The sequence below is a fragment of the Novosphingobium album (ex Hu et al. 2023) genome, from assembly GCF_022832385.1.
Classification (GTDB): domain Bacteria; phylum Pseudomonadota; class Alphaproteobacteria; order Sphingomonadales; family Sphingomonadaceae; genus Novosphingobium; species Novosphingobium album.
The window spans coordinates 57,672-151,041 of record NZ_JALHLE010000013.1 but is presented as its reverse complement, the minus strand read 5'-3'; the positions used below and the strand labels follow the sequence as shown (position 1 = coordinate 151,041).

Here is a 93,370-nt window from a genome sequence, read left to right as displayed (position 1 = left end):
TGGCAAGCATTGCCAAGCACGCGAGAACAAAGGGAGCAATGAAATGCGCAGGATCGACTTCCACTGCAGTGAACATCAACAAGCCAGCGGCCAGAGCAACCAAGCCAGACAAACCATGACGCTTTGTCTTTAGGAATGGGGAGACCCAAACCGCGTTTGCCCAAAGCGCCAAGGGAGCCAGAAATGCGACAATACTGCCAGGAATTGCGTCAATTGTGGTTCGCGCGGGTTCTAACATATCACGAGCATATCAGCCGTAAGAATGACTGCAATGTCGGCGTTTTCGGAATGGCTGCTTTCGTGAAAAATGGCAGGATGGCTGCCGTCACCGCGAAGTCTAAGAGCCCGCCCTCACCACGCAGCGAAAGCCGATGTGCGATGTCGCCGTATCCACCATCTCTGGATGCCGCGCCGCCGGGCGGTAGCGCTGGCAGTAGTTGGCGGCGCACAGGTGCGAGCCGCCTTTCAGCACCTTCCGGCCGATCCGCACGTCCGGCTGGGCCGGGTCGAAGCTGCCCTTGATCTTGCCGCCGCGCGGGTTGCTCAGCGTGCAGCAGGAGCCGCCCGGCTTCTTCTTCGCGACTTCGGGCATCTCGGTCCACCAGTCCTGCGTCCATTCCCAGGTGTTGGCGATCATGTCGTAGAGGCCATAGGCGTTGGCAGGATAGGTCCTGACCGGGGAGGTGCGCTCCCAGCCGTCGAGGCACTGGTTGGCGAAGGGGAACAGACCCTGCCAGTAGTTCGCCAGCATCGCCCCATCGGGCGCGAGTTCGTCGCCCCAGGCGTATTCCTTGCCTTCCAGCCCGCCGCGCGCGGCATATTCGTATTCGGCCTCGGTCGGCAGGTCCTTGCCCGCCCATTTCGCATAGGCCTCGGCATCGGCGTAGGCGATCTGGACGACGGGGTGATCCCACAGGCCCAGCGCCTCGATATCCGCGTCCGGCCCCAGCGGGTGGCGCCAGTCGGCGCCGAATTCGAAATGCCACCAGTTGCCGGGATTGGAGGTGTCGACCGGGGTCGCGGTCTTGCGGAAGACCAGCGATCCGGCCTTGTCCATGCCGGGCAGCATGCCGGGATAGTCCTTGGGATCGGGTGCGATCTCGGCCACGGTGGTGTAGCCGGTGGCCTCGATGAAGCGGGCGAACTGGCGGTTGGTCACCGGCGTCTCGTCCATCCAGAACCCGTCGACCGAGACCCGGCGCAGCGGCGCTTCCTCGGGATAGAACAGTTCGGAGCCCATGGTGAAAGTGCCGCCGGGCACGAAAACCATGCCTTCGGTTGCGGCCGTGGCTTCGGCGGTGTCGATCTCGTTCAATGGGCCTCTCCAATACGGTCCGATGCTCTGCCCATACAGGCAGGGCGGCTCCTGCGAAACCTCAGACCATCGTTTCGGGGCGCACCAGCCGGTCGAATGTCTCGCCATCGACCAGTCCGAGTTCCAGCCCGGCCTCGCGCAGGGTCTGGCCGTGGGTGTGTGCGTGCTTGGCGATCTTGGCGGCATTGTCGTAACCGATCTCGGGCGCGAGCGCGGTCACCAGCATCAGCGAGCGATCGAGCAGTTCGGCGATGCGCGCGCGGTTGGGCTCGATGCCGTCCACGCAGCGTTCGGCGAAGCTGGTCATGCCCACCGAGAGCAGGTGGATCGAGCGGATCACCGCCGCGCCGATCAGCGGCTTGAACACGTTGAGTTCGAACGCGCCCTGCATCCCGCCCACGGTCACGGCCTGATGATTGCCGATCACTTGCGCGGCCACCATGGTCAGCATCTCGCACTGGGTGGGATTGACCTTGCCCGGCATGATTGAGCTGCCGGGTTCGTTGGCGGGCAGCTCCAGCTCGCCCAGCCCAGAGCGCGGGCCTGAGCCGAGCAGGCGGATGTCGTTGGCGATCTTGGTCAGCGCCACGGCCAGCGTGTTGAGCCGCCCGGAGAAATCCACCAGCGTATCGTGGCTGGCGAGTGCTTCGAACTTGTTGGGCGCGGTTTCGAAGGGAAAGCCGGTCAGGCTGGCGAGTTCTGCGGCAATCTCGCGGCCAAAGCCTTCGGGCGCGTTGAGCCCGGTGCCCACTGCCGTGCCGCCTTGCGCCAGCTTGCTCAGCCCATGCTCGATCAGCGGCAGGATGCAGGTGCGCGCGAGGCGCACCTGCGCATAGTAGCCGGAGAACTCCTGCCCCAGCGTCACCGGCGTCGCGTCCTGCAGGTGGGTGCGGCCGATCTTCACGATATCGCCCCACGCCTTGACCTTTGCGAGCAGCGAGGCTTCGAGCTGTTCCATCGCGGGCACCAGATCGCGCGTCGCGGCCAGCGCGGCGGCAACGTGCATCGCGGTGGGGAAGCTGTCGTTGGAGGACTGGCTCTTGTTGACGTGATCGTTGGGGTGGACCGGGCTCTTGCCGCCGCGCTTGCCGGACAGGATCTCGTTGGCGCGCCCGGCGATCACCTCATTGACGTTCATGTTGGTCTGGGTGCCGCTGCCGGTCTGCCAGATCACCAGCGGGAACTGGTCATCGAGCTTGCCCGAGGCGACTTCCTGCGCGGCCTGCTCGATCGCATCGGCAAGGCGCGCATCGAGTCCGTGCTTGCGGTTCACCCGCGCGGCGGCCTGCTTCACCAGCGCGAGGGCATGGACGATCGCGATGGGCATCCGCTCGGTTGCGCCGAAGGGAAAGTTCTCCACGCTGCGCTGGGTCTGTGCGCCCCAGTAGGCGGCGGCGGGGACATCGATCTCGCCGATGCTGTCGGATTCGCGGCGGACGTCCATGGCTGCTTGCCTCCTGCCTTGGGGAACGAAGGCATGAAAGCCTTGTTCCCCCAAGACATAGGCATTCAGGCGGGTTCTGCCACCGCCTTGCGCATCAGGTCCTCGGCCATGCGGTCGGCGACGAGCGCGGGAGACAGCTTGCGCAGCGCGGCATCACGCAGGATCGCTTCGGTGCGCGGGCCGATCTGCAGTACGCGCTCCTGCACCTGCTGCGTCGTCTCGCCCAGATATTCGGCCGAGACGTTGATGATCCCGCCTGCATTGACGACATAGTCCGGCGCATAGGCAATGCCGCGTTCGACCAGCAGCGCGGCAGCGCGGGTGTCGCCGAGCTGGTTGTTGGCCGCGCCGCAGACCAGCCGCGCCTTCATGGCGTTCACGCTGGTTTCGGTCAGTGCGCCGCCGAGCGCGCAGGGGGCGAAGACATCCGCGTCTGCCTGCACGATGGCGTTTATCGGTGCGACCGAGGCGCCAATGTCTGCGGCCAGCTTTTCGCAACGCGCCGCATCGATGTCCGCGATCACCAGTTTTGCCCCGGCTTCGGAGAGCAGGCGGCACAGTTCACCGCCCACGCTGCCTACGCCCTGCACGGCCACTGTCACGCCGGACAGCGAACCGCCGAAACGGAACTTCACAGCGGCCTTCATCGCCTCGAACACGCCGAGTGCAGTCCAGGGCGACGGGTCGCCGCCCGCGAAGCCGGGGCGCGATGTGCGCCCGGCGACATGGCGGGTCTTGTTCGCCACGAATTCCATGTCGGCGACGCTGGTGCCGACATCCTCGGCGGTGACGTAGCGTCCGCCCAGCCGCTCAACGGCGGCCCCGAAGGCTTCGAACAGGGCACGCCGGTTGAAGTCCCCTTCGGGCTTGCGCAGTACGGCCTTGCCGCCGCCGAAGGGCAGTTCGGCCATGGCGTTCTTGTAGCTCATGCCTTCGGCGAGGCGGAACGCGTCGGCCATGGCCGTGCTGGCATCGGGATAGGTCCAGAGGCGGCATCCGCCCGCAGCCGGTCCGCGCGCGGTGGAATGAATGGCAATCACGCCGTCGAGCCGGGCGGCTTCGTCATGCAGGCGGACATATTCCATCGGGGGCATCATGCGGTGGGCGGCGGTGACCATCTTGGGGCTCCTGTGAGAGGACCCGATAATGGCAGGATCGGCGGGGGATTTCTGACCTCATTTCCGGGAAATCTGGCCGAATGTGGAAAAGACATTCCTTGAAATGGATGGTATGGGAAAGAAATGACCGATCTTGATCCATATGAGAGAAAAATCCTCCGCGAACTGCAGCGCGATGCGAGTCAGACGACGGCGCAGATCGCCGAGCGGGTCGGGCTGTCGTCCTCTCCGTGCTGGCGCCGCATCGACCGGCTCGAGCGCGAGGGGTACATCAAGCGCCGCGTGGCGATCGTTGACCGCGAGAAGGTAGGCCTGAGCGCGCATGTTTTCGCGCAAGTGAAGCTCAACGCGCACGGCCGTGCCAATCTGGACGAGTTCGCGGATAAGATCCGCGAATTTCCCGAAGTGCTGGACTGTTACGTGCTGCTGGGTTCGGTGGACTTCATGGTTCGCGTCGTCGCCGAGGACATCAAGGCCTACGAGCGGTTCTTTTTCGAAAAGCTGTCACAGCTTCCGGGCATACAGGAAGTCACGTCCACGGTGGCCCTCTCGGAGATCAAGGCGACGACCGCGCTGCCGATCTAGGTGCTGCCTTTTTTGCAACGATCTGTTTCGATCATTGCGTTTGATCGAGCGGGGGGATGCAGGCAGGAGTGTAGCAATGCCCCGCGCGCCGTTTTTCCATAGACTCCGGCTTGCCATAAGCCGCTGGTTCACGCCGCGCGCCGCGCGTGGCGATGAAGGGGATGTTGCGCCCGCGCCTGCCGTGGCACAGGTGCCGCAGGCGCCTGAGGAAATCGCGGAAGCCGCTGTTGCGGCGGGGATCGTCATTCCCGAAGCCTGCGCACCGGGTGTGGCGGCAAACCTTGCGCTGCTCGCCAGTCATGCCGAGCGCATGCGCGGAGGCGGGGCATGAAAAGCGCCGCCGAAATCGCCAGCGCCGTGCGCGGCGGGCAGATCAGCGCCATGCAGGTGCTGGAGGAATGCCTCGATGCCATCAAGGACCGTGAAGCGCCGCTGATCGCGGTGACCCGCCTGCTCGAGGACCGCGCCCGCGAGGAAGCCGGGCGCATTGATGTCATGGTCGGCAATGGCGCCGATCCCGGCCCGCTTGCGGGCGTGCCTTACGGTGTGAAGGACCTCTTCGACCTTGCCGGATTGCCGACTTCCGCAGGTTCGGCGATCTACGCCGATGCCCCGGCGGCTACAGCCGACGCCGAAGCCGTCGCGCGCCTGCGCGATGCCGGTGCGGTGCTGGTGGCCACACTGAATATGGACGAGTTTGCCTATGGCTTCGCGACGATCAACGCGACCTTCGGCACCACTCGAAATCCTCACGATCCCTCCCGCCTGGCTGGCGGCTCCTCGGGCGGCTCGGCGGCGATTGTCGCTGCCGGGCTGCTCCCTTTGTCTCTCGGGTCCGATACCAATGGCTCGATCCGCGTTCCGGCCAGCCTGACTGGACTCTACGGTCTGAAGCCAAGCCATGCCGATCTCCCGCTTGCAGGCGTGTTTCCCTTTGCCGAGAGTTTCGACGATATCGGACCGTTCACCCGGTCGGTCTCGGACATGCAGCTCGTCTGGGAAGTGCTGGGCGGCAAGACTGCTGTGCCTGCCGGTGGCGCGCCGCGTGTGGCGCGGCTCGGCGGCCGGTTCCGCGAGAATGCCGATCCCGATCAGATCGCCGCGATCGATGCGATTGCCCCCGATGCGCCTCTGGTCGAACTGCCCGACATCGCCCGCGCCCGCTCTGCCGCGTTCCTGATTACCGCGTTCGAGGGCGGCAACCTCCATCGCGAGGCGCTGGCGAAGCAGGCGATGGAATTCGATCCCGCCACGCGCGACCGCCTGATCGCGGGTTCCCTGCTGCCGCGCGCGCTCTACGAAGAAGCGCAGGCCTTCCGCGCCGAATACCGCGCGCGGATCGAAGCTCTGGTGGCGGATTTCGATGTTCTGCTGGCCCCCGCGACGCCTTGCGTGGCGCCCACGGTGGAAGATCCGCGTATCATGATCGACGGCAAGCTTTCGCCTGCGCGCGCGGACCTCGGCATTCATACCCAGCCAATCAGCTTCACTGGATTGCCGTCGCTGGCGGTTCCGCTCTACCGTCCCGGCGTTCTTCCGCTCGGGCTGCAGCTGATCGGCCGGCCGCATGGCGAGGCGGATCTGTTCCGCTTCGCCGCACAGTTGGAAGAACGGGGCATTATCGGATCAGGGGCACCGCCGGTGGCGGCTTAAGGGGGCAGCGTGACGCAGACAGAGACGATCGATGATACGCCGCAGGCCGCACCTGCGGCTGGTGTGCTGGAGCGCTATTTTTCGCTGAGCGCGCGCGGGACCACGGCGCGCACCGAAGTGCTCGCCGGTGTCACCACCTTCCTGACGATGGCCTATATCGTGCTGGTCAATCCGGCGATCCTGGGCAGCGCGGGGCTTCCCGTGGCCTCGGTGGCGGCAGCGACCTGCTTTGCCGCCGCGTTCGCCTCGATCATGATGGGGCTGGTCTCCAACACGCCGCTGGCGCTGGCACCGGGCATGGGGCTGAATGCCTATTTCAGCTATACCGTGGTTCAGCAGATGGGCGTGCCCTGGCAGGTGGCGCTGGGCTGCGTGTTTATTTCGGGCATTGCGTTCCTGCTCCTGACACTCACCGGCGTGCGGCAGCTGATCGTCCATTCGATCCCGCATTACCTGTTTGCAGCGGTGGCGGGCGGCATTGGCCTGTTCATCGGCTTCATTGGCTTCAAGGATGCCGGGATCATTGTTGCCAACCCCGCGACGTTCGTGGCGCTGGGCAACCTCAAGGACCCCAACGCGGCGCTGGCGATCTTCGGTCTGCTGCTGATCGGTGCCCTCAGCGTGTGGCAGGTGCGCGGGGCCATGCTGATCGGGATCGTGGTGACGACGCTGGTCGGCTGGGCCTGCGGCATGGTTTCGGTCAGCCCCGAGCCTTATTCGCTCTCCGCGCTGACAGGCACCGCCTTCCAGCTGGATCTTGCGGGTGTCTTCGGTCTCTCGGGTAGCCATGGGTTGGGCCTGCTGGAAATCTTGTTCGTCTTCCTGTTCGTCGACCTGTTCGACAACATCGGTACACTCGTGGCCGTCACCAAACGTGCCGGACTGATGGACAAGAACGACCGCATTCCGGGGCTCAACCGTATCCTCATTACCGATGCCACGGCGACGATCGTGGGCTCGATGGCGGGCACCAGCACCGTTACCAGCTACGTCGAAAGCGCAGCCGGCGTGCAGGTTGGCGGACGTACCGGCCTGACTTCGGTCGTTACCGGCGTGCTGTTCCTGGGGATGATGTTTGTCGCACCTTATGCACAGGTCATTCCGCTGGCGGCGACTGCTCCTGCGCTGATCATCGTTGGTGGACTGATGCTGCTGCCGCTGACGGAAGTGGAATGGGAAGACCCACTCTCGGCGATCCCGGCCTTCCTGACTGTGGCGATGATCCCGCTGACTTTCTCGATCGCCAATGGCCTGGCCTTCGGCATTACCGCTCATGCCGCGCTCAAGCTGGTGCGGGGGACGATTACCAAGAAGGACTGGTTCCTGCTCGTGCTGGCGCTGCTCTTCGTCGTCCGCTTCGTTTGGATGGGAGCGGCCTGATGCGCCGTATCGCGCTTTGCCTTGCATCGCTGCTGGCGTTGTTCGCCGCGCCCGCGCTGGCCGAAGAGCTGGACGCCACGCCGCGCACGCTGGTGATGACGGCCTATTATCCCGAGTGGAACGCGCTCGTCCATGCGGTCTCCGATCCCAGGGAATACAAGCTCAACGGCGGCACGTACCTCACCGGCACGCTGGAGGGCAAACCGGTGCTGCTGATGCAGAGCGGCGTTTCCATGGTCAACGCGGCGATGAACACGCAGCTGGTGCTCGATCACTTTGCGGTGAAGCGCATCGTCTTTTCGGGCATCGCGGGAGGCGTCGATCCGGGCTTGACGATCGGCGATGTGATCGTGGCCGAGGACTGGGGCCAGTATCTGGAAGTCAACTTTGCGCGCAAGTCTGGCGACGGCTGGCTTTCGCCCGAGCCGGTCGATCCTAACGCGCCCGCAAACTGGAACTTCATGTATCCGCGCGGCACCCGCGTCGGCAACGCCAATGAGGCGCCGGTACGGCACTACACGTTCAAGATGGACCCGCAGCTTCTTGCGGTCGCGCGCGAGATCGCGCCGAAAGTGGAGATGGAACGCTGCGTGCCGCCTTCGCCCCAGCAACTGCCCGATACCGAGCTGTGCCTGCACAAGGCGCCCAAGGTGGTGGTCGGCGGCACGGGCGTGAGCGCGGGCGTCTTTGCTGACAACGCGCAGTTCCGCGAGTATCTCCATGCTGCCTGGAACGCCCGCGTGCTCGACATGGAAAGCGCGGCGGTGGCGCAGGTCGCCTATGCCAACGAAGTGCCCACGATCATTTTCCGCAGCCTCTCCGACCTTGCGGGCGGCGACAAGGAGAAGAACATGGAAGACACCTTCGAGCACCTTGCCTCGGTGAATTCCGCGCATGTCGTGCGGGCTTTCCTTGCGGCACTTCCGGACTGAGGACGGGACGATGAAGACGGTCACAGGCAGCCAGGGTATTGTCACCGCGCCGCATCATCTTGCCGCGCAGGCCGGGTGTGACGTGCTGAAGGACGGCGGCACGGCAGTGGAAGCGTGCGTCGCGGTCGCGGCGGCGCTGGCGGTGGTCTATCCGCACATGACCGGGATCGGCGGCGACGGCTTCTGGGTCATCCGCGAGCCGGACGGCACGATGCATGGCATTCACGGCTGCGGCGGCGCGGCGGCCAGGGCGGACCTGTCGCTCTACGAAGGACTGGACGCGGTGCCCAATCGCGGGCGGCTGGCGGCCAACACCGTGGCAGGCACGATCTCCGGCTGGCAGGCGGCGCTTGAGGATGAAAGCTGCAAGCTGCCGCTTGAACGGCTGCTGCGTGATGCCATCCGCTATGGCGAGGAAGGCGTAACGGTCACGGCGGGCGGCGCGGGCATTGCTGCGGCCAAGGGCGGTGAACTGCGCATTCAGCCGGGCGCCTATGCCGACATTTTCGAGCCCGCAGGCCGCCCGCTGGCCGAAGGCGACGTGCTGCGCCAGCCGCAACTGGCGGCCACGTTGCGCAAGCTCGCCGCTAATGGCCTCGACGATTTCTACCGGGGGGAACTCGCTGCGCTGATCGGGGAGGATCTGGCGGCACTGGGCAGTCCGGTCTCGCAGGATGACCTAGCCGCGCATCAGGCGAGCCGCCCTGCGCCGCTGCATGTGCCGATCACCGGCGCCCGGCTCTACAACAGCGCGCCGCCGACGCAGGGTTTCGCTTCGCTGGTCATCCTTGCGCTGTTCGACCGGCTCGTGGCGGAGGCCCCTGATGGTTTCGATCACGTCCACGGTCTGGTCGAGGCGACCAAGCAGGCGTTCCTGCTGCGCGACGTGCACGTCGGCGATCCTGCCTACACCGACTTCGATTTCCAGTTCCTGCTCGATGATACGCAGGCGCTGAACAGCCTCGCAGGCAAGATCGACCCGGCGAAAGCGCTCCCCTGGCCGCAGCCCAGCCAGTGGGGCGATACCTGCTGGTTCGGTGCGGCGGACGCAGAGGGCCGGGTGGTGAGCTGCATCCAGTCCACCTACTTCGAATTCGGCTCGGGCCTCGTGCTTCCGCAGACGGGGATCACCTGGCAGAACCGGGGCAGCTCGTTCCGTCTGGCGGAAAGCGGCTGGAATGCCCTCAAGCCGGGCCGCAAGCCGTTCCACACGCTCAATCCCGCGCTCGCCGTGTTCGACGATGGCCGGGTGATGGCCTACGGCACCATGGGCGGCGAGGGGCAGCCGCAGACGCAGGCGGCGCTGTTCAGCCGCTATGCCCGCTTCGGTGTGGACTTGCAGGAAGCGATCAGCGCTCCGCGCTGGCTTCTGGGCCGCACATGGGGCGAACAGTCGACCACGCTCAAGCTGGAAGACGGGTTCGACGAGGCGCTCTACACCCAGCTGGCCGAAGCCGGGCACGATGTCGAGCGCACCGGCCCGCTGACCGCGACGATGGGCCACGCCGGTGCCGTCGTGCGCCTGGCTGACGGCACATTCGAAGGGGCGACCGATCCGCGCAGCGACGGCGGTGTGGCATCGTGGTGAGCGATTTTCCCCCCGGTGGCGCCCGCGCCGTGGCGCGCTGCGATGCGCTTGGGGTGGCACCCTATAGCGACATGAGCGGCGGGCTCTACCGGGCCTATCTGACGCCGGCCTACGCCGCCGCGCAGGAGGTCGTCGCGGGGTGGATGGAAGAGGCCGGCATGACGGCACGGCGCGATGCAGCGGCCAACCTTGCCGGCCGCTACGAAGGCAATGTGCCGGGTGCGCCTGCGCTGATGATCGGCAGCCATCTCGACAGTGTGCGCAACGGCGGTCTCTACGATGGCCCGCTCGGGATCATGCTCGGCATCGAATGCGTGGCGGCACTTCATGCACAGGGACGGCGCCTGCCGTTCCCGATCGAGATCTATGCTTTCGGCGACGAGGAGGGCTCGCGCTTTCCCGCCGCAATGCTCACCAGCCGTGCGGTCGCAGGCACACTCGATGCGGCTGCGCTGGACATGGCGGACGACCATGGTGTTGCGCTGGCCGATGCGGGCGTGGACGTGACCGCCTATCTCACTGCGGCGCGCAGCCCTTGCGAGTTTCTGGCTTACCTCGAAGCGCATATCGAGCAGGGGCCGGTACTGGAGGCAGACGGCCTCGCTGTCGGCACGGTCACCGGTATCGCTGCCCAACTCCGCTATGCTGTGACATTGAAAGGCATGGCCGGGCACGCAGGCACGACGGCCATGCGCCTGCGTCGTGATCCGCTGGCCGGGGCCGCTGCCATGGTGCTGGCGGTCGAGCAGATCGCACGCGGGGACAATTCTGATGCCGTCGCCACGGTCGGCTCGATCGAGGCACATCCGGGCGCGGCCAACGTGATCCCGGGTGAAGTGCACTTCACAATCGATGTCCGCTCGGGCGTCGAAGAACGGCGCGACCGGGTGGCTGAGGCCATCCTCGACCGTATCGCCGAAATCGCCACCGCCCGCGATCTCGAACTCGCCATCGAGCGTATCCATGACTTGCCCGCGAGCCCCTGCGATGCGGCGCTGATGGACCTGATGGACGAAGCGCTCGCAGCAGCCGGGCAACCGGTGCGCCGTCTCGTTTCAGGGGCAGGGCACGATGCCATGAACATGGCCGCGCTTTGCCCCACCGCGATGCTGTTCATCCGCTGCAAGGGCGGCGTCAGCCACAATCCCGCCGAGCATGTCGAACAGGAAGATGCGGAAATCGCGCTTCAGGTCATGCTCGGCTTCATCGAGCGCCTGGGAGAGCGCGCCGGAGTCAAACATGCCGCCTGAACTCGACCCCCTTCTATTTGGTGAGATTGATCCGCCCCAGCGCCTGCTGATGGGCCCGGGTCCGATCAACGCGCACCCGCGCGTGCTGCGCGCGATGAGCGCGGACTTGCTGGGACAGTTCGACCCGGAAATGACCGCGTTCATGAATCAGGTCATGGCGCTCTACCGCCCGATCTTCGGCACGCAGAATGAGTGGACAATGCTGGTCGACGGCACCGCGCGCGCCGGGATCGAAGCGGCGCTGATCTCGATGGTCGCGCCGGGCGATACGGTGCTGGTCGTCAACTTCGGCCGGTTCGGGCTGCTGCTGACTGAAATCCTCACGCGCATCGGCGCGCGGATAGAGACCGTGGACGCGCCCTGGGGCGAAACGGTGCCGTTGGAGGCGATTGCCGCCGCGATCCACCGCACCTCGCCGCATCTGGTGGCGACGATCCACGGCGATACCTCGACCACCATGGCGCAGCCGCTCGAAGGCCTCGGCGATCTGTGCAAGGCGGCAGGCGCGCTCAGCTACGTCGATGCCACGGCGACCATCGGCGGCATGGAACTGGCGGCGGACCGCTGGGGCGTCGATGTCGTCACCGGCGGCTTGCAGAAGTGCCTGGGCGGCCCGTCCGGCTCGGCGCCGATCACGATTTCGGACCGTGCGGCGGAGCACATCTTCTCGCGCCGCCATACCGAGGCGGGCATCCGCATGGACGGGCTGTCGGATGGCAAGGGGCCGCGCATCGGCTCCAACTATTTCGACCTGGCCATGATCATGGACTACTGGTCCGAAAAGCGCCTCAACCATCATACCGAGGCGACCTCGATGCTCTACGCCGCGCGCGAATGCGCGCGTATCGCACTGGGCGAAGGGCTGGAGGCGCGCTACGCCCGCCACGCCAGCGCGGGCCGGGCGATGGCGGCGGGCCTGCGCGCCATGGGACTTACCGTGTTCGGCGACGATGCGCACCGCATGGCCAATGTCACGGGCGTGTATATCCCCGAGAGCGTCGATGGCGAGGCGGTGCGCAAGGCCATGCGCGAGCTGTTCGAGATCGAGATCGGCACCGCCTTCGGCCCGCTGCAGGGCAAGATCTGGCGCATCGGTGCGATGGGGTACAACGCCATGAAGCACAAGGTGCTGCTGACGCTGGCGGCGCTGGAAGCCTGCCTGCGCATGAATGGCTTTGCCCTGCCGCTGGGCGCGGCGGTGCCTGCGGCGATGGAGGCGTGGGAGGCATGAGGGCCTTCCAGACATTGTGCGCTAAGCGGGGGCTTCGACAAGCTCAGCCTGAGCGGGATTTGTTGTTGCGGATTCCTCTGGTCCCGCTCTTCCTGAGCCTGTCGAAGGACGTTGGCGCGACGTCTGAGGGACCGCGCGCATGATTCCCCGCGATCTTGTCGGCTACGGAGCCAGCCCGCCCGATCCGCAGTGGCCGAACGGTGCACGCGTGGCGGTGCAGTTTGTCATCAACTACGAAGAGGGCGCGGAAAATTCCGTCCTCAACGGCGACAAGGGCTCCGAGGCGTTCCTCTCCGAAATGGTCGGCGCAGCCAGCCATCCGGATCGGGCCATGGCGATGGAAAGCCTCTACGAATACGGCAGCCGCGCCGGGTTTTGGCGGTTGCACCGGATCTTCGCCGAGCGCGGATTGCCGGTCACCGTCTTCGGCGTGGCCAGGGCCATGGAGATGAACCCCGAAGCGGTCGAGGCGATGCTTGCGGCCGATTGGGAAATCGCCAGCCACGGCTATCGCTGGATCGATTACCAGTACGTGCCCGAGGAGGCTGAACGCGCGCACATCGCCGAGGCTATCGCGCTGCATGAGAAGCTCACCGGATCGCGCCCGCTCGGCTGGTATCAGGGCCGCACTTCGCCCAATACCGCGCGCCTCGTCGCCGAGGAGGGCGGGTTCGTCTACGATGCGGACAGTTATGCCGACGATCTGCCTTACTGGGACAGCAAGTACGGCAAGACGCAATTGATCGTGCCTTACACGCTCGACGTGAACGACATGAAGATCGTCGCGCTCAATGGTTTTACCGAAGGCGAGCAGTTCTTCCGCCACATGCGCGACACTTTCGACCAGCTTCGCGAGGAAGGCGGGCGGATGATGTCGGTGGGCCTGCACGGCCGCATCGCCGGCAAGCCCGGCCGCGCGCGCTGGCTCGCCCGTTTCCTCGATCACGTCATCGCCAGCGGCGACGCCTGGGTTGCCCGCCGTATCGATATCGCCCGCCACTGGATGCAGGTTCACCCTCCCAAAGGAGATCAAACGTGAAGATCGACGATCCCGTCCTCCACGCCGAGATGACCGAGGCGTTCTACGAATACGAACGCGCGCTGATGGAAGACGACATTCCGGCGATGGACAAGCTGTTCCACGATGCCCCTACTACCAACCGCTACGGCGTGGGCGAAGTGCTCTACGGCATCGAGGAGATCCGCGAGTTCCGCAAGGGGCGCGGCGGCTCTCCCCAGCGCAAGCTCGGCAAGGTCTCGATCACTGTCTACGGCGACAACTTCGCCACCGCCGATGCCGAATTCTTCCGCGAGGGTTCCGACCGGCGCGGGCGCCAGACGCAGGCCTGGGTGAAGTTCGGCGATGGTCCGTTCGGGGGCTGGAAAGTCGTCTCCGCGCATGTCAGCCTGGAGGGGAACACCCACTGATGACGGCGCTGTTCGAACACAGCCCCTGGGTCGAGGAACGCGCTGATGCGCGTCCCTCGTCTGGCGACCGGCATGCGGACCTGATGGCGGTGGTCCATGCGGCTACGCCTGATGAGCAGCTGGCCCTCATCCGCGCGCACCCGGAACTGGCGGGCAAGGCGGCGATCGACAAGACGCTGACCGATGCCAGCGCCGCCGAACAGGCAAGCGCCGGGCTCGACCGCCTGACGCCGGAGGAATTCGAACAGTTCCACGCGCTGAACGCCGCCTACCGCGAGAAGTTCGGCTTTCCCTTCATCATCTGCGTGCGCCTGACCGACAAGGCTGGTATTCTGGCCGCGATGCAGGCCCGTCTCGCCAACGATCGCGAGACGGAAGTGGCCACGGCCATCGGCCAGATCGGCGAAATCGTCCGTCTTCGTCTGGAGGATCAGGGCGCATGAACACGCTGTCGACGCACGTTCTCGATACCATGCATGGCACGCCGGCCGCGGGCCTCGCGCTCGTGCTGACAGGGCCGGGCGGGGATATCGCCAGCGGCATGACCAATGCCGACGGGCGCTGCCCCGATCTGGTCTCCGGCCCGCTGGCGCCGGGACGCTACGCGCTGCGCTTCATGGTGGCGGACTATTTCCGGGCTGCGGGGGTGGACCTTCCCGATCCGCCGTTCCTCGACGTCGTGACCATCGACTTTGGCATGGCGGAGGGCGGAGGGCACTATCATGTGCCGCTGCTCGTCTCGCCCTATTCCTATTCGACCTACCGGGGCAGCTGAGATGCACTTCGATCTCACCGAATGGCTGAACCTTGCGATCCGCTGGCTGCACCTTACCGCTGGCATCGCCTGGATCGGCGGGTCGTTCCACTTCGTGGGCCTCGACCTGCGGCTGAAGAAGCCCCAGCCCGGCACTGCGCCCGAAGGCGTGACCGGCGAGGACTGGGCCGTTCACGGCGGTGGTTTCTACCATTCGCAGAAGTACCAGACTGCCCCGGCAGCGCTGCCTGAAGTGCTCCACTGGACGAAGTGGGAATCCTACTTCACCTGGCTAAGCGGATTTTCGCTGCTGGTGCTGGTCTATTACGTCGGCGCCAGAAACTTCCTGATCGATCCCGCCAAGGCAGCCCTTTCTGGCGAAGATGCCACGATCATCGGCATGAGCGCGCTGATCATAGGCTGGCTGTTCTATCACCTCGCCTGCAAGTCGCCGCTGGGACGCGACAACCGCGTGCTGGGCGTGGTGTGGTTCGCCTTCCTTCTGGGCATGGCCGTGTTCCTGAACGCTATCTTCAATGCGCGCGGGGCCTATCTGCACATCGGTGCGATCGTCGGCACGGCGATGGTGGGCAATGTCTTCTTCGTGATCATCCCGAACCAGCGTAAGGTCGTCGCCGCGCTCAAGGCGGGCGAGGATCCCGATCCGAAGCTGGGCCTCGAGGCCAAGCAGCGCTCGCTCCACAACAACTACATGACGCTGCCGGTGCTGTTCATCATGATCAGCCACCACTACCCGACGACTTACGGGGCAGATCGCCCCTGGCTGGTGCTGGCACTGCTGGGGCTGACCGGCGTTGCGGTGCGCCACGTCTTCAACCTGCGCCACATCGGCGCGAAGACCGGCCCGGCGATCGCGCTGGCCGTGGCCATGGCGCTGGTGAGCGTGACCTATGTCTCAATGGAGAAAGCGGGCGCCGCCAAGCCTGAGGGCAAAGCGGGTCTCACCTACGCGGACGTGGAACCGGTCTTCGCAAAGCACTGCATGTCCTGCCACGCCGAACATCCCATGAACGACGCCTTTCCGGCCCCGCCACTGGGTGTCCGGCTCGACAGCTACGATCACGTGCATGCCGTGACCGACCGGATCAAGCGCGTGGCCGTGGATTCGCAGGTCATGCCGCTGGGCAACATGACCGGCATGACCGACGAGGAACGCGGCAAACTGGGTGCGTGGATCGCACAGGGGGCGCCCAAATGAGCGTGACATTCATCCTCGATGGCGAAGTGATCGAACTGGCGGAAGTTGATCCCACCGCGATGGTGCTCGACCACTTGCGCTACCGGATGGGCCGCACCGGCACCAAGGAGGGCTGCGCGGAAGGGGACTGCGGCGCCTGCACCGTGCTTGTCGGGTCGGCCGAGGATGGCGGGGTAACGTGGCGCGCGGTCAATTCGTGCATCCAGTTCCTGCCGATGCTGCACGGCAAGGCACTGCTGACGGTGGAGAGCCTGAAGGATGAGGGCGGTATCAATCCGCTGCAGCGCTGCATGGCCGAAAACGGGTCCTCGCAATGCGGGTTCTGCACGCCCGGCTTCGTGATGTCGCTCTATGGCCGCGCGATCGGAGGAAGCGGTTCCGACATGCCTGTGGCGGACGTGCTGGCGGGCAACCTGTGTCGCTGCACCGGCTATGGCCCGATCCTCGCAGCGGGCGAGACCGTCGATAGCCTGCCGCGCGACGATGCCGCGATGGCCGAACTGCTGGCGGTGATCGCTGGCGTGGGCGCGTCCGGCACCTGGGGCGGCAGCCGCTGGTACGTGCCGGTGAGCTGCGAGGAACTCGCCTCGCTGCTCGCGAAGCATCCCGAGGCCCGGCTGATTGCGGGCGCCACCGATGTCGGGCTGTGGGTGACCAAGGGCTTGCGTTCGCTCGGTACGGTGATCTTTCTGGGCAGCGTGGCGGATCTTGCCGCGATCGAGGAAACGGATGAGGCGCTGATCCTTGGGGCGGGCGTGCGCTATGCCGATGCTCATTCTTATTTCGCGCGGCTGCATCCCGACCTCGGCGAACTGGTTCGTCGGATCGGCGGGCTGCAGGTGCGAAATGCGGGGACCGTGGGCGGCAATATTGCAAACGGCTCTCCGATCGGCGACGGCCCGCCCGCCCTGATCGCGCTGGGTGCAGAGCTGACGCTGCGCAGCGCCAGCGGGCGGCGAACGATGCCGCTGGAGGACTACTTCCTCGACTACGGCAAGCAGGACCGCCAGCCGGGTGAATTCGTGGAATCGATCCGCATCCCGCGACCCGGCCCCGATGCGGTGATCCACATCGCCAAGCTCTCGCGCCGGTTCGACAGCGATATCTCGGCGGTCTGCGGCGCTTTCAACCTGACCGTCGAGCAGGGAACGATCACCGCTGCGCGCGTGGCGTTCGGCGGCATGGCGGCAACGCCGAAGCGCGCGGCACTCTGCGAGGCCGCGCTGGTGGGGCAGCCTTTCAGCGAAGCGACCATCGAGGCCGCCGCCGAAGCGCTCAAGAGTGATTTCACGCCGCTGACCGACGTGCGTGGCTCTTCCGCCTACCGCCTCGAAACGGCCGCCAACCTGCTGCGCCGTCTGTGGCTGCGCGAGCAGGGCGTGACGATTTCCGTCCTGGAGATGGCCGATGGCTGATCGCGATCTCGCCTGGAAGGTGCTCGAAAAGCCCTCACACCCGCACGACAGCGCACACATGCACGTCGCGGGCGAGGCGCGCTATGCCGACGATCTGGCCGAGCCCGCGGACATGCTCCACCTTGCGTTTGGGCAGAGCAGCGAAGCCCATGCGCGGATCGCCTCAATGGACCTGTCCGAGGTGCTCGCCGCGGAGGGCGTGGTGGCGGTCTACACAGCCGCCGACATCCCCGGCACCAACGATGTCAGCCCGTTCGCGGGCGACGACAGGCTGCTGGCGGATGGCGAAGTCACCAGCCATGGCCAGCCGGTGTTCCTCGTCGCCGCGACCAGCCAGCGCGCCGCGCGCAAGGCCGCGCGGCTGGGCAAGGTCGAATACGAGCCCTTGCCCGCCGTGCTCACTATGGCCGAGGCACGCGAGCGGCAATCGCTGATCGAACCCACCCAGCGTATGGCCCGCGGCGATGCCGCTGCCGCGCTGGCATCCTCTCCGCACCGCCTTTCGGGCCGCTTCGAAATGGGCGGGCAGGATCACTTCTATCTCGAAGGGCAGGTCGCGGTGGCCATGCCGGGCGAGGACGGGCAGGTGCACCTGTTCAGCTCCACCCAGCATCCCAGCGAAGTGCAGCATCTGGTCGCGCACATGCTGCACCGTTCGACCGCCGATGTGACCGTGGAAGTGCGCCGCATGGGCGGGGCTTTCGGGGGCAAGGAAACGCAGGCAGCGCTGTTTGCCGCAGCTGCCGCATTGGTTGCTTATAAGACCGGACGTCCCGCCAAGTTCCGCTGCGACCGCGACGACGACATGGTCATGACCGGCAAGCGCCACCCATTCGAGGTCAGCTACGATGTTGGCTTTGATGATGACGGCCACTTATTGGCGCTTTCATTGCTGCTGTCGTCAGACTGCGGCGCGACGGTGGACCTCTCGCCTGCGATCAACGACCGCGCGATGTTCCATGCGGACAATTGCTATTACCTGCCCGATGTCGAGATCGTCTCTGAACGACTGAAGACCAACACGGTCTCGGCCACCGCGTTCCGTGGCTTCGGCGGGCCGCAGGGCATGCTGGCCATCGAGCGGATCGCGGACCATGTCGCGATGGCGCTCGGCAAGGACCCGCTGGAAGTGCGGCTGGCCAATCTCTACGGGCCGGGGCGCGAGGAAACCCAGTACGGCATGACCGTGGCCGACAACGTTGCACCGCAGATGATCGCCCGCCTGCGCGAGACGGCGCGCTACGACGAGCGGGTGCGGGCCGTTGAAGCATTCAATTCGCAGAACCCGGTCATCAAGAAGGGCATCGCGCTCACACCGGTGAAGTTCGGTATCAGCTTCACCACCACCCATCTCAATCAGGCGGGTGCGCTGGTGCACGTCTATGCCGACGGGTCGATCCAGATCAACCATGGCGGCACCGAAATGGGGCAAGGTGTCTACGTGAAGGTGGCGCAAGTGGTGGCGGACGTTTTCGCTGTGCCCATCGAACAGGTGCGCATCACCGCGACGCGCACCGACAAGGTGCCCAATACCTCTGCTACGGCGGCAAGTTCGGGCGCGGACCTCAACGGCATGGCGGCGCATATTGGGGCGATGACCATCCGCGACCGGCTGACCAGTTTCCTCGCCCGCACCTATGGCTGCGGCGAGGACATGGTGCATTTCACCCCCGGCGGCGTGCTGGTGGGCGGCGAGACGCTGGCGTTCAGCGATGTCACGCACAAGGCCTATATGGGCCGCGTCTCGATGTCCTCGACGGGCTTCTACGCCACGCCGGGGATCGAATACGACCGGGCCGCCCACAAGGGCCGCCCGTTCTACTACTTCGCCTATGGCGCGGCGGTGAGCGAGGTGGCCGTCGATACCCTGACCGGCGAGCACAAGGTGCTGGCGGTGGACATCCTCCACGATGTCGGCCGGTCGCTGAACCCGGTGATCGACATCGGCCAGATCGAGGGCGGCTTCGTGCAGGGGCAGGGCTGGCTCACCACCGAGGAACTGGTGTGGGATAGCAAGGGCCGTCTGCTGACGCATAGCCCCGCGACTTACAAGATTCCGACTGCCTCCGACCGCGCGAAGCACTTCACCGTCAGCCTGTGGGACGGCGAGAACGTGGAGCCGACGATCAACCGCTCCAAGGCGGTAGGCGAGCCGCCGTTCATGCTGGCGATTTCGGTCTTCTCGGCACTGAACCGGGCAATTGCCGCCACCGCGCCGGACAAGCGCGACCTACCGCCGCTCGATGCACCGGCGACGCCCGAAAGCATCCTGAAGGCCATCGCGGAGCATAAGGCGCGATGACGCAGTGGGTCGGCTGGTTGCGGCGGCTGCCGGAAGAGCCGTGCGCTCTCGTCTCGGTGCTGGCGACCGAAGGTTCCGCGCCGCGCGGCGCGGGCACGCGGATGCTGGTGACGGCGGACGGGCAGCAGGGCACCATCGGCGGCGGGCAGCTCGAATTTCGCGCCATCGAGCAGGCGCGCACAATCCTCGATCATCCAAAGGGGACATGGCGCGTGCAGGACTATCCGCTGGGGCCGCTTCTGGGACAGTGCTGCGGCGGGCGCGTGCGCATTCTGGTGGAGCATGTCGATCCCGCGATGCTCGATTGGCTGCACGATGCCGAGCCGGGAAGGATGCTGGAAACTGTTCTGGTCGAAGGCCGCGTCGAACGCGCCGTGTTCGAACGTGAGACCGCCACGCGCCAGTCCGCACGCGGCGAGCGTCCTGGCGTAGGTAGGCGCATGGTGGAGCCGGTGGGTGAACGCCCCCGTCCGGTCTATCTGTTCGGCGCGGGGCATGTCGGGCAGGCGATTGCCCGGCACATGACCGGCCTGCCGCTGCAACTGGCGTGGTTCGATACCCGCCCCGAACAGGCGGCCATCGACGGCGTAACTGTTGTGGACGAGGAAAATATCGGCCACTGCATCGCGGAAGCGCCCGCCGATGCGGCGATCGTGATCCTCACGCATGATCATCCGCTGGACTATCATCTGACGCTGGCCGCGCTGGGCCGCGATCCCGTGGCGTTCGTGGGGCTGATCGGGTCGTCGACCAAGCTGTCGCGCTTTCGCTCTCGACTGAAGGCCGATGGCATTACCGATGAAGGACTGGCCCGCCTGACAGCGCCGATTGGCGTGCCCGGGGTGCGGGGCAAGGAGCCCGATGTGATTGCCATCGCCGTACTGGCGCAACTGCTGCAACTGAGGGGGCAATGACGATCCACGCCTATCGCGCCGAACTGCTCTCCGTTGGGCAGGACCCGCGCGACGCGCCCGATGCGGTGCGTCACGAGGCCGATGGCCTGCTCGTCGTCGAGGGCGGCGCGGTCATTGCGCGCGGGGCCTATGCCGATCTGGCGGAGCGGTATGCGGATGTTCCCGTCGAAACACTGCCCGGCCTCGTCGTGCCGGGCTTCGTGGATGCGCATGTCCATTACCCGCAGACCGACCGTATCGCCTCACATGGCGAGCAGTTGCTCGACTGGCTCGACCGCCACATCTTTCCGGCCGAGAAAGCCTTCGTGGACAGGGCCCATGCCGATGCCGTGGCGGCGTTCTTCCTCGACGAACTGCTGCGCAACGGCACCACCAGTGCGCTGGTCTATCCGACCGTCCACGAGCAGTCGGTGGACGCCCTGTTCGAGGCGGCGCTGGAGCGGCGGATGCGGATCGTTTCGGGCAAGGTGCTGATGGATCTGGGACCGGAGGGGCTCAGGGACACCGTGGCCTCGGGCCGTGCCGAAACCGAAGCGCTGATCCGGCGCTGGCGGGGGCGGGGGCGGCTGGGTTATGCGGTGACGCCACGTTTCGCATTGGCCTCGACCGACGCCCAACTGGCCGACGCCGGGGCGCTGGTGGCGGAGCATCCTGACGTGCTGATCCACACGCACCTCGCGGAAAACGTGCACGAATGCGCAGCAGTGGAAGCGCGGTTTACCGAGGCGGCGGACTATCTCGATGTCTATGACCGGTTCTGCCTTGTCACGGCGCGTTCGGTCTTCGCCCACGGCATTCACCTTTCGGACCGGGCCTGCGCGCGGCTGCACGAAAGCGGCGCGGGGATCGCGGTGTGCCCGAGTTCGAACCTGTTCCTCGGGTCGGGCTTCTTCAACTTCGGGCAGGCGGACCGCCACAAGCTGCGTCTTGGTCTGGGTACCGACGTCGGTGCTGGCACGTCGTTCTCGATGCTCTACACCGCAGGGCTTGCCTATCAGGCCGCGCTGGCGCGCGAGGAGCGGCTCGATCCCTTCCGTGCGCTCTGGCTGGCGACGGCGGGCAGCGCCGCGCTGCTGCATATCGGTGACAAAGTCGGTGCGCTGGAAGTGGGGCAAGAGGCTGACTTTGCCGTGCTCGATTGCGCCGCGACGCCACTGCTGGCCCGCCGCACGCGCGAGGCGGACCTTGCGGAACGGCTCTTCGCATTGCAAATCCTCGGCGACGATCGCGCAGTTGCGCGCACATATGTGCTGGGCGAATGCGTCTGGCAAAGGACCCAGCCATGACCGATCTCGACAGCTTCATCACCGGCCTGCCCAAGGCCGAACTGCACCTGCATATCGAAGGCAGCCTCGAGCCCGAGCTGATGTTCGAGCTGGCCAGGCGCAACGGCGTGGAAATCCCCTTCGCCACGGTAGAGGACGTGCGCGCGGCCTATGATTTCTCGAACCTGCAGGACTTCCTCGACATCTACTATGCCGGGGCGGGTGTGCTGCAAACCCGGAAGGATTTCCACGATCTGGCCGCTGCTTACTTCGCGCGTGCGGCGGCGGACGGCGTGGTCCATGCCGAGATCATGTTCGATCCGCAGACCCACACCGATCGCGGTATCCCGTTTGAAGAGGTGATCGAGGGGCTGCTCTCGGCCATGGCCGAGGCCGAGGTGAAGTTCGGGATGACATCGAAGCTGATCCTCTCGTTCCTGCGCCACTTGTCCGAAGAGGCCGCATTCGAGGTGCTGGCGATGGCCGAACCCTGGCTGGACCGGATCGAGGCGGTGGGGCTGGACAGTTCCGAAGTCGGGCATCCGCCGGTCAAGTTCGCGCAGGTCTTCGCAGCCGCGCGGGCGAAGGGGCTCAAGCTCACAGCCCACGCCGGTGAGGAAGGGCCGCCCGAATACGTCTATCAGGCGCTCGACCTTCTGCACGTCGACCGCATCGACCACGGCAACCGCTCATTGGAGGATCCGGTGCTGGTGGACCGGCTGGCCGGGATGGGCATGACGCTGACGGTCTGCCCGCTGTCCAATCTCAAGCTCTGCGTGGTCGACGATCTGGGCAATCATCCGATCGACCGAATGCTGGCGCTGGGGCTCAAGGCGACTATCAATTCGGACGATCCGGCCTATTTCGGCGGCTATATCGGTGACAATTTCAAGGCCGTCGCCGAGGCGCGCGGGCTTGACCGCGAGGAGATCGTGACGCTGGCGCGCAACAGTTTTACCGGCTCGTTCCTGCCGCCCGCGCAGATTGCGGCGCACCTTGAGAAACTCGAAACTTACGTGGCGACATACGCATAATGCGGAAAATCATCGGACTTCTGGCCGCGATCTGGTTTGCGGCGCTGCTCTCGCTTGGTTCGGCTCATGCCGATCCGGTCAAGCGCAAGGTGATCATCGACGACGAGGGCTTCGCATTGATGCACCTCACCCTGCTGGAGAGCAGCAAGGTCGATGTCATCGGCATCACCACCGTTTCCGGCAACACATGGGCTAACCGCGCGACGGCCATGGCGCTGCGCGGCCTTGAAATCGCCCACCGGCCTGACATCCCGGTGGTGCAGGGTGCGACCTATCCGCTGCTCAATTCCGAGGCGCTGACCGAGCGCTGGGAATCGCTCTACGGCAAGCTGACGTGGAAGGGCGCGTGGATGAAGAAGTGGGTCGAATCCACTGTCCAGAGTGCGCCCGTTTATTATGGCCCCAACGATCCGGTCGAACTGCCCAACGGCAATCCGAAGCTGAAGGCGTCACCGGAGATCGCCGCGAATTTCATGATCCGCATGGTCCACCAGTATCCCGGGCAGATCACCATCGTCGCCTGCGGGCCGCTGACCAATCTGGCACTCGCCCAGCGGCTTGACCCGCAGTTTGCCTCGCTGGTGGGCGAACTGGTCTACATGGGTGGCAGCTTCAATCCGCATCAGGTGCTGGACAACGTATCTGCTGCCGAGTTTGCGCGGGAATACGCGAACTCGCCGCGCCGCGAGTTCAACGCCCGGTTTGATCCGGAAGCGGCGAGCATCGTGTCGCGCAGCCCCTGGCACAAGCTGACGATCATCCCGGCCGATCCCTCCACGGCGACCCAGCTGACGCCGGACCTGCTTGCGCGGCTGGCGAGGGCCGCTGCGCCCGACATCGGCAAGTTCATTGCCGCCATGGAGCCGGGCTATCCGCTATGGGACGAGATCGCCGCAGGCTATGTGCTCGACCCCACGATCGAAACGAAGTCGGAAGACCTCTACGTCGACTACGATACCCAGTTCGGCCCGAGCTATGGCGACACGCTGAGCTGGCGTGAGCATTACCAGCCGCATCTCGGCGAGCAGAAGGCCCACGTGGTGCGGGCAATCGATCCGAAACGGCTGGCGGCGCTCATGGTACAGGCCATGGTGGAGGGGGCCAGGAGCACGAAATAGGCGTGCTCCTGCCGGACTGTCGGTAATGGGGCCTCAGTTCTCGCCTTCGTGCAGCCAGTGCTCGGTTTTGGGCGGGACGAAGTTGATGATGCGATCGAGCAGGACTCCGGGATCGCGCTCGATCAGCAGCATCGCGCGGTGGCGTTCCTGCAGGAAGCCTTCGGCGACGATCTTGTCGACGAACTGGATGAGCCCGTCGTAGAAGTCGCCTACATTGAGCAGCCCGACCGGCTTGGCGTGGTAGCCGAGCTGCGACCAGCACCAGGCCTCGAACATCTCCTCGAACGTGCCGATGCCGCCGGGCAGGGTGACGAACCCGTCCGACAGCTTGGCCATCAGCGCCTTGCGATCATGCATCGATTTAACGACGTGAAGCTCGGTGATGCCGTGGTGGTCCTTTTCGCGGGCGCGCAGGGCTTCGGGGATGACGCCGATCACTTCGCCGCCCGCCGCGCAGGCGGCATCGGCGATCACGCCCATCAGCCCGACTTCGCCGCCGCCGTAGACAAGGCCGATGCCGCGCTTGGCCAGCAGTGTTCCGAACTGCTCGGCGGCTTCACGATAGAGCGGGTTCCGGCCCGGTGAAGAGCCGAGATAGACGCAGATGCGCATGTTGGGGGGCTTCTTTCGTTGGGATGTCAGGAAAGGCGTTCGGGGACCGATAGCGCCTCTTCGACGATGCTGTCCTTGGTGCCGACGGCTTCCCATGGGAAGACGAACCAGCGCTTGTCATCCGCGCGGTCGATCATGTCGGCCCAGAAATCGACAGTGGCGCTGGAGCTCTGGTTGTTGATGACGACGGCAAAGCGCATGTTGGCGGGGTCGCCGCCCGCTTCCGCGTATTTGCCGCGAAGGTACTGGATCGTGCCGCCGCTGTCGTTGATGTCGTCAACGAAGAGCATGCGCTTGCCCTGGGCGCTCATCGCTGCGACCTTGACCAGCAGCTCGTCGGCAAAGCCGGGCACTTTCGAGGAATGGTCGATCGAAAGCATCGGCAGCTCGAGCTGGTGGGAGATATAGACACCCGGCGCGAGGCCGCCACGGCCTACGCCGATCACGAAGTCGGGCATCCAGCTGCCCTCGCGCACCTTGCGGGACAGCACGCGCACCTTGGCCAGGAAATCCTCGTAATATTCGAGGTAGTGAAGTTCGGGCTCGGCGGTCGGGTTCATAACTCGCGAATCCTGTGCGCTGAATGTTGGGAGAACCGCATATGCTATTGGGTTCCCGCAACGCGTGCAATTGCAGTAGCGCGATTCAGGCGCTGTTTTCCTCGTTTCGCTTCATCGAGCCGGTATAGCTGAGCTGGGCGAACCCGTTCTCGATTTCGCTCAGTACAAGCCCGGCGGCATAAGAAGGCGTGCGCGCCGAGTTGGTGCACAGGGCCAGCGTCATCGGGCGCAGCAGTGCATCCGATATGCGGGTGAAGGACAGCAGTCCCGCCTGCACTTCGGTGATGACGTCAAGCGAAGTGAGGATGCCGATGCCGCTTCCTTCGAGCACCAGCGAGGTGATCATCTGGATATTGTCTGAACTGGCCTTGCGCTCCAGTTCCATGCCGCTGGTGCCTTCGAGTACGGCAATCTGCTGGCACACCGCCAGCGGTTCGGCCGGGACGATCAGCGGCGATCCGGTGCAGGCCGAGAATCGTGCCTCATCCAGTTCGGAAAGGGGGTGGCCGGGGAGCGTCACGAAACCGAGCACCACTTCCACGAAGGCCCGCACGGACAGGTCGCGGTAGGATTGCGGCTCGAATAGGATCCCGAAGTCCACTTCGCCGCTGGTGACGGCCTTGCGCACTTCGTCGTTGCCCAGAACCTTCACGCCCACGGTAATGCCGGGGAAGCGGCTCTGAATGGAGCAGATCGCCGCGGGAATGTGGCCCTTGGCCAGCGCATCGATGATGGCCATTTCGACGTGACCCCGCTTCAGGCCGCGCAAATCCTCTATCTGCGCGCGCACGTCGATCATGTTCTTGTTCCAGCGGTTGCCTGCCGCCATCATGATCTCGCCAGCCGCCGTGAGTCTCAGCCCGCTGGGCAGCCGCTCGAACAGCGGCGTGCCGATTTCCGCTTCGACATTGAGAATCTGGCGGGCGATCGCCGAGGCCGAGACATTGAGTTCGTCAGCCGCCTTGCGGATCGAGCCGAGGCGGCCGACCGCCATGAAGTAGCGAAGGAAACGCGAAAACGCGGGCATGGGGGTGTCTTTCTGACCTGCTCTAATTTTTGCAACGCACCGTGGGATTCATTGCGTTTGCTCGAACCAAGTCAAGTGCCTACGACCTGCAAGTACGCCGAAAGGTGCGTCAGGCCCGGCGTCCGTTGTTCCGAATCCTCCCCGGACACGGACGCTGGCCTTTTGACGCACGTTTGGTGCGGGGCGCCATTCTATTCGAGCCGGCTGGCCGGACTGATGGTGCGCTCCATCTCGGGGTCTGGGGAATGTTGACGAGTCGAAACGAGCGCCCTGCGGGGCCACGTCTGCGCGCGCTGGCCTGGTTGGCCGGTGCCGCGCTGTCGCTTGTCCCGGCAGCTGTCAGTGCCGACGCCGCGAGCGAAGCGGCCGCTTCAGCGATGCTCGATCAGGTCTCCGGCAATGCCGCGCGGCTGCGCATGTTCCTGCAGGCGATGCCCAAGGGCGGCGATCTGCACAATCACCTGGGTGGCAGCGTCTATGCCGAGGACTTCCTTGATGTGGCTGCACAGAAAGGTATGTGCGCTGATGCCGGTATTACCCGCATCGTGCCTGGTCCTTGCAGCGATGAGCTCCAGATCGCGAAAATGGCGTCGGAGCGGCCGTTCGTTTTTGCCCAGCTCGTTGATGCGCTCTCCACGCGCGGATACCAGCGCGGCGTGGGGGCTGATGAGGTTTCCGGGCACACCCAGTTCTTTCGCAGCTTTGACCGGTTTGGTGCCGCTTCGACGGGAGAGAATGGGCGCTGGCTGGCGCTTGCCCGCCAGAGCGCGGCGCGAAACGGGGTCAGCTATCTGGAACTGATGCTCGATCCGCCCGGCATGGCAGCGTTCGTCCGCGCTGCCGGGACGGGGCCGGCCGATGAAGCCGGGATCGCGGCGCTCTATGCAAAGGATAGCGCCGAACTTGCGCCTTTGCTCGACGGCTTTGTCAAAGACTTCGACCAGATCGAGAGCGAGGCAAACGCACAGCTTTCCTGCGGCACCGCGGCTGCTGACCCGGCCTGTGATGTCGCCGTGCACTACCTGACATACGCCATGCGCGGATTTCCGCCCCGCATGGCGTGGCGCACGCTGCTTGTCAGTTTTGCGATGGCGCATCGCGACCCGCGCGTGGTGGGCGTCAACATTGTCATGCCCGAGGACGATCCGGTCGCGCTGCGCGATTACGGCCTTCACATGGCGATGTTCCGGTTTCTCGAGGCCAGGTATCCGGATGTGAGCGTGACGATGCATGCCGGAGAACTGGCGCTGGGGCTGGTGCCTCCCGCCGATCTGGCAGATCACATTGCGCGCGCCGTTGCCTCCGGTGCGCGCCGTATCGGCCATGGCACGGACATCGCCTATGAGGACAAGGCCCCCGAGACGCTGGCCCGCATGGCGCGCGAAGGCATCGCCGTGGAAGTCAATCTCACCAGCAACGCCGTAATTCTCGGCGTGAAGGGCGGGGAACACCCGATCGCGCTCTACCGCAGTATGGGTGTGCCGGTGGCGCTGTCCACCGACGATGAAGGTGTGCTGCGCTCGGACATGACCAACGAATACCGCCGTGCCGTCACCGATCAGGGGCTGGGCTACGCGGATCTTAAGAGCCTGGCGCGCGCCAGCCTGGAATATGCCTTTCTGCCGGGGGCCAGCCTGTGGCGTGACCGCAAACTGGGCACGGCCGTGGCCGATTGCGCCGCTTCGTTTGAGAGCAAGCACTGCAAGCCGTTTCTTGCCGCAAATGAAAAGGCGCGCCTCCAGGCTGATCTGGAAACGCGTTTCGACCGGTTCGAGCACGCGCTCGGCCGCTTCAACTATCCACAAGGTTCCTAGGAGGTCGCCAGCTTAACGTCTTCGACAACCAGACAGATCATGCAATGATGCACTGCAACAAGAATAGTGCTCATGCGGGAGAGGTGGGTCACAATCCAATGAGGGGCGCAGAGAACAGAAAAATTCCGTTCCCGCCAAAACAGGGGTGAAAACACGATGACCAAGAACAAGTCCGTTGATGCGCATATGAGCTTTGCGCCGCAACAATACCGTCTCCGCAAGCCGTTGCTCGCGGTCGCCACCAGCCTTTTCTGCTGCACTGCACTGACGTCGCCGGCTTTCGCCGACGATGCCGCTGAAGAGCCCGCCAGCGGCGAGATCGTCGTGACCGGATCGCTTGACGCTCTGCCGGTATCTGACGTTGGCTCGGTATTCGGATTCGAGAAGACGATTACCGAAACGCCGCGTTCGGCTTCGACCATCAGCTCGGAGCAGATGGAACGCTTCGGCATCACCGACATCTATGATCTCGTTGCGCAGTCGCCGGGTGCGTTCACCAACTCGTTCTTCGGAGTCGGCGGCGCGCTCGATATCCGTGGTACTCCGGGTGAGACCTACTTCCGTGGCATGCGCCGCCTCGACAACCCGGGCAACTACCCGACGCCGATCGCCGCGTCCGACCGTATCGACATCGTGCGCGGCCCGGCCTCGCCGATCTACGGCCCGTCGAAGACTGGCGGTTACATGAACTTCGTGCCGAAGACCGCGCGCGTGAAGGGCGGTTCCTATCTGGCGGAGCCCGAAGGTCAGGTCTCCTTTACCGGCGGCAGCTGGGAAAAGGCGAACCTCTCGGCTGAAATCCGCGGCCCGGGCAAGCTGGGTTCGCAGGAATTCGGTTACAGCCTCTATGCCGAGGTGGAGGATTCCGGCAGCTACTACCATAACATGTCGACCAAGCAGACCGTCCTGCAGGCAGCGTTCGACACCGATCTGGCGCCAGATCTGCGGCTGGAATTCGGCGGCATGTACCAGAACTACAAGGGCCAGCAGAACGGCGGCTGGAACCGCGTGACGCAGGATCTCGTCGATAACAGCACGTACATTACCGGCGCTGCGCAACCGCTGGATACCAATGGCGACGGGCAGATTTCGGCTGGTGAAGTCAACTCGCAGTACGGCAGTCTGTCTGTCTTCGGTGGATACGGTTGCGGTGCCTTCAGCCCGTTTGCGACGGCATTTACTGACGCGTGCTTTACCTCGACTTACCCTCAGCTTGCGCTCACCAACACTGGCACTGCCAAGCTCAGCCGCAAGGACACGCTTACGGGTAAGGACGACCGTCTCGATAACCGCTCGACGACGCTCTACGCCGACCTCATCTACAAGGGTGACGGGCCGTTCTCGATCAAGAACCAGATGTTCTACGACAGCTACGAGAACTACAACGAGAATGCCTATGGTTTCTCGCAGTTCCACGATTCGTGGGTGTTCGAGGACAAGATCGTCGCGCAGCTCGATATCGAGAACAGCGCAGGCAAGTTCTCGATCCAGGCCTCGCCGTCGATCCGCTACACCCATTTCGAGCACGGGGACGACTACACTTACGAATACTTCAACCGTGTTGACCTGACGGTGGGCTACAATGCCCTGTCCGATCGCCTGCTGGCGCTCGAATGCCCGTTCAGCGATCAGGCCGGTTACACCGCATCGGACTGCGGCTTCACCAACTACGTCAAGGGGCACTACACCGACCTGGCGATGGCCGGTCTCGTGGACCTCGACTTCAATTTCGGCCTCGATATCACGGCGGGTGCCCGTTACGACCGCGTGAAGGGTACGTCGCGTTACCTGACCCAGTACATGCTGGACGAAACCCAGCCGGATGTTCCTTCGGCAAGCGGCAGCGATGGCGGCTGGTCGTGGACGGCGAGCGCTTCGTACAAGCTGCCCTTCGGTCTGATCCCCTACGTGACACTGGCTCGCCAGACGACGCTGATCGCCGGGCAGGGTGCTGAACTCTATGCCGAGGACATCGACAGCGGCACGTTCATGTCCGCCTCGAAGCTGAAGGAAGCGGGTATCAAGGGCTCGTTCCTCGACAATCGCCTCTATGCGGCGCTGTCGGTCTATCAGCAGGAACGCACCGACTACAATCGCCAGTCGATCACGGTGAACCAGGCGGTCAAAACCAAGGGCATGGAGGCCGAAGTTCGCTGGTCGGTGGATGACCACCTGCTGCTTACCGGCGCTTACACCCGCACGAAGGTTTACAACCTGACAGCCATTACGAACGGGACGCTGTTCAGCTTCTTCGGTATCGAGGATATGGTCAACGTCTCCGATCCGACGCTGTACCTTGGTGGTCAGCCGATCGGTCTGGTGCCGATCGCGGACAAGAACGCCTCGCGCCGTGCCGGTATCCCGACCAACCTGTATTCGGCTACCGCGACTTACGCGTTCGACAATGGCATTGCCCTTTCGGGCAGCGTTGTTCACGTGCCATCGGTCTATTCCGGCCAGTCACAGGCCGTGAAGCTTCCGGCCTACACGCTGGTTGACCTTGGCGCCTCGTTCGAGACGGGCCCCTGGTTGTTCCGTCTGAACGTCAAGAACGCCACGAATGAGAAGTACTTCCGTGCGAACTTCACGGAAATCTTCGGTTCGACCATTGTCCTGCCCGAGAAGCCGCGCAGCTTCCAGGCGACGATCGCTTACAAGTTCTAAGCTCTCCCAACCGCAGGGGGCGCCGGGGAAACCCGGCGTCCCTTGTGTATTTGTGGCCATCTGCATTCATGGCCATGTGCATTCATGAGGTATCCGATGCGTTTCCTGAACCGCGCCGCAGTCATCGCCGGGGCCTGCCTTGCCCTGTGCCAGCAAAGCGGAGCGGCCTTTGCCGAAACGGCGCCCGTTCCGGACATTTCGGCCTGTGATCCCGGCGCACCCTGCGCGACGCCACTGCCGGTCAAGGTGGTGATCGTCTCGCTGTTCGAGATCGGCAAGGACGAAGGCGATACGGCAGGCGAATTCCAGCTGTGGAAGGAGCGCCGGGGGTTGACCATGCGCATTCCGTTCCCGCAAGGCTTCCACGATCTCTATTACAATCCCGATACGCAGGTTCTGGGAATGGTGACCGGTATCGGCACTGCCCGCTCGACGGCCGCCACGATGGCGCTGGGTCTCGATCCTCGTTTCGATGTCTCCAAGGCGTACTGGCTGGTGGCCGGCATTGCGGGGATCGATCCAGAAGATGCCTCGATAGGCTCTGTGGCCTGGGCGCGCTACGTGGTCGACGGTGATCTGGCGCATGAAATCGACGCGCGCGAAATACCGGCGGACTGGAAGTTCGGTTACTTCCCCCGCCAGACCAAGGGCCCGAACGACATGTCGGGCAAACCCAATCCCTCGGGCGGCGAGATGTTCCAGATCAACCCCACGCTCGAGAAGTGGGCCTACGACCTGACGAAAAACATCGAACTGCCCGATTCCGAGGGCATCGCCGCCGAGCGCGCGAAGTTCGTCGATTATCCGCCCGCGCAGGAGCCGCCCTTCGTGCTCGAAGGCGAACAGCTTTCGGCGCTGACGTTCTGGCACGGCAAGCTGATGACCGACTGGGCCAATTCCTGGGTCCGCTACTGGACGAGCGGCAAGGGCGACTTCGTTACGTCAGCGATGGAAGACACCGGCGTACTGACTTCGCTGACTTATCTCAGCAATATCGACCGCGCCGATCGTGACCGGGTGCTGGTGATGCGCGCGGGCTCCAACTACACGATGCCGCCGCCGGGCGTGGATGCAGCGACCTACCTGCTGCGCGAGAACGAAGGCTATGCCGGGCTCGAGGCGGCCGTGGAGAACCTCTACACCGTGGGCTCCGCCGTAGTCGACGAACTGCTCGATCACTGGGACAAGTACGAGGACTCCACGCCTTGATGAGCTGCCCGAAACTCCGGTGAGCGGCGTTCCTTTCTCGTCATTGCGAGCGGTCGCAGGCCGCGCGGCAATCCAGGGGCGGTTTAAGCCGCTCTGGATTGCCACGTCGGCTTCGCCTCCTCGCAATGACGACGGATGTTTGGAGCGGGTAGCAGACAGAGGGAGCGCATGAGCCTTACGCTCATCCATCACGCTGACATTCTCGTCACGATGGACGATGCCCGGCGCGAGATCGCCGACGGCGCAATGGCCTTTCGCAATGGCGTGATCGAGGCAGTGGGGACCAGCGCCGAACTGGCTCCGCTGGCGGATGAGGCGGATGAAGTGATCGAGGCGCGCGGCTGCGTGATCACACCGGGCCTCGTCAACACGCACCACCACCTGTTCCAGACCCTGACGCGGGCCTTGCCCGGCGCGATCAACGTCTCGCTGTTCGGCTGGCTCAAGCGGCTCTATCCGATCTGGGCGCAGTACCGGCCGGAGGATGTGTTTGCAGCCACGCAGCTGGGTCTGGCCGAACTGGCACTGTCCGGCTGCACGATGAGTTCGGACCACCACTACCTGTTCCCGGAAGGCGTGCGGCTGGACGATTCGATCCATGCCGCGCAGGAGATGGGCCTGCGCTTTCACGCCACGCGCGGTTCGATGAGTGTGGGCGAAAGCAAGGGCGGCCTCCCGCCCGACAGCGTGGTCGAGGAGGAAGAGGCGATCCTCGCCGATACGATCCGGCTGATCGATGCATTCCACGACCCTGCAGACGGCGCGATGCTGCGCGTGGCGGTTGCGCCGTGCTCGCCGTTCTCGGTCAGCACTGACCTGATGCGCCAGTCCGCGCTGCTTGCGCGTGACAAGGGCGTGATGATGCACACCCATCTGGCCGAGGATGCCGATGACGTGGCGTTTTCGCTCGAACGTTTCGGCTGCCGTCCCGGCCAGTATGCCGAGGATCTGGGCTGGACCGGGCCCGACGTGTGGCACGCCCACTGCGTTCAGCTCGATGCCGCCGAGATCGGGCTGTTCGCCCGCACGCGGACTGGCGTGGCGCATTGCCCCTGTTCGAATTGCCGCCTCGGCTCGGGCATTGCGCCGGTGCGCGCCATGCTGGATGCCGGCGTGCCGGTGGGGCTGGGCGTTGACGGTTCGGCTTCCAACGACAGCGGTCACCTGCTGAACGAGGCGCGCCAGTCGATGCTCTTGCAACGCGTCAATCTGGGCGCGGGCCGCTTTGACCCGCGCGAGGCGCTGTGGCTGGCGACACGCGGCGGCGCGCAAGTGCTGGGGCGCGAGGATTGCGGATCGCTCGAACCGGGCAAGCGTGCCGACTTCGCCGTCTGGGACATGAGCGATGTCGTCTCGGCCGGAGCGTGGGACAAGGTTGCGGGGCTGGTTCTGGCACCCCCACTCGCTGCGCGTGACGTCTTCGTCGAAGGCCGGGCGGTTGTCCGCAGCGGAGACCTTGTGACGGTGAAACGTGAAGAGGTGCTGGCCGCCGCGACACGTTCGCTCGACCGGCTGATGAGCCTTGCCTGAAGAAAGGTTGCGGATGACTGTCCTTGCTACCGAAATGCCTTTGACCGTTTCCGGCATGACGCCGGAGCAGGCACGCGATCCGAACTACTTTCCGGGCCTTGCCACGGCCATTCCGCTGGGCATCCAGCACGTGCTGGCCATGTTCGTCAGCAACATGACGCCTGCGATCATCGTCGCGGGTGCTGCCGGGTTCGGGTATGGATCGGGCGATACCTCCGAGATGATCTACATGATCCAGATGGCGATGCTCTTCGCCGGGATCGCGACGCTGTTGCAGACCATTGGCTTCGGCCCCGTCGGCGCGAGGTTGCCGCTGGTGCAGGGGACGAGCTTCGCCTTCATCCCGATCATGATCCCGATTGTCGCGGGCAAGGGCGTCGAAGCCATGGCGGCATTGACCACGGCGGCGCTGTTCGGCGGCCTGCTGCACGCGGGTCTGAGCTTCTTCGTCGGCAAGATCCGCTTCGCGCTGCCGCCGATGATCACCGGACTGGTGGTGCTGATGATCGGGCTCTCGCTGATGCGCATCGGCGTGCAGTATGCGGCAGGCGGTGTTCCGGCGGTGGGCACGCCGGCGTTCGGGGCGTGGCAGTCGTGGCTGCTCGCGGGCGTGGTGGTGGTGACCACGCTGGCGCTCAACTTCTTCGGACGGGGCATCTGGTCGACGGCGGCGGTGCTGTTGGGACTCATTGCAGGCTATCTGGCCGCGCTGGCAATGGGTCGCGTCGACTTCGCCCCGGTTGCCTCGGCGGGGCTTGTCATGCTGCCGATGCCGTTCCACTTCGGCTTTGCCTTGTCGGCGTCAGCCATCCTCGGTTTCTGTCTGACGGGCTTCGTCTCCTCGATCGAATCCATCGGCGATGTCGATGCGATCTGCGAAGGCAACGCCGGACGCCCTGCCACTGATCACGAACTGCAAGGCGCCGTCTGTGCCGACGGGGTCGGGACCGCATTGGCAGCCGTGTTCGGTGCCATGCCCAACACCACGTTCAGCCAGAACGTCGGCCTGATCGCGATTACAGGTGTAATGAGCCGCCACGTTGTGACGCTAGGGGCGCTGTTCCTGATCGCTTGCGGACTGCTGCCCAAGGTCGGCGCGGTGATCACCACCATTCCCATCGAGGTTCTGGGCGGCGGCGTGATTGTGATGTTCGGCATGGTCGCCTCGGCGGCGACATCGATGCTGGCGGGCGTCCAGTGGACCCAGCGCAACATGCTGATCTTCGGCGTCTCGCTGTCGCTGGCGCTGGGCCTTCAGCTGGAGCCGGAGGCGCTGCAGCACTTGCCCGAGACCTTGCGTATCCTGCTCGGCTCAGGCGTGCTGCCTGCGGCGGTGACAGCCGTTGCGCTCAATTTGCTGGTGCCGGGACGGACTGACGTGCGTCCGGCTGCTGCAATGGCGGCCTAGAACCGGAAGCCGGTCGAGGCTGCCCAGGCAATCACCACGCCCAGGGCAATGCCGGTGAGTGCCAGGACTGGAGACCAGCGCAGCTCCTGCGGCGCCTCATCCGCGCCGAGCTTGCGCTTCCCGGTAATCATGGCGGGCACGAGGCGCTGGCGCTTCCAGGTAGCGTAGAAGCCGATGGCGACGATGTGCAGGACCACCAGCGCTAGGATCACGTTGAACACGGTTTCGTGAAATTCGGCGAAGGCGCGGCCCTGATCGAATGTGATGTAGTCCGACAGCGGCCCGCCATCCCAGCCATCGACGTCGATGGCAAAGAGCCCGGCCACGACCATCACCAGCAGTGCACCGAGCATCGCGATCACGCTCCAGCCGCCAAGCGGGTTGTGCCCGTCGGCGGCGTGGGCCTGTTTGCTACCGAGTGTCTTGGCATAGGCCGAGACAGCGCCCGGACCCTTTACGAACTGGCAGAAACGCGCCGTGCGCGGGCCAGTAAAGCCCCAGAACAGGCGGAACACGAGCAGCGCGAGGATCGCGTAGCCGGAGTAGCGGTGCCACTCCATGTCGTGCTGTTCGCCCGTCCACCACGAGAATCCCACGAAACCCGCGAGCAGCCAGTGGAACAGGCGGATCGCGGGATCCCAGATGCGGGCCGTGGCGGGGGCTTCACTCATGGCTTTGCGTCCGTTCAGTCGTCAGCGCGGAACTGCTTGTGGCAACCGCCGCAGCTGCCGCCCACGGCCTTGAACTGTGCCTGCATCGCAGCGGCATTGCCCGAGTTGGCTGCTGCCACCAGCTTGTCGGCTTCGGTTATGAGCTTGTTCATGTCGCCGTCGAATGTGGTGCGATCGGTCCAGATGACGGGCAGCGCATCGGTCTTCACGCCCGATGAGGGGCCGGTGCCGGCCGGGAACAGCTTGGTCTGAACGCGGGCGGTGGCAGCGATCGTCTTGGCTGCGTCGAGGACCTTCGCCTTGTCCGGAGTGCCGGAGAGCTGTTCCTTCAAGGCCTTCATCGCCCCGCCCATCTTCTTGAAGTTGGCCTGGCGCGTGGAAATCGTGGTGCTGGCCGAAGGCGCGGCGATGGCAATGGTAGCGCCGCCCGCCATTGCTGCGGCGGCGAGGCCAAGAGCGGTAAGGGCAGTGATTCTGGATCGGATCATGGTGTCTTCCTGAATGAAGGGGGCAGGGTGTTGCAGGTGCTAACACAACCTAAGGCCTGGCTGCAAAAACATGATGATAGACGTCGCGCACTGTCGTCAGCCCGCTTTCGGCAGTCTGAACGGCAGTCTTGCCGTAGGAATTGGGAAGATCGGTGCGGGCGCCATGTTCCGCGAGAATGCGCATCATCGCTTCCAGTTCCGGATGCCAGCCTCCGTTGAGGACCACGTGCAGAGGCGTCATGCCGTTGCTGTCTGCAACATTCACCTTCGGTGCGAGGCTGAGTGCATAGGCAAGTGTTGCGGGACTCTGCCCGTGCGCGGCGGCGAGCACGACATTGGTGCCGTTCTCTGCGACGAAGGCCGGATCGGCCCCCGCCGCAACGAGCAGCTTCATCACGTCCATCTGGCCGTTCTGTGCGGCGATGAGCAGTGGCGGCGTGGGCGGAACGGGCGGCGGCGGCATGCCGAAGTTGGCTTCGGTCACCCACTTGATGCGCGAGGGGCCGGTCAGTCCGTTTGGATCGGCGCCTTTCGCCAGCAGCAGCCTGACAAGGGCGCTATCACCTCCGGCGGCAGCGACATGGAGTAACTGTTCGCCGTTGCGGTCATGCGCGGCAAGGTCGACGCCGCGTTCCACCAGCAAAGCGGCAGCGCCCCAGTTCTTCTGGTACATCGCCAATTGCGCCGCGCTGGTGTTTTCCGGCCCACGCCACGAGGCATCCGCGCCGGCATCGAGCAGCAGTTTCGTCGCCTCTGGAACACCACTCTTGATCGCGAAGGCCAGCGGCGTGAACTGCCCGGGGGTCACCCGGTTGACCTGTGCCCCTGCTTTCAACAGCGCAGCCATGGCGCCCAGGTTGCCCGATGAGGCAGCCCACATCAGCGGTGTCTGGCCCCGCGCGTCGATACTTTCCGCCGCGGCGCCCATCGCCAGCATCCGTGTTACGGTGCCCGTCGGGGCGAAGCGGGCGCAGATCGCCAGCGGGCTTGTTCCGTCGCGGCCGGTCTTGCGGACATTGGCGCGGGCATCGAGCAGGGCATCGACGATGGCACCATTGCCGCGTTCGCAGGCAAGGCCGAGCGGTGTCAGGCCCCCGGTATCGGCCGTGTTGGGCTTCGCGCCGTGGTGGAGCAGCGTGCTGACGAGTGCCGTGTCCTGTGTCTCGATTGCACGGGCGAGCGGGCTTTCGCCGAAGGCTAGCGTGGCGTTGGCACTGGCTCCGGCTTCAAGGGCCGCAGCCGTGCGTGCAGTATCGCCGGCCCTGACGGCGAGAGCGAGTGCTTCGGTATCCCCGTCAGGCCGCGCCTGCGCCGGAGCAACCACAGCCAGTGTGATGGCAATGGTGAAACCGATGGCGGCGAGGTTACGCACTGATCAGTTCCTTGAGCGGCCCGGTACTGTCTCCGAAGGCGGTGGCCGGAACGTCGAGCAGGTTGAGCCCGGCCAGCATCAGGTTCGACATGCTGGTGCCATGCTGCACCTTCACGTGGCGCCCGCCCTTCACCAGCCCGCCGGACACGACGATGGGCAAGTCCATGTAGTCGTGCTCGTTGGAATCGCCGAAGGCCGATCCGCGGATAACCAGCGTGCGGTCGAACAAGCTGCCTTCGCCGTCTTTCGTCTCCTTCATCCGCTGCAGGGCATAGGCGAAGAAGGTCATGTGATAGTGATTGATTTTGGCAAGCTGTGCCATCTTTTCGGGATTTTTCCCGTGGTGGCTCAGCATGTGGTGCGAATCCGGCACGCCAATTTCGGGATAGGTGCGGTTGGACAGTTCGCGCCCGATCATGAAGGTGCCGACCCGCGTCATGTCTGCCTGCATGGCGAGGATCTGCAGGTCGATCATCAGTTTTACATGCTCGGCGAAATCGTCGGGAATGCCCGCGGGTTGCATCATCGACGCGGCCTGCGCGGGCGGCGGGGAGCTTTCTGCGCGCTGGATGCGCTTTTCGATGGCGCGGGTGGCGTCGAGGTATTCGTCGAGCTTGTGCCGGTCTTCCATGCCCAGCTTGCCGGAGAGGCGCGCGGTGTCCTCCATCACGAAGTCGAGGATCGAGGCCTGCTTGCGCAGCCGGGCGAGGCGGCTCTTCTCGTCGAGCGCCTCGCCATCCCCGAACAGCCGCTCGAAAACGGCGCGGGGGTTGGCCTCGACCGGCAGCGGCACTGTGGGTGTCAGCCAGGAGATGCCGTTGGTATAGGCGCAGGAGTAGTTGATGTCGCAGCTGCCCGCCATGCTCGGCAGGTCGATGCTCAGTTCCATCGAGGGGATCTGGGTGGCATCGCCCAGATGCGCGGCGAAGACCTGATCCATCGACGTGCCCGCGCGGATGTCCGCGCCCTCGGTCTGGCGGGCATGCGAACCGGTGAGGAAGGCCGGGCAGGAGCGGCCGTGCCCGGCGGGCGCATCGCCCATCGCCGCCGCCTGCGGGTGGCCGAGGCCAGTCACGACGGCGATCGTGTCCTTGTGCGGTGTGAGCGGCTCCAGCGTGGACGGCAGCGTGAAGTCCGCGCCTTCGCCCGTAGGCCGGTATTCGGGCATGGTCATGCCATTGGGCGAATAGAAAACCTGCAGCCGCTTGGGCCGCTGACCGATGTCCGCAGCCTTGGCGCTGGGCATCATCGCTTCGAGGAAGGGCAGGGCCATGGCCGTGGCACTGCCGCGCAGCACGGTGCGGCGGGAGAGGGGCTTGCGGGTGATCCTCATTTCATCGGGCTCCCGTAGGCGGCTTTGAAGGGTTCGGGGGTCTTGCGCATGGTGAAGGCAGGGCTGGCGGCAATGCCCTTGATGATGGCGCGCACGCGATAGCTATCGGCGGCGGCATCGCTGGCGATCTCGCGCACTGCGGGCATGTCCTGCGCGCCGAGGCCGCGGGCGAGGGCGTAGATCATCAGCCGCTCGGTGAAGGCCTGTGCGAACTCGTCCTTGCGGTCCATCAGGATCTTCTGAAGGCCGCTGATCCCTGCGAATTTCGTGCCGTCGGGCAGCACCGCGCCGTTGTCGATGGGCTGGCCCGCATCGATGGTGCGCCAGCCGCCGACCGCGTTGAAGTTCTCCAGCGCGAAGCCCAGCGGGTCCATCTTCACATGGCAGGCAGCGCAGCTCGGGTTGGCGCGGTGAAGTTCGAGCTGCTCGCGCGCGCTCAACTGGCGGCCATCATGCTCGGTCTTGAGCGCGGGCACGTTGGCGGGCGGCGGAGGAGGGGGCGAGGCTAGGATATTGTCGAGGATCCACTTGCCGCGCCGCACCACCGAGGTGTGGTTGTTGTACGACGTCACGGTCAGGATGCTCGCCTGCCCCAGCAGCCCGCCACGATGCCACTCGGGCTTCAGCGCAACCTTGCGGAACGCCGTACCGGTCACGCCGGGGATGCCATAGTGCTCGGCAAGGCGCTGGTTGAGGAAGGTGTAGTTGGCCTCGATGAAGTCCGTCACCGGCCGGTTGTCATTGAGGATGCTCGCGAAGAACATCTCGGTTTCGGTCGCCATGGCCTGCTTGAGGCGCGTGTCGAATTTCGGGAAGACGTCGATGTCTGGTTTCTGCTGGTCGAGGTTGCGCAAGTAGAGCCACTGTCCGGCGAAGTTTCCGGTCAGTGCCTTCGCCCTGGGATCATCCAGCATACGGGTGATTTCGGCATCGAGCACGCCGGGCTTGCGGAGCTTGCCCTGCTCGGCGAGCGAGAGCAGGTGATCGTCGGGAATGCTGCTCCACAGGAACAGCGAAAGCCGCGTCGCCAGTTCCAGATCGGACACGGTGTGGACACTGCCGGGCAGGGCGCCCGCCGGGTCATGCTCGACGACGAACAGGAATTCGGGAGAGACGAGGATTGCTTCCAGCGCGGCTTCCACGCCGTGTTCGAAATCGGATGCCGTGCGTTCGCCTGCATAGATCTGCATCAGCGGGGCAATGTCGAATTCCCCAACCGGACGGCGCCAGGCGCGCCGGGCCAGTGTAGAAATGATCTTGTGCGCGCAGGCCTCTTCCTGCGAAGCCTTCTTCGGATGGCACAGGAACACTGCACGGCGGCTCGGCGTGTCTGGCACGCCCACGGCGTCGTAAGGCCCAGCCACATCCACCTGCAGCACGTCGCGTGGGAAGTTCTGCTGCGAGTAGCGCTGGTGCATCCGGTAGGACGGCACCTCCAGCGTGGAGACCCGCTGACCATCCACCCAGACGTCGAGCGGAAGCTTGGTGGGAGGATCGAGTGGCAGCGGCACCTTGTCGGTATCATTGTGCAGCGTCTGCACGGTCTCGTCCGGCCAGTACTGGCGGCGGAACGAGAGGCCCACGAGGTGTGCCCCCGCCTTGACCGGCACACGCACGCTGTAGCGGTCTTCGGTGAGGCGGTCGGTCTCGTTGTTGGTATTGGAATTCAGCCAGGCGGCGATTTCGTAAGTGCCGTCGTAGCGGGCGAAATATTCGAAAGCAGCGCCCCCGCGCGAGGCCAGCGGCAGATCCGCGCTCGCCCGTTCGTTGTAGGCGGGCACGCCCGAGTTCTTGACCGAGCCGTCTTTGGGGACCTGCCAGGTCGTCACGAATTCGCGGCGCGAGGTGAGGCCGGTCGCCAGCCGCCCGACCTTGCCTGCCACCGCAATGTAGCGCTCCATCAGCGTGGGCGAAACGGTCAGCACATCGGCGATGTTGTCGAAGCCGAAGCCGGAATTGTCCTGCGGCAGTTCGCGGCTGAAATCCACGTCGAGTGAGAGCAGGTCGCGCACCGCGTTGGCATATTCGTAGCGGTTGAGGCGGCGCAGCGTGGCCTTGCCCGGATCGGGATTGGCTGCGGCGAAACTCGCGCGCGACTGGCCGAGCCATTGCACGAAGGCCGCGCGCTTGGCCGGGTCAGGCTGCGGCTTCGAGTGAGGCGGCATTTCCCCGGCAGCGACGCGGCGCAGGATCTTTTCCCACTCTGCGGCATGCTTGCCGGTGCGCAGGTCGCTGGCCTTGAGGTCCTCGACCGAGAGATTGGCGACCATGTCGAAATCGTTGTGGCAGCGCGAGCAGTACTTTTCGAGCATCGGCTCGATCATTGCTGCCTGTGCTTCGGCCGCAGCCGGCATGGCATCCACAACAGCGTCTGGTTCGTGGTCCTGCGCGGCATAGACTGCAGCAGCCGTGATCAGCGCGCTTGCCGCAAGCACGCTGCTGCCAATAGGAAATCGCAGTCTCAGGCTCATGGAATAATTCGACCCCGTTTGCCGGTCTTTTGCCCGCGTTGCGGTGACCTGCCTGCCCTTGCCGCTGCAAGGGTCTTGCCGGGCTTTTTGACTACCGGTTGGAGGCTCCAGCGTCCATTGCCATTAACCGGACATGGTGCCCGAAAAATTCGCGCGCCCTTTGCTGACGCTGTGCGATTTTTCGGTCGGAAACCGTTTCCTGCAGGCTGTCAAAGCGACCCGATGGCCAGGAACCTGTCCTCGCGCTGGCTCAGGAGCCCGGCCGGGTCCAAGGTCTCCAGCGCTGCGAGTTCCCGACCCAGTGCATCGGCAAGGGCGCGCGCGGTCCGGGCCGGATCGCGATGAGCGCCGCCGGTGGGCTCGGGCACGATCCCGTCGATCACGTTCAGGTCCAGCAGGTCCTGCGCGGTCACCTTCATGGCCGTGGCGGCATCGGCGGCCTTGTCCGGCGTGCGCCACAGGATCGAGGATGCGCCCTCGGGTGAGATCACCGAATAGACGGCATGTTCCAGCATCAGCACCTTGTTGGCGCTGGCAATGGCGACCGCGCCGCCCGAACCGCCTTCGCCGACGATCGCTGCGACCATCGGCACCGCAAGAGCAAGGCAGGCCTCGGTCGAGCGGGCGATGGCCTCGGCCTGACCGCGTTCTTCCGCCTCGACGCCGGGGAAGGCGCCTGCCGTGTCCACCAGCGTGACGACCGGCAGGCCGAACTTGCTGGCCATTTCCATCAGGCGGATCGCCTTGCGGTAGCCTTCGGGCTTGGCCATGCCGAAGTTGTGCTTGATGCGGCTGGCGGTGTCGTGGCCCTTTTCGTGACCGATCACCATGACCTTGCGGCCATCGAGCTTCGCCAGCCCGCCGATGATCGCGGCGTCCTCGCCATAGAGGCGGTCGCCACCCAGAGGCACGAAATCGGTGAAGGACAGCCGGATGTAGTCGACGAAATGCGGACGCTGCGGATGGCGCGCGACCTGCGTCTTCTGCCAGGGCGAGAGCTTGCCGTAAGTGCTGGCGAGGAGGGCCGCACTTTTCTTCTCCAGCTTCCGGATTTCCGCTTCGATGTCGAGGTCGCTGCCGTCGGCGGTCGCGCGCAGTTCGGCGATCCGCATTTCCAGCTCGGCGACCGGCTTTTCGAAGTCCAGGAACGAAATCATACGGACCTCTTCGCCAGCCACTCTTCGAGCCACTTGATCGTGTAGTCGCCGCTGTTGAACTCGGGGTCCTCCAGCAGCGCCTGATGCAGCGGGATCGAGGTCTTGACGCCCTCGATGACCATCTCCTCAAGTGCGCGCTTGAGGCGCATGATTGCGCCTTCGCGCGTGCGGCCCGAGACGATCAGCTTGCCGATCATGGAATCGTAGTAGGGCGGAATGCGGTAACCGGCGTAGAGCCCGGAATCGACGCGCACGTTCAGGCCGCCTGCGGCGTGATAGCCCTTCACTTCGCCCGGCGAGGGCGTGAAGGTCCACGGGTCTTCCGCATTGATGCGGCACTCGATGGCGTGGCCCTTGAACTCCAGTTCATCCTGCGTGAACGAGAGCGGCTCGCCCGCGGCGATGCGGATCTGTTCGCGCACCAGATCGACGCCGGTGATCGCTTCGGTGACCGGATGTTCCACCTGCAGGCGGGTGTTCATCTCGATGAAGTAGAACTCGCCGTTTTCCCACAGGAACTCGATCGTGCCGGCGCCGCGATAGCCCATGTCGGCCATGGCTTTGGCGACGATCCCGCCCATGCGTTCGCGCTCTTCGGGCGTGATGACCGGGGAGGGCGCTTCCTCCAGCACCTTCTGGTGGCGGCGCTGCAGCGAGCAGTCGCGTTCGCCCAGATGGACGGCATGGCCGTTGCCGTCACCGAAGACCTGGAATTCGATGTGCCGCGGATTGCCGAGGTACTTTTCCATGTAGACGGTGGCATCGCCGAAAGCGGCTTTCGCTTCCGAGCGGGCCTGCCCCATCTGGCTTTCCAGCTCGTCGGCCGAATTCACGACCTTCATGCCGCGCCCGCCGCCGCCCGAAGCGGCCTTGATGATCACCGGGTAGCCGATCTTTTCGGCCATCGCGCGCGCCTCGTCGAAGTCCTCGATGGCGCCGTCCGAGCCCGGGACCAGCGGCAGGCCGAGGGCACCGGCGGTGCGCTTGGCCTCGACCTTGTCGCCCATGGTGCGAATGTGCTCGGGCTTGGGGCCGACCCATGCGATGTCATGCGCCTCGACGATCTCGGCGAAGCGGGCGTTTTCCGAAAGGAATCCGTAGCCGGGGTGGATCGCGTCGGCATGGGTGATCTCGGCGGCCGAGATGATCGCGGCTATGTTGAGATAGCTGTTCGCGGCAGCCGGCGGGCCAATGCAGACGGCATGGTCGGCCAGCCGGACGTGCATGGCGTCGGCATCGGCGGTTGAGTGCACCGCGACCGTCTCGATGCCCATCTCGCGCGCGGCGCGATGGATACGCAGTGCGATTTCGCCGCGGTTGGCAATCAGGAGGCGTTTGATGGCCATAAGGCGCCCCGCTCTCAGCCGATCACCACGAGCGGCTGGTCGAATTCGACCGGCTGCTGGTTCTCGACGAGAATGGCGGTGATGGTGCCCGATTTGGGTGCGGTGATCTGGTTCATCACCTTCATGGCCTCCACGATCAGCAGTACGTCGCCCGCCTTCACTGTCTTGCCGACCGAGATGAAGTCCGCAGCGCCCGGCTCGGGAGCAAGATAGACGGTGCCGACCATCGGCGACTTCACGGCATCGACCGGAGCAGCCGCAGGGGCGGCTTCGGCTGCAGGCGCAGCGGCGGGCACGGCAGCCGGAGCGGCAGGTGCCGCCATCGGCATGGCAGGCGCCATGGCTGCGGTCATCTGCTGGATCAGCTGGCGGCTGACGCGGATCTTGCGGTCGCCGTCCTCCACTTCGATTTCCGAGAGGCCGGTTTCGGCCAGCAGTTCGGCCAGCTCACGAACCAGAGCGCTATCGATATTCACGCGACGTCCTTTCGTTCAAGATACTCGAGCAGCGTTGCCAGCGTGGTCTTCAGGTCCTTGCGGTGGACCACCATGTCCACCATGCCGTGGGCATGGAGGTATTCGGCGCGCTGGAAGCCGTCGGGGAGTTTTTCACGGATGGTGTCCTGGATCACGCGCTGGCCGGCAAAGCCGATGAGCGCGCCCGGTTCGGCGATCTGCACGTCACCGAGCATGGCATAGCTCGCGGTGACGCCGCCGGTGGTGGGATCGGTCAGGATCACGATGTAGGGAAGGCCAGCGGCGGCAAGGCTCCGGGTGGCCACGGTGGTCTTGGGCATTTGCATCAGCGAGAGGATGCCCTCCTGCATGCGGGCGCCGCCCGCCGCGGTGCAGATCACGTAAGCGCAGTTTTCGGCGATTGCGCGTTCAACGCCAGCGACGAAGGCTTCGCCCACGGCCATGCCCATCGAGCCGCCCATGAACCTGAAGTCCTGCACGCCGAGCACTGCCTTGCGGCCATCGACCGTGCCGCACGCATTGGTGAGCGCGTCGGGGAAGGGGTTGGCGGCGCGGGCGGCCTTGAGGCGGTCGGGGTATTTCTTGGTGTCGCGGAAGCCGAGCGGGTTCTCGGGCACCTTCGGCGTCGGCAGGACCACATAACCGGCATCGAGCAGCAGGTCGAAACGGGCCTGCGTGGCGATGCGGCCGTGGTGCTGGCAATGCGGGCAGACAGACAGGTTGGCTTCGAAATCCTTCGCGAACAGCATCTCGCCGCAGCTCGGGCATTTCATCCAGAGATTGTCGGGGGTGTCGCGTTTCGCCAGACTGGAAAGCGAATTGCGAACCTTGCTGAGCCAACTCATTTGGTGCGTACCGATCTTGTTGAACAGGATAGGAGACGGGCGCCTAAGCCGAGCCTCGAGCCATTCCGGGTGACGACCTGCTTGCCCCTTTATTCTGGTGCGAAACGCCGGAATGAGGGGCGCGTTTAGGGGAAACCGCTCCGCCGCCGCAAGCCAAATTGGCTTCGTCTGTGGGCAAGTGGGGGGGCAGGGCATCGCCGGGGCGTACCGCAGGTACGATGCGAATTTACATGTTGTATGCATATTCAGACGAATTTGTATGAATAACTCAAATTTGGATGCTGTTCGGATACAAATGAGATGTCACCGGTTTTGGTGTGGCTAGCGAAAATTTCTGCCCTGAAGGTCAAAGGGAAGAGGCGTTCGGGTGCCTGGATGACCTTGCCGTGACCACGCGCTATGAGAGCGGGCCCGGATCGCCGCCGGGTTGAGGCAGGAGCAGGGAACTGGAATTTCGGGAAGCAGCAGCGGGCGCCGTGCAGGTACAGGTCCGGCGAAGCGCCTACCGCGAACCGGCGGACGCGCCGCGCGAAATGGACGTGCCCGTGGAGGCTCCCGTCGCGATCGAAACCAACGGCATTGCTTATGCCGTGATGATGGCGAGCCCGATCGATCTGGAGGACTTCGTAACCGGCTTCCTCATGGCCGAGGGACTGGCTGCGCCGGGCGAGGTGGGCGAAGTCGCGCTGCACACGGTGGAGAATGGCGAATGGGGCACCGGCCATGTCGCGCGCGTCAACCTTCCCGCCGACCGCCTCGGCCCGATCCTCGAACGGGCGCGGCGCCGGGTGGGTGACAGTTCCTGCGGCATCTGCGGGATCGAGGGGGTGGAAGCCGCGCTGCGCCCGCTCCCTGCGCTGTCCCGCCGCAGCGCGGCCAAGCCCGAGGCCATCCGCCGCGCGCTCGATGCCTTCGCCAAACGCCTGCCGCTCGGTCGACTCACCCGCGCGACCCACGCAGCGGCCTTCGTCCGCGAGGACGGTGAACTGCTGCTGGTGCGCGAGGACGTCGGCCGCCACAACGCGCTCGACAAGCTGGTGGGCGCGATGGCGCGGCAGGGGATCGCCGCGTCCGAAGGCTTCATCGTGATGACCTCGCGCTGTTCCTACGAACTGGTCGAAAAGACCGTGCGTGCGGGGTGCCCGCTGCTGGTGACGATCTCTGCACCCACTGACCTAGCAGCGCGCCGTGCGAAGGCGGCGGGCCTTTCGCTGGCCGTAGTGGCACGCGACGATTCGATGCTGTTGCTGTGCTGAACGCGCGGTTGTTCTCTCAAGGTGTCGGGAACGATCCTTCGATCCGGTCGCCGTGGCTCGGGGGCATCGACACGACGAGAAATTCCGCGGGCTCGTTCGTGCCGTTGATCGCCTGATGCAGCAGGCCGGGTGCGATCTCGGCACCTTGGCCCGCCTTGATCGTCAGCATGCCCGTTTCCGTCCGTATCGAAAGCTCGCCTGCAAGGACCTGGAAGAATTGGCGCGATTTCGCGTGGCGGTGAGGCACTTCCGCGCCGCCCGGTACCATCCGCTCACGAATGATGCTGAGATCGCGGCGCTTCAGAAGGTGCCAGCCATCGTTGACCCCGCCCCAGACATAGTGCTCGGCGTTGCTTTGATCGATCACGGCCGGTGATGGCGTGCCTTCCATACCGCCTTCCTGAGCGCTGGCGGGTTGCGCGGTCATCAGGGCTAGTATTCCGGTTGCCGCGATCCTTCTCATGCCTGTGCTCCCTCGGGTTGGAAGATCCATTATTATGTTCCGGCTTAGCTTATCCAATGAAGCGGCGCTGAGGGAAGCGGTCTGTTCGCCATATTTGGCAAAGCCGGCGGGAAACCCCGGTTTGCAACCAATATCGATCCCCATTTGCCGTTCGTCGAGTGGCGCGGCCATGCAGGCCCGGTTTTGCTTGTAGTCGCGGGGCGGCGCCCTTAGATTTCCACCCATTCCGGGGTTTGAAAGACAAGGATTTCCCAACATGGCCGTAATGACCGACCAGGATATCGCGGGTGAGCTGAAGCTGACCCCGCCCGATCCCGTGCCGGTGGTGCAGCCCGAGCGTGCCGCCGGGCTGGTGCCGGTGGGCGACGAGCAGAAGAGCAAGCTGCAGATACGCGTCGGCGAATTCGTCGATGATCTCGTTTCGCAGGATTCCAGCTCGCCCGAATTCGGCCGCCGTGTCGACCAGATCACCAACATGGGCCGCAAGGAGATTTCCGAGGCGGCGGGCCAGTCCAACCGTTTTCTCGACCGCCCGATCCGCGCGATGGACAAGGACGCGGGCGTGGGCGCCGATCTGGCCGAACTGCGCCGCACGGTGGAAGACCTCGATCCCTCGACCAAGGGTGACCTGCTTTCCAAGCGCAAGCTGTTCGGGATCATCCCGATGGGCTCCAAGCTCCGCAATTACTTCGACAGCTATCAGAGCGCGCAGGGCCACATCAGCGCCATCCTCACCCGCCTGCAGAACGGCAAGGACGAGCTGCTGATGGACAACGCCGCGATCGACGTGGAGCGGCAGAACCTGTGGGCGGCCATGGGCAAGCTCGAACAGATGGTGTTCATGTCCAAGGCGCTCGATACCGCGCTGGAAGACAAGGCGAACGATCTCGATCACACCGATCCCGCCAAGGCCAAGGCCGTACGCGAGAGCGCGCTGTTCTACGTGCGCCAGCGCACGCAGGATCTGTTGACGCAGATGGCGGTGACGGTGCAGGGCTACCTTGCGCTCGATCTGGTGAAGAAGAACAATGTCGAGCTGATCAAGGGCGTCGACCGCGCCTCCACCACGACGGTGGGCGCGTTGCGCACGGCCGTCACGGTGGCGCAGGCGATGGCGAACCAGAAGCTGGTGCTCGACCAGATCACCGCGCTCAACACCACGACGGCCAACATCATCGATGGCACCGGCCAGATGCTCAAGGACAACACCGCGCGCATCCACGAGCAGGCGGCTACTTCGACGATCCCGCTCGAAACGCTGAGCCGTGCATTCCAGAACATCTACGATACGATGGATTCGATCGACACCTTCAAGCTCAAGGCGCTCGACTCGATGAAGCAGACGGTCACCTCGCTCGAAGGCGAGATCGACAAGTCCAAGGCCTACATCGCCCGCGCGCAGGGGCAGGCCGAGGGCATCGCAGCGGATGGCAAGGCAGCGCCTTCTCTGCTGGAGGCGGTAGACCAGTAAGCGATGGCACAAGTGCCCGCCTCCCAATCGCGCGGCGTATCGCAGGAGATCATCCGCGCCGCCCGCCGCCAGCGCGCAGCCCGGCTCTACAACGCCCGCAAGGAGCGCTGGCGCTTTCGCCTGCGCCGTATCCGCCGCGCGTTCCTCGCGCTGTCGGGCATCTGGATCGCCACGCTGGTCGCGGCGCTGGCGCTGGGCGGGTTGTCGTTCGGCGTATCGATGAGCGCCATCCTGCTGGGCATCGCGCTGTTCGTGGTGCTGTCGATTTACCCGGCGGCCCCGCGCACGCATGCCGATGACCTCAACAGCGCCAGCCTGCCTGAACTGGCGGGTTCGGCCGAACTGTGGCTGGAGGGCAAGCGCCGCGCGCTGCCCAATGCCGCGATCGATGCCATCGACATGATCGGCGTGCGCCTCGAGCAGATCGCCCCGCAACTTGCCGCGATGGAGGAAAACGGTCCCGCCGCGCGCGAAGTGCGCAAGCTGCTCTCGGAACACCTGCCCGGGCTGGTCGACAGCTACACCCGCATCCCGGCCGCGCTGCGCAGCAAGCCCGGGGTGGGCGGCACTAGCCCGTCTGAACAGCTGGTCGATGGCCTTGCCGTCATTTCCGATGAGATCGAGGCGATGAGCCTCGACCTGTCGAAGGGCGACATCGACGCGCTGGCGACGCGCAATCGGTTCCTTGAAACCAAGTATGTGGACCGTGATTGAGCTGCTGACCGAGCCCACGAGCCTGCCGTTCTCGGTGGCGCTGGGAGTGGTGCTGCTGCTGGCCGTGCTGCAGCTGGTGGGCATCAGCGACCTGCTCGGGGCCGACCTTGACGCGGATGTGGATGTTCATGTCGATGTCGATCACGATCTGGCCGTCGATGCCGGGTTGCTTTCGCTGTTCGGTGTGGGCCGCATCCCGTTCATGATGTGGCTGATGATCCTGCTCTCGGTCTTCGGCGTTGTAGGGCTGGCCGGTCAGCATTTCCTAGAAGCCCTGACCGGCGCACCCTGGTCCGCCTGGCTGGTGAGCGCGGGAGCGGCGCTGGTGGCGCTACCGGCAACGGGCGCGGTATCCCGCCCCCTGGGCAGCATCCTGCCCAAGGACGAGACGACCGCGATCAACGTGGCCGCGCTCGTGGGCCGCGAGGCGGAAGTGGTGATAGGCACCGCGACGCCGGGCAATCCGGCGCGGGCGAAAGTTACCGACCATTTCGGTCAGACGCACTATGTGATGCTGGAACCCGACAATGCGGACCAGCGTTTTGTCCAGAACGAGAAGGTCCTGCTCGTGCGGAGCGAGGGCGACCTGTTCAAGGCCATTGCGCGCGGGGATCACTATCTGCCGAGGCTGGATTAGCAGGCGCGCGGTAACGTCTCTTCTGGCCGGAATCGGGGAAAGGCTGGGTTATGAAGAAGCTCGCATTCAATACGAAGAAGCAAGGCGCCATCGCGACCGGTGCTTCGGCGAAAGGTGCCGGTGCACTTGGCGCGCTCGCCGTAGGGGCGTTCGCGGTGGGAGCACTCGCCTTTGGCGCGGTCGCGGTGGGTGCTCTGGCGATCGGACGGCTCTCGATAAGGCGTGCGCGCATTCGCCGTCTGGAAATCGACGAGATTGTGGTTGGGCGCGTTAGGCGGGTGCCGGACGAGCCTGCCGCAGCCATTCCGTCTGAAACAGGGGCGGAGCAGGATTGAGGGCCCTACCCGCGGCGGAAATGGCTCTTGGTGCGATTGATCCGGGACAGCAGATCTGCGGTCCGTTGCGGCAGACCTAGAGGATGCGCGCAAGCAGTGGTGGAGCAAGCGTCAGCAGGCCGATCAAAGCCGCAGCGATAGAAGCGATCAGCACGCCTCCGGCGGCCAGGTCCTTTATGCGGCCGATGGCCCTGTCGAATTCCGGGTTGATGTAGTCGCAGGCTTCTTCGATCGCGGTGTTGAACGCTTCGGCCAGCCAGACGATGGCTATGGCAAGCACCAGCCAGCGCCAGCCGGCAATGGAAATCTGCAATAGAAAACCTGCCGCCAAGGCCATGAGCGATGCGGCAAGGTGCAGCCACGCGTTGTGCTCATCCTGCACGAGCGCGCGCAATCCCCGGCCAGCGTAAGTGAAGCTCTTCAGGCGCGCGAAGATGCTGAAGCGATGGTGTGGCGCAGGTTCTTCGGGAGGCGTCAGCATGAATGTTCCTGAGCGGTTGGGGAAGGGCAGGAGTTGCGGGATATCTGGAGGCAAAGCCACCGCGCTGAATGTTGGCATTCGACAATATAGTGCTGAATATGTCCATGCGGCTTTTTGGGAATTTCCGGCTCAAGGTGAAGGACGCACGGCAGTGGTAAGCTGTGGAAACGGCGGTTAAATTTCTGAAATCCTTAAATGCAATCGACTCGCAATAATCCGGATTCGCTATGACCGGCATTCGCCTTTCGCTATACGGCCTCAAGACAAGATGAAATCGAGAGCGGGGCGCAGTGCCGTCCGCGGCATCTTGGTTCGGAGAAGTGGAAGATGAGTGCCAGTATCGAACCGTGTTCGTGCAGGCCGCCATTCTGATTTGTGACCTGGCAAGCGTTCCTGTCTTGCCGTGACATAAATTCCGTCCGCATGAATTGGACTGTTTTGGCAGTGGTGCCGGATTTCGATTGAAACCGGTCTGTCCTTACGCGCCTTCCGGAAAGGCAGTTTGAAGTCATTCGAGCGCAATTGCGTGCGCGCAGTTGCGTTGGGATGAAATCGAAAGCGGGGCATTGTGCCGTCCGCAGCATTCCCTTGAAGGAGAAGTGAAAATGGACGGCCTTTTCAGCGGCCTATTCGACAGCATGTTGGGCATCATTGCGGTGGCCGCATTCGCTATCGTGTTCGCTATGATCGTGTTCGGCGTGATGCTGGCGCGGCTCTACCGGCGTGCGAGCAAGGAAATCGCGTTCGTGCGCACGGGCATCGGCGGGGAAAAGGTCGTGATGAACGGCGGTGCGATGGTGCTGCCGGTCTTCCACGAGACGATGCCGGTCAACATGAACACCGTGCGCCTTGCCGTGGAACGCAAGAACAGCGACGCGCTGATCACGCTCGACCGGTTGCGGATCGACGTGAAGGCCGAGTTCTACGTGCGCGTCCGTCCCGATGCCGGGGCCATTGCCATGGCCGCGCAGACGCTCGGCGCACGCACGATGCACCCGGAGGCGCTCAAGGATCTGGTTGAAGGCAAGTTCGTCGATGCGCTGCGCTCGGTCGCGGCGGGCATGTCGATGAACCAGCTTCATGAGCAGCGCGCGGACTTCGTGCAGAAAGTCCAGCAGGTTTCCTCCTCGGACCTTGCGATGAACGGTCTGGAACTGGAATCGGTCTCGCTGACCGGCCTCGACCAGACTTCGATCGAGCACTTTAACGCGAACAACGCGTTCGACGCCGAAGGTCTCACCAAGCTGACCGAGCAGATCGAGCTGCGCAAGAAAGCGCGCAACGACATCGAGCAGGACACGCGCGTGCAGATCGAGACCAAGAACCTCGAAGCCGACCGGCAGTCGCTGCAGATCCAGCGTGAGAACGAGTTCGCGCGTCTGGAACAGGAGCGGGAAGTCGAGATGCGCCGGGCCGAGCAGGCGGCGGAAGTCGCCCGCGAGCAGGCGGCGCGCGGCCGTGAGGCGGATGAAGCCCGCATTGTTGCGAAGCAGCAGGTGGACTCCAAGCAGATCGAGGCGGACCGGACCATCCAGGAAGCCAGGATCGCGCAGCAGCAGGCAGTCGAACTCGCCCGTCAGGAGCAGCAGATCGCGATCCAGAATAAGAGCCGCGAGGAAAGCCAGGCCAAGTCCCAGGCCGACGAAGCCCGCGCCAAGGCGGTTGCCGCCGAGGAGCAGGTTACGACCAGCCGCGAGACCGAAGTCGCCGAGCGTCTCAAGAGGATCGAACTGATCGAGGCGGCCAAGGAGGCCGAGCGTCAGGCGATCTCGGTCAAGGTGAAAGCCGAGGCCGAAAAGGAAGCCGCGTCCAACCGTGCCGAAGCCGCAAGGCTCGAAGCCGAGGGTGAGGCCGAAGCCGAGAAGCTACGGGCCGAAGCCGCCCGTGTCCGCTTCGAAGTGGAGGCCGCCGGCCAGCGTGCCATCAACGAAGCCGCGAATATCCTGTCTTCGGATCAGGTGTCGCTGCAGATGAAGATGGCGCTCCTGAAGGTCCTGCCGGAAGTCGTGCGCGAGAGCGTGCGTCCGATGGAAGCGATCGACTCGATCAAGATCGTGCAGGTCGATGGCCTTACCCAGAAGGGTGGCGGTTCGGGCGGCACGGGGGCTCCGATCGGAGGCTCGGGCAACCTGGCCAACGACGCGGTCAGTGCCGCGCTCGCCTACCGCGCGCAGGCGCCGGTGATCGACGGGCTGATGAAGGAACTCGGCCTCGACGGTGCGTCGCTGGCCACCATGGTCCGGGGTGCGGTGGAGCCGGAAGTTCCGGCAGCGCTCGCAGACGCCGGCAATGATGCCGAAGTCTATCGTCCCAAGACGATGAACTGAGCAAGGAAAAGCCCGGGAGACAAGATCTCTCGGGCTTTTTCGAACCCACTTATGCTTTCGGTTTGCGGCGATTGCTGGCCCTGATGATCTCTTCCATGTCCATAATGCAATCGCGGCCCTTAATGCCGTCCTCGGTCTTGTCCTCCGGATCGGCCTCGAAATGCGCGCGCATGCGATCGGACAGTTCGACGAGCTTTTGATAGTTCTCCTCGCCCACCTTCTTGCGGATGGCTTTCAGGCCTTCGTTGAGCGCGAAAAATTCGGTGTCGATGTTTTGCCCCGGGAAGTAGCCGCTATCGTCTTCGAATTTGGGGGATTTGAGCACCATCCAGCCCAGTAGGTCCATCAATTCGCTAATGTTCTGAGGGATGTAAGAAGTATAAGGTTTCTGCATGATCAATGCCCTGGTTGAGCAATAGCGTAAGTACTGTCTGTTCCAAGCTGACTTGGCCGAACAATGATGACTGTGCTGGGTTTCCAGTCACTATTGAAGAACCCTTGCACTTGAGACGTGCGGACCGTCTTCCTGGTGAGCGAAACGTCAAAGGCAACATTTCCGACCCTAGCATCCGGTATACGATACGTACGGTCTGTGGCGGTACTAGCATATTCTCTTCCAATGATCCGCACCGGTCCTTCTCGTGACGTCGCTATCCCCATTCTATTGTACAAAATCTTGAGTTCACGTCTTACAGTGCGATCAACAAAGTTCCCGATTGCTTCCTCCCGCGACAGACGAACTTTCAAGCGACCACTGTTGAATGTGTTGATACCCTCCTCATAGGCTATGTCAGTTCGTTCTTGAAGGTAGCGCAAGACTTCCACTTGTAGAGGTCGAGTTTCTCCCTAAAAAAGGTCGCCGCGCGGTCAATGCGAAGCTGGCGTATCAAGTTGGCTTGTCCTTCGAGCGTCCTTGGGAAACCGAGTGTGTCCAGTCGATAGTTGGGATCAATGCTCCTGATCTGTTGAACCAGAACGTTGATGTGCTCTTCAGTCAAAGCACTAGTTAACCTGCTGGCCGGTCCAGAGATATCCAGAATGTTGTCGGCGATTGCTACGATCGATCCGCCCGGGGCCTCAGGCAATCCGGGGAAGACGCGTTCGAGCGTCATCGGATCGTTCAGGGGAGGGCCGCCATTGCCGCTCATGCGCGCACGAGGATTGGGACGGTACTGGGAAGGTTGAATGGCTGCAGGCGCTTGATCGGGCCTATAGACGGCATTGGTTGTCTGATTGGCTGTTCGAGATTCAACAGTAGCGGATGAGCTTGCTGTCCCCTCCGTCACGGAAAGCGCTGAAACCTTTGGCCGTTTCGTATGCAAATTGCGCTGGCGGGAATTTACGGCATAGCCGGGTGCGTGAGCGCCTCCCGGGGCGAACGTGAAGCGGCCGTTCCGGGGATCATGATAGGGATTGAATTTGAGCTCTGTTCCGGACTGGAAGAATCGAGGTGAAAGCCGTCTTCCCGTCCTGAGATAATGCTCGAACGCAAGGCATTCGGTGGACTGGCGTTCAGCTGTGGTCGCGTGATTGGGCATGACTTGTCCCTTGCTGCTCAATGAGAACATTGAGGGAACAAATCCTACAATTCAAGCGATGTAACCAAAATGGTTCTTTTTGAGGGCGCTGATCCAAAAAAGGGGGGCGTTCCGCAGTATATGCAGAGCAGGTAATGCCGAGGACCTGAGGCCGGTGGCGGGAGATCAGCTCCGCTTGCGGCGATTGCTGGCCCGGATGATGTCCTCCATGTCCATGATGCAGTCGCGGCCCTTGATGCCGTCCTCGGTCTTGTCCTCGGGGTCGGCCTCGAAATGCGCGCGCATCCGGGCGGACAGTTCTACGAGCTTTTGATAGTTCTCCTCGCCCACCTTCTTGCGGATGGTCTTCAGGCCTTCATTCAGGGCGAAGAATTGGGTGTTGATATCCCGTTGGGGGAAATAGCCTGTTTTGTCCTTGAAGGTCGGCGAGGACAGAATCATCGAGCCAAGCATGTCCATGATTTCGCCTGTTCCCTGAGGAATGCAGGGTTTATTCGAGCGGATCGACGAATTGAACATGGTACCTCCTCGGAGAACGGCAGCAGAGACTGCGCCAAGATGTGCCATGCGTTTTTCTAACAGCGTCCGGGCGACGGGGCTTGCCAAAGAACATCCGGAATCGCCGCGATTCTGATCGCCACGGCGGCGGGCACGGGAGACGGAGCTGTGATAGGTTCGCCGAAAGGGCCACCAAGGGCCGGGAGAGCGAGCTGCAATGCCAGGTGAAACTTACAAGATTCTGCTGTTCATGAAGCGTCGGCCGGACATTTCGATCGAGCAGTTCCGCGACTATTACGAGACGAAACACGCCCCGCTGGCGGAGAAGTATTCGAGCGGCGTATCGCGCTACATCCGGCGCTACATCGACCCGCAGCCGCATCCCGAGACGGGCGAATTCACCGATGCACCGGATGTGATTACCGAGCTGTGGTTCGAGGACGAGAAGGTCTATCGCGGCACGCTCGCCTACATCACCACCAGCCTGATGCCGGAAGAGATCATAGAGGACGAGAAGAACCTCTTCGACCGGTCGGCCTTCCGCATTGCCACGGTGGTGGAGTGCGAGTCCGTTTTGTCGAATGCCTGATCTGCCAGCGCAGGCCCTCGTCCTTCCGCTTGAGGTAATCCGGGCTACTGCCCGGCGCTGCGCATGCCCAGCAGGCCGACGATGCCGCCGTCGACCCGGATGTCGCAGCCGCTGATGTAGGAGGCCGCAGGAGACAGCAGGAACTCGGCGACAGAAGCGATCTCGTCGCCGTGGCCCATACGCCGCTGGGGCACCATGCCGATCATCGCGCGCATCTGGGCGTTCGATTCTGCTTCGGCCTTGCCCATGGAGGTGTCGATGAAGCCCGGCGCGATCGACGCGATGCGCACCCCGCGCGCGCCAAAGGCGGTCGCCTCGCGCTCGACGAGGTGCATCACTGCGCGCTTCGAGACGGCATAGGCCATGCCGGGATCGGCCATGAACTGCTCGATGCCGGTGCGGTCGCCGGTGGCAACGAACGTGCGGATCGCGCCGAGCATGGCGGGATCGGCGAGCATGTAGCCCGAGACAGAGGAGATCAGCACCGCGCAGCCGCCCTCGGAAAAGCGCGGAAGCAGACCAGCCGCGAGACGCTCGGTGGCGTAGTAGTTGACGTCGAAGATGCGCGGGCCGTCCGCCATCGTCGGCGAAAGGCCTGCGGTGTGGATCAGTCCGGCGATCGGTGCATCGCCGAGCACTTCGAGGATCTGCTCCGGAAAGCCGGGCGCAGCGATGTCGCCAGCCAGCGTCTTGATCTCGGCGCCGGTGCCGCGCAGCACGCGGGCGAGCGCCTCGACGGGCTCAGCACGCAGATCGCAAAGCAGCAGCGAGCGGCCCTTTGCGGCAAATCGAATCGCTGCGGGATTGCCCATGCCGCCTGCGGCGCCGGTGATGACGACCGTTCCGGGGACTTTGTTCATGACCTCTCCAATCTATGACCGCAACTTTCGATTTCGGCCCTTTGGTAACGCCAGAGGACGATGGCAGCCAGTGCCGGTCCGGCGAACATCGCTGTGGCGCCCTGGTACTTTCAGATGAGAGCGAAATCGGCCGGTGGCACCTTCACCCCCGCCACCGGCGACCGCCCGCGCCACAGCGCCGATGTGCCCGAAAGCGGACGGCCGTTCTTGAGGCAGTCCCCCGCATCCTCGGGCACCAGCACGATGTAGATGTCGCGTCCGTCCTTGCCGCCGAAGCGGACCTGCGTGGTCGCGCCGGGCGGGGTGGGGATGGGGTCCAGTTCCTGGCCTGCCGGCGTCACCCGGCGGATGATGTTCGGGGAATAGACGCCGGGGATCCAGATGTTGTCATCGACATCGAGTGCCAGCCCGTCGCAGTCGTCCCGGTCGAGCAGCATGCGCTTGTTGCTGAGGGTGAGGTCCGGCGCCATGTCCCAGATCAGGCCCTTGCCGAAGGTTTCCGAGCAATAGAATTCGCCGCGCGCGGGATTGCAGGCGATGCCGTTGGTGAAGCGAAGCCCTTCGGCAAGCGGGATCACTTCGCGCTCGCGCGTCAGGCGGTAAAGCGCTGTGGGGCGCGTGTCGCGCGCGGCGATGATGTTTTCCATGTCGATCGTGCCGAAGAACATGCCGCCAGTCCCGTCAGGCCACATCTCGTTGATGCCGTTGACCGGCTCGCCGCCGATTTCCTCGATCAGCCAGCCTGAGGCGCCGGTCTGCGGGTTGTTCCAGCGCACGCCGCCCTGGCCGCTCGAGAGCACGGCCCCGTCGCTGTTGATCAGGATGCCGCCGGTCCACATGCGTTCGGGATCGAGCACGCCCACGGGCGTTCCATCGGGCTTCACCCCGTGAATGCCGCCGCCCACGACGTCGCTGTACCAGATCACGTCGCGTTCGTGATCGACCGCGAGGCCTTCCAGATAGATGCCCGTGGCGAGCTTTTCGAACTGCATGGCGGACAACTGGGCGGACAGGTCGGTCATTCTCTCTCTCCCGGCCCGGCCTGTTGCGATCTGTCCGGTGCCGTCCTTGAGGGTGTTGGCTGACGGGGCGACGGTCAAGGTGCGGTTGCCGGCGCCGGCGATGACCAACGCTGCAGCGATGACTGCGTCTTAAAGAAAAATATGATCTATCGTCTCTCATAGGGGTTGCATCGGGACGCGTCTCGGCGTTCTATCCGCGCGATTGCGCTTGCGGGATTCAACCCGGCGTATGGTGATGGAATTTTGGGGAGAGCACGAATGCAGATGACCGGCGAGCAGCAGATTGCCGCGCCGCGCCAGAAGGTGTGGGAGGCGCTGAACGATCCGGCTGTCCTCGCCCAGTGCATTCCGGGTTGCCAGAGCCTCGACCGCGATGGTCCGGACCGCTTCGTGGCTGTTGCCGAAGTGAAGATCGGACCGATCGGCGCGCGTTTCAAAGGCAACGTGCAGCTTTCCGATATCGATGCGCCGAACGGCTATACGATCACCGGTTCGGGCAATGGCGGCATCGCCGGTTCGGCCAAGGGCGGCGCGAAAGTGCGCCTGTCGGACGCACCGGGCGGCGGGACACTGGTCTCCTATGAGGTGGAGGCCGAAGTGGGCGGACGCATGGCGCAGCTGGGCGGGCCGATCATTGATGCGACCGCGAAAAACCTTGCGGGCAAGTTCTTCGCGAAGTTCGGCGAAGTGGTGAGCGGCGGCGGTGCGGCTTCAGCTGCCGCTGTCCCGGCCGCAGGTGCTCCGGTTGCGGGGCAGGTGGCACCTGCTGCGGTTCATGCAGCGCCGGTGGCGGTTTCGTCCGCACCCGCGTCGCTGTGGGGCTGGGTGGTCGCTCTCGTGCTCGCCTTGATCGCGGGCTTTTCGCTAGGCCAGATGCATGTGCGCGGTGCCGGGCTGCTGCTGGTCGCGGTGCTGCTGGTGGTAACGGCGGCGGCAGCCTTTGAGGCGGGACGCCGGGGAGGCCGCAAGTGAAGCCCGCACCTTTCGACTATGCGCGCCCGTCGAGCATTGCCGAGGCCTGCGCGATCCTGTCCGAAGCAGGCGGCGGCGCTACAGTGATCGCGGGCGGGCAGACGCTGATGCCGCTGCTCAATTTGCGCATGAGCCAACCCTTCATCCTCGTCGACATCAATGGGATCGCTGATCTCAAGGGCGTGTCGCGGGTGGACGGCGGAACACGGGTTGGTCCGGCGACGCGGCAGGCCGATGCGCTGCGCGATGAGACGCTGGCGCGGCACCTCCCGGCATTCGTTGCTGCGCTGGGCCATGTTGGGCACTACCAGACCCGCAACCGGGGCACGGTGGGCGGCTCGGTTGCGCTTGGCGAACCGGCGGCGGAAATGCCCGCGACGGCCGTGGCGCTGGGGGCTACGATCGAAATCGCTTCGGTCAGCGGCACCCGCAGCGTCAAGGCGGAGGAATTCTACCTCGGCCCCTACATGACGGCTCTGGAGCCCGATGAACTGGTGACCGGGATCACGTATCCCGACTGGCCGGACGGCCACGTGGTGCTGTTCCGCGAAGTGGCGCAGCGTCCCGGAGACTTTGCGCTTGTCGGCATGGTCGGCGCGCTGGCGCTTGATGGCGGCAAGGTGTCGCGCGCCGGGATCGCGTGGTTCGGCATGGGGCCAACACCCATCCGCGCACGGCAGGCGGAAGACGCATTGCTGGGCAAGGCGCTGACGGAAATCGACGCCGATGCCGTGGCGGCGCTCGCCGTGGCCGATACCGCGCCGTTCGACGATCACCATGCCAGCGCCGAATACCGCCGTACCGTCGGCAAGCGCATCTTCGCCCGCACCCTGCGCGAGACCCTCGACATCAGGAGCGCCGCATGAGCGAGCACAAGATTGAACTGACCGTCAATGGTCACCGCCACGCCGCCACGGTCGAGGCTCGCACCGGCCTGGGCGAATTCCTGCGTGAAGAGCTGGGCTATACCGGCACCCACCTTGCCTGCGAACACGGCGTTTGCGGCGCCTGCACCGTGCGCGTCGATGGCGTTGCCATGCGGTCTTGCCTGATGCTGGCAGTGCAGGCAGACGGCTGCGAGGTAACGACCGTCGAAGGGCTGGCCGCTCCCGACGGCACCTTCCACCGCGTGCAGCAGGCGCTGCAGGACAATTTCGGGCTGCAATGCGGGTTCTGCACCCCCGGCGTGGCGATCACGCTGGCCACTGTGCTGCAGGATAATCCCTCGGCCACCACCGGCGAGATGGAGGCGGCGATGTCCGGCCATATCTGCCGCTGTACAGGCTATCAGGGCATCCGCCGCGCAATTCGCCAGCTTGCGGGAGAAAACGCATGAACTTCCACGCGAGCAGTGTCGGGGCCACCCGCTATGTCGGCGAGCGCACCCCGCGCAAGGAAGACAGCCGCCTGCTGACCGGTCGTGGCCAGTTCACCGACGATATCCAGCTGCCGGGCATGATGCACATCGCCTATGTCCGCAGCCCCGTCGCGCGCGGGCGGATCGTCTCGATCAATCTGGAGGTCGCGCGCGAGATGCCCGGCGTGCAGGCGATCTACACCCAGGCCGATCTCGCCGCGATCCCCGTGCAGATGATGAGCTTCTTCTTCACGCCCATCGAAAGCCCGGTGTCGCTGCTGGCGGACGGGCGCGTGGCCTGCGTCGGCGATCCGGTCTGCATGGTCATCGCCGAGACCCGCGCCATGGCGGAAGATGCCGCCGCGCTGGTCGAGATGGAGATCGAGGAGGAAACCCCTCTCGTCACCATAGCCGACGCGAAGACCGGCCCGCTCGTCCACCCGGACAAGGACGACAATATCGCCGCCGAAATGGGCGATGAGGATATGCTGGAAGAGGCCATCCAGCCCTTGCTCGACAAGGCGCCGCATGTGGTCACCCACACGATCCGCCACCAGCGGATCGCGCAGTCGCCGATGGAATGCCGCGCCTGTGTCGCCTCGCCCGATGGCTCGGGCGAGATGACGGTGTGGATGGGCTGCCAGAGCCCGCACCTTGCCGCGCGCTATCTGGCGCTGGTGCTGGGTCTGCCGCAGGAATCGATCCGCGTCATCGCCAAGGACGTGGGCGGCGGCTTCGGCCTCAAGAACATCCCCTGGCGAGAGGAAGTGGCGGTGGTCGTCGCTGCGCGGCTGTTCGGCCGCCCGCTCAAGTGGATCGAGGACCGCTATGAGGCGCTGACGGCTTCCAGCCATGCGCGTGAGCAGGAAGTCACGCTCACCATCGGCCTTGACGATGAAGGCAAGCTGCTTGCTGCCTGGTCGGACTATGCCTGCAACAACGGCGCCTGGCCGATGGGCGAGGATGCCAATATCGCCGTGCACATGTTCATGTGGCCGGCCCACAAGCTGCCCGCCTACGGCTTTGTCACGCGTGGCTGGTACACCAATACCATGGGGCTGGGCGGCTATCGCGGGCCGTGGGCGATGGAATCGCTGATCCGGGAAACCACGCTCGACAAGGCCGCCCGCAAGCTAGGCATCGATCCCATCGAGCTGCGCCGCAAGAACCTCATCTACCTGCCCGATCAGCCGGTAACGTCCGGCATGGGCATCGAGGTGACCGACATCACTCCGGGCGAATGCCTCGAAAAGCTGGTGGCCAATGTCGATGTCGCCGCGTTCCGCAAGGAACAGGCCGAGGCGCGCAAGGAAGGGCGCTATCTCGGCATGGGCATCACCACCTATATCGAGCCGACCGGCTCGGCGGGCTCGATGCAGCCGATGACCGGCGAGACCGTGCATGTGCGGATCGAGCCGACCGGCAAGGTGGTCGCCATGCTTTCCACCCATTCGCAGGGCCACGGCACGGCCACGACGATGGCGCAGGTCATCGCCGACCGGCTGGGCGTCGCCTACGAGGACATTTCGGTGTTCGAGGGTGACAGCGCCATCGGCGCGTTCAGCCCCGGCGCGGCGGGCAGCCGTCAGGGCGTGATCGCGGGCGGTGCGACGTGGAAGGCGACCGAGCTGCTGGCGGACAAGGTCAGGGCTGTCGCCGCGCACCTTTCGAATGCCAGCGTGGATGCCGTCACCATTGATGGCGGCATGGTCCATGTCGAGGGCGCGCCGGAAATGTCGCGCTCGCTCAAGGAACTGGCCGAGATCGCCTATGGCGAGCCGGGGCGCCTGCCCGAGGGCATGGCGACCGGCCTCGAAGCGCAGTTCCGCTACCAGCCGCCGCCGATGACGATGACCAGCGCGGCGCACTGCTGCGTGGTCGAGGTCGATGCCGAGACAGGCTTCGTGAAGATCCTGCGCTGGATCAGTTCCGAGGACTGCGGCACCGTGATCAATCCCGGTGTGGTAGAGGGCCAGATCGCGGGCGGCCTGGCGCAGGCGATCGGGCAGGTCCTGCTCGAAGAGATGCCTTACGACGCACGCGGCAATCCGCTGGCGGCGACGTTCAAAGACTACCTGATGCCGACGATCTTCGACGTGCCGGATTTCGAATATCTGCACGCAAACACCCCGTCGCAGACCATTGGCGGCATGCGTGGTGTGGGCGAGGGCGGGGCGATCATCGGCCCGCCGACGCTGGTCAACGCGATTGCCGATGCTCTCTCTCCGTTCGGCGAACTGGGCGGCAAAAAGGGCGAAGTAACGCTGCCGCTGACCCCGTCGCGCATTCTCGACGTGATCGAGCAGCGCGATGTTTCGGGTCATTCGGCCCATGCGGCCCCGGTTCCGGCAGCCGCGCCTGTTTCGGCCCCTGCCGTGCCGGAGGCCCCCGTAGCCGAGACGGCAGCGCCTGTTCCGGCGCCTGCGGCCTCCGCGAGCATTGATGGCGATTGGGACATGACGCTCAAGGCACCGATGGGGGGCCAGACCTTCGTTGCGCACTTCGAAACGCAGGGCACTTCGCTGTCCGGCTATCTCTCCGCCCCTGAAGGCCAGCAGGACTTCTCCGGCGGCACGATCGAGGGCGGCCGGATCAAGTTCGAGGTGAAGGTCGACAAGCCGATGAAAATCACCCTCAAGTACGACATCCAGCTTGAGGGCGACACGATCACCGGCAAGTGCAAGATGGGCATGTTCGGCACGGCCAAGGTCACGGCGGTGCGGGCTTAGGGGCGTTAGATCAGCTCACGCTCAAATGACGACAGTTGGGACGGGCGTTTGCAGCTCGGCTCACTTCACCTTGTACGCCCCATACTCCGGCGGTGCGACACCCGTGCCTGCCCGCGCTGACGGCGGGAACTTTCCGCCGATATCGGTGATGCCATATTCTTTGCCGAGTTCGGCGCCGATCACGGTCTGCCCATTGTGGCGCATCATCTCCGGGTCGTTCCACAATGCCCAGGCGAGGTGGCCGGTGTAGCCTGCCGATTCCAGCGTACCTTCCAGATGCGCGAAGCGTTCGGGCATCTCTTCCATCATCTGCGTCAGCCGCTCGGTGGTGAGCGCCCCCATCCAGACAGAAACGGCCGCCACGTTCGCGCCGGCGTCTGTGAAGTCCACGCCCATGTCGAAGGCCATCTTGTCGACCCCCGCCTTGTGCGCGCCATAGGCGGGGCCGAAGCAGTAGTGCATCGATCCGGGAGACGAGGTGAACAGGATCAGCCCCTTGTCCTGCTGCGTCATGTGCGGCGCGGCGTACCAGGAGGTGACGAAGCCGCTGCGCACGCCGACATCGATCATGTTGCCGATCGCCAGCGGCTTTTCCCAGAACGCGCCGGGCGCGTTGAGCTGATCGTGCACGGCGCAGGCGTTGTTGATCAGGATATCGATGTGGCCTTGTTCGGCGATCACCTGATCGATGAGCGCGGCGATCTGCGCATTGTCGCTGCTGTCGCAGGCAACCGCGATGCCCTTGCCGCCTGCCTCGGTCACTTCGCGCGCGGTGGCATGGATCGTGCCGGGCATCGACGCGTCGCCTTCCTTCTGCGAGCGTCCGGTGACGTAGACCGTGCAGCCATGTGATCCCAGGGCCACGGCAATGCCGCGTCCGGCCCCCCGGCTGGCGCCGGTGACGATGGCGACGGGCGGTGTATCAGGCATGGCGTTTTCTCCCGGTTCTTGTTTCCGGGCAGGCTATCGGGCGGCAATGGCGGGTCAAGCGGGGGCGCGCGCACGAACGCTGCGGCGATGGCGGTGGGCAGGGCGTTGTGGACGCCCGGGGCGGTCCATTTGACGGATCGCCTTCAAATTGCGACTGTTGCAGGACGCTGGCGATGTCTGACACGCCGATCGAGCGGTGCATGGCGCGCCGGAACGAACTTACCCAAAGGAATGTTTATGCAGACCGCAAAGAACGGGGATACCGTGCTTATTGAATTCGTGGTGCGCACAAACGATGGCCGCGTGGTCGGCAATACCGAGCGGGACGGGCCCCAGACCGTGAAGATCGGCAGGGCCGAGGTTTTTCCTCAGATCGACGCCGCGCTGAATGGCATGACCGTTGGTGCGGAACAGACGGTAGCGGTGGCCGCAGCCGATGCCTTCGGGCCAAGGCGCGAAGAAATGGTCATCCAGATTCCCCGCGAGAGCCTTCCACAGGATACCGTTCCGCAACCGGGTATGCAGCTTTCGGCCAGCCAGCAGGATGGCTCGACGCTGAACCTGGTCATTACCGAGGTTGGCGAGCAGTCGGTTACTGCGGACGGCAATCACCCGCTGGCGGGTGAAGACCTGTTTTTCGGGCTGACTATCGTCGAGATCAAGGACGCCGCGTAACCGGCGCGCTGGCGCACGGAGCGTTCCGGCAGCGCTCTGCGCGCTCCGGGTGAGGTCACGACGGTCATTGCTTCCTGCACGGGGCATGAGCAGTGCCGTGCCTAGCTGCTGGCGTCCTTCACCGTTTCCATCGCCACGAACGTGGAAGTGCTGGCCACATGCGGCAGGCTGGAGATCTTCTCGCCGAGCACCGCGCGGTAGCGGCGGATGTCGGCGGTGCGGACCTTGAGCAGATAGTCGAAGTTGCTCGCCAGCATGTGGCATTCCTCGACCTCGGGAATGCGGCGCACCGCGGCGTTAAAGTCGCGCAGCGCCTGTTCGCGCGTGTCGGACAGGCTGACTTCTACGAAAGCGACATGGTCCAGCCCGAGGCTGGCCGGATCGACCACCGCGCGAAAGCCCCGGATCACGCCGCTCTCGATCAGCCTGCGCATCCGTGTCTGGCAAGGCGTCTTGGACAGCCCCACCCGTTCCGCGAGATCGGTGACGGTGATCCGGCCGTCTTCGCGCAGAACGGTGACGATCTTGCGGTCCAAGTCATCCAAATCGACTGTCGTTATGGCTTTTTCCATGGATATCATCCAATTTTGACCGGAAAATAGGTCAGTTTGAATGGTAATATGCCGCTGAAAAGGCAGATTGCCAATTCGGGGCCGTGTAAATTGGCGGGTATGACCGTCATGCCCCCCTTTGCTGCATTCGCCCCCGCCATCCGCGACCTCTCGCCGCTGCGCCACGCCATCGCCGAAGCCCGCCGCCGGGACGAGGTTGCCTGTATTGCGCCCCTGTTGGATGCTGCCGGTGTGACGGTGCACGCGCGTGCTGGGATCCGGGAAACGGCGGCGAAGCTGGTCACGGCCCTGCGCGCGGAGAGCAAGAGACGCGGCGTGGATGCGCTGGTGCAGGAATATGCGCTCTCCAGCCAGGAAGGCGTCGCACTGATGTGTCTGGCCGAGGCGCTGTTGCGCATTCCCGATGCCGCTACCTGCGACGCCCTGATCCGTGACAAGATCGCAGGGGGGAACTGGAGCGGCCACCTCGGCGGCGGCAAGTCGCTGTTCGTCAATGCCGCGACCTGGGGACTGGTCGTTACCGGCAAGCTGGTGGGAAGCGTTGACGACAATGGGCTGTCGGCGGCGCTCACCCGCCTGATCGCGCGTGCCGGTGAACCGGTGATCCGCAAGGGCGTCGATCTCGCCATGCGGCTGCTGGGCGAACAGTTCGTGGTTGGCGAAACTATCGAGGAAGCGCTCAAGCGTGCGCGCGAATGGGAAGCTAGGGGCTTCCGCTACAGCTACGACATGCTGGGCGAAGCCGCGATGACGGCAGCGGACGCCGAGCGCTACTATGCCGACTACGTCGAGGCCATCGCCGCGATCGGCTGGGCTGCCGCCGGCAAGGGCGTGGTGTGCGGCCCCGGCATTTCCATCAAGCTTTCCGCGCTGCACCCGCGCTATGCCCGCGCGCAGGCGGACCGGGTCATGCGCGAACTGCTGCCACGCGTGAAGGCGCTGGCCTCGATGGCGCGCGACTATGGCATTGGCCTCAATATCGACGCCGAGGAAGCGGACCGGCTGGAACTCTCGCTCGAGCTGCTCGAAAGCCTTGCGCTCGATCCTGATCTCAAGGGCTGGGATGGGCTGGGTTTCGTAGTGCAGGCCTATGGCAAGCGCTGCCCGATGGTGATCGACTGGATCATCGACCTTGCCCGGCGCGCGAACCGGCGGATCATGGTGCGTCTGGTCAAGGGCGCTTACTGGGACGCCGAGATCAAGCGCGCGCAAGTGGACGGGCTGGCGGACTTTCCAGTCTATACGCGCAAGGTCCACACCGACATTGCCTATATCGCCTGTGCCCGCAAGCTGCTGGCCGCGCCGGACGAGGTCTTCCCCCAGTTTGCCACGCACAATGCGCAGACGCTGGCAACAATCTATCACCTGGCCGGGCCGGACTTTTCCGCGGGCCAATACGAATTCCAGTGCCTCCACGGCATGGGCGAGGCGCTCTATTCGCAAGTTGTCGGCGCGCACAGGCTGGACCGGCCCTGCCGCATTTATGCGCCGGTCGGCACGCATGAAACCCTGCTGGCCTATCTGGTACGCCGCCTGCTGGAGAACGGGGCGAATTCCTCGTTCGTGAACCGCATTGCCGATCCGGCAGTGCCGGTGGAGGATCTGATCGCTGATCCGGTCGAAGTGGTGCGCGCAATGCCGCAGCCGGGCGCGCGGCACGACCGGATTGCTTTGCCGCAGGACCTGTTCGGGGACCGGCGCAATTCGGCCGGGCTCGACCTGACGGATGATCTGGTACTGGCATCCCTTTCGCGGGACCTGGTCGCATCGGTCGCCCGTGAATGGCACGCTGGCCCCGAAGGCGGCAGTGGTCCGGCGCATCGGGTTTGCAATCCGGCCGATCGTCGCGACTTCGTCGGCACGGTGATCGACACGCCGGTGGAGATGGCGGCGCAGGCTGTGGCCCGCGCGGCGGGAAGCGGCTGGAGCGAGGTTCCTGTCTCGCAGCGCGCGTCGATCCTCGAGCGGGCTGCCGATATGATGCAGTCCCGGATCGGCTCGCTGATGAGCCTCGCCATCCGCGAGGCGGGAAAGTCGGCGGCCAATGCGGTGGCAGAAGTGCGCGAGGCGATCGACTTCCTGCGCTACTATGCCCAGCAGATCGACGAGACGTTCGGGGAGGAACAGGCTCCGCTCGGCCCGGTGGTGTGCATCAGCCCATGGAACTTCCCGCTGGCGATCTTCACCGGCCAGGTGGCTGCCGCGCTCGCCGCCGGCAATCCGGTGCTTGCCAAACCAGCCGAGGAAACCCCGTTGATCGCCGCCGAAGCCGTGCGCATCCTGCACAAGGCAGGCGTGCCGCAGGACGCGCTGCAACTCCTGCCGGGTGACGGCAGCGTGGGCGCCGCGCTGGTCGCCGCGCCGGATGTGGCAGCGGTGATGTTCACCGGTTCGACCGAAGTCGCCCGGCTGATCCAGTGCCAGCTTGCGGGACGTGTTTCGCCCGACGGCCGCCCTATCCCGCTGATTGCCGAGACCGGCGGACAGAATGCGATGATTGTCGATTCCTCTGCGCTTGCCGAGCAGGTTGTGGCCGATGTGATCGCTTCCGCCTTTGACAGCGCAGGCCAGCGTTGCTCAGCGCTCCGCGTCCTGTGCCTTCAGGAGGATATCGCCGACCGCACGTTGGCGATGCTCAAGGGCGCCCTGGCCGAACTGAGCGTGGGCGATCCGGCGCACCTTTCGACCGACATCGGCCCGGTCATCACGGCGGAGGCGCAGCGCGGTATCATCGCCCACATCGAGGCGATGCGGGCGAGAGGCCACCGCGTGACGCAGCTTGCTGTGCCGGGCGAATCCGCAGGGCAGGGCACGTTCGTGGCGCCGAGCATCATCGAGATCGCCTCAGTCAGCGAGCTGGGACGTGAGGTTTTCGGGCCGGTGCTGCATGTCGTGCGCTACCGTCGCGAGGAACTGGACGGGCTGATCGAGGCAATCAACGGGACCGGCTATGGCCTGACATTCGGCCTGCACACCCGGCTCGACGGCATGGTGGCGCATGTGACCGGTCGCGTCCGGGCGGGCAATCTCTATGTGAACCGCAATACCATCGGGGCCGTCGTCGGCGTGCAGCCTTTCGGAGGGCGCGGGCTGTCGGGCACCGGCCCCAAGGCGGGCGGACCGCTTTATCTGGGGCGGTTGGTTCGGCAGGCACCGCAGGTGCTGCGGCCGTCCGGTGGCGGAGTGGCGCTGGTTGAAGCGCTGGCCGGCTGGCTGGACGGGCAGGGCGAAGCTTCCATTGCTGCGCGGGTTCGCGAACTGGGTGCAGCCTCGGCTCTGGGGCTCGAGCGTGAACTTCCCGGCCCGGTCGGCGAGCGCAATCTCTACGCGCTCCATCCACGCGGACAAGTGCTGCTGTGCCCATCGACCCGGGAAGGGCTGCTGGAACAGATGGCCGCAGTTCTGGCCACCGGCAATCACGGGGGCGTAGCGGGCATGGACTTGCCGGAAGGGATGCCTGGGGAAATCGTCGCGCGTTTCCGGCACCGCCCGGAACAGCCCTTTGCCGCATGTCTGGTTGAGGGAGGCGCGGAGAATGTTCGTGTCGCTTCGGAGATGGTGAGCCGAATTGAAGGCCCGATCATTCCGGTTCACAGCGACCCTGGCCCCCATTGCATCTGGTTGCTTGAGGAAGTCTCGATCTCGATCAACACGACGGCGGCGGGCGGCAATGCCAGTCTGATGGCCATCGGCTAAGTTAACTTCGAATAAGCAGTTTTCGCGTAGCGCGGTCTGGCGGTGCGGCGCCTTTCGCCGCGCGAAGACGGCAGAGGCCATGCGGCACGAGCAACTTTGGGATGGACATCCGCTGACGGCGGAGGCGGATGCGTGGCTTTCCGCGCACGACCTGCCGTGCGATGCACGCGTCGCACAAGGCTGGCGCCGCCTCGAAGCGTTCGGCAGCCTGCCGTCGCAGACGCTCGCTTTTCACGCAGCGCTGTCCGAAACGATGATGACGGATCTTGTCGTCAGCATCGCAACGGCCGGAAGCGCAGGCGATGTGACGGCGATCCTGCCGCTCTGCCGCCGCCGTGGCCTGCTGACGCACTGGCATGCGGCTGGCGTGCAGCAGGTCTACGAACCGGTCGATGCGCTTTGCGCTTCGCCCGCTGCCGCCGCGCAACTGGCGGCGAGTCTGTCACGGCTCCGGCGGCCGCTGCAACTGGACCGCATTCCGGCCGCTTCTCCGCTCGTGCCGGCCCTTGCGTCGGCGATCAAGGGCAAGGGCCTTGTGGTCACGCGTCCGGCGACGGCATGCCCCAGGATCGTCTTCGAGCCGGGTGAAGCGGCCCCCGAGCAGCGCTTCAATTCCGGCCGCCGGTCGGATTTCCGCCGCGCCCGCCGCCGCGCCGAGGCAATGGGCGAAGTTTCCTTTGAAATGCACGCCCCATGTCCGGAGACGTTCGATCGGCTTTTCGACGAGGCAGTCGCCGTCGAGCAGCGCGGCTGGAAGGGCGAGAGCGGATCGGCGCTGGGCTGCGAAGCTGCCAAGGGTGCGTTCTTCCGCGACTTCCTGTGCCGCATGAGCCGGGATGGCAATTGTCGTATCGCGTTCATGCGCATCGGCGGGAGAGCCGTTGCCATGCACCTCGCGGTAGTGTTCCAGGGCCGCTACTGGCTCTTCAAGATCGGTTTCGATGGCGATTACGCGCGCTGCTCGCCTGGCAATCTGCTGATGCTGTTCGCCATGTCTGACGCCATGAAGCAGGGGCTGGGCGGTATTGAACTGCTGGGTGAGGTTGAAGACTGGATCAGCGAGGTGTGGACGCAGGATACCACACCTTGTGTTCGTCTGCAGACTTATCCGTTCAACCTGCGCGGACTGACTGCTCTGCTCGCCGACGCGGTCGAATGGGCATGGCACCGTCTGCCTTTCCCGCGGAGCGCTTCGTGAGCACTGGCCTTTCGACGCGGCTTGTGCAGATCTGCGCGCGCACGGCAGAGGTGCTGGGACCGGCACCGGAAGCGTCGGATGCGGCCCGTGCCTGCCGCGTGCTCAGGCGTAGCGGGAATGCCGTGACGCTCAGCTATTTTCCGGCGTGGGATGGTGTGGCTGCAGGGATCATCGAGGCCTGTGCGAAACTCTCGGCGGAAATGGCCGGGCAGTCCCCGGGCACCTGCCTTTCGATCAAGGCGCCGCCGCTCTATTTCGACAAGGACAACCTGCGGGCGGTGGCTGCCCCTGCCAGCGAGGTGGGGATGACCATTGTGTTCGATGCGCTGACTCAAGTGCAGGCGGAGCAGACGCTCGATCTCGTTGAATGGATGGCCGGGGAATTTCCTTCGGTCGGTGTGGTGCTACCCGCGCGCTGGCGGCGCAGCGCGGACGATGCCCGACGGTTCCGTGACAGCCCGGTGCGTATCCGGGTGGTCAAGGGTGAGTGGGCTGATCCCGGTGGCGACGTGCCGGATTTCGAAGCGGGCTACCTCGATCTCATCCGCATTCTGGCGGGCCGCAATGCACCGGTCGCCGTGGCGACGCATCACCCGCCGCTGGCCGCCCAGGCCTTGCCGGTGCTGCAGCAGGCGGGAACACCTTGCGAGTTGGAGCAACTACGCGGACTGCCAGCCCGCCGCACCCGCCGGATCGCGCAAGAGCTCGGTGTGCCGGTGCGCGTCTTCCTGCCGTTCGGTCCCGGCTGGTGGCCCTATGCTGCCGTGAAGCTGGTGGAGCGGCCCTATCTTCCCATGTGGTGGCTGAAGGACAGGCTGGCCTAGACCGTCGACAGGCAGCCGTCAGGCATTAGCGGTTCTTGCCGCCGGTGCAGCGCGAGTGTCAGCAGGAAGATGGCGAGCCCGCCCAGCGACAGGCCAACCCCGATCCAGCCAGTGACTCGCAAGCTGTAGCCCGCACCGATAGCGAGCCCGCCCAGCCACGGGCCCAGCGCATTGGCCACGTTGAACGCGCTGTGGTGGGCAGCCGCTGCAAGAGCCTGTGCTTCGCCCGCCACGTCCATCAGCCGGGTCTGGAGGATCGTGCCGAGGCCGCCGCCGAAACCAATCAGGAGGATGTCGAAAGCCAGCAGCCAGATATTGCCTGCCACCAGAGGAAACAGACCAAGCGCGGCGGTGCTCCAGATGAAAGCACCGATTGCCGCGTGGTTGAGTTTGCGATCAGCGAGCCAGGCCCAGAACAGGTTGCCTGCCGTCATGCCCACACCAAAGACTGCCAGCACCAGCGGCACAAACGCCTCGGGAACCTGGGTTACTTCGAGCATGGTCGAGGCAACATAGGTATAAACGCAAAACAGGCCGCCAAAGCCGATGGCGCCGGTCAGAAGGGTCAGGAGGACCTGTGGGCGGCGCAGGGCGCCCAGTTCGCGCAGCGGGCTCGATCTGGGGCCACCATGGTCGTGGGGCGCGAACAGGGTGACAAGCGCCATGGTCAGCAGTGCTAGCCCGGCAACGATGCCGAAGCCGCTGCGCCAGCCGATGATCTGACCCAGCCAGTTGGCTGCCGGAACGCCGATGATCGTTGCCACGGTCAATCCGGTCATGACCTTGGCGACCGATTGGGCACGGGCATTGGCTGGCACGAGCGAGGCGGCGACCAGCGCGGCAACGCCGAAGTAGGCGCCATGAGGCAGGCCGCTCAGGAAACGGAACAGCAGCAGCGTGGGATAGCTGGCGGCCAGTGCGCTCAATCCGTTGCCGAAGGCGAACATGCCCATCAGTCCGATCAGCAGCGTGCGGCGGGCGAGGCGCGCGCCCAGAACCGCGATCGTGGGCGCGCCCACGACGACACCGAGTGCGTAGGCGCTGATCGCATGGCCTGCCTGAGGCTCGCTCAATCCCAGATCGCGCGCGAAATAGGGGACAAGGCTCATGGCCGCGAATTCGGTCGTGCCGATCGCGAAAGCGCCCATCGCTAGTGCCAGGATGATAAGAGCGGGGAGGCCGGACGCGGGGCGCTCGAGCGGTCTAACTGTCATGATATACTGCAAGAATCCGGGGGGAGTTGGGATTCTGGTGCGTTCAGGCCCACTTGGGAAGAGGGTTAGGCGTGCGTTTATTGCACGTACCGGCGATTGCGATGCAATTGACGGAGTAATTTCAGGAGGTGGGACGGCGATAGCCGCCCACGCTCCCGAAATTCAATGGGTCATGGGTCAGAGCCCCGGATCGAAGTCGGGGGCGACCTGCTCGGTGTGATCGGCGGTGTGGTGTGCGACGTGAATGCCGCACTCGGTCTTGTCCCAGCCGCGCCAGCGGCCCGAGCGCGGGTCTTCACCCGGTGCGACCTTGCTGGTGCAGGGCATGCAGCCGATCGAGGGGTAGCCCTGAGCCACCAGCGGGTGGGGCGGCAGGTCATGCTCCTCGATATAGGCGGCGAGGCGCTCTGCGGACCAGTCGATCAACGGGTTGATCTTCAGGCGGCCCTGCTCGTCGGTCGTGTCGATCTCGAAGCGGGGCAGGGTCGCGCGGGTCGAGGCCTGGAAGGCCTTGCGGCCGGTGATGGAGGCATCGAGCCCGAGCAGCGCCTTTTCCAGCGGCTTCACTTTGCGGATGTCGCAGCACCCGTCGGGGTCGTAGGACCAGCGCAGCCCGTTCTCGTCCTTCTTTGCCAATTCTGCGGCATCGGGCGTGAGGTTGCGCAGGTCCTTGAGGCCGAGACGCTCTACCAGCAGGTCGCGATAGGCCAGCGTCTCGGGGAAATGCTTGCCGGTTTCGAGAAACAGCACCGGCACCGAGGGATCGACGCGGCTGACGAGGTGCAGCAGCACCGCGCTTTCCGCGCCGAAGCTGGAGACGATGCCCACATCCCCCGCCATGCGTTCCTTGAGCAGCGTCTCGAGCATTTCGAGCGTGTCTGCGCCGCGGAACAGGCGGTTGAGGCGCACCGCATCGGCCTCGCGGAAGCGCGGGCCGGTGTCGATGCGATCGCGGATGCGGGTGGCGTCGGTCATTTCGGTAATCCCTTGGGGAAGCCCCTTCAGCTCTGGTGCCGCAGCGCCCAGATGGGCTGGCGGCCGTCAGCAGTCGCCTGATAGACATTGTCCCAGCGGTCGAACGCGTTCTGCGCGTCGGCGGGGTTCAGCGGTTTGTCGGGCGCGAAGGCATCGAAGCCGCAGCGCTTGAGGTGGCTCAGCATGTCGATCACGACATCGCCCACCGCGCGGATCTCGCCGGTGAAGCCTGCTTCGCGCAGGACGCGCGCGGAGGAATAGCCGCGCCCGTCGGTCCACGCCGGGAAGTTCACTTCGATCAGGCGCAGACGGTCGAGGAACGGCAGCAGCGCGCGGGCATCGTCACCCGGCTCGATCCGCACCGCGGTGGCGTTGGTCTGCTCGGTGAATGCGTCGACCGTGACGGCGGAATCGTTGACCGCTTCGTCCTCACGAAAACGGAACTGCACATCAACCATAGATAGCCTCCTTGAACGGGTCCATGCCGATACGGCGGTAGGTGTCGAGGAAGCGTTCGCCATCCTGCTTGTTGGAAAGATAGACCTCGGTGGCCTTTTCGACGGCATCGACGATGCCGTTCTCGTCGAAGCCCGGGCCGGTGATCTTGCCCAGCGAGGTATCTGCGCCCTCGCAGCCGCCGAGCAGGAGCTGGTAGTTCTCGACGCCCTTCTTGTCGACGCCGAGGATGCCGATGTGGCCCGCATGGTGGTGGCCGCAGGCGTTGATGCAGCCGGAAATCTTGAGCTTCAGCTCACCGATTTCAGCCTGCTTTTCGCTCGAACCGAAGCGTTCTGAAATCTTCTGCGCGACCGGGATCGAACGCGCGTTGGCCAGCGAGCAATAGTCGAGGCCGGGGCAGGCAATGATGTCGCCGACGGTGTCGAGATTGGCGGTGCCGATGCCCGCTTCGTCCAGCGCCTTCCACAGCGTGTAGAGGTCAGCCTTCTTCACGTGCGGGAAGACGATGTTCTGGGCGTGGGTCACGCGCAGTTCGTCGAAGCTGTAGTCCTTCGCCAGCTGCGCCATGAGGCGGATCTGGTCGGCGGTAGCGTCACCCGGAATGCCGCCGACGGGCTTCAGGCTGACGTTGGCGATGACATAGCCCGCCTGCTTGTGGGCATGGGTGTTGCGCTCCACCCAGAGGCGGAAGTCGGGATCGGAGAGGTCCAGATCGTCCGAGGCGTCGGCTTCGAAGGCCGGATCGGTGAAGTACTGCTTGATGCGCTCCAGCTCGGCGATCGGCGGCTCGATGCCCATGGTGAGCAGGTGCGCTAACTCTTCCTCGACCTGGCGCGTGTATTCATCCTTGCCCAGCTCATGGACGAGGATCTTGATGCGCGCCTTGTACTTGTTGTCGCGGCGGCCATAGCGGTTGTACACGCGCAGGCACGCTTCCGAGTATGTGATCAAGTGGTCGAGCGGCACGAATTCCTTGATCATCGGGCCGATCATCGGCGTGCGGCCCATGCCGCCACCAACGTAGAACTGCGCGCCGATCTCGCCAGCCGCGTTCTTCACCATCTTGATGCCGATGTCGTGCAGGCGCATGGCCGCGCGGTCAGTCTCGCTGGCGATGACCGCGATCTTGAACTTGCGCGGCAGCGTCAGGAATTCGGGGTGGAAGCTCGACCACTGGCGCAGCAGTTCGGCATAGGGGCGCGGATCGACGATCTCGTCGGCCGCGGCTCCGGCGTACTGGTCCGAACTGATGTTGCGAATGCAGTTGCCGCTGGTCTGGATCGCGTGCATTTCCACCGCAGCGAGATCCGCGAGGATATCGGGCGTGTCTTCCAGCTTGATCCAGTTGTACTGGATGTTCTGGCGGGTGGTGAAGTGGCCATAGCCGCGGTCGTACTTGTCCGCGATGTCGCCCAGCACCTTCATCTGCGCCGAGTTCAGCGTGCCGTAAGGCACCGCGACGCGCAGCATGTAGGCGTGCAGCTGCAGGTAGAGGCCGTTCTGCAGGCGCAGCGGGCGGAACTGCTCCTCGGTCAGATCGCCCGAAAGGCGGCGGCGGACCTGATCGCGGAATTCCGCGACGCGGGTGTCGACCATCTGCTGGTCATAGGAATCGTACTTGTACATCAGATCACCCAGTTCACGGCTTCGGGGTCGCTCGGCTTGAGCGTCAGGTCGGGGCGCACGGTCGGGCCGAGCGCGCGGATGCGGTCCTTGATGTGGGCGGGGCGCACGCCCTCGGACGTCTTCTCGCCATCGATGACATAGGCAGCGAACACGTTCTGCGCGCCTTCCTCGCGGGCGATGATCTTCGCGCCCTCGTCGCCAACATCGGTGGCGTCGTTGACGTCGAGCGACCAGCCCACGCCGGTCCACCAGGTGACCGCTCCGGTCTTGAGGTCGTTTCCAGTCAGGATCTTCACTTCTGTGCCTCCAGCGCCTCGGTTGCGAGCGCGCGAATGGTGTTGTCGGGTTCGGCGGTGACGTTGCCGATGACGATCAGGGCAGGGCTCTTGACCTTCTCGCCCTCGACGAGATTGGCAAGCCCGGCCAGCGGCGCGCGTAGCACGCGCATCTGGCTGCGTGTGGCATTCTCGATCACGGCGACGGGTACGTCGGGCGCAAGGCCGTCAGCCATCAGCTTTTCGGAAATCTGTGCCGAGGTCGCCAATCCCATAAAGATGACGAGCGTGCGGCCCTTGCCGGCAAGGCCGGACCAGTCCTGATCGCTCAGGCCCTTGCATTGCCCGGCGACGAACGAGACAATCGAGGCGTGGTCGCGATGAGTCAGCGGGATCTGCGCAGCGGCAGCGGCGCCCAGTGCCGAGGAGATGCCCGGCACGACTTCGACCGGCACGTCAGCTGCGCGGCAGGCCTCGGCCTCTTCGCCGCCCCGGCCGAACACGAAGGGATCGCCGCCCTTGAGGCGAACGACGTCGTTTCCGGCCAGCGCCTCGCGCACCAGCAGTGCGTTGATCTCTTCCTGCTTCATGGTGTGGCGCGAGCGGCTCTTGGCGACCGAGACCATGCGTGCACCCGGGCGCGCCATGGCAAGGATCGCCGGATCGACCAGGCCGTCATGCACGATCAGCCCGGCGCTCATCAGCAGCCGCGCCGCGCGCAGCGTCAGCAGGTCCGGATCGCCGGGGCCTGCGCCGACAAGGTAGACCTTGCCAGTGGATGCCTTGCGGCCGGACGGGGGGGGAGTCGCTTCCATACTGGGCACATGGCGGCGATCGTCCTGAGGTGCCAGCCAGAATGGCTTTGGGGTGCATTAGGCGAGCTTTACCCGCGGCAATTCCGCCGGTTTGGAGCAGCCTGAGCTAACGCGTTCGCTAACCAAATATTAACTCGGGACGACGAGATTCGGCGCTCCATGGGAGACAGGCCATGTCGATTTCAGCGCGTTTTGAAGACATCCAGCCCGCAGAGGGGCAGTCCCGCGCATTGCGGCGCAGGCTCCAGTTCGAGACGCAGGGCGCGCTTGAATCCGGGCGGGCCGCGCCGGTGCAGGTTCACAACCTGTCCGAGACGGGACTGCTGCTCGAAGCGCACGCGGATCTGGAAATTGGCGAGGCGATAGCACTCGACTTGCCCGAAGCCGGCCAGGTGCGCGCACGTGTGGCCTGGGCAAGCGGCACTCTCTACGGCTGTGCGTTTGACGTGCCGCTTTCGCCGGCGGCACTGAGTGCCGTCCAGCTGCGCAGCGCAGTGCAGAACGAGGGCGGCCTCGGGCCTGCGCCCACGCCTGCGGGTGTGGCTGCGATCGGCGGCGAAAGCTTTGGCGAGCGTCTGCACCGGCTGCGCAAGCTGCGAGGTTTTACCCAGGGCGAACTGGCAAGCAGGCTTGGCGTCAGCAAGCCGACGGTCTGGGCGTGGGAGCAGGGGCGCGCGCGCCCGATCGAAGAACGGCTCGATGCGATCGCGGAAGCCCTGGGCGTGACAAGCGCGGAGTTGCGGCCCAGCCGTACCGTGCCCGGCCTTCCTGACCTGATCGCACGCTGCCGTGACCAGATTGCCGCGGCTGTCGAGACGACGCCGGACAAGATCAGGATCATGATCGAGCTCTAGATTGTGTGGTCCGGCCAGCCGGATCCCTGCACACTTTCAGATATCGCAAGAGCCACTGCGGGATGTGCGGTGGGGATAAGCTGAATTGTGGCAAATTTCCGACTTTCCGAATCTGTTTCTCGATGGTAAATATATGAATAACAATCATAAAGTATAACTCAGTTATATAACGGGTGTAACGCGTTCTGCTTTGGTTGTTGGTTTGAGTTGGTGCGATTGAATTCTGTGTGGGTATTTTATCGCTCTGTCTCATTTCGATTTATGAAGTTCGGGGCGTCGCCGAAATGGACATGAATTTTACGACTCAGGACAGTTCAGCTCTTTATGGACTGCTGGCAGAGAGCGCGTCGGATGTGATCCTCAAGACGGATCTTGGCGGCTTCATTCTCCACGCGTCCCAAGCGCTTGAGCGGCTGGGGTTCCGAACGGCGGACAGGCAATCGCCGCCATGCCTTCTCGATCTGGTGTCGCCCGAATCGCGAGACGAAGTCCAGCGTGCCTATGCGGATGCGCTGTCCGGCGCAGGGCCGGGGCATCCGGTGGAATTTCCGGCACTCACCACCGACCAGCGGCAGCGCTGGTTCGAGATCCAGACGCGGGCGCTGAAGAACGAAAGCGGTGAACCCTGCGGCGCGCTCAGCATCCTGCGCAATGTCGACGAGCGGCGGCGGCTGGAGCAGCAGTTGTTCGCCGCCACTTACACTGACCCGCTGACCAAGCTGACCAACCGCGCTGCCTTCGTCTCGATGCTCGAGCATATGGTCGACAAGGAGATGGACGGCTGCCTGGCGCTGTTCAGCATCGACTTCTTCCGCACCATCAACATGCAGTATGGCCAGAGTACCGGGGACGACGTGCTGGTGGTCTTCGCCAACCTCCTGCGCGAGATGCTACGTTCCGAGGACATCATCTCACGCATCGGTTCCGAGCGCTTCGCCGTGCTGCTTCCCCGCGCCACGCCCGAACAGGCCGAGGCGATCTGCAGCCGCGTGATCGCAACGCTTGCCGAACTGCGCCAGAAAGTGGGCGAAAGCCGCTTTGCCATCACCGCCAGCGCCAGTGTCGCCCGGATCGCGGACAATCTGGATTCCACCCTCGAGCGCGCCGAAATGGCGCTGTTCGTTGCCAAGGCCAAGGGGCGCAACCGCCTGGAAATGGAAAAGGCGCTGCAGAAGGTGCGGCACTAGGATGAACGAGAAGCCGGTTTCGGAACGGGTTGCTTGTGCGCCGCATGGCAGGAATGTCGGGGGGAGCGGACGCTATTCCGTGTAAGACCTTGTGCGGCATTTCGGGCACGGATCAATTATCCAAGGAAACATGAAGGGCCCCAACTGAGTAACAACGCCATGCCCGCACTTGCGCGGCTTGAAGGCAATGAGAAGGGCTCTGAGTCCGAAGTATGCGGAGATGCAGACCCAAACTACTCGTAAAGCCAGCGGGGCGTCCCCAGAGAAAGCAGCGGTGAGTGCGAGAATTCCAAAGACCATGAGCTTTGCGGTCTCAGTGGATTTGGATTTCACCTCTAGTTCTCCTCCGGCACGCGCAGCCTTTACCCTGCGGATCACTTCATGTCAGGCCATCATCGGGGTGGCTTTTTCGCCATTTGCCAATGCCTGCAATGTCGGCGTGTCCGGAAGGGCAGATTTCCGGTTAAAAGGTTGAAATGCTGACGTTCCGATGAACGGCAGACCGCTGTTGACACCGGCTCAGTCTGCCTAGGTGGCCGCAAAGTCGGGATTTCGGGCGCTCGCGGTCACTCCCGCGTTTGACCTTCACAACCCCACCCGTCGCACTCTACTTCGAAACTGTCTTCCATTTGCAGATATGTCATTGTCAGTTCGCGGATCGCCTCTTCGTCAGTTGTTTGACTGCGAACCAGAAATAGCCATGGCTGGCCATCTTCATCCGCTTCAACAAACTCCAAAACGCGAAATCCCCAGTTCGAACTCGCAAATTCAAGGCGTCGAAGTGCTTCGATTGTTCCTCTGAATGAAACATCAACATCTCGGATGACATGCGGTAGATCGCCATGGTCTCGAAGCCTTTGGATCACCGCAAGGTCAGCAGCCCATACCTCATTCCAACGTTCTGGATCGATCGGCGTCACAATGTCTCCATCGCGTTTTGACGTCAGTAGAGGTCGATCAGATAGACCATTGAGCTATGTCCGCAATGTCGGCGAGTCCGGAACCGCCGCATCTAGGCACAAATCCTCGCCAACGGACTGCGACCGACGCGCTGGCAGCGCCGCCGTCTATTCCTCTGCGTCAGCCGCGAAGAAGCGCTGGATCACGTCGCGGGCGATGCGGGCGGGGCGCATGGTATGTGCATCGACGCAGCACCAGCTCGACTTGACTTCGGCCAGCACTTCCTCGCCGCGCCGGATCACGGTTTCGTAGAAGGCCCGTGCGCCCTGCACCTTTTCGACGAGGACGGTGGCGATCACGTCGTCTTCGAGGAAGGCGGGTTTGCGATACGTGATCTCGTGCTTGAGCGCGACCCACAGGTGCTTGGCGATCGCGTCGGATGGCGCCAGCGCGCGCCAGTGGTCGAGCACGGCCTCCTGAACCCATTTCAGATAGCTGGCGTTGTTGACATGACCCATGAAGTCGATGTCGGCAGGATCGATACCGATCGGAAAGCGGTGGGGAATCGCGTGGTTCACGTATACGTCAATAGCACCATCCGGCGCCCGGATACAGCGGCTATCCGGAAAAACCGGGCGTTCCCGGTCATTCTTTGCGCATCGCGTCCACCAGCTCGCGAAAGGCGGCATTCTCGCGCAGGTTGAGGTCTCGCTGAGGGAAGGGGATTTCTATGCCGTGCTCCTTGAACAGGTGCCACAGCGCTTTCAGCACTTCGGAACGGACGTTGCCGACGCCTTCCTCGGGGTCGGTTATCCAGCAGTGGATGATGAAGTTGACGCTGCTGTCGCCATAGGCGTCCAGCCACGCCGTCGGCGGCGGCGTCTTGAGCACGCGCTTCACCGAGCGCGCGGCCTGCAGCATCAGTTCCTCGGCCTTCACGATGTCGGAAGAGTAGGCGATGCCTACCGGCACCGGGATGCGCACGTTCTTGCTGGAGTAGGACCAGTTCTCCACCTGATTGATCATCAGGTTCTCGTTCGGGATGAGGTATTCCTTCTGGTCGCGCGTGGTCAGCGAGATGGCGCGGATACCGATGCGGCGGATCTGACCGAAGGTGGAATTCCCGGCCTGATCGGTGATCGCGATCACGTCGCCCGGCTTGATGGACTTGTCCATCAGCAGGATGATCCCCGAGATCAGGTTGCCGAAGGTCTTTTGCAGGCCGAAGCCGATGGCAAGGCCGAAGGCACCGGAGAAGACCGTGAAAGCCGTCAGATCGACCCCGAGGATGTCGATGCCGACGAGGATGGCGATGGTCCAGACAGCAAGGCTGGTCATCTTCTCGGTCAGCAGGCGCTGGGTCAGGTCCAGGCGCGTCGCATTCGCCAGCAGGCGGTGGGCAAACTTGCTGGTCGCCCAGGCGATCGAACTCAGGACCGCCACGACAAGCACGACCACGGTCATGTCCCACAGCGAGATGCGTGTGCTGCCCACTTGCAGAGCAAGGCTGTCCAGCGTGTTGACGATCCCGCCGATGGATTCGCTGTGCGACGTGACGGCGTGTTTCAACCCTTCGGCGCCGGCGACGGGCTGGTCGATGACCGCAGGGATGATCGTGGGTGTGGGGCTGGGGACCAGAACTTCGGCATTGGCAGCGGCGCTGGCATCGCCGGTTGGCGGACTGCTGGCTGCGGCGGCAAGAAAAGCGATCATTCCGCGCTCCAGGTGGACAGGGCCTGTTCGATATCCGCAATCAGGTCGGCAGGGTCTTCGAGGCCGATCGACAGCCGAACGCCATACCGGTCGGCCGCCAGCGCGGGCGCGGGCGGCCACGCCATGCAGCTGCGGTAGACGGCGGGATCGATCGGCAGGGCAAGGCTTTCGTATCCGCCCCAGGAAAAGCCGATGCCGAACAGCGTGAGCGCATCGACAAAGCGGTTGCGCGCCGCCGCGCTGCCACCCCTGAACACGAAGCTGAACAGCCCGCAGCCGCCCGTGAAATCACGCTTCCACAGCTCGTGGCCGGGCGCGCCCGGCAGCATCGGGCAGAACACTTGCGCGACTTCCGGGCGGTGTGACAGCCACTGCGCAATTGCGAGCGCGGTCTCGGTCTCCTGTTTCAGGCGCAGATGCAGCGTGCGCAGGCCCCGCAGGGCAAGCGAGGCATCGTCGGGCGAGACCACGGTGCCCAGCTGCTGCGCGCGAGTGCGCAGCTTTGCGTAAAGTTCGGGCCCGGCGCTGGCGCTTCCCATCATCAGGTCGGAATGGCCGCCGACATGCTTGGTCAGCGCCATCAGGGTAATGTCGATGCCCTTTTCGAGGGCCTGAAAACCCAGCGGGCTGGCCCAGGTATTGTCGAAGATCGAAACCGCACCCTGGGCGCTGGCGATGCGGGCCAGTTCGGGCAGGGCGCAGACTTCCATCGACAGGCTGCCCGGAGCCTCCAGCAGCACTGCGCGGGTGCGTTCACAGAAAGCAGCTTCGTAAGCCGACAGGTCGAGCGGATCGAAGAACCGCGGCTCGATCCCGAAGTCGTGGAGCAGCCCTTTGCCCATGGTACGACTGGGGTCGTAGGCATTGTCGCTGATCATCAGCACATCACCGGGCCTCAGCACGGTGAGCAGGACTCCGGCGATGGCGGCCACACCCGAAGGATAGAGCACTGTGCCCGCCGCCCCCGGTTCGAGCTGTGTCAGCGCCTCGCTCAACGCCCATTGCGTCGGCGCACCGCGGCGTCCGTAGAAGAAGCGGCCGTCCTCGTTCTTGCGGGGCCCTTCAGCCAGCGCGGCGGTGTTTTCATAGAGGTGGGTGCTGGCGCGCCATACCGGCGGGTTTACGACAGCACCGGTCCATTCCTTGCGCCTTCCGGCACCGACGACTTTCGTGCCGGCTGCTGCATTTTCCAAATTGCTCGTGTCGCTCAAGGTCTTCTCCGCTGTCGCGTGAGGAAGCCTAGCCGGTGGCGCGGGCAGGGTCGAGGGCCAAGAGCACGGTACGGCGCGCAGGCTCGATTTCACGGCCGGCGAGGCCGGTGATCTGACGCGGTCCCGCGTCGAGGCGCAACGGTGCCAATGCCGGTCCTTCACCGGCAAGGCCCACCGTGAAGACGAACCCGAGTTCGAGATGGGGCAGGGTGGGATCATCCTCTCCCACCAGTGCGAGCCGGACAAGCGGCACCATGAACGATGCCCCGTTCCGTTGCAGAGGCCGCACAGCGGCGAGCGGCACTTGCAGTTCGCCCTTGATCTCGAGGACCTGCCCGGGCGTCATGCGGGGAAAGGCTTGCACGACGCCCAGCGTTTCCGGCGGTGGCGCCAGTTGCTGGTCTCTCGGCATCGATGCATGGGCCGAGATCATGTCCGCCAGAAGCTGGCCGGACGGGATGTCTGTCCTGGCCGTCAACACCAGACGGAACTGCAGGGTGGCATAGACGAGCGACAGTCGCATCGCGCCTGGCTCGAACATCAGATCTCCGCTTGCCCGACGGCGTTCAGGAGAGGGTGTGGGCTGAGAGGCCAGTGAGGCTGCAGGGGACGGGGGCGAGCGGGGACCGACAGGCACCTCAGCCTGATCCGTGACCGGGATTTCTTCGGGTTGTTCTCGGGGGGCTTCTCTTGTTCGGCGGCGCCAGAGGAAAGAACCTGCCGCAAGTACAGCGAGGCCGGCGGGCAGCGCCCACCACCATACCGGCCATTCGCTATCCGGTGATTCCGGCGCGATCAGGGTTTCGACCGGCGGGGCGGCGGCGGGAGCGGTGGTGGTTTCTGCTTCGGGCGTATCGGTGGGGACGATGACTGCCGGTTCGGCTGGCGGGGCAGGTGCAGCGCGTGCAGTCGATGGGGCGGGGGCCGGCACCGGCTGCGGCGCAATGCGTACCTCAGGCGGTATGATGACCGGAGCCGGTGCGGGCGATGCCGAAACCGTGGGTTCAGGCGCTGGGGCCTCGGGCGCCGTGGAGCGGACTACCGGATTCTGCGCATCGATAGGGCCTTGTGCAGACGGGGCCGTATTGCTCGCCTCGGGCGCTGGGAGGCTCCAGCTGTCCAGCGATTGGGCGGACGCCGACGTGGCAGCGAGGATCGCGAAATGAACGGTGCCAGCAAGCGCGCCCGCAAAGAATAGTGATTTGCCCCTCATGACCGGATGATCTGAGGCGTTCATGCTCTGAACCGGGTGTTAATGCGCCGCGATGCAGCGGCCAGCCGTGGCGGGGAGCCGCCGAACCGGTGCGACTTGGCGCTTGTCAGCGCGCGGCGTTGGCGGCATGGCCGGGGCATGACCGACACACCTCTTTCTCCGCTGCACCTCGGCCAGACGAGCGCGCTTCCGGCGTCGCCTGAAGAGGCGGTGCTCGACTATGTGCCCAATCCGCGCGTGGGCAATCTCTACCTCGTGCGCTTCGCCGCGCCCGAGTTTACCTCGCTGTGCCCGGTGACCGGCCAGCCCGATTTCGCGCATCTGGTGATCGACTATGCGCCGCAGATGAACATCGTCGAATCGAAGAGCCTCAAGCTCTTCCTCGGATCGTTCCGAAATCATGCAGGCTTCCACGAGGATGTGACAGTGGGCATCGGCCAGCGCCTGTTTGACGAGATGAAGCCGCGCTGGCTGCGGATCGGCGGCTACTGGTATCCGCGCGGCGGCATTCCCATCGACGTGTTCTGGCAGTCCGGGCCGGTGCCGGGAGGGCTGTGGGTGCCCGATCAAGGCGTGGCAGGCTATCGCGGCAGGGGTTGATTCCGGGCTGTCAGTCCACGGCAGAGGCGAACTGGAGACCGTTTACGCGAGTCAGGTCCACGGTTCCCTTCCCTAGTACGGTCAGCTGGCGGCTGGATAGGCACTGCGCGTAGACCGTAGGAGCATCGGCGCGCATCGCCGCTTCGCTGCCGAGCGCATCTTCCAGTTGCGCCGTGCATTCCGCGCGGCTGCTGTAGGTCTGTACCGGGACATCGAGGCGGCGGCAAGCGGTCGCATTGTCCGAACAACCGAACAGGGCAAGGGCGAACAGGACTGTGCTCATCCGAAAAAACTCCTTCCTTGCCAAGGACAACGGCCGGGCTGCTGAATCTTTCCCGTGTTTGGGAAAAGATTCTTTGATCCATGTCGTCCCGGCGTGCGGTATTTTTCGTCTAACGGACCGCCAGCGGGGCCGATGTGGCATTCCGCACTGGAACCATGTGAAACCTTGCGCGTATGAGAACGGCCATGGATCAGACCAAAGCCAAACTCATCATCCGTCAGGCCACCGTTGACGATGCTCCGGCCATCGCCCGTCTCTCGGTCAAGGTTTATGGCAAGGCGGATGCCTTCACGCGCGCCGAAATCCGGGGTCAGGTGATCAATTTTCCCGAAGGTCAGTTTGTCGCCGAGTACGAAGGCAAGGTCGTCGGTCACTGCGCGACGATGATTGTCACCGCCGATCTCGCCTTCAAGCCGCATACCTGGGAAGAGATCAGCAACGGAGGCTATGGCCGGCCGCCGGCCGAGGATGGCGACGTGCTCTATGGCTTCGAAGTCAGCGTTGATCCTGATTTCCGCCGCCTGCGCATCGGCCAGCGGCTCTACCGTAAGCGCAAGGAGCTGTGCCAGTACTTCGAATTGAAGGGCATTGCCTTTGCCGGCCGCATGCCCGGCTACTACCGCCGCAAGCGGACATATCCCAACCCGGCCGACTACCTGCAGGCGGTAAAGGACAAGAAGCTGCGCGATCAGGTCATCAATTTCCAGATGAGCCAGGGTTACGAGGCGCGCGGCATCCTTCCCGACTATCTGCCGAACGACAAGGAAAGCGGCGGCAACGCCGTCATCATGTACTGGACCAACCCGCTCGCCCCACGCGATACCGGCAAGGCCATTCCGGGGCTTAAGGAGCGCGTGCCGTCGAACGTGCGCGTTGCCACTGTGCAGTTCATGATGCGCAAGATCGAGACGATCGACCAGTTTGAGGAACAGGTGGAATACTGGGTCGATGTCGCCGCCGACTACGAGAGCGATTTCGTGGTGTTCCCCGAACTGTTCACGCTGGAACTGCTTTCAATCGAGGAGAAGAAGCTCGAACCGTCAAAGGCAATCGAGAAAATCGCGGAATACACCGGCCGGTTCGTCGAATTCATGCAGAAGATGGCGGTCAGCTACAACATCAACATTATCGGCGGCTCGCATCCGACGCAGGTCAAGCTGGGGCATGGCAAGAGCGAGATTCGCAACATCGCCTACACCTTCCTGCGTGATGGTTCCGTTCACGAGACGCAGAAGCTGCACCCCACGCCCTCCGAGCGGCGCTGGTGGAATATCAAGGGCGGTTATGGCGCCAATGTGATCCCTACCGACTGCGGCCCGATCGGGGTGATGATCTGTTATGACAGCGAGTTCCCCGAACTCGCGCGCCACCTCGTCAACCAGGGTGCGTTGCTGATGTTCGTGCCGTTCTGCACCGATGAGCGGCGCGGTTACCTGCGGGTGCGCTATTGCTGTCAGGCGCGCGCGGTGGAGAACCAGTGCTATGTCGTGACGTCAGGCGTTGTCGGCAATTTGCCGAACGTCGAGAACATGGACGTGCACTACGCTGAAAGTGCGATCCTGACGCCTTCGGATTTCCCGTTCTCGCGTGACGGTGTAGCAGCCGATACGGCGCCCAACACGGAAACCATCGCCATTGCCGATCTCAGCCTCGACGCACTGCTGACCGCGCGCCAGTCGGGCGCGGTTCAGAACCTCAAGGACCGCCGGTTCGATCTCTACCGCGTCGAATGGACGCAGGCGCAGGGCTGAGCGCGGAAAAACGATGCATCTGCTTCCAGACCTTCACGCCGCCAGCGCCATCCTCATCGCGCTGGTCATGTTCTACGGCTTCATGAACGGCCGGTTGCGGGTCGAGATCGTGTCGCTGCTGACGATCGGTTCGATCGCGCTGCTGCTATACGTTCTGCCGATGCCGGGGCAGGACAAGTACGCCGGGCTCCAGCTCGCGTTCGAGGGGTTCGGGCACTATGCGCTCGTCACCATCTGCTCGTTGATGATCCTTGGTCGCGGCATGGTGGTTACCGGCGCACTCGATCCGGCGGCGCGGCTGCTGGCGCAGATGTGGCGTCACAACAAGGCCGTCGCGATGCTGGTAACGCTGATCGTATGCCTGTTGCTCAGCATGGTCATCAACGACACACCGGTGCTCGTGCTGATGATCCCGATCCTGGTGCAGATGGCTTCGCAGGGAGGCCTGCCTGCCTCAAAGACGCTGATCCCGGTCAATGCCGCAATCCTGATCGGCGGCATGTCGACTACCATTGGTACCTCCACCAACCTGCTCGTTGTCTCGATCGCCAGCGATCTCGGCATGCGGCAGTTCCATGTCTTCGAGTTCACGCCGATCGTGCTCATCGCGATCCTGCCGGCACTGCCCTATATGTGGCTCGTCATGCCGCGCCTGTTGCCGGACAATACGCGCGCCGTGGCCTCGCAGAGCCGCCGCTTCCTGGCCAAGTTGCGCATTGCGGCGGATTCGCCGGTACGCGGCAAGACGATCGAGGAGGCACGTGGCCGCCTGCCCGAAGGGGTCGAGGCCTGGCTGCCGCCCTCGACCGGCGGCCACGTACATCGCCGGATGCTGGCAACCGGCACCTTCGAAGGCCTGCAGGAAGCCGCGCGCAAGCTGTCCGGCACGCTGGCGCCGCACTGGCTGGTCGAGAAGATCCGCACAGAATCCGGGCGTTCTGGCAAGGATCTGATGGTTGCCGAGATGATCGTCGCGCCTGACAGCCGCCTGATCGGTCTGACGCCCAAGACCGCTGGTTTCGAGGGGGTCGCCATGCTGGGCATCCATCATGTCCGCCAGCCGCTGCGCGATACAAGGCAGAACACCCCCGACGCCCCGATGAAGGAAGGCGACGTGCTGCTCGTCATGGGGATGCCCGAGGACCTGCAGCGCTTTCGCGAGGCGGACGGGTTGCTGCAGCTGGAAGGCGGTCAGGAAATCGCGCGCTCGGGCAAGGCGCCGGTGGCGCTGGCGATCATGCTGGGATCGGTTGGCCTGGCATCGCTGGGCATGGTGCCGATCGCGATATCGGCGCTGGCAGGCGCGATCCTGATGTTCGCGACGGGCTGCGTGCGGTTCGAGCGGGCCGGGCGGGCGCTCTCGGGGCAGGTGATCGTGCTCGTCGCCGCCTCGATCGCGCTGGGAAAGTTCATGCTGGTATCGGGTGCGGCGGCCTGGCTGGGCGGTCTTCTTGCCTCGGTGCTGCAATTCCTGCCGCCCGCGGGCGTGCTGGCCGCGATCATGATCTTCGTGACCACGCTCACCAATTTCGCGTCCAACTCGGCCGCGGCGGCAGTGGGTACGCCAATTGCCTTCAACATCGCGGAAAAGCTGGGACTACCCGCCGAACCGCTGGTGCTGGCCGTCCTGTTCGGCTGCAACTTGTGCTACGCGACCCCGGTCGCCTACCAGACCAACATGATGATCCTGGCCGAAGGCGACTACAGGTTTGCCGACTACTTGCGCTCGGGCATCCCGCTGGTGGCGATCATGGTCGCCACGCTCTCGGCCTCACTGGTGTTCTGGTACGGAATCTAGCCCGGGTTGCCTACTTCGCGCCAACGGTAAACAGTTGTTCGCGCAGTTCCTCTGCCGACGGCAGGCCGAGTTCGGAAAGGTCGGCGATACCTGCGATGGCGTCTTCGCCAAAGCAGTTCGCGAGCTCGATCACCTTTGCCTTCACATGCTTGCCGGTGGCGAGTGAATAGAACGCGCGGACAGTTGGCAGCGCCGGTTCGGATGGGTCCTGATCGATGACCATGGCAATCCGGTCGGAGCGGAGGCGGACGAACGAGCCCACCGGATAGACGCCGAGCGCTTCCTGGAAGCGGGCGAGGATTTCGCCGTCGAAGGCGGCGCTCTGCCCCATCATCACGTGCATGGCTTCGGCAGGATCCATGGCCGTTCCGGTGGCGGCGCCCGAAACCAGAAGGTCGTAGCGGTCGCAGATTGCGGCCATGCGCGAAATCAGGTCGATTTCGCGGCCGGCGAGGGCTTGCGGGAACCCCGCGCCGTCCATCTGCTCGTGATGGCGGGCGACCGCCTGCAGGACTTCATCCGGTACGCCCTCGGCAGCGGCCAGCAGGTCGCGTCCGACATAGCAGTGGCGGTGCCACAAGTCCTCGTCGATATCCCCGAGGCCACCTGTCAGCGCTGTAGGGTCGATCTCGAGACGGCTCATCCCGACGTCCAGCAGAAGTCCGGCCATGCCAGCGGTGTGCGTCTGTTGCGCGGACAGTCCCAGCTGGCGGGCAAGCGATACCATCAGCGCGCTGACCGACAGCATGTGCTGGTAGATCGTTTCGATTTCGGACTTGCAGCGCATCAGTCCGGAAAAGGCGTAAGGGTTGCGCTCGATCGAGGCGTAGATGTCCTCGACGACCGGCGTGACTTCGGCCACGCGCGGCGCGTTGCCGAGGCGGGCTTCGATGAACACCTTGGAAATGACCTTGCGGGCCTGGCCGGCGACCCGGCGGGCGTTGCCGAACTCGCGCGCTACCCCCACCTTGGCGATGCGGGGAACCGGCGCGCGGATCGGTGTGGGCGCCGCAGCTTGCGGGGCGGGGCTGGACATGCGCAGATTGCGCGCCTTCAGCGCCGAATGGAGCACCGGGCCGCGTGCGGCAGGAGCTTCGTCCTGCCGCGGCAGGTCGGCTCCGCGATCGGTATCAATCACCACGCCATCAAGTGCGCTCTGGCGGACGGCTTCAAGCCGGTCTTCATCCTCGATGAGGAACCGCGCTTTCCAGAACGGGTGGTTCAGCCAGCTTCCCTGAAAGCTGTGAACGAACATGCCCATTTCGACCTGAGACGTGGAAATCTGTTTGAGTGCCATGCGACCGCCAAGGTTTTGTCAGATCTCGGGCGATACGGGCTGGCTGCTAAATGGAGTCGGTACGGCTTTGGAAAACAGCGTGTTAACGAATCGTACAACTACATAAGTGGCCTGTGAATTTGATGCATGGACAACCCTGCGTCCGGTTTGCCACAACCGCAGGCGGTAGAACGGAAAATCGGAGGAGAGAACCCTTGATCAGTGCCATCGGTCTTGCAGGAGCCCTGATCCTGCTGATCTGGATGACCGTCAGGGGCGTCAATATCCTGTTGGCCGGGCCGATTGCGGCGGCCGTTGTTGCTCTTACCAGCGGCATCGCTTGGCTGCCGCCGCTCGCGGCCGAGGGCGGGCCCGATTTCGCGACGGCCTATATGAAGGGCTTCACCGGCTTCTTCGGTGACTGGTTCCTGATGTTCCTGCTCGGTGCCATCTTCGGCGAAGTCATGGGCGCGAGCGGTGCGGCGGCGAGCGTGGCGCAGTGGGTAGTGCGCAAGATCGGCATCCGCCATGCCGTGCTGGCCGTGGTCGCGGCCTGCGCGGTGCTCACCTATGGAGGCGTTTCGGTCTTCATCGTCGGCTTCGCGGTCTATCCGCTTGCGGTGCACCTGTTTCGCGAGGCGGACCTGCCGCGCCGGTTCATTCCGGGCGCGCTGTGCTTCGGCTCGGTGACTTTCACGATGACCAGTGCGGGCTCGCCCGAGATCCAGAACCTGATCCCGATGCAGTATCTGGGGACCGACGCCTACGCCGGCTGGCAGGTCAGTCTGGTGGTCGCAGTGCTGATGGCGGGGCTGGGCTATTTCCTGCTCGACCGCATGGTGAAGCGCGCGGTGGCCCGGGGCGAGCGATTCGAGGGGCGACCCAATGACGATATCCGCGATGGTAACCGGCATTTGCCGCATCCGCTGCTGTGCCTGCTTCCGCTGGCTGCAGTGCTCGCGGTGTTCATGCTGTTCCAGTACCCGCAGGCGATAGGGTTTCTTTCGGCGCTGCTGCCCGCGCAGTCGCTGGGCAAATGGGCGCTGGTGATGGCACTGGGAGCGGGCACAGCTATTGCCGTGCTGATCGGCCTTCGCTCGCGAGGGACAATGCCCGCCGCCTTCTCGCGTGGAGCGACGGGCGCCGTGGTAGCGATCACCAATACCTGTGCCGTGGTTGGATTTGGTGCGGTGGCTTCGCTGTCCCCTGCTTTCCACATGGCGCTCGATGCCGTCCAGCACATCCCCGGTGATCCGCTGATCGGCGCTGCCGTGGCGGTGACCGTGATTGCGGGCCTGACCGGGTCGGCATCGGGTGGTCAGAGTATCGCCCTGCCGCTGCTGGCGCCGGTCTATCTGCATATGGGCGCTAACCCGGCGGACTTGCACCGCACAGTGGCCATTGCCTCGGGCGCGCTCGATAGTCTTCCGCACAATGGATACGTCGTCACCACGATCCGCGCGATCTGCGGTGAGACTCACCACGACGCCTACCCCGCCGTAGGCGTGCTCACCGTGCTTGTGCCGCTTCTTGGTCTGGCTGTGGCTATAGGTCTGTTTTCCTTGGCTTGAGCGCGGCTGGGCGCGATCAATTTGCGGTAACGGCTATAGTGTTCCAGCCATTGTGAATTGGTCTTGCCGGTTAAAGGCGCTATGGGCGATCGTATACCACAGCCGGGATTACGCATGCACAAAGACCAGTCGATCGTCGCCAGTCAGAGGGTGGCTGATATCCTCGCCGAGAGGATTCTCGCAGGCGATCTCGCGCCGGGCGCGCGCATCAAGCAGGACGAACTGGCGGAAGAACTCGAAACCAGCCGTATCCCCGTGCGTGACGCGCTGCGCATGCTGGAAGCGCGCGGTCTGGTGACCATGCGCGCCAATGCCGGCGCGCGCGTTGCCAGCCTGACGCGACGCGATCTGGAAGTATCCTACGAGATTCGTGAACGCATCGAACCGCTGTTGCTGGCCGACAGTGTCCCCAATCTCACCGACGAGGACATTGCCGATCTGCGAGCGGTGATGGAGCGCAACGAAGGCGTGACCGATGTCGATGAAGCAATTGCGCTTGGCCGCGAGTTTCACTGGATCAGCTATCGCCGCCACAACACGCCCTTGCTCGCGCAGATCGTCGAACGGGTGTGGGACACCACGCAGAGCTACCGCCGCGCCTACATGAAGCTGGCCATGGGCTTGGGCACTGGTGATGGCGGCCGCACCCACGATATTGAACACCGTTTGCTGTTCGATGCGATTGCCAAACGCGAGGTGGAAACCGCGCAGGCGGCGCTGGTCATGCATATCCGGCGGACTCGCACGGGTCTTGTCCGCCATGGCCACTTGCTGAGCGAGGCTCCTGAAGGCACGGGGCCGAAGCGGCGCGCGGCCGCGAAGTAACCCAATTGAGGGCTCCTGTCCTGTATACATTTTTGGCTTGATGGTGGCTGGAGAGAGCGGCTAGGCGCGGAACGTCTTTCGTATCTGCCGGAACAGGATCTTGCCATGATTGCTCTCGAACAGGCCCGCACGCTCATAGCCGCTACCCGTGCCAAGGGGCGCGAGATGGGGCTCAATCCGCTGACTGTCGTCGTGCTCGATGCCGGCGGCCATCTTGTCGCGATGGAGCGTGAGGATGGCTCGGGTTATGGCCGTCCGGACATCGCGGGGGGCAAGGCGGCCGGGGCACTGGCCATGGGAATGTCGAGCCGCAAGCTTGGCGACATGGCTGCCGACCGCCCGCAGTTCATGGCGGCGCTCTCGGCGGCATGGAACGGAAAGCTGATCCCGGCGGCGGGCGGCGTGCTGATTCGCGACGCCGCCGGAACGCTGCTCGGCGCCGTGGGTGTCAGCGGAGACCTGTCCGACAAGGACGAGGAAGCAGCGTTCGCCGGGATCGCGGCGGCCGGGTTCGTCGCGGGCTAAACGCCCGCCGGAAAGATCTCGCGGCCCGGCACCGGCATTTCCACGCGGTAGACGGTGCCCGTGCTCGATTCGGTGAAGTAGAGCCAGCGGTTGTCCGGCCCGCCATAGGCGGCGTTGGTCGTGTAGCGGCCCTCGGGCACGTCGATCCGCAGCATCGGCTCACCCCGGTCTGAGAACAGCCAGACGGCGCCGAAGCCGACATGGCAGACGACAAGATTGTCGTTGGCGTCGATCGTCAGGCCATCCGGCCCCGAGCCGCCTGACATCTGGATATAAGTGCCGACCTTGCTGATCACCTCGGCCCCTTCATCTCCATTGGCATTGACGAGCGGGCAGCGCCACACCGCGTTGGCGCGCGTGACGGCGAGGTAGAGCGCGGTCTCGGCCTTGTTGAGCACGAGGCCATTGGGGCTGGGGATCTTGTCCAGCATCAGTTCCAGCCGTCCGGTCCCGGCGCGCACGCGGAACAGGCGGCCGTTAGGGTTGTGCCAGCCGGATTGCCCCTGATCGGTGAACCAGATGTCGCCATTCTTCGCGATGGTGAGGTCGTTGCAGCCCAGGAACGGTTCGAGCAGGTAGCGGTCGAACCACGGCTCGCTCTTGCCGGTAGCAGGGTCGCAGATAACCATGCCCTTGTGGTGGTCCGCGACCAGCAGACGACCGTCGGCCAGGAATTTCATGCCGTTGGGCTGGCCATCGTATTCGAAGCCGACCTCGCACGTGCCGTCGGGTGCAATCCTGAACAGGCGGCCCCAGGGAATGTCCGTCACCCACAGGTTGCCTTCGGCATCGAACACCGGGCCTTCGAGGAACACCGGTGCGGCGGCGCCATGAAGCTGGACCTGCGCCCATTCGGTCGTCTCGCCGAAGCGGCGGAATTTGTCGGGGATGCGGCAGAAGACTTCGGCCATGACGGCGGGCGGGGCGGCGAACATCATTCTCTCCTCAGGCCGATCGCCCGGACGGCAAGCGCCCGGATCGGATACATGTTTGTGCGGGAAAGCCCTATTATGAGTTGACCACGGCGAAAAGACCTTTCACGGAGAAAAGCGAAAGACATCGCCTGATCGTATACAAAATGGCGCCAATGGGGAGTTAGGCCGGTGAGTTCGCGTGAACTCGTATGCATCATCGATCCGATCCATTCCGCCGGTGTCGAGCGCATCGCCGCCGGGCATGACGTGATTGCCGGGGAGGGCTGGCGGGACGATCCGCGCCTTGCCGAAACCAGTGTGATCGTCATCCGCACCAGCCCGCTCGGGCCGGACATTTTCGGCGCTATGCCGCGCCTCAAGGCCATCGTGAAGCACGGCGCCGGGGTCGATAACATCGCCATTCCCGCCGCCACGGCGCAGGGCGTGATGGTGGCCAACACGCCGGGCGGCAACAATTCCACCGCAGTGGCAGAAGGTGCCGTCTCGATGATGCTGGCGCTGCTTCGGCGTTCGCGCGACATGGATGCTCTGGTCCGCGAGAACCGCTGGGACGAGCGCTGGGGCATCCGGCTTGGCGATCTGACTGGTACGAAAGTGGGCCTGATCGGCTTCGGCCGTATTGCCCGCGTGGTCGCCCGGATCTGCGGTGCGGGGTTCGGGGCGGAAGTCGCGGCCTATGATCCGATGGTGCCGGACGAGGACATCCGGGCGGCGTGCGCCGAGCCTACGGACCTTGCTGGTGTGCTCGCGCGCGACGTGATTTCGATCCATACCCCGCTGACCGAGGGTACGCGCAACCTGATCGACACTGTCGAACTCGGCATGATGCGGCCGCACGCGATCCTCGTGAACTGTTCGCGCGGCGGCATTATCAACGAGGCGGCGCTGGCCGAGGCGCTGCGCAGCGGACAGATCGCCGGCGCCGGGATCGACGTGTTCGACGCCGAGCCGCCGCCCTCCAATCATCCGCTGTTCGGCCTGCCCAACTGCCTGCTCTCGCCCCACGTCGCCGGGGTGACCGAGGCGGGCATGAAGGACATGGCACTCAACGTTGCGGCGGTAATCGAAGCCGTCAGCCGGGGCGAACGCCCTGCTACCCTGCTCAATCCGGAGGTCTTTTCATGACTCCCCCTGTGAAGTCCGTCGTCTACAGCCGCATTCCCCGTTCCGACCCGGCGCTGATCGCGCGTGCCGCGAAGTTCGGCATTGCTGACCTGCATGAAGGGCTGGGTGAAATCGCCGGGCGTATGTGCCTGATGAGCCCGTCGATGGTGCCGATCGCGCCGGGCCAG

General features: G+C 64.5%; 88 protein-coding genes (1 of these 88 running past the window's edge). 50 read left to right on the top strand and 38 right to left on the bottom strand.

The window, feature by feature from the left end; all coding sequences use genetic code 11:
- Nucleotides 1-337: 337 nt before the first annotated feature.
- From MTR64_RS10725 to MTR64_RS10715, 3 genes are all read right to left on the bottom strand, one after another.
- Nucleotides 338-1,270, bottom strand: coding sequence for a formylglycine-generating enzyme family protein (locus MTR64_RS10725; protein WP_243993644.1), 933 nt, complete (start codon nt 1,268-1,270; stop codon nt 338-340).
- Between the two features lie 106 nt (nt 1,271-1,376).
- Nucleotides 1,377-2,759, bottom strand: a complete 1,383-nt coding sequence (gene fumC, locus MTR64_RS10720; protein ID WP_243993629.1) for a class II fumarate hydratase — start codon at nt 2,757-2,759, stop codon at nt 1,377-1,379.
- 65 nt (nt 2,760-2,824) lie between these two features.
- Nucleotides 2,825-3,877, bottom strand: coding sequence for a Leu/Phe/Val dehydrogenase (locus MTR64_RS10715; RefSeq protein WP_243993627.1), 1,053 nt, complete (start codon nt 3,875-3,877; stop codon nt 2,825-2,827).
- A 123-nt stretch (nt 3,878-4,000) separates the two neighbouring features.
- On the opposite strand from MTR64_RS10715, the gene MTR64_RS10710 reads away from it, so the two are divergent.
- The 19 genes from MTR64_RS10710 (at nt 4,001) to MTR64_RS10620 (ending at nt 23,945) form a co-directional block, all read left to right on the top strand.
- On the top strand, nt 4,001-4,462 hold the full coding sequence (locus MTR64_RS10710; RefSeq protein WP_243993625.1) for an Lrp/AsnC family transcriptional regulator: 462 nt from the start codon (nt 4,001-4,003) through the stop codon (nt 4,460-4,462).
- A 76-nt stretch (nt 4,463-4,538) separates the two neighbouring features.
- Nucleotides 4,539-4,793, top strand: coding sequence for a hypothetical protein (locus MTR64_RS10705; RefSeq protein ID WP_243993623.1), 255 nt, complete (start codon nt 4,539-4,541; stop codon nt 4,791-4,793).
- Complete coding sequence (locus MTR64_RS10700) at nt 4,790-6,115, top strand: AtzE family amidohydrolase (protein ID WP_243993620.1); 1,326 nt, start codon at nt 4,790-4,792, stop codon at nt 6,113-6,115. The genes MTR64_RS10705 and MTR64_RS10700 overlap by 4 nt, the downstream gene beginning before the upstream one ends.
- Nucleotides 6,116-6,124: 9 nt before the next feature.
- Entirely contained in the window at nt 6,125-7,495 is a 1,371-nt protein-coding gene (locus MTR64_RS10695; protein WP_419144936.1) for an NCS2 family permease, read from the top strand.
- Nucleotides 7,495-8,427 carry a 5'-methylthioadenosine/S-adenosylhomocysteine nucleosidase gene (locus MTR64_RS10690; RefSeq protein WP_243993618.1) on the top strand — a complete coding sequence of 311 codons (933 nt, stop codon included), beginning with the start codon at nt 7,495-7,497 and terminating at the stop codon, nt 8,425-8,427. The genes MTR64_RS10695 and MTR64_RS10690 overlap by 1 nt, the downstream gene beginning before the upstream one ends.
- Before the next feature lie 10 nt (nt 8,428-8,437).
- Nucleotides 8,438-10,015 (top strand): gamma-glutamyltransferase family protein, encoded by a 1,578-nt coding sequence (locus MTR64_RS10685; RefSeq protein WP_243993616.1) that lies wholly within the window; start codon nt 8,438-8,440, stop codon nt 10,013-10,015.
- Complete coding sequence (locus MTR64_RS10680; RefSeq protein ID WP_243993614.1) at nt 10,009-11,265, top strand: allantoate amidohydrolase; 1,257 nt, start codon at nt 10,009-10,011, stop codon at nt 11,263-11,265. The genes MTR64_RS10685 and MTR64_RS10680 overlap by 7 nt, the downstream gene beginning before the upstream one ends.
- Nucleotides 11,255-12,496, top strand: coding sequence for a pyridoxal-phosphate-dependent aminotransferase family protein (locus MTR64_RS10675; protein ID WP_243993611.1), 1,242 nt, complete (start codon nt 11,255-11,257; stop codon nt 12,494-12,496). Before MTR64_RS10680 ends, MTR64_RS10675 begins: the two co-directional genes overlap by 11 nt.
- 142 nt (nt 12,497-12,638) lie before the next feature.
- Nucleotides 12,639-13,535 carry an allantoinase PuuE gene (gene puuE / locus MTR64_RS10670; RefSeq protein WP_243993641.1) on the top strand — a complete coding sequence of 299 codons (897 nt, stop codon included), beginning with the start codon at nt 12,639-12,641 and terminating at the stop codon, nt 13,533-13,535.
- Nucleotides 13,532-13,924, top strand: coding sequence for an oxalurate catabolism protein HpxZ (gene hpxZ, locus MTR64_RS10665; protein WP_243993609.1), 393 nt, complete (start codon nt 13,532-13,534; stop codon nt 13,922-13,924). Before puuE ends, hpxZ begins: the two co-directional genes overlap by 4 nt.
- A complete protein-coding gene (gene uraD / locus MTR64_RS10660; protein WP_243993607.1) occupies nt 13,924-14,367 on the top strand; it encodes a 2-oxo-4-hydroxy-4-carboxy-5-ureidoimidazoline decarboxylase in 444 nt (147 codons plus the stop codon). The genes hpxZ and uraD overlap by 1 nt, the downstream gene beginning before the upstream one ends.
- Entirely contained in the window at nt 14,364-14,699 is a 336-nt protein-coding gene (gene uraH, locus MTR64_RS10655) for a hydroxyisourate hydrolase (protein WP_243993605.1), read from the top strand. Before uraD ends, uraH begins: the two co-directional genes overlap by 4 nt.
- A 1-nt stretch (nt 14,700) precedes the next feature.
- Nucleotides 14,701-15,897, top strand: coding sequence for a urate hydroxylase PuuD (locus tag MTR64_RS10650; RefSeq protein WP_243993603.1), 1,197 nt, complete (start codon nt 14,701-14,703; stop codon nt 15,895-15,897).
- Nucleotides 15,894-17,312, top strand: coding sequence for a xanthine dehydrogenase small subunit (xdhA, locus tag MTR64_RS10645; protein ID WP_243993601.1), 1,419 nt, complete (start codon nt 15,894-15,896; stop codon nt 17,310-17,312). Before MTR64_RS10650 ends, xdhA begins: the two co-directional genes overlap by 4 nt.
- Nucleotides 17,305-19,614, top strand: a complete 2,310-nt coding sequence (gene xdhB / locus MTR64_RS10640; RefSeq protein ID WP_243993598.1) for a xanthine dehydrogenase molybdopterin binding subunit — start codon at nt 17,305-17,307, stop codon at nt 19,612-19,614. Before xdhA ends, xdhB begins: the two co-directional genes overlap by 8 nt.
- Nucleotides 19,611-20,528: a xanthine dehydrogenase accessory protein XdhC gene (gene xdhC / locus MTR64_RS10635; RefSeq protein WP_243993596.1), complete on the top strand. Its 918-nt coding sequence runs from the start codon at nt 19,611-19,613 to the stop codon at nt 20,526-20,528. Before xdhB ends, xdhC begins: the two co-directional genes overlap by 4 nt.
- A complete protein-coding gene (guaD, locus tag MTR64_RS10630; protein WP_243993593.1) occupies nt 20,525-21,814 on the top strand; it encodes a guanine deaminase in 1,290 nt (429 codons plus the stop codon). Before xdhC ends, guaD begins: the two co-directional genes overlap by 4 nt.
- A complete protein-coding gene (locus MTR64_RS10625; protein WP_243993591.1) occupies nt 21,811-22,827 on the top strand; it encodes an adenosine deaminase in 1,017 nt (338 codons plus the stop codon). Before guaD ends, MTR64_RS10625 begins: the two co-directional genes overlap by 4 nt.
- Complete coding sequence (locus tag MTR64_RS10620; protein ID WP_243993589.1) at nt 22,827-23,945, top strand: nucleoside hydrolase; 1,119 nt, start codon at nt 22,827-22,829, stop codon at nt 23,943-23,945. The genes MTR64_RS10625 and MTR64_RS10620 overlap by 1 nt, the downstream gene beginning before the upstream one ends.
- A 33-nt stretch (nt 23,946-23,978) precedes the next feature.
- On the opposite strand, the gene MTR64_RS10615 is transcribed toward MTR64_RS10620, so the two are convergent.
- The 3 genes from MTR64_RS10615 to MTR64_RS10605 all read right to left on the bottom strand — a co-directional run bounded on the left by MTR64_RS10615 (nt 23,979) and on the right by MTR64_RS10605 (nt 26,144).
- Nucleotides 23,979-24,557: a TIGR00730 family Rossman fold protein gene (locus tag MTR64_RS10615; protein ID WP_243993588.1), complete on the bottom strand. Its 579-nt coding sequence runs from the start codon at nt 24,555-24,557 to the stop codon at nt 23,979-23,981.
- Between the two features lie 26 nt (nt 24,558-24,583).
- Entirely contained in the window at nt 24,584-25,117 is a 534-nt protein-coding gene (locus MTR64_RS10610) for a phosphoribosyltransferase (RefSeq protein WP_243993586.1), read from the bottom strand.
- Nucleotides 25,118-25,202: 85 nt separating this feature from the next.
- Nucleotides 25,203-26,144, bottom strand: a complete 942-nt coding sequence (locus MTR64_RS10605; protein WP_243993584.1) for a LysR family transcriptional regulator — start codon at nt 26,142-26,144, stop codon at nt 25,203-25,205.
- 245 nt (nt 26,145-26,389) lie between these two features.
- On the opposite strand from MTR64_RS10605, the gene MTR64_RS10600 reads away from it, so the two are divergent.
- From MTR64_RS10600 to MTR64_RS10580, 5 genes are all read left to right on the top strand, one after another.
- On the top strand, nt 26,390-27,958 hold the full coding sequence (locus tag MTR64_RS10600; RefSeq protein WP_243993582.1) for an adenosine deaminase family protein: 1,569 nt from the start codon (nt 26,390-26,392) through the stop codon (nt 27,956-27,958).
- A 156-nt stretch (nt 27,959-28,114) separates the two neighbouring features.
- Complete coding sequence (locus MTR64_RS10595) at nt 28,115-30,622, top strand: TonB-dependent siderophore receptor (RefSeq protein WP_243993580.1); 2,508 nt, start codon at nt 28,115-28,117, stop codon at nt 30,620-30,622.
- Nucleotides 30,623-30,718: 96 nt separating this feature from the next.
- Entirely contained in the window at nt 30,719-31,831 is a 1,113-nt protein-coding gene (locus tag MTR64_RS10590; RefSeq protein WP_243993578.1) for a purine nucleoside permease, read from the top strand.
- A gap of 168 nt (nt 31,832-31,999) precedes the next feature.
- Nucleotides 32,000-33,361, top strand: a complete 1,362-nt coding sequence (locus MTR64_RS10585) for an 8-oxoguanine deaminase (RefSeq protein ID WP_243993576.1) — start codon at nt 32,000-32,002, stop codon at nt 33,359-33,361.
- 13 nt (nt 33,362-33,374) lie between these two features.
- Complete coding sequence (locus MTR64_RS10580; RefSeq protein WP_243993574.1) at nt 33,375-34,769, top strand: uracil-xanthine permease family protein; 1,395 nt, start codon at nt 33,375-33,377, stop codon at nt 34,767-34,769.
- On the opposite strand, the gene MTR64_RS10575 is transcribed toward MTR64_RS10580, so the two are convergent.
- The 9 genes from MTR64_RS10575 to accD form a co-directional block, all read right to left on the bottom strand.
- Complete coding sequence (locus MTR64_RS10575) at nt 34,766-35,440, bottom strand: cytochrome b/b6 domain-containing protein (protein WP_243993572.1); 675 nt, start codon at nt 35,438-35,440, stop codon at nt 34,766-34,768. The two genes, MTR64_RS10580 and MTR64_RS10575, sit on opposite strands and share 4 nt — an antisense overlap.
- Before the next feature lie 14 nt (nt 35,441-35,454).
- On the bottom strand, nt 35,455-35,928 hold the full coding sequence (locus MTR64_RS10570) for a c-type cytochrome (RefSeq protein WP_243993570.1): 474 nt from the start codon (nt 35,926-35,928) through the stop codon (nt 35,455-35,457).
- Between the two features lie 49 nt (nt 35,929-35,977).
- On the bottom strand, nt 35,978-37,300 hold the full coding sequence (locus MTR64_RS10565) for an ankyrin repeat domain-containing protein (protein WP_327194266.1): 1,323 nt from the start codon (nt 37,298-37,300) through the stop codon (nt 35,978-35,980).
- Complete coding sequence (locus tag MTR64_RS10560) at nt 37,293-38,633, bottom strand: DUF1552 domain-containing protein (protein WP_243993568.1); 1,341 nt, start codon at nt 38,631-38,633, stop codon at nt 37,293-37,295. The genes MTR64_RS10565 and MTR64_RS10560 overlap by 8 nt, the downstream gene beginning before the upstream one ends.
- A complete protein-coding gene (locus MTR64_RS10555) occupies nt 38,630-41,104 on the bottom strand; it encodes a DUF1592 domain-containing protein (RefSeq protein WP_243993566.1) in 2,475 nt (824 codons plus the stop codon). The genes MTR64_RS10560 and MTR64_RS10555 overlap by 4 nt, the downstream gene beginning before the upstream one ends.
- 209 nt (nt 41,105-41,313) lie before the next feature.
- On the bottom strand, nt 41,314-42,261 hold the full coding sequence (locus tag MTR64_RS10550; RefSeq protein ID WP_243993564.1) for an acetyl-CoA carboxylase carboxyltransferase subunit alpha: 948 nt from the start codon (nt 42,259-42,261) through the stop codon (nt 41,314-41,316).
- Entirely contained in the window at nt 42,258-43,607 is a 1,350-nt protein-coding gene (gene accC / locus MTR64_RS10545; RefSeq protein ID WP_243993562.1) for an acetyl-CoA carboxylase biotin carboxylase subunit, read from the bottom strand. The genes MTR64_RS10550 and accC overlap by 4 nt, the downstream gene beginning before the upstream one ends.
- Before the next feature lie 14 nt (nt 43,608-43,621).
- Nucleotides 43,622-44,083 (bottom strand): acetyl-CoA carboxylase biotin carboxyl carrier protein, encoded by a 462-nt coding sequence (gene accB, locus MTR64_RS10540; protein WP_243993560.1) that lies wholly within the window; start codon nt 44,081-44,083, stop codon nt 43,622-43,624.
- Nucleotides 44,080-44,928: an acetyl-CoA carboxylase, carboxyltransferase subunit beta gene (accD, locus tag MTR64_RS10535; RefSeq protein WP_243993557.1), complete on the bottom strand. Its 849-nt coding sequence runs from the start codon at nt 44,926-44,928 to the stop codon at nt 44,080-44,082. Before accD ends, accB begins: the two co-directional genes overlap by 4 nt.
- A gap of 476 nt (nt 44,929-45,404) precedes the next feature.
- Here accD and fdhD point away from each other — a divergent pair, with 476 nt between their 5' ends.
- Entirely contained in the window at nt 45,405-46,184 is a 780-nt protein-coding gene (fdhD, locus tag MTR64_RS10530) for a formate dehydrogenase accessory sulfurtransferase FdhD (RefSeq protein WP_419144935.1), read from the top strand.
- A 16-nt stretch (nt 46,185-46,200) separates the two neighbouring features.
- Here fdhD and MTR64_RS10525 read toward each other — a convergent pair whose 3' ends face one another.
- Entirely contained in the window at nt 46,201-46,647 is a 447-nt protein-coding gene (locus tag MTR64_RS10525) for a cupin domain-containing protein (protein ID WP_243993555.1), read from the bottom strand.
- 256 nt (nt 46,648-46,903) lie between these two features.
- Between MTR64_RS10525 and MTR64_RS10520 the strand changes: the two genes are divergently transcribed.
- Genes MTR64_RS10520 through MTR64_RS10505 form a run of 4 tightly spaced genes read left to right on the top strand, consistent with a single transcriptional unit; the run spans nt 46,904 to nt 49,804 of the window.
- The gene (locus MTR64_RS10520; RefSeq protein WP_243993554.1) at nt 46,904-48,118 is read left to right on the top strand and encodes a toxic anion resistance protein; all 1,215 of its coding nucleotides are present in this window, start codon (nt 46,904-46,906) and stop codon (nt 48,116-48,118) included.
- 3 nt (nt 48,119-48,121) lie between these two features.
- Nucleotides 48,122-48,832: a hypothetical protein gene (locus MTR64_RS10515; protein WP_243993552.1), complete on the top strand. Its 711-nt coding sequence runs from the start codon at nt 48,122-48,124 to the stop codon at nt 48,830-48,832.
- Nucleotides 48,825-49,469, top strand: coding sequence for a YqiJ family protein (locus MTR64_RS10510; RefSeq protein WP_243993550.1), 645 nt, complete (start codon nt 48,825-48,827; stop codon nt 49,467-49,469). Before MTR64_RS10515 ends, MTR64_RS10510 begins: the two co-directional genes overlap by 8 nt.
- 50 nt (nt 49,470-49,519) lie before the next feature.
- Entirely contained in the window at nt 49,520-49,804 is a 285-nt protein-coding gene (locus MTR64_RS10505) for a hypothetical protein (protein ID WP_243993548.1), read from the top strand.
- Between the two features lie 76 nt (nt 49,805-49,880).
- Here the strand turns inward: MTR64_RS10505 and MTR64_RS10500 are convergent, their stop codons facing one another.
- The gene (locus tag MTR64_RS10500; protein WP_243993546.1) at nt 49,881-50,285 is read right to left on the bottom strand and encodes a diacylglycerol kinase family protein; all 405 of its coding nucleotides are present in this window, start codon (nt 50,283-50,285) and stop codon (nt 49,881-49,883) included.
- Between the two features lie 638 nt (nt 50,286-50,923).
- Here MTR64_RS10500 and MTR64_RS10495 point away from each other — a divergent pair.
- Nucleotides 50,924-52,612: a flotillin family protein gene (locus tag MTR64_RS10495; protein WP_243993635.1), complete on the top strand. Its 1,689-nt coding sequence runs from the start codon at nt 50,924-50,926 to the stop codon at nt 52,610-52,612.
- 49 nt (nt 52,613-52,661) lie between these two features.
- Here the strand turns inward: MTR64_RS10495 and MTR64_RS10490 are convergent, their stop codons facing one another.
- The 3 genes from MTR64_RS10490 to MTR64_RS10480 form a co-directional block, all read right to left on the bottom strand.
- A complete protein-coding gene (locus MTR64_RS10490) occupies nt 52,662-53,006 on the bottom strand; it encodes a hypothetical protein (protein WP_243993633.1) in 345 nt (114 codons plus the stop codon).
- A 391-nt stretch (nt 53,007-53,397) separates the two neighbouring features.
- Nucleotides 53,398-54,150 carry a hypothetical protein gene (locus MTR64_RS10485; RefSeq protein ID WP_243993544.1) on the bottom strand — a complete coding sequence of 251 codons (753 nt, stop codon included), beginning with the start codon at nt 54,148-54,150 and terminating at the stop codon, nt 53,398-53,400.
- Between the two features lie 165 nt (nt 54,151-54,315).
- The gene (locus MTR64_RS10480) at nt 54,316-54,717 is read right to left on the bottom strand and encodes a hypothetical protein (protein ID WP_243993542.1); all 402 of its coding nucleotides are present in this window, start codon (nt 54,715-54,717) and stop codon (nt 54,316-54,318) included.
- 148 nt (nt 54,718-54,865) lie between these two features.
- Here MTR64_RS10480 and MTR64_RS10475 point away from each other — a divergent pair, with 148 nt between their 5' ends.
- A complete protein-coding gene (locus MTR64_RS10475) occupies nt 54,866-55,237 on the top strand; it encodes an EthD domain-containing protein (RefSeq protein ID WP_243993540.1) in 372 nt (123 codons plus the stop codon).
- A gap of 44 nt (nt 55,238-55,281) precedes the next feature.
- On the opposite strand, the gene MTR64_RS10470 is transcribed toward MTR64_RS10475, so the two are convergent.
- Nucleotides 55,282-56,097, bottom strand: a complete 816-nt coding sequence (locus tag MTR64_RS10470; RefSeq protein ID WP_243993538.1) for an SDR family oxidoreductase — start codon at nt 56,095-56,097, stop codon at nt 55,282-55,284.
- Nucleotides 56,098-56,207: 110 nt separating this feature from the next.
- Complete coding sequence (locus MTR64_RS10465; RefSeq protein WP_243993536.1) at nt 56,208-57,119, bottom strand: SMP-30/gluconolactonase/LRE family protein; 912 nt, start codon at nt 57,117-57,119, stop codon at nt 56,208-56,210.
- A gap of 258 nt (nt 57,120-57,377) precedes the next feature.
- On the opposite strand from MTR64_RS10465, the gene MTR64_RS10460 reads away from it, so the two are divergent.
- The 4 genes from MTR64_RS10460 to MTR64_RS10445 are packed head-to-tail and all read left to right on the top strand — an operon-like array spanning nt 57,378 to nt 62,177.
- On the top strand, nt 57,378-58,091 hold the full coding sequence (locus tag MTR64_RS10460; RefSeq protein WP_243993534.1) for a CoxG family protein: 714 nt from the start codon (nt 57,378-57,380) through the stop codon (nt 58,089-58,091).
- Nucleotides 58,088-58,957, top strand: coding sequence for an FAD binding domain-containing protein (locus tag MTR64_RS21475; RefSeq protein ID WP_243993532.1), 870 nt, complete (start codon nt 58,088-58,090; stop codon nt 58,955-58,957). Before MTR64_RS10460 ends, MTR64_RS21475 begins: the two co-directional genes overlap by 4 nt.
- The gene (locus tag MTR64_RS10450; protein WP_243993530.1) at nt 58,954-59,427 is read left to right on the top strand and encodes a (2Fe-2S)-binding protein; all 474 of its coding nucleotides are present in this window, start codon (nt 58,954-58,956) and stop codon (nt 59,425-59,427) included. Before MTR64_RS21475 ends, MTR64_RS10450 begins: the two co-directional genes overlap by 4 nt.
- The gene (locus MTR64_RS10445; protein WP_243993529.1) at nt 59,424-62,177 is read left to right on the top strand and encodes a xanthine dehydrogenase family protein molybdopterin-binding subunit; all 2,754 of its coding nucleotides are present in this window, start codon (nt 59,424-59,426) and stop codon (nt 62,175-62,177) included. The genes MTR64_RS10450 and MTR64_RS10445 overlap by 4 nt, the downstream gene beginning before the upstream one ends.
- A gap of 60 nt (nt 62,178-62,237) precedes the next feature.
- Here MTR64_RS10445 and MTR64_RS10440 read toward each other — a convergent pair whose 3' ends face one another.
- Nucleotides 62,238-63,107, bottom strand: a complete 870-nt coding sequence (locus tag MTR64_RS10440; protein ID WP_243993528.1) for an SDR family NAD(P)-dependent oxidoreductase — start codon at nt 63,105-63,107, stop codon at nt 62,238-62,240.
- A 237-nt stretch (nt 63,108-63,344) separates the two neighbouring features.
- Here MTR64_RS10440 and MTR64_RS10435 point away from each other — a divergent pair, with 237 nt between their 5' ends.
- On the top strand, nt 63,345-63,782 hold the full coding sequence (locus tag MTR64_RS10435; protein ID WP_243993527.1) for an FKBP-type peptidyl-prolyl cis-trans isomerase: 438 nt from the start codon (nt 63,345-63,347) through the stop codon (nt 63,780-63,782).
- Between the two features lie 101 nt (nt 63,783-63,883).
- Here MTR64_RS10435 and MTR64_RS10430 read toward each other — a convergent pair whose 3' ends face one another.
- A complete protein-coding gene (locus tag MTR64_RS10430; protein ID WP_243993526.1) occupies nt 63,884-64,354 on the bottom strand; it encodes an Lrp/AsnC family transcriptional regulator in 471 nt (156 codons plus the stop codon).
- 99 nt (nt 64,355-64,453) lie between these two features.
- On the opposite strand from MTR64_RS10430, the gene putA reads away from it, so the two are divergent.
- From putA to MTR64_RS10415, 3 genes are all read left to right on the top strand, one after another.
- Nucleotides 64,454-68,050 (top strand): trifunctional transcriptional regulator/proline dehydrogenase/L-glutamate gamma-semialdehyde dehydrogenase, encoded by a 3,597-nt coding sequence (putA, locus tag MTR64_RS10425; RefSeq protein ID WP_243993525.1) that lies wholly within the window; start codon nt 64,454-64,456, stop codon nt 68,048-68,050.
- A 79-nt stretch (nt 68,051-68,129) separates the two neighbouring features.
- Nucleotides 68,130-69,248 carry a GNAT family N-acetyltransferase gene (locus MTR64_RS10420; protein WP_243993522.1) on the top strand — a complete coding sequence of 373 codons (1,119 nt, stop codon included), beginning with the start codon at nt 68,130-68,132 and terminating at the stop codon, nt 69,246-69,248.
- Nucleotides 69,245-70,072 carry a proline dehydrogenase family protein gene (locus MTR64_RS10415; protein ID WP_243993520.1) on the top strand — a complete coding sequence of 276 codons (828 nt, stop codon included), beginning with the start codon at nt 69,245-69,247 and terminating at the stop codon, nt 70,070-70,072. The genes MTR64_RS10420 and MTR64_RS10415 overlap by 4 nt, the downstream gene beginning before the upstream one ends.
- Here MTR64_RS10415 and MTR64_RS10410 read toward each other — a convergent pair.
- The 6 genes from MTR64_RS10410 to cobA all read right to left on the bottom strand — a co-directional run bounded on the left by MTR64_RS10410 (nt 70,069) and on the right by cobA (nt 75,436).
- Entirely contained in the window at nt 70,069-71,286 is a 1,218-nt protein-coding gene (locus MTR64_RS10410) for an MFS transporter (RefSeq protein ID WP_243993518.1), read from the bottom strand. The two genes, MTR64_RS10415 and MTR64_RS10410, sit on opposite strands and share 4 nt — an antisense overlap.
- A gap of 177 nt (nt 71,287-71,463) precedes the next feature.
- Nucleotides 71,464-72,261 (bottom strand): phosphoadenylyl-sulfate reductase, encoded by a 798-nt coding sequence (locus MTR64_RS10405; protein ID WP_243993516.1) that lies wholly within the window; start codon nt 72,259-72,261, stop codon nt 71,464-71,466.
- 26 nt (nt 72,262-72,287) lie between these two features.
- Nucleotides 72,288-72,719 (bottom strand): DUF934 domain-containing protein, encoded by a 432-nt coding sequence (locus tag MTR64_RS10400; protein ID WP_243993513.1) that lies wholly within the window; start codon nt 72,717-72,719, stop codon nt 72,288-72,290.
- Nucleotides 72,712-74,346 (bottom strand): nitrite/sulfite reductase, encoded by a 1,635-nt coding sequence (locus MTR64_RS10395; RefSeq protein ID WP_243993511.1) that lies wholly within the window; start codon nt 74,344-74,346, stop codon nt 72,712-72,714. The genes MTR64_RS10400 and MTR64_RS10395 overlap by 8 nt, the downstream gene beginning before the upstream one ends.
- Entirely contained in the window at nt 74,346-74,642 is a 297-nt protein-coding gene (locus MTR64_RS10390; RefSeq protein ID WP_243993510.1) for a DUF2849 domain-containing protein, read from the bottom strand. Before MTR64_RS10390 ends, MTR64_RS10395 begins: the two co-directional genes overlap by 1 nt.
- The gene (gene cobA / locus MTR64_RS10385) at nt 74,639-75,436 is read right to left on the bottom strand and encodes a uroporphyrinogen-III C-methyltransferase (protein ID WP_243993509.1); all 798 of its coding nucleotides are present in this window, start codon (nt 75,434-75,436) and stop codon (nt 74,639-74,641) included. Before cobA ends, MTR64_RS10390 begins: the two co-directional genes overlap by 4 nt.
- A 173-nt stretch (nt 75,437-75,609) precedes the next feature.
- Between cobA and MTR64_RS10380 the strand changes: the two genes are divergently transcribed.
- The 3 genes from MTR64_RS10380 to MTR64_RS10370 all read left to right on the top strand — a co-directional run bounded on the left by MTR64_RS10380 (nt 75,610) and on the right by MTR64_RS10370 (nt 77,952).
- Entirely contained in the window at nt 75,610-76,290 is a 681-nt protein-coding gene (locus MTR64_RS10380; protein ID WP_243993508.1) for a helix-turn-helix domain-containing protein, read from the top strand.
- Nucleotides 76,291-76,580: 290 nt separating this feature from the next.
- Nucleotides 76,581-77,477 (top strand): GGDEF domain-containing protein, encoded by an 897-nt coding sequence (locus MTR64_RS10375; protein WP_243993506.1) that lies wholly within the window; start codon nt 76,581-76,583, stop codon nt 77,475-77,477.
- 298 nt (nt 77,478-77,775) lie between these two features.
- The gene (locus MTR64_RS10370; RefSeq protein WP_243993504.1) at nt 77,776-77,952 is read left to right on the top strand and encodes a hypothetical protein; all 177 of its coding nucleotides are present in this window, start codon (nt 77,776-77,778) and stop codon (nt 77,950-77,952) included.
- Nucleotides 77,953-78,043: 91 nt separating this feature from the next.
- On the opposite strand, the gene MTR64_RS10365 is transcribed toward MTR64_RS10370, so the two are convergent.
- From MTR64_RS10365 to MTR64_RS10345, 5 genes are all read right to left on the bottom strand, one after another.
- Nucleotides 78,044-78,397: a ribonuclease E inhibitor RraB gene (locus MTR64_RS10365; RefSeq protein ID WP_243993502.1), complete on the bottom strand. Its 354-nt coding sequence runs from the start codon at nt 78,395-78,397 to the stop codon at nt 78,044-78,046.
- A 147-nt stretch (nt 78,398-78,544) separates the two neighbouring features.
- Nucleotides 78,545-78,955: an acyl-CoA thioesterase gene (locus MTR64_RS10360; RefSeq protein WP_243993500.1), complete on the bottom strand. Its 411-nt coding sequence runs from the start codon at nt 78,953-78,955 to the stop codon at nt 78,545-78,547.
- A gap of 67 nt (nt 78,956-79,022) precedes the next feature.
- A complete protein-coding gene (locus MTR64_RS10355) occupies nt 79,023-80,090 on the bottom strand; it encodes a mechanosensitive ion channel family protein (protein ID WP_243993497.1) in 1,068 nt (355 codons plus the stop codon).
- On the bottom strand, nt 80,087-81,301 hold the full coding sequence (gene metC, locus MTR64_RS10350; protein ID WP_243993495.1) for a cystathionine beta-lyase: 1,215 nt from the start codon (nt 81,299-81,301) through the stop codon (nt 80,087-80,089). The genes MTR64_RS10355 and metC overlap by 4 nt, the downstream gene beginning before the upstream one ends.
- A gap of 28 nt (nt 81,302-81,329) precedes the next feature.
- Nucleotides 81,330-81,842, bottom strand: coding sequence for a hypothetical protein (locus MTR64_RS10345; protein WP_243993493.1), 513 nt, complete (start codon nt 81,840-81,842; stop codon nt 81,330-81,332).
- An 810-nt stretch (nt 81,843-82,652) separates the two neighbouring features.
- On the opposite strand from MTR64_RS10345, the gene queF reads away from it, so the two are divergent.
- Complete coding sequence (gene queF / locus MTR64_RS10340) at nt 82,653-83,114, top strand: preQ(1) synthase (protein ID WP_243993492.1); 462 nt, start codon at nt 82,653-82,655, stop codon at nt 83,112-83,114.
- 10 nt (nt 83,115-83,124) lie between these two features.
- Here the strand turns inward: queF and MTR64_RS10335 are convergent, their stop codons facing one another.
- A complete protein-coding gene (locus MTR64_RS10335) occupies nt 83,125-83,397 on the bottom strand; it encodes a hypothetical protein (RefSeq protein WP_243993491.1) in 273 nt (90 codons plus the stop codon).
- 185 nt (nt 83,398-83,582) lie between these two features.
- On the opposite strand from MTR64_RS10335, the gene MTR64_RS10330 reads away from it, so the two are divergent.
- Both MTR64_RS10330 and MTR64_RS10325 read left to right on the top strand, forming a co-directional pair.
- Nucleotides 83,583-85,148 (top strand): carbon-nitrogen hydrolase family protein, encoded by a 1,566-nt coding sequence (locus tag MTR64_RS10330; RefSeq protein WP_243993490.1) that lies wholly within the window; start codon nt 83,583-83,585, stop codon nt 85,146-85,148.
- A 13-nt stretch (nt 85,149-85,161) separates the two neighbouring features.
- Nucleotides 85,162-86,946: an SLC13 family permease gene (locus tag MTR64_RS10325; RefSeq protein WP_243993489.1), complete on the top strand. Its 1,785-nt coding sequence runs from the start codon at nt 85,162-85,164 to the stop codon at nt 86,944-86,946.
- A 10-nt stretch (nt 86,947-86,956) separates the two neighbouring features.
- Here MTR64_RS10325 and MTR64_RS10320 read toward each other — a convergent pair whose 3' ends face one another.
- Nucleotides 86,957-88,243 (bottom strand): HD-GYP domain-containing protein, encoded by a 1,287-nt coding sequence (locus MTR64_RS10320; protein WP_243993488.1) that lies wholly within the window; start codon nt 88,241-88,243, stop codon nt 86,957-86,959.
- A gap of 194 nt (nt 88,244-88,437) precedes the next feature.
- Here MTR64_RS10320 and MTR64_RS10315 point away from each other — a divergent pair, with 194 nt between their 5' ends.
- From MTR64_RS10315 to MTR64_RS10305, 3 genes are all read left to right on the top strand, one after another.
- On the top strand, nt 88,438-89,793 hold the full coding sequence (locus MTR64_RS10315) for a GntP family permease (protein WP_243993487.1): 1,356 nt from the start codon (nt 88,438-88,440) through the stop codon (nt 89,791-89,793).
- A gap of 114 nt (nt 89,794-89,907) precedes the next feature.
- Complete coding sequence (locus MTR64_RS10310) at nt 89,908-90,618, top strand: GntR family transcriptional regulator (RefSeq protein ID WP_243993486.1); 711 nt, start codon at nt 89,908-89,910, stop codon at nt 90,616-90,618.
- Between the two features lie 105 nt (nt 90,619-90,723).
- On the top strand, nt 90,724-91,143 hold the full coding sequence (locus MTR64_RS10305) for a GlcG/HbpS family heme-binding protein (protein WP_243993485.1): 420 nt from the start codon (nt 90,724-90,726) through the stop codon (nt 91,141-91,143).
- Here the strand turns inward: MTR64_RS10305 and MTR64_RS10300 are convergent.
- Nucleotides 91,140-92,081 (bottom strand): SMP-30/gluconolactonase/LRE family protein, encoded by a 942-nt coding sequence (locus MTR64_RS10300; RefSeq protein WP_243993483.1) that lies wholly within the window; start codon nt 92,079-92,081, stop codon nt 91,140-91,142. The two genes, MTR64_RS10305 and MTR64_RS10300, sit on opposite strands and share 4 nt — an antisense overlap.
- A gap of 165 nt (nt 92,082-92,246) precedes the next feature.
- On the opposite strand from MTR64_RS10300, the gene MTR64_RS10295 reads away from it, so the two are divergent.
- Together MTR64_RS10295 and MTR64_RS10290 are read left to right on the top strand one after the other, a co-directional pair.
- On the top strand, nt 92,247-93,203 hold the full coding sequence (locus MTR64_RS10295; RefSeq protein ID WP_243993481.1) for a hydroxyacid dehydrogenase: 957 nt from the start codon (nt 92,247-92,249) through the stop codon (nt 93,201-93,203).
- Nucleotides 93,200-93,370, top strand: the 5' portion of a protein-coding gene (locus tag MTR64_RS10290; protein ID WP_243993479.1) for a 4-carboxy-4-hydroxy-2-oxoadipate aldolase/oxaloacetate decarboxylase. 552 nt of this gene lie beyond the right edge of the window; 171 of the gene's 723 nt are visible here — the first part of the coding sequence; its start codon is at nt 93,200-93,202; its stop codon lies beyond the right edge, outside the window. Before MTR64_RS10295 ends, MTR64_RS10290 begins: the two co-directional genes overlap by 4 nt.

What these genes read in the sequence shown, in the direction of transcription:
- putA (WP_243993525.1), top strand. Translation starts at nt 64,454, where the DNA reads ATGACCGTCATGCCCCCCTTTGCTGCATTCGCCCCCGCCATCCGCGAC.
- MTR64_RS10440 (WP_243993528.1), bottom strand. Translation starts at nt 63,107, where the DNA reads ATGCCTGATACACCGCCCGTCGCCATCGTCACCGGCGCCAGCCGGGGG.
- fumC (WP_243993629.1), bottom strand. Translation starts at nt 2,759, where the DNA reads ATGGACGTCCGCCGCGAATCCGACAGCATCGGCGAGATCGATGTCCCC.
- MTR64_RS10615 (WP_243993588.1), bottom strand. Translation starts at nt 24,557, where the DNA reads ATGCGCATCTGCGTCTATCTCGGCTCTTCACCGGGCCGGAACCCGCTC.
- MTR64_RS10710 (WP_243993625.1), top strand. Translation starts at nt 4,001, where the DNA reads ATGACCGATCTTGATCCATATGAGAGAAAAATCCTCCGCGAACTGCAG.
- MTR64_RS10355 (WP_243993497.1), bottom strand. Translation starts at nt 80,090, where the DNA reads ATGATCGCTTTTCTTGCCGCCGCAGCCAGCAGTCCGCCAACCGGCGAT.
- MTR64_RS10485 (WP_243993544.1), bottom strand. Translation starts at nt 54,150, where the DNA reads ATGCCCAATCACGCGACCACAGCTGAACGCCAGTCCACCGAATGCCTT.
- MTR64_RS10560 (WP_243993568.1), bottom strand. Translation starts at nt 38,633, where the DNA reads ATGAGGATCACCCGCAAGCCCCTCTCCCGCCGCACCGTGCTGCGCGGC.
- MTR64_RS10330 (WP_243993490.1), top strand. Translation starts at nt 83,583, where the DNA reads ATGGATCAGACCAAAGCCAAACTCATCATCCGTCAGGCCACCGTTGAC.
- MTR64_RS10625 (WP_243993591.1), top strand. Translation starts at nt 21,811, where the DNA reads ATGACCGATCTCGACAGCTTCATCACCGGCCTGCCCAAGGCCGAACTG.
- MTR64_RS10460 (WP_243993534.1), top strand. Translation starts at nt 57,378, where the DNA reads ATGCAGATGACCGGCGAGCAGCAGATTGCCGCGCCGCGCCAGAAGGTG.
- MTR64_RS10310 (WP_243993486.1), top strand. Translation starts at nt 89,908, where the DNA reads ATGCACAAAGACCAGTCGATCGTCGCCAGTCAGAGGGTGGCTGATATC.
- MTR64_RS10480 (WP_243993542.1), bottom strand. Translation starts at nt 54,717, where the DNA reads ATGGCACATCTTGGCGCAGTCTCTGCTGCCGTTCTCCGAGGAGGTACC.
- MTR64_RS10725 (WP_243993644.1), bottom strand. Translation starts at nt 1,270, where the DNA reads ATGGTTTTCGTGCCCGGCGGCACTTTCACCATGGGCTCCGAACTGTTC.
- MTR64_RS10405 (WP_243993516.1), bottom strand. Translation starts at nt 72,261, where the DNA reads ATGACCGACGCCACCCGCATCCGCGATCGCATCGACACCGGCCCGCGC.
- MTR64_RS10305 (WP_243993485.1), top strand. Translation starts at nt 90,724, where the DNA reads ATGATTGCTCTCGAACAGGCCCGCACGCTCATAGCCGCTACCCGTGCC.
- MTR64_RS10555 (WP_243993566.1), bottom strand. Translation starts at nt 41,104, where the DNA reads ATGAGCCTGAGACTGCGATTTCCTATTGGCAGCAGCGTGCTTGCGGCA.
- MTR64_RS10620 (WP_243993589.1), top strand. Translation starts at nt 22,827, where the DNA reads ATGCGGAAAATCATCGGACTTCTGGCCGCGATCTGGTTTGCGGCGCTG.
- MTR64_RS10380 (WP_243993508.1), top strand. Translation starts at nt 75,610, where the DNA reads ATGTCGATTTCAGCGCGTTTTGAAGACATCCAGCCCGCAGAGGGGCAG.
- MTR64_RS10605 (WP_243993584.1), bottom strand. Translation starts at nt 26,144, where the DNA reads ATGCCCGCGTTTTCGCGTTTCCTTCGCTACTTCATGGCGGTCGGCCGC.
- MTR64_RS10475 (WP_243993540.1), top strand. Translation starts at nt 54,866, where the DNA reads ATGCCAGGTGAAACTTACAAGATTCTGCTGTTCATGAAGCGTCGGCCG.
- MTR64_RS10500 (WP_243993546.1), bottom strand. Translation starts at nt 50,285, where the DNA reads ATGCTGACGCCTCCCGAAGAACCTGCGCCACACCATCGCTTCAGCATC.
- xdhA (WP_243993601.1), top strand. Translation starts at nt 15,894, where the DNA reads ATGAGCGTGACATTCATCCTCGATGGCGAAGTGATCGAACTGGCGGAA.
- MTR64_RS10395 (WP_243993511.1), bottom strand. Translation starts at nt 74,346, where the DNA reads ATGTACAAGTACGATTCCTATGACCAGCAGATGGTCGACACCCGCGTC.
- guaD (WP_243993593.1), top strand. Translation starts at nt 20,525, where the DNA reads ATGACGATCCACGCCTATCGCGCCGAACTGCTCTCCGTTGGGCAGGAC.
- MTR64_RS10520 (WP_243993554.1), top strand. Translation starts at nt 46,904, where the DNA reads ATGGCCGTAATGACCGACCAGGATATCGCGGGTGAGCTGAAGCTGACC.
- accC (WP_243993562.1), bottom strand. Translation starts at nt 43,607, where the DNA reads ATGGCCATCAAACGCCTCCTGATTGCCAACCGCGGCGAAATCGCACTG.
- MTR64_RS10690 (WP_243993618.1), top strand. Translation starts at nt 7,495, where the DNA reads ATGCGCCGTATCGCGCTTTGCCTTGCATCGCTGCTGGCGTTGTTCGCC.
- MTR64_RS10600 (WP_243993582.1), top strand. Translation starts at nt 26,390, where the DNA reads ATGTTGACGAGTCGAAACGAGCGCCCTGCGGGGCCACGTCTGCGCGCG.
- MTR64_RS10450 (WP_243993530.1), top strand. Translation starts at nt 58,954, where the DNA reads ATGAGCGAGCACAAGATTGAACTGACCGTCAATGGTCACCGCCACGCC.
- MTR64_RS10570 (WP_243993570.1), bottom strand. Translation starts at nt 35,928, where the DNA reads ATGATCCGATCCAGAATCACTGCCCTTACCGCTCTTGGCCTCGCCGCC.
- MTR64_RS10700 (WP_243993620.1), top strand. Translation starts at nt 4,790, where the DNA reads ATGAAAAGCGCCGCCGAAATCGCCAGCGCCGTGCGCGGCGGGCAGATC.
- MTR64_RS10515 (WP_243993552.1), top strand. Translation starts at nt 48,122, where the DNA reads ATGGCACAAGTGCCCGCCTCCCAATCGCGCGGCGTATCGCAGGAGATC.
- MTR64_RS10580 (WP_243993574.1), top strand. Translation starts at nt 33,375, where the DNA reads ATGACTGTCCTTGCTACCGAAATGCCTTTGACCGTTTCCGGCATGACG.
- MTR64_RS10375 (WP_243993506.1), top strand. Translation starts at nt 76,581, where the DNA reads ATGAATTTTACGACTCAGGACAGTTCAGCTCTTTATGGACTGCTGGCA.
- MTR64_RS10585 (WP_243993576.1), top strand. Translation starts at nt 32,000, where the DNA reads ATGAGCCTTACGCTCATCCATCACGCTGACATTCTCGTCACGATGGAC.
- MTR64_RS10345 (WP_243993493.1), bottom strand. Translation starts at nt 81,842, where the DNA reads ATGTTCGAGCCAGGCGCGATGCGACTGTCGCTCGTCTATGCCACCCTG.
- MTR64_RS10335 (WP_243993491.1), bottom strand. Translation starts at nt 83,397, where the DNA reads ATGAGCACAGTCCTGTTCGCCCTTGCCCTGTTCGGTTGTTCGGACAAT.
- MTR64_RS10595 (WP_243993580.1), top strand. Translation starts at nt 28,115, where the DNA reads ATGACCAAGAACAAGTCCGTTGATGCGCATATGAGCTTTGCGCCGCAA.
- MTR64_RS10410 (WP_243993518.1), bottom strand. Translation starts at nt 71,286, where the DNA reads ATGACAGTTAGACCGCTCGAGCGCCCCGCGTCCGGCCTCCCCGCTCTT.
- MTR64_RS10400 (WP_243993513.1), bottom strand. Translation starts at nt 72,719, where the DNA reads ATGGTTGATGTGCAGTTCCGTTTTCGTGAGGACGAAGCGGTCAACGAT.
- MTR64_RS10575 (WP_243993572.1), bottom strand. Translation starts at nt 35,440, where the DNA reads ATGAGTGAAGCCCCCGCCACGGCCCGCATCTGGGATCCCGCGATCCGC.
- MTR64_RS10495 (WP_243993635.1), top strand. Translation starts at nt 50,924, where the DNA reads ATGTTGGGCATCATTGCGGTGGCCGCATTCGCTATCGTGTTCGCTATG.
- MTR64_RS10435 (WP_243993527.1), top strand. Translation starts at nt 63,345, where the DNA reads ATGCAGACCGCAAAGAACGGGGATACCGTGCTTATTGAATTCGTGGTG.
- MTR64_RS10505 (WP_243993548.1), top strand. Translation starts at nt 49,520, where the DNA reads ATGAAGAAGCTCGCATTCAATACGAAGAAGCAAGGCGCCATCGCGACC.
- MTR64_RS10370 (WP_243993504.1), top strand. Translation starts at nt 77,776, where the DNA reads ATGAGCTTTGCGGTCTCAGTGGATTTGGATTTCACCTCTAGTTCTCCT.
- MTR64_RS10590 (WP_243993578.1), top strand. Translation starts at nt 30,719, where the DNA reads ATGCGTTTCCTGAACCGCGCCGCAGTCATCGCCGGGGCCTGCCTTGCC.
- MTR64_RS10445 (WP_243993529.1), top strand. Translation starts at nt 59,424, where the DNA reads ATGAACTTCCACGCGAGCAGTGTCGGGGCCACCCGCTATGTCGGCGAG.
- cobA (WP_243993509.1), bottom strand. Translation starts at nt 75,436, where the DNA reads ATGGAAGCGACTCCCCCCCCGTCCGGCCGCAAGGCATCCACTGGCAAG.
- MTR64_RS10685 (WP_243993616.1), top strand. Translation starts at nt 8,438, where the DNA reads ATGAAGACGGTCACAGGCAGCCAGGGTATTGTCACCGCGCCGCATCAT.
- MTR64_RS10610 (WP_243993586.1), bottom strand. Translation starts at nt 25,117, where the DNA reads ATGAACCCGACCGCCGAGCCCGAACTTCACTACCTCGAATATTACGAG.
- uraD (WP_243993607.1), top strand. Translation starts at nt 13,924, where the DNA reads ATGACGGCGCTGTTCGAACACAGCCCCTGGGTCGAGGAACGCGCTGAT.
- MTR64_RS10650 (WP_243993603.1), top strand. Translation starts at nt 14,701, where the DNA reads ATGCACTTCGATCTCACCGAATGGCTGAACCTTGCGATCCGCTGGCTG.
- MTR64_RS10715 (WP_243993627.1), bottom strand. Translation starts at nt 3,877, where the DNA reads ATGGTCACCGCCGCCCACCGCATGATGCCCCCGATGGAATATGTCCGC.
- xdhB (WP_243993598.1), top strand. Translation starts at nt 17,305, where the DNA reads ATGGCTGATCGCGATCTCGCCTGGAAGGTGCTCGAAAAGCCCTCACAC.
- MTR64_RS10325 (WP_243993489.1), top strand. Translation starts at nt 85,162, where the DNA reads ATGCATCTGCTTCCAGACCTTCACGCCGCCAGCGCCATCCTCATCGCG.
- MTR64_RS10420 (WP_243993522.1), top strand. Translation starts at nt 68,130, where the DNA reads ATGCGGCACGAGCAACTTTGGGATGGACATCCGCTGACGGCGGAGGCG.
- MTR64_RS10320 (WP_243993488.1), bottom strand. Translation starts at nt 88,243, where the DNA reads ATGGCACTCAAACAGATTTCCACGTCTCAGGTCGAAATGGGCATGTTC.
- MTR64_RS10705 (WP_243993623.1), top strand. Translation starts at nt 4,539, where the DNA reads ATGCCCCGCGCGCCGTTTTTCCATAGACTCCGGCTTGCCATAAGCCGC.
- MTR64_RS10550 (WP_243993564.1), bottom strand. Translation starts at nt 42,261, where the DNA reads ATGATTTCGTTCCTGGACTTCGAAAAGCCGGTCGCCGAGCTGGAAATG.
- uraH (WP_243993605.1), top strand. Translation starts at nt 14,364, where the DNA reads ATGAACACGCTGTCGACGCACGTTCTCGATACCATGCATGGCACGCCG.
- MTR64_RS10470 (WP_243993538.1), bottom strand. Translation starts at nt 56,097, where the DNA reads ATGAACAAAGTCCCCGGAACGGTCGTCATCACCGGCGCCGCAGGCGGC.
- accD (WP_243993557.1), bottom strand. Translation starts at nt 44,928, where the DNA reads ATGAGTTGGCTCAGCAAGGTTCGCAATTCGCTTTCCAGTCTGGCGAAA.
- MTR64_RS10300 (WP_243993483.1), bottom strand. Translation starts at nt 92,081, where the DNA reads ATGATGTTCGCCGCCCCGCCCGCCGTCATGGCCGAAGTCTTCTGCCGC.
- MTR64_RS10465 (WP_243993536.1), bottom strand. Translation starts at nt 57,119, where the DNA reads ATGACCGACCTGTCCGCCCAGTTGTCCGCCATGCAGTTCGAAAAGCTC.
- MTR64_RS10675 (WP_243993611.1), top strand. Translation starts at nt 11,255, where the DNA reads ATGCCGCCTGAACTCGACCCCCTTCTATTTGGTGAGATTGATCCGCCC.
- queF (WP_243993492.1), top strand. Translation starts at nt 82,653, where the DNA reads ATGACCGACACACCTCTTTCTCCGCTGCACCTCGGCCAGACGAGCGCG.
- xdhC (WP_243993596.1), top strand. Translation starts at nt 19,611, where the DNA reads ATGACGCAGTGGGTCGGCTGGTTGCGGCGGCTGCCGGAAGAGCCGTGC.
- MTR64_RS10525 (WP_243993555.1), bottom strand. Translation starts at nt 46,647, where the DNA reads ATGAGAAGGATCGCGGCAACCGGAATACTAGCCCTGATGACCGCGCAA.
- MTR64_RS10430 (WP_243993526.1), bottom strand. Translation starts at nt 64,354, where the DNA reads ATGGAAAAAGCCATAACGACAGTCGATTTGGATGACTTGGACCGCAAG.
- MTR64_RS10490 (WP_243993633.1), bottom strand. Translation starts at nt 53,006, where the DNA reads ATGCAGAAACCTTATACTTCTTACATCCCTCAGAACATTAGCGAATTG.